The organism is Marinobacter sp. KM021 (genome assembly GCF_050707965.1).
GTDB lineage: Bacteria > Pseudomonadota > Gammaproteobacteria > Pseudomonadales > Oleiphilaceae > Marinobacter > Marinobacter shengliensis.
Window position 1 is genome coordinate 3,208,571 of record NZ_CP136129.1, and the last position, 115,343, is coordinate 3,323,913.

91 protein-coding genes and 2 pseudogenes (1 of these 93 cut by a window edge) are annotated in these 115,343 nt (G+C 58.7%); 31 read left to right on the forward strand and 62 right to left on the reverse strand.

The genetic code is table 11. The features are described from left to right. The first annotated feature begins 63 nt into the window (after positions 1 to 63). From RVM24_RS15100 to RVM24_RS15115, 4 genes are all read left to right on the forward strand, one after another. Positions 64 to 1,677 (forward strand): methyl-accepting chemotaxis protein, encoded by a 1,614-nt coding sequence (locus RVM24_RS15100; RefSeq protein ID WP_061330885.1) that lies wholly within the window; start codon positions 64 to 66, stop codon positions 1,675 to 1,677. A 28-nt stretch (positions 1,678 to 1,705) separates the two neighbouring features. Next, complete coding sequence (locus RVM24_RS15105; RefSeq protein ID WP_431474299.1) at positions 1,706 to 2,470, forward strand: hypothetical protein; 765 nt, start codon at positions 1,706 to 1,708, stop codon at positions 2,468 to 2,470. Between the two features lie 129 nt (positions 2,471 to 2,599). Beyond that, entirely contained in the window at positions 2,600 to 2,911 is a 312-nt protein-coding gene (locus RVM24_RS15110) for a hypothetical protein (protein ID WP_431474300.1), read from the forward strand. Positions 2,912 to 2,920: 9 nt separating this feature from the next. Next, complete coding sequence (locus RVM24_RS15115; RefSeq protein ID WP_061330887.1) at positions 2,921 to 3,334, forward strand: substrate-binding domain-containing protein; 414 nt, start codon at positions 2,921 to 2,923, stop codon at positions 3,332 to 3,334. A 65-nt stretch (positions 3,335 to 3,399) separates the two neighbouring features. Here the strand turns inward: RVM24_RS15115 and RVM24_RS15120 are convergent, their stop codons facing one another. Further along, positions 3,400 to 4,848, reverse strand: coding sequence for an NAD-dependent succinate-semialdehyde dehydrogenase (locus RVM24_RS15120; RefSeq protein WP_431474301.1), 1,449 nt, complete (start codon positions 4,846 to 4,848; stop codon positions 3,400 to 3,402). Between the two features lie 195 nt (positions 4,849 to 5,043). Here RVM24_RS15120 and RVM24_RS15125 point away from each other — a divergent pair, with 195 nt between their 5' ends. Continuing rightward, positions 5,044 to 6,057, forward strand: coding sequence for a histone deacetylase family protein (locus RVM24_RS15125; protein WP_061330889.1), 1,014 nt, complete (start codon positions 5,044 to 5,046; stop codon positions 6,055 to 6,057). Position 6,058: 1 nt separating this feature from the next. Here RVM24_RS15125 and thiI read toward each other — a convergent pair whose 3' ends face one another. Further along, complete coding sequence (gene thiI / locus RVM24_RS15130; protein ID WP_061330890.1) at positions 6,059 to 7,513, reverse strand: tRNA uracil 4-sulfurtransferase ThiI; 1,455 nt, start codon at positions 7,511 to 7,513, stop codon at positions 6,059 to 6,061. Positions 7,514 to 7,634: 121 nt separating this feature from the next. Here thiI and ppnN point away from each other — a divergent pair, with 121 nt between their 5' ends. Further along, positions 7,635 to 9,017, forward strand: coding sequence for a nucleotide 5'-monophosphate nucleosidase PpnN (gene ppnN, locus RVM24_RS15135; protein ID WP_061330891.1), 1,383 nt, complete (start codon positions 7,635 to 7,637; stop codon positions 9,015 to 9,017). A 27-nt stretch (positions 9,018 to 9,044) separates the two neighbouring features. Here the strand turns inward: ppnN and RVM24_RS15140 are convergent, their stop codons facing one another. Then, on the reverse strand, positions 9,045 to 9,380 hold the full coding sequence (locus tag RVM24_RS15140; protein WP_061330892.1) for a c-type cytochrome: 336 nt from the start codon (positions 9,378 to 9,380) through the stop codon (positions 9,045 to 9,047). Positions 9,381 to 9,605: 225 nt separating this feature from the next. On the opposite strand from RVM24_RS15140, the gene RVM24_RS15145 reads away from it, so the two are divergent. Next, a complete protein-coding gene (locus RVM24_RS15145; protein ID WP_106694027.1) occupies positions 9,606 to 10,709 on the forward strand; it encodes an enoyl-CoA hydratase/isomerase family protein in 1,104 nt (367 codons plus the stop codon). A gap of 10 nt (positions 10,710 to 10,719) precedes the next feature. On the opposite strand, the gene RVM24_RS15150 is transcribed toward RVM24_RS15145, so the two are convergent. From RVM24_RS15150 to RVM24_RS15160, 3 genes are all read right to left on the reverse strand, one after another. Beyond that, positions 10,720 to 11,307, reverse strand: coding sequence for an ankyrin repeat domain-containing protein (locus RVM24_RS15150; RefSeq protein WP_061330894.1), 588 nt, complete (start codon positions 11,305 to 11,307; stop codon positions 10,720 to 10,722). Between the two features lie 70 nt (positions 11,308 to 11,377). Beyond that, positions 11,378 to 13,522, reverse strand: a complete 2,145-nt coding sequence (locus RVM24_RS15155) for a tRNA(Met) cytidine acetyltransferase TmcA (RefSeq protein ID WP_431474302.1) — start codon at positions 13,520 to 13,522, stop codon at positions 11,378 to 11,380. Further along, positions 13,523 to 13,900 carry a DUF2237 family protein gene (locus tag RVM24_RS15160; protein WP_431474303.1) on the reverse strand — a complete coding sequence of 126 codons (378 nt, stop codon included), beginning with the start codon at positions 13,898 to 13,900 and terminating at the stop codon, positions 13,523 to 13,525. Positions 13,901 to 14,090: 190 nt separating this feature from the next. On the opposite strand from RVM24_RS15160, the gene RVM24_RS15165 reads away from it, so the two are divergent. Both RVM24_RS15165 and RVM24_RS15170 read left to right on the forward strand, forming a co-directional pair. Further along, a complete protein-coding gene (locus RVM24_RS15165) occupies positions 14,091 to 16,415 on the forward strand; it encodes an ATP-dependent helicase (RefSeq protein WP_431474304.1) in 2,325 nt (774 codons plus the stop codon). Between the two features lie 164 nt (positions 16,416 to 16,579). Continuing rightward, on the forward strand, positions 16,580 to 17,722 hold the full coding sequence (locus tag RVM24_RS15170) for an OmpA family protein (RefSeq protein ID WP_431474305.1): 1,143 nt from the start codon (positions 16,580 to 16,582) through the stop codon (positions 17,720 to 17,722). A gap of 81 nt (positions 17,723 to 17,803) precedes the next feature. Here the strand turns inward: RVM24_RS15170 and RVM24_RS15175 are convergent, their stop codons facing one another. Next, positions 17,804 to 19,048, reverse strand: a complete 1,245-nt coding sequence (locus RVM24_RS15175; RefSeq protein ID WP_061330899.1) for a methyltransferase — start codon at positions 19,046 to 19,048, stop codon at positions 17,804 to 17,806. On the opposite strand from RVM24_RS15175, the gene RVM24_RS15180 reads away from it, so the two are divergent. After that, positions 19,047 to 19,727: a tRNA/rRNA methyltransferase gene (locus RVM24_RS15180; protein ID WP_058091586.1), complete on the forward strand. Its 681-nt coding sequence runs from the start codon at positions 19,047 to 19,049 to the stop codon at positions 19,725 to 19,727. The genes RVM24_RS15175 and RVM24_RS15180 overlap by 2 nt on opposite strands. Before the next feature lie 2 nt (positions 19,728 to 19,729). Here RVM24_RS15180 and RVM24_RS15185 read toward each other — a convergent pair whose 3' ends face one another. Beyond that, positions 19,730 to 21,001, reverse strand: a complete 1,272-nt coding sequence (locus RVM24_RS15185; RefSeq protein WP_061330900.1) for a D-amino acid dehydrogenase — start codon at positions 20,999 to 21,001, stop codon at positions 19,730 to 19,732. Between the two features lie 12 nt (positions 21,002 to 21,013). Then, entirely contained in the window at positions 21,014 to 21,844 is an 831-nt protein-coding gene (locus RVM24_RS15190; RefSeq protein WP_061330901.1) for a polyphosphate kinase 2 family protein, read from the reverse strand. Between the two features lie 119 nt (positions 21,845 to 21,963). On the opposite strand from RVM24_RS15190, the gene RVM24_RS15195 reads away from it, so the two are divergent. The 3 genes from RVM24_RS15195 to RVM24_RS15205 all read left to right on the forward strand — a co-directional run bounded on the left by RVM24_RS15195 (position 21,964) and on the right by RVM24_RS15205 (position 25,664). Beyond that, entirely contained in the window at positions 21,964 to 22,773 is an 810-nt protein-coding gene (locus RVM24_RS15195; protein ID WP_061330902.1) for a TatD family hydrolase, read from the forward strand. Beyond that, positions 22,770 to 23,978, forward strand: a complete 1,209-nt coding sequence (locus RVM24_RS15200) for an HD-GYP domain-containing protein (protein WP_061330903.1) — start codon at positions 22,770 to 22,772, stop codon at positions 23,976 to 23,978. Before RVM24_RS15195 ends, RVM24_RS15200 begins: the two co-directional genes overlap by 4 nt. 66 nt (positions 23,979 to 24,044) lie before the next feature. Then, positions 24,045 to 25,664: a Na/Pi cotransporter family protein gene (locus tag RVM24_RS15205; RefSeq protein WP_374812594.1), complete on the forward strand. Its 1,620-nt coding sequence runs from the start codon at positions 24,045 to 24,047 to the stop codon at positions 25,662 to 25,664. Here the strand turns inward: RVM24_RS15205 and RVM24_RS15210 are convergent. The 7 genes from RVM24_RS15210 to RVM24_RS15240 form a co-directional block, all read right to left on the reverse strand. Next, positions 25,634 to 27,913 carry a diguanylate cyclase domain-containing protein gene (locus tag RVM24_RS15210; RefSeq protein ID WP_431474306.1) on the reverse strand — a complete coding sequence of 760 codons (2,280 nt, stop codon included), beginning with the start codon at positions 27,911 to 27,913 and terminating at the stop codon, positions 25,634 to 25,636. The two genes, RVM24_RS15205 and RVM24_RS15210, sit on opposite strands and share 31 nt — an antisense overlap. After that, positions 27,910 to 28,866: an ABC transporter substrate-binding protein gene (locus RVM24_RS15215; protein ID WP_061330906.1), complete on the reverse strand. Its 957-nt coding sequence runs from the start codon at positions 28,864 to 28,866 to the stop codon at positions 27,910 to 27,912. The genes RVM24_RS15210 and RVM24_RS15215 overlap by 4 nt, the downstream gene beginning before the upstream one ends. Before the next feature lie 121 nt (positions 28,867 to 28,987). Continuing rightward, positions 28,988 to 29,896, reverse strand: a complete 909-nt coding sequence (locus tag RVM24_RS15220; RefSeq protein WP_061330907.1) for a lysine exporter LysO family protein — start codon at positions 29,894 to 29,896, stop codon at positions 28,988 to 28,990. Positions 29,897 to 29,961: 65 nt separating this feature from the next. Continuing rightward, positions 29,962 to 30,282, reverse strand: a complete 321-nt coding sequence (locus RVM24_RS15225; protein ID WP_061330908.1) for a DUF2288 domain-containing protein — start codon at positions 30,280 to 30,282, stop codon at positions 29,962 to 29,964. A gap of 86 nt (positions 30,283 to 30,368) precedes the next feature. Further along, a complete protein-coding gene (locus tag RVM24_RS15230; RefSeq protein ID WP_230712784.1) occupies positions 30,369 to 30,776 on the reverse strand; it encodes a response regulator in 408 nt (135 codons plus the stop codon). Continuing rightward, positions 30,760 to 31,914 carry an HDOD domain-containing protein gene (locus RVM24_RS15235; RefSeq protein WP_230712782.1) on the reverse strand — a complete coding sequence of 385 codons (1,155 nt, stop codon included), beginning with the start codon at positions 31,912 to 31,914 and terminating at the stop codon, positions 30,760 to 30,762. Before RVM24_RS15235 ends, RVM24_RS15230 begins: the two co-directional genes overlap by 17 nt. A gap of 10 nt (positions 31,915 to 31,924) precedes the next feature. Beyond that, positions 31,925 to 33,640 (reverse strand): diguanylate cyclase, encoded by a 1,716-nt coding sequence (locus RVM24_RS15240; RefSeq protein ID WP_230712780.1) that lies wholly within the window; start codon positions 33,638 to 33,640, stop codon positions 31,925 to 31,927. A gap of 94 nt (positions 33,641 to 33,734) precedes the next feature. Between RVM24_RS15240 and RVM24_RS15245 the strand changes: the two genes are divergently transcribed. The 3 genes from RVM24_RS15245 to RVM24_RS15255 are packed head-to-tail and all read left to right on the forward strand — an operon-like array spanning position 33,735 to position 39,486. Continuing rightward, positions 33,735 to 35,510 (forward strand): sensor histidine kinase, encoded by a 1,776-nt coding sequence (locus RVM24_RS15245; RefSeq protein WP_431474307.1) that lies wholly within the window; start codon positions 33,735 to 33,737, stop codon positions 35,508 to 35,510. Next, positions 35,507 to 37,573 carry a GAF domain-containing protein gene (locus RVM24_RS15250; protein ID WP_431474308.1) on the forward strand — a complete coding sequence of 689 codons (2,067 nt, stop codon included), beginning with the start codon at positions 35,507 to 35,509 and terminating at the stop codon, positions 37,571 to 37,573. Before RVM24_RS15245 ends, RVM24_RS15250 begins: the two co-directional genes overlap by 4 nt. Positions 37,574 to 37,623: 50 nt before the next feature. Beyond that, positions 37,624 to 39,486 (forward strand): ATP-binding protein, encoded by a 1,863-nt coding sequence (locus tag RVM24_RS15255; RefSeq protein ID WP_431474309.1) that lies wholly within the window; start codon positions 37,624 to 37,626, stop codon positions 39,484 to 39,486. Positions 39,487 to 39,579: 93 nt separating this feature from the next. On the opposite strand, the gene acnA is transcribed toward RVM24_RS15255, so the two are convergent. Then, positions 39,580 to 42,339, reverse strand: coding sequence for an aconitate hydratase AcnA (acnA, locus tag RVM24_RS15260; protein WP_286252343.1), 2,760 nt, complete (start codon positions 42,337 to 42,339; stop codon positions 39,580 to 39,582). A 101-nt stretch (positions 42,340 to 42,440) separates the two neighbouring features. Here acnA and RVM24_RS15265 point away from each other — a divergent pair. Then, a pseudogene (locus RVM24_RS15265) lies at positions 42,441 to 42,530 on the forward strand (HD domain-containing phosphohydrolase); the annotation flags it as partial. Between the two features lie 3 nt (positions 42,531 to 42,533). On the opposite strand, the gene RVM24_RS15270 reads toward RVM24_RS15265, so the two are convergent. Continuing rightward, on the reverse strand, positions 42,534 to 43,739 hold the full coding sequence (locus tag RVM24_RS15270) for an ISL3 family transposase (protein WP_011785425.1): 1,206 nt from the start codon (positions 43,737 to 43,739) through the stop codon (positions 42,534 to 42,536). A 191-nt stretch (positions 43,740 to 43,930) separates the two neighbouring features. Then, positions 43,931 to 45,454 (reverse strand): methyl-accepting chemotaxis protein, encoded by a 1,524-nt coding sequence (locus RVM24_RS15275; RefSeq protein WP_431474310.1) that lies wholly within the window; start codon positions 45,452 to 45,454, stop codon positions 43,931 to 43,933. Between the two features lie 240 nt (positions 45,455 to 45,694). Here RVM24_RS15275 and RVM24_RS15280 point away from each other — a divergent pair, with 240 nt between their 5' ends. Continuing rightward, on the forward strand, positions 45,695 to 47,149 hold the full coding sequence (locus RVM24_RS15280) for a B-box zinc finger protein (RefSeq protein WP_431474311.1): 1,455 nt from the start codon (positions 45,695 to 45,697) through the stop codon (positions 47,147 to 47,149). Between the two features lie 50 nt (positions 47,150 to 47,199). Here RVM24_RS15280 and RVM24_RS15285 read toward each other — a convergent pair whose 3' ends face one another. After that, positions 47,200 to 48,651, reverse strand: coding sequence for a rhomboid family intramembrane serine protease (locus tag RVM24_RS15285; protein WP_431474312.1), 1,452 nt, complete (start codon positions 48,649 to 48,651; stop codon positions 47,200 to 47,202). A 295-nt stretch (positions 48,652 to 48,946) separates the two neighbouring features. On the opposite strand from RVM24_RS15285, the gene RVM24_RS15290 reads away from it, so the two are divergent. Next, on the forward strand, positions 48,947 to 49,387 hold the full coding sequence (locus RVM24_RS15290) for an OmpA family protein (protein WP_061330919.1): 441 nt from the start codon (positions 48,947 to 48,949) through the stop codon (positions 49,385 to 49,387). 62 nt (positions 49,388 to 49,449) lie between these two features. Here the strand turns inward: RVM24_RS15290 and RVM24_RS15295 are convergent, their stop codons facing one another. The 5 genes from RVM24_RS15295 to RVM24_RS15315 form a co-directional block, all read right to left on the reverse strand. Then, positions 49,450 to 49,851 (reverse strand): MAPEG family protein, encoded by a 402-nt coding sequence (locus tag RVM24_RS15295; RefSeq protein ID WP_061330920.1) that lies wholly within the window; start codon positions 49,849 to 49,851, stop codon positions 49,450 to 49,452. A gap of 1 nt (position 49,852) precedes the next feature. Next, the gene (locus RVM24_RS15300; RefSeq protein ID WP_061330921.1) at positions 49,853 to 50,095 is read right to left on the reverse strand and encodes a GlsB/YeaQ/YmgE family stress response membrane protein; all 243 of its coding nucleotides are present in this window, start codon (positions 50,093 to 50,095) and stop codon (positions 49,853 to 49,855) included. Between the two features lie 74 nt (positions 50,096 to 50,169). After that, positions 50,170 to 50,889, reverse strand: a complete 720-nt coding sequence (locus RVM24_RS15305) for a lysophospholipid acyltransferase family protein (RefSeq protein ID WP_152439340.1) — start codon at positions 50,887 to 50,889, stop codon at positions 50,170 to 50,172. 47 nt (positions 50,890 to 50,936) lie between these two features. Beyond that, positions 50,937 to 51,518, reverse strand: coding sequence for a class GN sortase (locus tag RVM24_RS15310; protein WP_431474313.1), 582 nt, complete (start codon positions 51,516 to 51,518; stop codon positions 50,937 to 50,939). Continuing rightward, complete coding sequence (locus tag RVM24_RS15315) at positions 51,515 to 53,554, reverse strand: marine proteobacterial sortase target protein (RefSeq protein ID WP_431474314.1); 2,040 nt, start codon at positions 53,552 to 53,554, stop codon at positions 51,515 to 51,517. The genes RVM24_RS15310 and RVM24_RS15315 overlap by 4 nt, the downstream gene beginning before the upstream one ends. A 280-nt stretch (positions 53,555 to 53,834) precedes the next feature. On the opposite strand from RVM24_RS15315, the gene pdsR reads away from it, so the two are divergent. Genes pdsR through RVM24_RS15330 form a run of 3 tightly spaced genes read left to right on the forward strand, consistent with a single transcriptional unit; the run spans position 53,835 to position 57,894 of the window. Then, positions 53,835 to 54,536 carry a proteobacterial dedicated sortase system response regulator gene (gene pdsR / locus RVM24_RS15320; protein WP_152439343.1) on the forward strand — a complete coding sequence of 234 codons (702 nt, stop codon included), beginning with the start codon at positions 53,835 to 53,837 and terminating at the stop codon, positions 54,534 to 54,536. 2 nt (positions 54,537 to 54,538) lie between these two features. After that, a complete protein-coding gene (gene pdsS / locus RVM24_RS15325) occupies positions 54,539 to 56,590 on the forward strand; it encodes a proteobacterial dedicated sortase system histidine kinase (protein ID WP_431474315.1) in 2,052 nt (683 codons plus the stop codon). Beyond that, positions 56,587 to 57,894 carry a DUF3422 family protein gene (locus tag RVM24_RS15330; RefSeq protein ID WP_431474316.1) on the forward strand — a complete coding sequence of 436 codons (1,308 nt, stop codon included), beginning with the start codon at positions 56,587 to 56,589 and terminating at the stop codon, positions 57,892 to 57,894. The genes pdsS and RVM24_RS15330 overlap by 4 nt, the downstream gene beginning before the upstream one ends. A 6-nt stretch (positions 57,895 to 57,900) precedes the next feature. On the opposite strand, the gene RVM24_RS15335 is transcribed toward RVM24_RS15330, so the two are convergent. After that, the gene (locus tag RVM24_RS15335; protein WP_342631372.1) at positions 57,901 to 58,680 is read right to left on the reverse strand and encodes an ATP-binding protein; all 780 of its coding nucleotides are present in this window, start codon (positions 58,678 to 58,680) and stop codon (positions 57,901 to 57,903) included. Between the two features lie 125 nt (positions 58,681 to 58,805). On the opposite strand from RVM24_RS15335, the gene RVM24_RS15340 reads away from it, so the two are divergent. Continuing rightward, on the forward strand, positions 58,806 to 61,769 hold the full coding sequence (locus RVM24_RS15340; protein ID WP_431474317.1) for a transporter substrate-binding domain-containing diguanylate cyclase: 2,964 nt from the start codon (positions 58,806 to 58,808) through the stop codon (positions 61,767 to 61,769). 49 nt (positions 61,770 to 61,818) lie between these two features. Here RVM24_RS15340 and RVM24_RS15345 read toward each other — a convergent pair whose 3' ends face one another. The 3 genes from RVM24_RS15345 to RVM24_RS15355 all read right to left on the reverse strand — a co-directional run bounded on the left by RVM24_RS15345 (position 61,819) and on the right by RVM24_RS15355 (position 63,738). Beyond that, on the reverse strand, positions 61,819 to 62,397 hold the full coding sequence (locus tag RVM24_RS15345) for an outer membrane beta-barrel protein (protein ID WP_319634251.1): 579 nt from the start codon (positions 62,395 to 62,397) through the stop codon (positions 61,819 to 61,821). Between the two features lie 130 nt (positions 62,398 to 62,527). Then, positions 62,528 to 62,830 carry a hypothetical protein gene (locus RVM24_RS15350; protein WP_152439347.1) on the reverse strand — a complete coding sequence of 101 codons (303 nt, stop codon included), beginning with the start codon at positions 62,828 to 62,830 and terminating at the stop codon, positions 62,528 to 62,530. Further along, on the reverse strand, positions 62,827 to 63,738 hold the full coding sequence (locus RVM24_RS15355) for an esterase/lipase family protein (RefSeq protein ID WP_374812620.1): 912 nt from the start codon (positions 63,736 to 63,738) through the stop codon (positions 62,827 to 62,829). Before RVM24_RS15355 ends, RVM24_RS15350 begins: the two co-directional genes overlap by 4 nt. 234 nt (positions 63,739 to 63,972) lie before the next feature. On the opposite strand from RVM24_RS15355, the gene RVM24_RS15360 reads away from it, so the two are divergent. Further along, entirely contained in the window at positions 63,973 to 64,566 is a 594-nt protein-coding gene (locus tag RVM24_RS15360; RefSeq protein ID WP_061330931.1) for an ATP-dependent zinc protease family protein, read from the forward strand. Here the strand turns inward: RVM24_RS15360 and RVM24_RS15365 are convergent. From RVM24_RS15365 to RVM24_RS15395, 7 genes are all read right to left on the reverse strand, one after another. Beyond that, positions 64,563 to 65,453, reverse strand: coding sequence for a DNA ligase (locus RVM24_RS15365; RefSeq protein WP_431474318.1), 891 nt, complete (start codon positions 65,451 to 65,453; stop codon positions 64,563 to 64,565). The genes RVM24_RS15360 and RVM24_RS15365 overlap by 4 nt on opposite strands. A gap of 52 nt (positions 65,454 to 65,505) precedes the next feature. After that, positions 65,506 to 65,943: a YtoQ family protein gene (locus tag RVM24_RS15370; protein WP_058091620.1), complete on the reverse strand. Its 438-nt coding sequence runs from the start codon at positions 65,941 to 65,943 to the stop codon at positions 65,506 to 65,508. A 116-nt stretch (positions 65,944 to 66,059) separates the two neighbouring features. Further along, the gene (locus RVM24_RS15375) at positions 66,060 to 67,052 is read right to left on the reverse strand and encodes a hypothetical protein (protein ID WP_374812624.1); all 993 of its coding nucleotides are present in this window, start codon (positions 67,050 to 67,052) and stop codon (positions 66,060 to 66,062) included. Between the two features lie 236 nt (positions 67,053 to 67,288). Next, positions 67,289 to 68,905 carry a hypothetical protein gene (locus RVM24_RS15380; RefSeq protein WP_431474319.1) on the reverse strand — a complete coding sequence of 539 codons (1,617 nt, stop codon included), beginning with the start codon at positions 68,903 to 68,905 and terminating at the stop codon, positions 67,289 to 67,291. A gap of 34 nt (positions 68,906 to 68,939) precedes the next feature. Next, entirely contained in the window at positions 68,940 to 74,204 is a 5,265-nt protein-coding gene (locus tag RVM24_RS15385) for a DNA repair ATPase (protein ID WP_431474320.1), read from the reverse strand. Positions 74,205 to 74,282: 78 nt separating this feature from the next. Beyond that, a complete protein-coding gene (locus tag RVM24_RS15390; RefSeq protein WP_286252385.1) occupies positions 74,283 to 76,286 on the reverse strand; it encodes a flotillin family protein in 2,004 nt (667 codons plus the stop codon). Positions 76,287 to 76,329: 43 nt separating this feature from the next. Next, positions 76,330 to 76,956, reverse strand: coding sequence for a hypothetical protein (locus RVM24_RS15395; RefSeq protein WP_058091626.1), 627 nt, complete (start codon positions 76,954 to 76,956; stop codon positions 76,330 to 76,332). Between the two features lie 206 nt (positions 76,957 to 77,162). On the opposite strand from RVM24_RS15395, the gene RVM24_RS15400 reads away from it, so the two are divergent. Genes RVM24_RS15400 through RVM24_RS15415 form a run of 4 tightly spaced genes read left to right on the forward strand, consistent with a single transcriptional unit; the run spans position 77,163 to position 79,780 of the window. Then, positions 77,163 to 77,567 carry a YjfI family protein gene (locus tag RVM24_RS15400; RefSeq protein ID WP_058091627.1) on the forward strand — a complete coding sequence of 135 codons (405 nt, stop codon included), beginning with the start codon at positions 77,163 to 77,165 and terminating at the stop codon, positions 77,565 to 77,567. Between the two features lie 14 nt (positions 77,568 to 77,581). Beyond that, positions 77,582 to 78,277, forward strand: a complete 696-nt coding sequence (locus tag RVM24_RS15405) for a PspA/IM30 family protein (RefSeq protein WP_072676040.1) — start codon at positions 77,582 to 77,584, stop codon at positions 78,275 to 78,277. 46 nt (positions 78,278 to 78,323) lie between these two features. After that, complete coding sequence (locus RVM24_RS15410) at positions 78,324 to 78,656, forward strand: hypothetical protein (protein ID WP_431474321.1); 333 nt, start codon at positions 78,324 to 78,326, stop codon at positions 78,654 to 78,656. Between the two features lie 29 nt (positions 78,657 to 78,685). Then, complete coding sequence (locus RVM24_RS15415; protein ID WP_431474322.1) at positions 78,686 to 79,780, forward strand: rhomboid family intramembrane serine protease; 1,095 nt, start codon at positions 78,686 to 78,688, stop codon at positions 79,778 to 79,780. A gap of 293 nt (positions 79,781 to 80,073) precedes the next feature. Here the strand turns inward: RVM24_RS15415 and RVM24_RS15420 are convergent, their stop codons facing one another. The 19 genes and pseudogenes from RVM24_RS15420 to tssB form a co-directional block, all read right to left on the reverse strand. Further along, the gene (locus RVM24_RS15420; protein WP_106694067.1) at positions 80,074 to 80,316 is read right to left on the reverse strand and encodes a hypothetical protein; all 243 of its coding nucleotides are present in this window, start codon (positions 80,314 to 80,316) and stop codon (positions 80,074 to 80,076) included. Positions 80,317 to 80,439: 123 nt separating this feature from the next. After that, complete coding sequence (locus tag RVM24_RS15425) at positions 80,440 to 80,877, reverse strand: hypothetical protein (RefSeq protein ID WP_431474323.1); 438 nt, start codon at positions 80,875 to 80,877, stop codon at positions 80,440 to 80,442. A 610-nt stretch (positions 80,878 to 81,487) separates the two neighbouring features. Beyond that, on the reverse strand, positions 81,488 to 85,528 hold the full coding sequence (locus RVM24_RS15430; RefSeq protein WP_431474324.1) for a hypothetical protein: 4,041 nt from the start codon (positions 85,526 to 85,528) through the stop codon (positions 81,488 to 81,490). Positions 85,529 to 85,567: 39 nt separating this feature from the next. Next, positions 85,568 to 86,107: a DUF4123 domain-containing protein gene (locus RVM24_RS15435; RefSeq protein WP_431474325.1), complete on the reverse strand. Its 540-nt coding sequence runs from the start codon at positions 86,105 to 86,107 to the stop codon at positions 85,568 to 85,570. A 17-nt stretch (positions 86,108 to 86,124) separates the two neighbouring features. After that, positions 86,125 to 88,247 (reverse strand): annotated as a pseudogene (locus tag RVM24_RS15440) (type VI secretion system Vgr family protein). A 102-nt stretch (positions 88,248 to 88,349) separates the two neighbouring features. Next, complete coding sequence (tssM, locus tag RVM24_RS15445) at positions 88,350 to 91,943, reverse strand: type VI secretion system membrane subunit TssM (protein ID WP_431474326.1); 3,594 nt, start codon at positions 91,941 to 91,943, stop codon at positions 88,350 to 88,352. Between the two features lie 24 nt (positions 91,944 to 91,967). Further along, entirely contained in the window at positions 91,968 to 93,410 is a 1,443-nt protein-coding gene (gene tssA, locus RVM24_RS15450; RefSeq protein WP_374787748.1) for a type VI secretion system protein TssA, read from the reverse strand. 10 nt (positions 93,411 to 93,420) lie between these two features. Further along, positions 93,421 to 94,062: a type VI secretion system-associated protein VasI gene (vasI, locus tag RVM24_RS15455; protein ID WP_230715138.1), complete on the reverse strand. Its 642-nt coding sequence runs from the start codon at positions 94,060 to 94,062 to the stop codon at positions 93,421 to 93,423. Next, entirely contained in the window at positions 94,059 to 95,624 is a 1,566-nt protein-coding gene (locus RVM24_RS15460; RefSeq protein ID WP_058090738.1) for a sigma-54 interaction domain-containing protein, read from the reverse strand. The genes vasI and RVM24_RS15460 overlap by 4 nt, the downstream gene beginning before the upstream one ends. Positions 95,625 to 95,793: 169 nt before the next feature. Further along, positions 95,794 to 98,472, reverse strand: coding sequence for a type VI secretion system ATPase TssH (gene tssH / locus RVM24_RS15465; RefSeq protein WP_431474327.1), 2,679 nt, complete (start codon positions 98,470 to 98,472; stop codon positions 95,794 to 95,796). Further along, entirely contained in the window at positions 98,438 to 99,259 is an 822-nt protein-coding gene (icmH, locus tag RVM24_RS15470; RefSeq protein ID WP_058090740.1) for a type IVB secretion system protein IcmH/DotU, read from the reverse strand. Before icmH ends, tssH begins: the two co-directional genes overlap by 35 nt. 3 nt (positions 99,260 to 99,262) lie before the next feature. Next, the gene (gene tssK, locus RVM24_RS15475; protein ID WP_058090741.1) at positions 99,263 to 100,597 is read right to left on the reverse strand and encodes a type VI secretion system baseplate subunit TssK; all 1,335 of its coding nucleotides are present in this window, start codon (positions 100,595 to 100,597) and stop codon (positions 99,263 to 99,265) included. After that, positions 100,597 to 101,130 (reverse strand): type VI secretion system lipoprotein TssJ, encoded by a 534-nt coding sequence (gene tssJ, locus RVM24_RS15480; RefSeq protein ID WP_058090742.1) that lies wholly within the window; start codon positions 101,128 to 101,130, stop codon positions 100,597 to 100,599. The genes tssK and tssJ overlap by 1 nt, the downstream gene beginning before the upstream one ends. Next, a complete protein-coding gene (gene tagH / locus RVM24_RS15485) occupies positions 101,127 to 102,461 on the reverse strand; it encodes a type VI secretion system-associated FHA domain protein TagH (protein ID WP_431474328.1) in 1,335 nt (444 codons plus the stop codon). The genes tssJ and tagH overlap by 4 nt, the downstream gene beginning before the upstream one ends. Positions 102,462 to 102,478: 17 nt before the next feature. Further along, positions 102,479 to 103,495 carry a type VI secretion system baseplate subunit TssG gene (tssG, locus tag RVM24_RS15490; protein ID WP_072676012.1) on the reverse strand — a complete coding sequence of 339 codons (1,017 nt, stop codon included), beginning with the start codon at positions 103,493 to 103,495 and terminating at the stop codon, positions 102,479 to 102,481. Then, positions 103,459 to 105,231 carry a type VI secretion system baseplate subunit TssF gene (gene tssF / locus RVM24_RS15495; RefSeq protein WP_431474329.1) on the reverse strand — a complete coding sequence of 591 codons (1,773 nt, stop codon included), beginning with the start codon at positions 105,229 to 105,231 and terminating at the stop codon, positions 103,459 to 103,461. The genes tssG and tssF overlap by 37 nt, the downstream gene beginning before the upstream one ends. A 330-nt stretch (positions 105,232 to 105,561) precedes the next feature. Further along, entirely contained in the window at positions 105,562 to 105,999 is a 438-nt protein-coding gene (gene tssE / locus RVM24_RS15500) for a type VI secretion system baseplate subunit TssE (RefSeq protein WP_431474330.1), read from the reverse strand. Positions 106,000 to 106,002: 3 nt separating this feature from the next. Further along, positions 106,003 to 107,484 carry a type VI secretion system contractile sheath large subunit gene (gene tssC, locus RVM24_RS15505; protein WP_058090747.1) on the reverse strand — a complete coding sequence of 494 codons (1,482 nt, stop codon included), beginning with the start codon at positions 107,482 to 107,484 and terminating at the stop codon, positions 106,003 to 106,005. A gap of 61 nt (positions 107,485 to 107,545) precedes the next feature. Then, on the reverse strand, positions 107,546 to 108,043 hold the full coding sequence (gene tssB / locus RVM24_RS15510; protein WP_431474331.1) for a type VI secretion system contractile sheath small subunit: 498 nt from the start codon (positions 108,041 to 108,043) through the stop codon (positions 107,546 to 107,548). Between the two features lie 271 nt (positions 108,044 to 108,314). Here tssB and RVM24_RS15515 point away from each other — a divergent pair, with 271 nt between their 5' ends. Both RVM24_RS15515 and RVM24_RS15520 read left to right on the forward strand, forming a co-directional pair. Continuing rightward, entirely contained in the window at positions 108,315 to 108,575 is a 261-nt protein-coding gene (locus RVM24_RS15515) for an acyl-CoA-binding protein (RefSeq protein ID WP_058090750.1), read from the forward strand. 142 nt (positions 108,576 to 108,717) lie between these two features. Next, positions 108,718 to 109,029 (forward strand): site-specific integrase, encoded by a 312-nt coding sequence (locus tag RVM24_RS15520; protein ID WP_061331940.1) that lies wholly within the window; start codon positions 108,718 to 108,720, stop codon positions 109,027 to 109,029. A 26-nt stretch (positions 109,030 to 109,055) separates the two neighbouring features. On the opposite strand, the gene RVM24_RS15525 is transcribed toward RVM24_RS15520, so the two are convergent. Then, positions 109,056 to 109,436 carry a hypothetical protein gene (locus RVM24_RS15525; protein WP_286255733.1) on the reverse strand — a complete coding sequence of 127 codons (381 nt, stop codon included), beginning with the start codon at positions 109,434 to 109,436 and terminating at the stop codon, positions 109,056 to 109,058. A 190-nt stretch (positions 109,437 to 109,626) separates the two neighbouring features. Beyond that, positions 109,627 to 110,142, reverse strand: coding sequence for a transcription elongation factor GreB (gene greB / locus RVM24_RS15530; protein ID WP_106696056.1), 516 nt, complete (start codon positions 110,140 to 110,142; stop codon positions 109,627 to 109,629). 288 nt (positions 110,143 to 110,430) lie between these two features. Between greB and RVM24_RS15535 the strand changes: the two genes are divergently transcribed. Continuing rightward, positions 110,431 to 110,703 carry a hypothetical protein gene (locus RVM24_RS15535; protein ID WP_058090754.1) on the forward strand — a complete coding sequence of 91 codons (273 nt, stop codon included), beginning with the start codon at positions 110,431 to 110,433 and terminating at the stop codon, positions 110,701 to 110,703. A 3-nt stretch (positions 110,704 to 110,706) separates the two neighbouring features. Here RVM24_RS15535 and RVM24_RS15540 read toward each other — a convergent pair whose 3' ends face one another. From RVM24_RS15540 to rpoH, 5 genes are all read right to left on the reverse strand, one after another. After that, complete coding sequence (locus RVM24_RS15540) at positions 110,707 to 112,188, reverse strand: HAMP domain-containing sensor histidine kinase (RefSeq protein WP_106696057.1); 1,482 nt, start codon at positions 112,186 to 112,188, stop codon at positions 110,707 to 110,709. Further along, positions 112,175 to 112,855, reverse strand: coding sequence for a winged helix-turn-helix domain-containing protein (locus RVM24_RS15545; protein WP_011787144.1), 681 nt, complete (start codon positions 112,853 to 112,855; stop codon positions 112,175 to 112,177). The genes RVM24_RS15540 and RVM24_RS15545 overlap by 14 nt, the downstream gene beginning before the upstream one ends. A gap of 103 nt (positions 112,856 to 112,958) precedes the next feature. Further along, complete coding sequence (gene hyi / locus RVM24_RS15550) at positions 112,959 to 113,738, reverse strand: hydroxypyruvate isomerase (RefSeq protein WP_431474332.1); 780 nt, start codon at positions 113,736 to 113,738, stop codon at positions 112,959 to 112,961. Between the two features lie 10 nt (positions 113,739 to 113,748). After that, positions 113,749 to 114,681, reverse strand: a complete 933-nt coding sequence (locus tag RVM24_RS15555) for an NAD(P)-dependent oxidoreductase (RefSeq protein WP_431474333.1) — start codon at positions 114,679 to 114,681, stop codon at positions 113,749 to 113,751. 238 nt (positions 114,682 to 114,919) lie between these two features. Next, positions 114,920 to 115,343, reverse strand: the 3' end of a protein-coding gene (gene rpoH / locus RVM24_RS15560) for an RNA polymerase sigma factor RpoH (RefSeq protein ID WP_058090758.1). 437 nt of this gene lie beyond the right edge of the window; 424 of the gene's 861 nt are visible here — the last part of the coding sequence; its start codon lies off the right edge, out of view; its stop codon occupies positions 114,920 to 114,922.

Consider the following 115,343-nt stretch of genomic DNA (forward strand, 5'->3'; position numbering starts at 1 on the left):
CAAAAAACGACCTAGAATGCCGCCCGACTAAAGTCGTATGGCTGACGCACAGGGACCGACAACATGCTCTCATCACTCAAAATATCTCACAAACTGGCACTGCTGGTTGTGGTTGCGATTACCGCGTTTGTCGTCAGCCAAGCGTTTTCTATCCTTACCGAGCGGAGCAATTCCCAACGGCTAGCGGAGGTTCGTGACCAGCTCTATCCGTCCCTTGAACTGTCTACCATTAATCGGGGTCTGCTGCAGCTTATTGAGAACCAGATCAACAGCGCCGTAACCACTGGCGATGACCAGCAACTGGAAGCCACAGCAGCGCAGAAAAATGACATTACCTCCAACCTGCAAAAGATTGCGGACCTGAATCCCGGCTTGAGCCAGCAAGCGAACCAGCTCGGTAGAGACCTGGACACTTACTACTCCAACGCCAACCGCATCGCTATGGCCATTATCGACGGTACTGCGGATTTCGGCCGCATTGGCCAGGAAGCCTCTGCCAACGCCAACCGTCTGGAAAAGCTGCGCAGTGATCTGGATGCTATGCGCAACGCCATGGAAACCAGACTGGTGGATGCGATAGACAACACCACAGCGGCATCCACTGAGGCCAGCACGGTTTCGCTGTTAATTCTTGTGGTTGCTCTGATTGCGCTGGTTGCGCTTAGCCTCGTGATCGGCAGGTCCATTTCAAGCAGTCTGGACCAAATTATCAACTCGCTTCGCAACATGGCGTCTGGCGAGGGCGACCTTACTTCCCGAATTCAGTATGAAGGCAAAGATGAACTGCGCGCATTGGTGAACCAGTTCAATAAGTTTGTTGAAAAGCTGCACAACTCGTTTGCCACCATCCAGAACGATATTGGCGACTTGAACAATGTTGCATCCCACCTCGCCGGCACCAGCCGGACCAACCTGGGGCGCATCAGCCAGCAGGCCCAGGCCATCTCCTCAACCCGAAACTCCGTTGAAGAACTGGTCAAGAGCGTTGAAGAAGTGGCGGGCTTTGCCTCGTCCGCGTCTGACCAGACTCAAGACGCTGCAAAATTTGCCACTGCCGGTCAGCAGAAGGTCAACAGCAACATCAGCACCATCCGGGAGTTGATGGCAGAGATCGAAAAGACTGCAGGCCTGGTAAACCAGTTTGACGAATTCTCCGTGAAGGTAGGGGGGCTGCTGGAAACGATTCAAACCGTGGCTGAGCAGACCAACCTGCTGGCACTGAATGCCGCCATCGAAGCTGCCCGTGCCGGTGAGCACGGCCGCGGTTTTGCCGTGGTAGCCGATGAAGTTCGGGGGCTGGCCGTGCGTACCCACAAAGCAACCGAAGAAATCCAGCAGGTGATTTCCGAGCTGTCCAAATTGTCAGGCAATGCCGTTACCTCCATGAAAGGCAGCGTGGAAATGGCCCGGGAGGGCGTCGATGCCACCACTGAGTCCGGCGAGGTCCTGAGCAAGATCCTTGAAAACGTTCAGCAGATCAGCGAGCTGAACGAACAAATCGCTGCTGCCACCTATGAGCAGAGCACCACCTTCAGCGAAGTCACCGGCCACATGGGCGATATGCATCGCAATGCCGAGGCGGTGATGGAAAGCACCGATGAGCTGGACAACGTCAGCCGCAAGATCCAGGACGTCAGTAATGGATTGCAGAGCGTTGCCGGCCAGTTCCGAGTTTAATACCCAACCAAAGACTAGGATGTACCTGATGAAGAGACTGTTCTCCGTCGCGCCCCTGGCGTTGGCAATTGCCGCCACGCCAGTCATGGCACAAGATACCGAGCAAACCCTGGAGCGCATGCAGCAACAGCTGAACGCCATGCAGCAGCAGCTGAACTCGGCCCGCAACACCGGCGTCCGGTTTAACGGCTTTTTCAGCACCGGCTACGCGCGTGCCAGCAACGACGCAGGCTACGCCGGCATCACCGAAGAATCCGAAGTCAAAGACCTGAGCCTGTTCGCCCTGCAGGGTACCTTTGACGTTACCCAGAAAAGCCAGATTGTGATGCAGCTGGTTGGGCGCGGCGCCGATGATTGGGAGCCAGAAGTCGAGTGGGCCTACCTGAGCCACCGTCCCACCAACAACCTGCAGCTGCGCGCCGGCAAGATGCGCATTCCATTCTTCATGTACTCGGATTCCCTGGAAGTCGGCTACGCCCAGCCCTGGGCCCGTCCGCCCCAGAGCGTGTACGGCCCGATTGCTGTCACCAGCTATGTGGGGGCCGATGCCAGCTACAACTGGAACTTCGATAACTCCTCACTGAATGCCAACTTCTTCACCGGCTTTACCGACGAAGACGGTAACTCGGGTGATGTGCAACTGCGCAACATAGCCGGTCTGAACCTGAGCTGGACCGACTATGTGTGGACCATCCGGGGCGTTGCAGCAACGGCTGAAGCCGATATTGATGCGACACGACTGGGCGCGCTGGCGGCACAGAGCGGCATTACATTACCGGCTGGGATCACCTAACTCGCCGACGGCGATCGAGGGAACTTCTATGGTCTGGGCGCGAGCTATGACAACGGCAGCTGGCTGATCATCGGTGAAGTCACGCGGGTAGAAGTCGATGGCAAGTTCGCCGATACCGACTCCGCTTACTTGTCTGTTGGTCACCGTTTCGGCAGCTGGACGCCGTATGTTGCAACAGGCTGGACAGAGAGCAAGGACGATAACGAGCGCACGGGTGCCTTTATTCCTGGCGTGGTGCCGGAGTCGATCCTCAACTACCAGCGCAATGAATACAGCGTTGGTACTCGCTGGGACATCACCCCGGGCGTAGCCATCAAAGCAGACATCACCCACGTTCGTGGGCTCGATAAGGGCTTTGGCAATCTGAACACCGCCTACATGCTGGAAAGCAACGCCAGCAGCACCAACGTCTACACCCTGAAAATCGACTCAGCGTTTTAAGGAGGCCCCATGAAGAAGCTTAGCCTGTTGTTAGCGGCCTGCTTGATGGCCAGCCCCCTCGCCTTGGCAGATGTGGTGATTATTGGTCACCCGAGTGGCCCGGACAGCATCAGTTCCAATCAAGTTCGTGATCTGTACCTGAACCGCAGTCAGGCGCTACCGGATGGCCAAAGTGCCAACCCCTTCGAGCTGCCGGAAGGCGACGCTACCCGCGCCGAGTTCCACAGCAAGGTCACCGGCCGTAACGATGCCCAGCTGAAAGCCTTCTGGTCTCAGCAGGTGTTCACCGGCCGTGGCCAACCGCCGGAAGAAGCGGGCAATGCCTCCGCCATGAAAGCCCAGGTCGCTTCCACGCCCGGTGCCATTGGTTACATCGACTCCGCCGATGTGGATGACAGCGTCAAGGTGATCCTGACGCCCTGAGCTCCGGCTCTGAAATGCAAAAAGGCGAGCCGAGGCTCGCCTTTTTGCCGTTTTGAGGTTGATGATCAGAAACCTCTGGGCACCGTCTGCGCTTCCACAAACTCAAACAGGCCTTCCAGACCACCTTCACGGCCAATACCGGAGGCTTTCATGCCACCAAAAGGCGCTTCCGGCGTGGGGCCGGTTCCAGTGTTCCAGCCAACGTGGCCAAAGCGCAGGCCAGCGGCGACCCGCTGGGCACGCTCGGCATCGGCGGTGAACACGTAGGACGCCAGGCCGAACTCGGTGTCATTACCGGCATCGATGACTTCTTCCTCAGTACGGAACAGCGCCATGGGCACCAATGGGCCGAAGGTTTCTTCCTGATAACAACACATGTCCCGATTGACGCCCATGACCACGGTGGGCGGGAAAAACAGACCCTTGCCCAACTCCGCCGGCTGCTTGCCGGCCACCAGCTTGCCGCCTTTCTCCAGGGCATCTTCAAGGTGGCGTTTGACCTTGTCGAAACCGGCCTGGTTAACCAGCGGGCCAATGTCGACCCCGTCTTTCATGCCATCGCCAACGGTCATCTTGTTAACCCGCTCAGCCAGCTTCTGGCCAAAAGCTTCCGCGACCTTTTCATGCACGAAAATCCGGTTGGCGCACACGCAGGTCTGGCCGCCACCACGGAATTTGTTGGCGATCAGGTTGTCAGCAGCGGCGTCCAGGTCGGCGTCGTCAAAGACGATAAACGGTGCATTACCGCCCAGCTCCAGCGCCAGTTTTTTCACCTGCTCCGCCGTATCGAGAATCAACCCGCGGCCCACTTCGGTGGAACCGGTAAAGCTGAGCATCGGCACATCTTTGTGCTCGCACAGCACCTTGCCGATCATGCTGGCCTTGCCCATGACCAGATTGACCATGCCATCCGGCAACCCGAGCTTGTCCATCACGCTGAAGAAGGCCACCATCGTCAGCGGCGTTTCACTGGCCGGCTTGATCACAGACGGGCAGCCGGCCGCCAGGGCAGCCGAGAGCTTTTTGGCAATCATGCCAATGGGAAAATTCCAGGGCACGATCAGCCCGGTCACACCAACAGGCCGGTAATGAACGGTCCAGGTGCAATCCTTGGGCTTCTCAGGGATGGTATGGGCATCCAGGGCGTTGACGTGTTTGGCGCAGTAATCGAAGAAACCCGCAGCGTAGTCCACCTCGCCCTGGGCTTCCTTCAACGGCTTACCGTGCTCCATGCACAGGATTCGGCCAATTTCCTCGCGATGTTCTTTCAAACCATCGCGAATGTCTTCCAGCCACTTGCGCCGGGTCTCGATGGGCCAGGGGTTGGTGAGCCGGAGCGCAGACTTGCCTGCCTCAACGGCATCCAGCACATCCTGCTCTGACATGGACGGCACTTTGGCAACCACTTCGCCGGTGGCTGGATTGAACACATCAAAGGTGTTGCCGCCGGCACTGTCGGTCCAGCGCCCACCGATGTAGCCTGTCAGGTTTTTCAGCAGTGGTGACTCGATCATTTCGGCTCCTCTTCAATAACCTGGGTGCGCCCGGGTGCGACGGGGCGCGGGTGTATTGGAACGTCTTTCATAGTGGATGCTGATCGCCGGCCTGTAAAGGCAGCGTGTAAAAAACGCGGCCGGCGATTCGTTGACCCCTCAGTGTCACTGCCTATACTCGGAAGAGTATTTCCAGACTCCCGAGGAGGCGGTTCAATGAAGGCATTTTTTCATCCGGCGCAGGATCTGCATATTCCCAAAACGTATTTCACCCGTGGCCAGATGCGTCAGCCTCAGGAGGTTCCCGACCGCACCAGCCAGATGCTGGAAGGCTTGAAGGCGATGGGGATTCCGGTTCTTCAGCCGGCCGATCAGGGCGCGGCGCCGATATCAAAGGTGCACGACCTGGGCTACCTTCGTTTCCTGGAGTCTGCCCATCGTCGATGGATGGAAAACGAGGACTGGGGCGATGAGGTGATGTCCAATATCTTCGTGCGCTCGCCCAATGCCATGCGCGGCATACTGGCTGAGGCGGCCTGTTATCTGGCGGATGGCAGTTGCCCGATTGGCGAAAACACCTGGAAAGCGGCCTACTGGTCGGCCCAGACCGCCCTGGGCGCGGCGGATGCCCTGATTGCAGGTGAACGCACCTCCTATGCGGTGTGTCGCCCACCAGGCCACCATGCCCGCAAAGACGCGGCAGGGGGCTTCTGTTATCTGAACAATGCGGCCATTGCCGCCGAGCATATGAAAAGCCGGTTTCCGCGCACTGTCATCCTGGATACCGATATGCACCACGGCCAGGGCATACAGGAGATTTTCTACGACCGCAGCGACGTGCTGTACATCTCCATTCACGGCGACCCCACCAACTTCTATCCGGTGGTCAGTGGTTTTGAGGATGAACGGGGCGAGGGCGAAGGTTACGGCTACAACATCAATATGCCGATGCCCCATGGCGCCAGCGAGGACGACTTCTTTGCCAAGGTTGAGGAGGCCCTGGCCGCAATCCGGCTGTACCAGCCGGATGCACTGATCCTGACCCTGGGCTTTGATATCTACAAAAACGACCCGCAGGCCAAGGTCTCGGTAACATCCGAGGGCTTCTGCAGATTAAGCACCCACATCCGCCAGCTGGGCCTGCCGACGCTGGTGGTGCAGGAAGGCGGGTATGACCTGGACACCCTCAGCGAGAATGTCCAGCAGTTTTTCAAGGGGTTGGCGGGCTGACTCAGGCCGCAGGCGTGTAAACCTTCACATTGCCATGCCCTTCCGCCTTCAGGTGACCGGCGTGCATCCGGCTCATGGTGCCCCGGTCGCAGTACAGCAGGTACTGGCGGTTGGCCGGCAGATCAGACATCTGCTGGTTGAGTTCGTAGAACGGAATTTTCAGGATTTCATTGTTGGTCAGTGTCAGCGGTGAACGTTCTTCCTCCGACGGGTGCCGCACATCGATGATCACGTCTTCCACCGCAGGGGTCTGCACCAACTCCACTTCTTCCGGTGTGGTGATGGTATCCAGCAACTGGCTCACCATGGTGCCCTGCTGATTGGCAATGGCCTGCGCCAGCACCTCCGGGTTCATGTTGGCTTCTTCTTCCTCAACCCGGTGCAGCTTGGCGCGGGTAACCGGCTTGCTGGAAATAACCCCGCAGTACTCCGGCATGGTCCGGGCGAAGGGCTCGGTGCCAATTTCTTTGGCAATGCGGATGATTTCTTGCTTGTCCATGGCAATCAGCGGGCGCAACACCACTTCGTCACTGGCCCGGTCAACCACGTTCAGGTTGGTCAGGGTCTGGCTGGACACCTGGGCGACGGCATCGCCCATCACCAGGCCGGTAGCCGTATAATCCCGGGCAATTTCCGCCGCGGCTTTGAGCATCTGGCGCTTAAGTACCACACCCCAATGCCGGTGATTCACTGACTGCATGATCTCGGCCACCACACCTTCAAAGGGTACCGAAATAAACTTCACGCCATGGGAGGCCCCATACCGCTGCCAAAGGTAATGCACCACCTGGCGCACACCCACCTCATGGGCGGTGCCGCCCAGATTGAAGAACAGGAAGTGGCTGCGGATACCTCGGCGCATCATCAGGTAGGCAGCAACAGAGGAGTCATAACCGCCAGACACCAAGGTCATCACCGTTTCCACGGTACCCAGAGGATAGCCCCCAAGGCCCTCATGGCGGCGATGGGCGATATGGAACTGTTCCTCATTGAGCTCAATCCGCACTTCCAGGTCCGGATTCTTCAGGTCAACTCCCCGGGCGTTCGAAGCCTGGAGCAATGCGGCACCCACTGAGCGTTCAAGATCAATGGACCGGAACGAATGACTGCCATGGCGCCGGGCCCGCACGGCGAAGGTTTTGCCCGCAAGGCGGTCTGCGTAGGCCTGCACCGCCTTTTCGCCGACGTCGTCCATGTCGACAAAGGGAAAGACGCCGATTTCCTGGATGGTCGAAATACCCGGTATACGGGTCAGCTCATCGATCACCGGGCCCTCCAGGCTGCGGTCATCGGGAACCTCCACATCCACCCGGTCCCAACTGCCGTCCACCCGAATCTCAGGTTCCAGCCGGGACAGCAACTTACGAATATTCTGCCGCAACTGGCGCATTTGCTGCTGGCGAACGGGTTTACTCTTGATGGCCACTTCCGGGGCGGGACGAATAAGCAGTTTCATAAAAAAGTCTTTGATCGGAATAACGTCGGGTAGCGTAATAAGCAGAAAGGCCTTAGTGTACCCTTTTGCCAGAGTGGCTCAAAATCCGTCATTGCCGAAACCATCAGGAGCTCCATCAACGATGACCGAATCCACCATGAATGCCCTGGTTTCCCCGGAGGGCAGCCTCGAAATCCTCTCCAACCACGAGGTCAACCGGCTCAAGGACAAGAGCGAGGGTGGTTTGTACCGTCTGTTCCGCCAGTGCGCCCTGGCCGTGCTCAACACCGGCGTTGAAACCGACGACTGTAAGGAATTGATGGAGGCCCATGCCGATTTCGATGTTCGCCTGGTGCCCCAGCCCCGCGGCCTGAAGCTGGAATTGATCAACGCGCCCGGCCACGCCTTCGTGGATGGCGAAATGCTGCGGGCAATCCGTGAGCACCTGTTTTCAGTGTTGCGGGACATCGTATATAGCCATTCCATTCCCAACACCGTCGCGGGTTTCCGCCGGGACAACCCGGAAGACATCACCAACCTGGTGTTCCATATCCTACGCAACGCCCGGGTGCTGGAGGCCGGTCGCCAGCCAGATCTGGTAGTGTGCTGGGGTGGCCACTCCATCAGCCACGATGAGTACCAGTACAGCAAAGACGTAGGCCATCAACTCGGCCTGCGCGGGCTCAGCATCTGCACCGGCTGCGGGCCGGGAGCCATGAAGGGGCCGATGAAGGGGGCCACCATCGGCCACGCCAAGCAACGGGTGAAGAACGGCCGCTACATCGGCATTACCGAACCAGGCATTATCGGTGCCGAAGCTCCAAACCCGATTGTGAATGAGCTGGTGATCATGCCAGACATTGAAAAACGCCTGGAGGCCTTTGTCCGCTGCGGCCACGGCGTGATCGTGTTCCCGGGTGGCGTAGGTACTGCGGAAGAAATTCTGTACCTGCTGGGCATCCTGCTACACCCGGACAACGCCGACCTGCCCTTCCCGGTCGTCTTCACCGGGCGCAAGGAGAATGCCGAATACTTCGAGATGATCGATAAGTTCATCCGCAATGCCCTGGGCGACGAGGCGGCCAACAAATACGAGATCATCATTGATGACCCGGCCCGGGTGGCACAAACCATGAAGCAGGGCATGAAAGACGTGGAAACCTTCCGGCGCGCCATGCAGGATGCCTATTATTTCAACTGGATGCTGAAGATCGACCCGGTGTTTCAGTTACCGTTTGAACCGAATCACGACAACATGCGGGCACTGGAGCTGCACCGAGACCAGCCGGTGCATCTGCTGGCAGCGAATCTGCGCAAGGCCTTCAGCGGCATTGTGGCGGGGAACGTCAAAGAGAGTGGTATCCGGCAGATCCAGGAGAAGGGTCCGTTTGAGATCGCCGGTGATCCGACGCTAATCCGGCCCCTGGAGGCCATGCTGGAGCAGTTTGTGGAGCAGAACCGGATGAAACTGCCCGGCACGTCGGCCTATCGGCCCTGCTACCGGATTGTCAGTGGTGCGGCCTGAGCCGCACCACTTTCAGAGCAGAAAGTCTTACTTGCCGCCGTCAGCCGGCAGGCTGGCGTAGTAGGCTGCCAGGTTGGCGATGTCTTCATCGCTCAGGCCAGTAGCCTGACCCTGCATCACCGGAGCCTGACCACCCTGGCGCTGGCCGTTCTTGTAAGCTTTCATGGAAGCAACCAAATACTGTTCTTTCTGACCGGCCAGGTTCGGGTACATCGGGATCTGGGAGATACCGTTTTGCCCGTGGCAGGCGGCGCAGACTGCAGCTTTGGCTTTGCCAGCAGCGGCATCGCCCGCAACAGCCGCAAACGGAGCGGCTGCGCCCAGCGCAAACAGACCAGCAACTGCGAAGTGCTTCAGATTCATTGTGTTCACCCTCTCATCGTTTTAACGTTCACTCACCGGCGATGATGCCGGACAGTAATTCAGGTTTCACTTATAGCACAGGCGGCCCCTGCCTCAAATGTGATAGATCAAGGACATTCGTGCGACCATGGTCCTCTTTTACTCTCGGACCGGGTAAAGGACAGTACGAACAAACCGCTAACTGCGACCTGTAACAGAACAATGTGATTGCCGGAGAGACACTTCATGCCTGTAGAGGTTCAGGAACTCCCTTGCCGGGAAGGCCATATTGGCCTGCTGACACTGAATTCACCCGATACCCTGAATGCACTGACCGAAGAGATGATCATTCAGGCTCAGGAGGCCCTGGATGCCTGGGCCGAGGACGATCGGATCTGCCTGGTGGTACTACGGGGGGCTGGTGACCGCGCATTCTGCGCCGGCGGTAACATCCGTACTCTCTACGATGCCCTGAAAGGCCAAGGCGACGCCGAGGCCCCGGCCCGCTTCTTTACCCGTGAATACCGCCTGGACTTCAGCGTTCACCGTTTTCCAAAACCGGTCATCGGCCTGGCACACGGCATTGTCATGGGGGGTGGGCTGGGCCTGTTATCGGCCTGCCGCTACCGCCTGGTAACCCCGGATGTCACCCTGGCCATGCCCGAGATCAGCATCGGTCTGTTTCCGGATGTCGGTGCCAGCTGGTTCCTTAACCGCCTGCCAGGGCGCCTGGGCCTGTTCATGGGCCTGACCGGAGCGCGGCTCAACGTCAGCGACGCACTTCGGGTGGGCCTGGCCGACCTGGTTATCGAGCCTGAGCAGGCTAGCGCCCTGCTCTCTCGGCTACAGGACGAACGCTGGACCGGTGAAGCGGCGGCAGACGACAACCGTCTGTTCCGCCTGCTCAGTCAGATTGAAGCGCTGGACTATCGCAGTCTGGCGGCCGGCCACCTGGAGCAGCACGAACAGACCATTGCGCGCCTGAGTGCTGGCGATGAGCTGCCAGCCGTGGTGGACCAACTGCTGTCTGCCCGCAATGAAGACCCCTGGTGGCAAGCCTGTCAGCAAACCCTTCGGCAGGGTTCACCGGTCACTGCCTGGCTGGTTTGGCACCAACTGCAAAAAGGTCAGCAGATGTCCCTGAAGGACATCTTCCGAATGGAGCTGGCAATGGCACAGGAGTGCACGCGCCGCCCCGATCTGGTGGAAGGCATTCGCGCGCTGCTGGTCGATAAAGACCGGTCGCCGGTGTGGTCCTACCCGTCGGTAGCGGATGTGCCTGAGGACGTTATCGAGCGGCACTTTCAGCCGGTGTGGGATGATACCGACGACCCGATGGGCCTGGACTAACCCGGCCCGGCTACCGCGCAGCGCCCGCCTGGACCAGCAACATTTCCAGGTCCTGATTGTTACTGGCCCGGGCCAGGTCCAGGGCGGTGCGACCATCGGCGCTCCGGAAGTGGACATCGGCCCCAGCCGCCAGCAGCATTTCGGCGGTCAGCAAGTCGCCGCTTTCCACCACTTTCATCAACAGGGATTGCCCGTCCTGGCTGACATTCACATTGGCTCCGGCCGCCAGCAAGGCCCTGACCACCGCCAGGTGGCCGTTTTCCGCCGCGTGAATAACGGCAGTATAACCACGGGCATCCCGGGCATTCACATCTGCACCCGCCGCCAGAAGCAGGCGCACAATCCGGCGATTACCGTTAGTTGAGGCCACCATCAGCGGGCTTTCCCCGGCATCAGCCTGAACATTCGGACTGACTCCCTGCGACAGCAGGTTGAGCACTGCCCGGTCTTCATCGGCCTTGACCGCTGCCATTAGCTGGCCCGGATCTCCGGGATTGTCGGCTGCACCTTTTCCGGCGCCCGTTGACGCGCAGCCAGACAGCAACGCTAATGTGACGGTGACGAATAGAAGAACAACCTTGCCTGCTTCCCTGGCCATAATGAGCAATCTCTTGTGTGATTTTTGCAGCTATTCTGAGCAGCCGATGGCAAGAATTAAATCGAACCGTTCACAACTCGGGCCCGTTTTGCAGAAGTTGACAGGCCAACCCCCGGAGACGCTGCTCACCATCCCGCTGACCGCTGCACAGTAACGCAGCCTGCAGTGCTGCCCACGACCAACCCTGAAGCACCGCCCGGCACCACAACGGAAAGTCCGGTTGCTGGCAAAGCCAGGCCATCACTCCCGGGGCGGCGCTTACCGCTTGCAGCATCGGCAAGCTCAGCTCGAACCCGCGATAACCATGGGCAAAACTGTTCAGGTCACGCCGGTCGTTGTTATCCGGGCCGGTGTCTGGCGGCAAGTCTGCGCCCAGGGTGCCCATCAGCACCGGCTCAAGCTGCGACCAGTGGCGAGGAACCAACACTTGCCAGTGGCGGGCAAACCGGGTTCTCAGTTGCGTTTCCAGACTGGCTCCGGCATCGGACAGGCCGCGCATCATCTGCACCGGAAACTCGCCGGTGCTCGCTTCCTGGCGCAAACCCAGACGAACCACCCGAAAATCACAAGCCTGCCAGAATCTGACCAACGGGTCGTTGCCACCAAAGCTGGTACCGATCGCGTCCAGGCCCTGCCCGCGGCAAGCCGCGGCGGCAGCATCCACCAGTTGGCGACCTATCCCCAGATGGCGGGCCTGTTCCACAACTGCAATGCGGACCACTCTCAGGGTTTTCAGGCTGGCCGCTTCCGGAAAGCCACCATGGCTGGCCAGGGATTGTGCCAGCAGGTGGCCCCGCAACCGGCGACGGCCCTGCGCTACCTGCTCGGCCAACCCTGCTTCAATGCCACCTTCCACAGTACCCCAAAGCACACCCACCGTTTGTCCCCGATACACTGCGCGCCAGGATTGCGCGCCGGGGTCATCCAGCCATTGCCGCAAGTCTGCCGGCGTTGTCCGGTAGTGAGCATCGACCAGCAGACCGAAAGCCTGTGACAGCTCCTGCTCGCTGGCGTCAGCCGGTACCCAGGGCTGAATATCAACGTCAGCGACCTCCGGCACGGGTTCTACCGCACCCTCGGCGGCCAACAGAAACAGCCTGAACACCAGCTGTTCCAAAGGATCATCACCAGCCCAGCGTACCGGCTGGTGTAACGGGATTCCCCGCCAGTGGGGCGTTTCCCGGTCGAGAATCTCGCGAAACCGGATAGCAAAACCACGCCCTGTGCCTTCATAGCCATGAACCGTGGTGGCAAAAGCCACCCTCGGCCAGCCCAATAGTATGTCGCGTAACCAGTGCGCCGGCAGGCCGGCCGCTTCGTCCACCAGAACCACTTCGGCGGCCGGGCGGGCGGCAAGCAGCTCTGGCACTGGCATGTAGCTCAGGCGGTGGCCTGTACGGCTCACAAGTTCCGATTCCGATTGCTCAGCCAGTTCTTCGCCAAGTTCGAGCACTGCGTGCCTGAACAGGGTATCCACGTTATCCCGGGAAGGTGCCGTCACCAGCACCTGCTCGCGACCGGCCAGGAGCAGACGGGCCGCAGCGATGCCCATGGCGGCAGACTTGCCACGGCCCCGGTCGGCGGTAATCACCAGGGGTCGTCGGCGGCGGCCCTGGCCGAACCGCACCAGGTGTTGCAGCAGTTGTTGCTGTTCATCGGTGGTTTGCGGGGTGAAACCGGCAGTATGTGCCGGAAATTCCGGCCAGTTAGCCAAGCCTGAGTCGTCTGCCTGTACCCGGACGATGGAGGCATCGCCACCGATCACCATCGCCAGCCTGGCGGCAAATGGATGCTCTTCGGCTTGATCAAGGCCGGTGCGGACATAATCCGGATCGCCGTAGTGACGCCACCGATCCAGGGGCGGCACCAGCCAGAACAGTAACCCTCCGGCCTGCAGCGTGCCTGCCAGTGCCGCAAAGGCATCTGGCGGATTGCCTTGCCAGCCGTCCCAAACCAGCAGGCTGGTTTCCCGGCCCAGCCATTGCTGGTAATGGTTGGCCTGAAGGTGTGGCAGGCCCACGGCTTCGGCGTGTTCGGCCCGGCCAACCCACAAGCTGTGGCTGGTATTCATCCGGGACAGTTGCCGGTGCATCCAGGTGCAGGTGTTTTCCTGCGAGCCCTCTACCAGAATCAGGCGGCGGTGGCCGATGGTTCTGAGCCTGGCTTGCAGGCTTTGCCAGTCTGCGGTCGGATGCTCCCGGCTTGCGTCAGTCATTCAGCTGAGATCCGCGGCATGGGCTTTTAGGTCAGCAAGTTCGCAAGCTTCGAGGGCTCTTTGGTGGGTGGCGCGCAGTTTGACCCGTGGGGCACTGTTGGCTTCGAAGGCTTGTTGCCAGCGGCCGGCGCAGAGGCACCAGCTGTCGCCCGGTTTGAGGCCGGGGAAGCCGAATTCGGGTCTGGGGGTGGAGAGGTCGTTGCCCTGGGCTTTGGAGTAGTCGAGGAAGTCGGCGGTGACGATGGCGCAGACGGTGTGGTTGCCCAGGTCATCGGGGCCGGTGTTGCAGCAGCCGTCACGGTAGAAGCCGGTTTTCGGGTTGTTACCGCAGGTTTCCAGTTTTTCGCCCAGTACGTTTAGCGATTGCTCAGTTTTCATCTTTCCCCATCTCTTCAGGTTTCGGAGTTGGCAAGGTGTTGGGTAAGCCTTTCAAAACACGCTCCTTCGGCCCATCCCTGGGGCGCTTGGGCTCCGCCATCCATGGCTCCGCACAGTTTTGAAAGGCTTACCCAACCCCTTGCATTCAACAGGTGAGTAATATTCCCCCATAATCCAATCTTTTACGATTATGCGGGAGCGCTATTCCCGCTACCAGTTGGCCAGTACAATAGCCCGCATGCCTACCAAACCCCAAATCCCGGATACCTCTCACCTGCCCGAGTTTCTCACCGATGAGCAGCGGGCGATTATTACGGCCGGCTATGAGCATGCGGTGATCACTGCCGTGGCGGGCAGTGGCAAGACGTCGACGCTGGCCTGGCGGATTCGGTTTCTGCTGGAGCAAGGGCATGATCCGGACCGGATGCTGGTGTTGATGTTCAATCGCAGTGCCCGGGTGGATTTTGAGCGGAAGCTGCAGGAGGTGTGTGATCGGTCCGGGCTGGCGTTGCCGGAGATTCGGACGTATCACGCCATGGGGCTGCGGTTGTATAAGCGGTTTGTTCGGGAGGGGTATCTGCCCGGGTTTTCGGAGAAGATTCTGACCGAGCAGGAGATCGCGTTTCAGGCGTGGTTGTTGACCCGGCGGCTGGCGCCGGAGGATCTGGCGGATGAGATTCGGCGCAACAAGAAGGAGTTTGTGGAGACGGCCACCGGGTTTATTGATCGGGTGAAGACCGGGTTGTCGCCGGCGGAGGTGGTGTTTGAGGAGTTGGGGTATTCCGGTAAACATCGGTATCTGATCGATTTGTTCCACAGTTTCGAGCAGTGGCGCAAGGGCCAGGGGCGGATCAGTTATGCGGATATGTTGTATGAGCCGGTGATGGCGATTCATCAGAACCCGCCGTTGCAGCGCTTGGTCGGCAACAAGATGGATCTGATTCTGGTGGATGAGTACCAGGATACCAATGAGATTCAGCATCTGTTGTTGCGCTACGTGGCCGGTGACCGGGCGCGGGTGACGGTGGTGGGGGATCCGGACCAGACCATTTATGAGTTTCGCGGGGCCAAGCCGGAGTTTATTTTGCGCCGGTTCAGCGATGAGTTTGAGAGCCCGCTGGAGCAGACCCTGAGTTTCACCTTTCGTTATGGCCACCGGGTAGCGTTGCTGGCCAATCATCTGATCTGTCACAACACCGGGCGTAAGGATGTGATGTGTCATTCGCATCCGTCCACACCGGCGACCACCGTGGACCTGCATCGGCCGGAGAACGACGGTGATCAGGTGCTGCGTATTCTGCAGCAGCAAGCGCCGGAGCAGAACAGCCAGACGGCGATTCTGTTCCGGGTGTGGAGCCAGAGTGTGCCGATTGAGCTGAAGTTGCTGGCCCGGCAGATACCTTATCGGATTGACGCAGGCAAGGGAGCACTGTTCAGTCGCGAGGTGCAGGCCATCACCGCCCTGCTGATGGTGGTGACCGGCCGGCTGAAGTTGCTGCCGGATTCCGACCGGCTGGATCTGGCACGGCTGCTGCTCCGGTTTCCCCATGTGGGCCTGAAGGAGCCGGAGCTGGAGAACCTCGCGCAGTTCCTGGCAGCGTTTGACGGGGCCTGGCATGAGCGGCTGCTGGCGATGGATTTTGACGCCCTGGCCCCGATGGCAGGCCGCAAACTGCGCAAGCTGGGGGAGGTGCTGGCGCAGCTTGAGCGATACAAGGGGCCGGTGGCCGGGCTGATCAGTGTGTATGCGGAGCACATGGAGCTCTACGAGGGCATTCGCAGCCTGGCGCTGACCCACGACAGTGCCGAGGAGCGCATTGATACGGTACAGGGCTTCCGGGATTACCTGAAAGGACTGGATCTGACGGCTGAGGACGCACTGGATCATCTCAAGGCATTGAAACAGCAAGCTGGAGAGAAGCAAGATCACGGGGTGCTGCTGTCCACCATCCATCGCACCAAGGGGCTTGAGTGGCCAGTGGTGATTATTCCTGGCCTGCAGGAGAAATACCTGCCCTACAGCCCAAGGCCCCAGGACGATGCCAGGGCACTGTTGGAAAGCGAACGGCGCCTGCTCTACGTGGCCATGACACGAACCCGACAGGCCCTGCATCTGATCACCCGGCCAGCCAGTCAACAACCCCACCTTGAGGGCGACCAGGGTCCCAGCCGGTTTGTGGCCGAGTTGTGCTTTGAGCTGTCCAGGGAACTGGGTGCCGCACTGGAGGGGAACTATCCAACAGGAGCAGGGTCACTGAGCCTGAGCGTCCCGCTGACACCGGTCAGCCTGCGTTATGCAGACCGGGAGGGGGTTGTCATTGAGGGCCAGACTGCGCCTCAGGCTGATACCACGGAACCGGTTTGGCACCATGCGCGTGTTGTCCACGCCATCTTTGGCGCTGGCGACGTGACGTCAGAGGATGAAAGCTCGTTTGAAGTGCGTTTTGCCAATGGCGATACGCTGAACTTCAGCAAGAAGAGCGCTCATCTGTATTTCACGGCGACATCAGATTAAAACGACGCTGTCAGTGAACTGCGTACAATTCCCGACGTACCAACTACTGTCATTTTTTTGTTTTTTTTGGCTTACTGGCCTAAATTCCGAGTAATACAGGTGTTTTTCGGAGTTTTCATTCCTGAGAGAACTGCAGGAAATAACAACTAAACAGGAGGTTCTGCATGAAGATCATGCGCCCGGTCGCTCTGGCCGCCCTTACAGCATCCCTTGCCACTCCCGCTCTGGCCGACCGCCAGGAAACCATTTACCTGAACCCGTTCGCCGGCTTCCAACTGTTTGATGACAAACGGGATCTGAGCGAAACCGGCACCTTTGGTGTCGGTGTTGAGTACCGCTTCCTGCCGCGCTGGTCTGTTGAAGCTGTGTATTCCCGGGCTAACGCCGATCGCAAATACGTGCCGGGAGAATCTGACTTTCAGGAACTGAGAATTGACGGCACCTACTATTTCGCGGGGCCGGATGCGGCCTGGAACCCGTATGTATCACTGGGTGCCGGCCATGCAGAATTTGGTGTGGGTGATACCATTTCTTACACCACTGCAGGCACCGATCACGAAGAAACCCGGGTCAATGTTGGCGTGGGCTTCCGCTACAACGTCAGCGACAGCATCTCCATCCGTGGTGATCTCCGCGAGTTCCACGGTATTGACGAAAGCACCTTTGACACCATGGCCTCACTTGGCCTGAGCTGGGCCTTCACCCGCACTGTTGCTTCCTCGAAGCCCGCTCCTGCCCCTGAACCCGCGCCAGCACCGGCTCCTGCAGATTCAGACGGTGATGGTGTGCCCGATAACCGCGATCAGTGCCCGAACACGCCAGCCGGTGTTCAGGTAGACAGCCGGGGCTGCCCGGTGGACAGCGACGGTGACGGCGTGCCGGATTACCGCGACGAATGCCCGAATACCGCTGCCGGTGCCACCGTTGACGAGCGCGGCTGCGAAGGTGTGACTGAAACCGTGGAAACCATTGAGCTGCGGGTTCAGTTCCCCACGAACAGCTCCGTGATTGATGCCACGTTCGATAACGAAATCCGTCGCGTGGCGGACTTCATGGCCGAGTACCCGGAAACCACCGTGGAAATCGCGGGTCACTCCGACAGCATTGGTGACGCCGAGTACAACCGCTTCCTGTCCCAGCGTCGTGCCGAGGCCGTTGCTAACCGGCTGACCACTGTTCTGGGCGTTGACCCGGATCGCGTAAGCGCCATGGGTTATGGCGAAGCCGAGCCGATTGCCAGCAACGACACGGCCGCTGGCCGTGCCCAGAACCGCCGTGTTGAAGCACGCATTCAGGTTAGTCGCTAAGACCAACACATAAGGTAATGAGCAAACAAGGCGCCCTCTGGCGCCTTGTTTGTTTCCGGGCCAACGCTCCTCAGAAAAACATCAGTCCGATACCCTGACCGCATCCAGCAACAGGTTGCGCGGAGTCAGTGAGCGCTCACAGAAGGCCCCCAGCCGCACCCGATAGCCCTGCTCCTCAAGAAACACCGCATAATCGAACACCAGCCAGAGCTCCAGCGGCCGCCGGAACAGGTGCCGCAGCAGTTCGTGCCGGCGTACCTTCTGGAACCGGCGCCCCCCTTCCGCCAGCCAGTGCTGCCAGTCCAGATTTTCCGGCAGCTCCAGGCGCTTTTTATCGGCCGCCCAGGCACAGAAGGTTCTGAAATCACCCGCATTCAAACGCCCGGGATGGGATGGTACTGGAAGGTAGCTATCAACGCTGCGAAGGTGCCGCTGAAGAGCATCAAAGCCCAGGCGCCAGATACTGATTTGCCAGGTTTGCTCGCGCACCCTGGCCGGCGCCGTAACAGTCTCCTGAACGGCCAGTCGCAGGCCATTCCGGTCAATAGTGACCGCACCGGTGTATTGCGATGCCTGATCAGACATCAACCGGTAGTTTTCATGATCCGTCAGATGATAACAGCAGGGTGAAAAGCTCAGGCGCGACGTCTGTTCCGCGCTGCCTCGGCGAATCAGTTGGCGGTGCAGGTCTCCGCAGGCATGCAAGGCAACACCATGAACCTTGCCGGGCCAGGTCAGGGTTTCAGCCATGACATCCTGATGGCGCAGGGTGACAGGATCCTGGTAATGCTGCGCGAGGCGATTGCCATCCGCCACCAGTTCCGGATTCCATTCAAACCCCAGCACCGAAGGCGCCCCTTGCCCAACCAGAGTGCGGGCCAGATGGCCCTTGCCGCAACACCAGTCCAGTACCGGCCCAGTCAGTGGCCGCACCGATGCTGAAAAGGCGCCCGCTTGCTCGCGCTTGCGCCCCGGCATATCCACCGCAGCCACTTCGGCCAGCGCCGCCGCCCGGCTTTCTTCGGTGGTGGCAAGGGCCGGCACCGCTATCAGGTCAGGGTAACCGGCGAGGTCCGGGACGAAACGGGCGACGTTCTGCGAGAGCTCCGCCAGATTCTCTTCCAGATACTCACAGGCATGGTCATCCAGCGCTTCCAGCCAGCCCGCCAGTTCCGGATAATCCCGGATCCACGCCGGCGCGGGCTCCATGAAAGGAATCGGACGCCAGAGGGGTTGATGCCGGGCAAGCCAGTCGTTCACGGCCTGCCAGCGGTTGTAAAAAGTCACGGGCGACTGGTGTACACTCGCCGCCGGAGGTAACGTCATGAAACTGGCCTTTGTACTGGTTGAACCAAAAGTTCCGGAGAACGTCGGCGCGGCTGCCCGGGCCCTGTGTACCATGGGTTTTTCCGAGCTGTGGCTGGTCAATTCCGACCTGCATACCCGGCCGGAAGCCCACTGGCTGGCGCATGGCAGTGATCACATTCTCGACAATGCGCGCATTTTCCCTGATCTGGCCGCGGTAAGAAACTCCGCGGATCTGCTGATGGGCACCTCGGCCAAGCCCCGGCATAACCGGCAGGACTGGCACGAGCCCGCCGCACTTCGCACGGTGATCTCTAACAAGGGGGACACAGCAGCCACGGCTGCCCTGGTATTCGGGCGGGAAGACCGGGGCCTGGCCAACGAGGAGCTGGCCCTGTGCGATCTGCTGACCGGCTTCCCGATGGCGGTGACGTATCCCTCCCTGAACCTGGCCCAGGCGGTGATGCTTTACGCCTGGGAGCTGTCCGGGCTGCAAAAAACCAGTGAACAGTCGGAAACTGCGGCCAGCACATCAGGACTGGCGGCACTGCGCTCGCGGCTGGAGGGCCTGTTGCCAGAACTGGACGCTCCGGCGGACGAAAAGCTGTCCCAGTGGGTGTTCGAAAAACTGCCGCTGCTGTCTGACCGGGATATCGGCTTCGTTCACACCCTGTGCGGCAATATCGAGCGCAAACTCTGACGCTATTCCGAAAAGCGTCCGGGCCGGAAGGGGTCCAGTACCACTGCCGGCTCTTCACCATCGATTACCTGCGCAATCACGTCTGCACTGCCGGCAGACAGGGTCCAGCCGAACGTGCCGTGGCCGGTATTCAGGAACAGGTTGTCCCTGGGGCCTTTGCCGATGATGGCTGGGCCATCCGGCGTCATCGGGCGGAACCCGGTCCACGTCTCTGCCGCCGCCAGGTCCGCACACCCCGGAAAACGGGATTCAACGGACCGTTTGATGGTATCAATCCTCGCTTGCGGAATGTCCCGGTTGAAGTCCGCCAGCTCGACAAATCCGGTTGCACGCAACCGGTCACCCAGGCGGGTAGACACCACCTTGAAGTTGTCATCGTGAATCGTACTGACCGGCCCCTTGGCCGCATCACGCAGGGGTACGGTGATGCTGTAACCCTTGATCGGATAGATTGGCAAACGCAGCCCCAGTGGTTGTACCAGTTGCGGTGACCAGCAACCAGCGCAGACTACAAAGGCGTCTGCCTCCAGAGTTTCCAGCCGGCCGTCCGCGTTGGTCAGTTGCACCGCGTTTACCCGAGTTTCGTCGGCAACCAGCCGCTCCACTTTCACGTCGTATCGAAAGTTTGCGCCCAGTTGCTCACACACCCTTGCCAGTGAGCGGGAAAACAGATGGCAGTCGCCCGTGCCATCCGTGTCGTAGCTGATGGCACCGTACAGGGGGCCATCACCGGTCATGCCCGGTTCCGTTTCCCTGACCTGTACAGGCGTCAATAGCCGGGAGGCAATACCCATGTCATTCAGCAGTTCGTGAATAGCCCGATAGTCATCCATGGCCTCCGGCTTGCTGGCCAGGTGCAGCAGCCCCCGATGCTGGCCGTCGAAGGCCAGATCGTGTTCCTGCTCAAGGGCCAGGAAGCGCTCCCGACTGTGCATGCCCAGGCGCAACATGGCCCGTTTGTTCAATCCGAACAGACCCGGCGACCAGGCATAACGAAGTGTGGCGAACATGAACCGCATGGCATCCAGTGACGGCGGCACTTTCAGTTTCAATGGGCCGGATTTCTGCAGAATCCAGGGCAAGGCCTTGAACACCATCGAGGGGTCTGCCCAGGGATAGACCACACCATAGGATCGCTGGGCCGCGTTGCCTTTGCTGGTCTCGTTACCGGCCAGCGGATGGCGCTCCAGCACCGTTACCTGGTGGCCACGGCGCAGCAGCTCACGAGCCGTGGTAACGCCGACCACACCACCGCCTACAACCACGATATGCATAACTCGCCTCCGTTACTCCACGCCATTCTCAGCCAGCAGGGTCCGATACTCTTCCAGTACATCCGGATGCTCCTCCGGATAATCCGGTGCCAGCTGCTTCAAAACTTCGGCCACCAGGGCTGCGACAACGGCCCTGGCCTCGGATTTGCGATCTCCGGGCACAATAAACCAGGGAGCCTCATTGGAATGGGTGGCTGCCAGCGCTTCCTCCGCATACGCCTGGTATTTGTCTCGCAGTTTCCAGCCCTCGATATCGGAGCGGTCAAACTTCCACCGTTTACGAGGCTTGTCCAGGCGCTTTAGCAACCTTCGCTTGTGTTCGTCTTCGGACAGGTTCAGCCAGACCTTCACCACAAAGGTACCCTCACTGACCAGGTGCTGCTCGAAATCCCGAATCGCCCGGTACCGGGCTTGCCAGTCGTAGGTTTCCTCAGCCCGCACAGGCCAAACCCGTTCCGCAATCACCGCTTCGTGGTGGCTTCGGTTGAAGGCGACCATCTGCCCGTAGGCCGGCAACAAAGGGGTGACACGCCAAAGGAAATCATGGGCGGATTCTGTTGCTGTGGGCCGGCTGAACGACCAGGCATGAAAGCCAGCGGGATCGGCATAGGTAGCAAGTGTACGAATCAGGCTGTCTTTGCCACTGGTATCCGGGCCGTGTATCACCAGCAACAGGGCTTTCCGACCATTGGCCCAAAGCCGGCGCTGGTACTCGCCGATATCTTCCAGGCTCGCCTCCAGTGCCGGCAGTTTTTCATCGTCATCCAGCAGACTGGGGTATCGACCCAGCGCCGGTTTTTTCGGGTCCAGAAACCATGTTCGTGCGAACGCCGTATACTCCATCAAGGAAACTCCCTATCAGCACGATGCAATGCAACAATCACCCAAGGTGATAAACTGACGTGATTCAATTCTCAGAATAGCAGCCAAGCGACGGCTGTGATGGAGCATAGACCCCAGGCATGAGTAAGAAACGTCGTGAGATTCCCGTATTTGATCACCCGATCATCGAGACCCACTGCCATCTGGATTACCTCAAGGATCGGCCGCTGGCCGAGACCCTGGAACAGAGCCGCAAGGTGAACATCGAAAGGGTGATCACCATTGCCGTGTCGCCGGACAACCTGGCTGCTGTGCGTGAACTAAGCCAGCTTGAGCCCTGGGTGTACGGCACCCAGGGCATTCACCCCCACGAAGCGGAAAGCTATTCCGATGAAGTGGAGGCGGAAATCCGCGAACACGCCCGGGACGACAAAATCGTCGCCATTGGCGAGATCGGTCTGGATTACTACTACGACAATGCCGACCGGGGCGTGCAACGGGAGGTATTCCGTCGCCAGCTGCAGATTGCCTGCGACAACGATCGCCCCGTTGTGATTCACAGCCGCGACGCAGACGACGACACCATTGCCATCCTGCAGGAGTTTGAGCAGACCCTGACCCGCCGGGGCGTGATTCACAGCTTTACCTCCGGCCCCGGGCTGGCCCGTTATGCGCTGGATCAGGGCTGGTGCCTGGGCTTTAACGGCATCACCAGCTTCAACAAGGCGGAAAACGTTCGGGATATCGTACGCATGGCCCCGATCGAGCAGATTCTGCTGGAAACCGACGCACCCTTCCTGACGCCGGTACCCTACCGTGGCCGGGAAAATGCCCCGTTCTATCTGCCGTTTGTTGCCGAGAAAATCGCCGAGGTGAAGGATCTCCCCCTCGACCAGGTCTTAACCCAGACCTACCAGAACAGCCTGAGGACGTTCTTCCCACAACCATGATCAAACGCATTCCCATCGCTGCGTTGAAGGTCGGCATGTACATTTCCGACCTGAATAACGACTGGATTCCCCATAACACCCAACGCAAGAAAGGGGTGATCAAGCGGGAAGAGACCATCGAGAAAATCCGCAGGATGGGGGTCCAATACGTCTATATCGACGTTGAGAAAGGGCTGGACTCCCAGGACGCTGAGACCGCCCAGGAAGTGGACCGGCGCAATGAACAGGCCCTGCAGAAGGCAGGTGAACAGCGCCCGGGCATCCAGCACAAGGTTGCCCTGACTGAAGAGATTGTCATCGCCCAGCGGATTCACAGCCAGGCCCAAGGCCTGGTAGGCAGTTTCATGAACAACGTCAAAATGGGTGCCGCCATTGATATCGCGCCCATTCACCAACTGGCCGACGAACTGCAAAACTCCGTTCTGAGAAACGCCAACGCCCTGAGTTGCCTTGGCCGCATCCGCGAGAAAGACAACTACCTGTTGGAACACTCCGTTAACCTCAGTGTGCTGATGTCGCTGTTCGGCAACTACCGTAACCTGCCGGCAGACGTACTGCATCAAACCGTGGTGGGCGCCCTGCTCCACGATCTGGGCAAGATCCTCACCCCCGATGACATCCTGCATAAACCCGGCCGCCTGACGGCGGAAGAATTTGAGGTGATGAAACTGCACGCCCGGCACTCCAGGGACATTCTTGCCAGCACCGAAGGCATCGGCGAAATCGCCGTGATTACCGCTGCTCAGCACCATGAGAAACTGGATGGCAGTGGTTACCCGGAGGGTCTCAAGGGCGAAGAAATCACCGAATACGGGCGTATGGTAGCGATCACCGATGTTTACGACGCCATCACTTCCGACCGGGTGTATCACAAGGGTATGACGCCGTCCCAGGGGCTGAAAAAACTGCTCGAATGGAGTGGTGACCATCTGGACCCGGAACTGGTGAAACAGTTTATCCGCTGCATCGGCCTGTACCCGGTGGGCTCGCTGGTGCTGCTTGAGAGTGGACGGCTGGGGGTGGTGGTGGAAACCAACGATCAGGATCAGCGCCTGCCCGTGGTAAGGGTGATGTACCACACCCGGTTTCGACTACCGATTACAGTGGAAACCATCGATCTATCCCGCGCCGGCAATCAGGACCGGATTGTCCGGGCGGTGGACCCGGAAGACTACAAACTGGATGTGCGCAAATTCCTGGCCTGAGGCATCGCGCCGGCCAACCTCTGCTACACTCGCCACTAATCCGCAAACCACAACGACAACCGAACCATGATCTCATCCGTGTTCCAGATTCTCGGTGGCTTGGCGCTGTTCATGCTGGCCATGGAAATGATGACCACCGGCCTGAAGAACGCCGCTGGCCACCAGTTACGACACCTGTTAGGTACCTGGACCAGGACACCCCTGCGGGGCCTGATGGCCGGCTTCGCCATCACCGGTATTGTGCAGCATTCCGGGGCGGTTACCGTTGCCACCATTGGCTTTGTCAACGCGGGCCTGCTGACCCTGGCTCAGTCTCTCGGGGTCATTTTCGGTTCCAACATAGGCACCACCATGACCGCCTGGCTGGTCAGCCTGGTGGGGTTCGGGTTCAAGATCGAAGCCCTGGCGCTGCCGCTGCTGGCCGCCGGTGTCGGCTTCAAGATGATCAGCCGCAATCAGCGGAACCAGTTCCTGGGGGAGGCGCTGGCGGGCTTTGCGCTGTTTTTCCTCGGCCTGTCGATTCTCAAGACCGCACTGGAATCCCTGGCCGGAGGCTTTACCGACGGCGGTATTATCAGCCCGGATTACGGCCTGTTTACGTTTCTGGTCATCGGGTTTCTGGCCACGGTTCTGACGCAATCCTCCAGCGCCGCCCTGGCCATTGTTCTGACCGCTGCAGCCGGTGGCTTGATCGGTCTCGACAATGCGGCAGCAGCGGTGATCGGCGCCAACCTGGGCTCCACTTCTACGGCTGCCCTGTCGGCCCTCAAAGCCACCGCCAATGCCCGCCGGCTGGCGATTGGCCATATCCTGTTCAACGTGTTTACCGGCGCCATCGCCCTGATAATCCTGCCGGTGATGCTGTGGACCGTGGCGATGCTGACCGACTGGCTGAACCTGGAAGCCAACCCCGCTGTGTCTCTGGCGCTGTTCCACACCCTGTTCAATGTGCTGGGGGCGGCCATTATGCTGCCGTTTACCAAACCCTTTGCCCGGTTTCTGGGCCGGATGTTCCGGAGCAAGGAGGAAGATAACGCCGTGCCCCGTTATCTGGACGATACCCTGATCACCACGCCAGAACTGGCGATCGGGGCGGTGGACCAGGAAATGAAACGACTGATCGGCCATAGCCGGGGCCTGCTGAGGGTGTGTCTTGATCGGGAGAGCCTGACCGAAGCCGATATCCGGCCGAAAGCCGATGCCATCCGCAACCTGAACCAGGCGATCACTGACTATATCGGCCGGTTGAGGGCGGAAAAAATGCACCCGTCGGTGGTGGATGCCCTGACCATCAGCATCCGCACCTGCCGCTACCTGGCCGAAGCCACTGATCTGACCACCCGGCTATTGCAGCTGCGGCAGCTAAGCCACCGGACAGAGTTTGCCGAGCAAGCTGAGACACTGGAGCACTATCTGGATACCATCCGGGAGCTGGTCGCATCAGAAGGCCCGGCTGAGGCGTTGCTTGCCGAGGCAGAGGGCACTTACCACCGGTTGAAAAACGCGATGTTGCAGATGATGGTACGGCGGGATTTCAGCACCGCCCTGGGGGACCAGGCTCTGGATACCCTGAGTTCTGTACGGCGGCTCAATGACCAGTGGAGCAAGGCCCTGAAATGGCAACCGGCCACCCATTTGCTCAATGGCGCCCAGCATCAGCTGCCGGAGTCGGAAAACCTGCAGTAGCGGTTTTTGCCCTCCCGTTTGGCGCGATACATGGCCTGGTCTGCCTGGCGTAACAGCTGGTCGCCATCCAGCTCCGCGTTTTGTGGGTAAACGGTGTAACCCAGACTGGCAGATACTTCAACGCTGTGGTCTGCCACCCACACGGGATCGCCAATTTTTGTCAATATGCGCACCAGCAACGCCTCCAGGGTTTGCTGGTCGGCGACGTTCACCACGATGGCGGCAAATTCATCACCTCCCAGCCGGGCCAGGGTGTCTTCCTCGCGCAGGGTTGAACGCATGCGGCGGGCAACTTCCACCAACAAACCATCCCCTGCGTGGTGCCCGAAGGCATCGTTGATGGGTTTGAAATGATCCAGATCGATGTAAATCACCGCCAACTGATAGTTCTGCCGGCGGGCCTGGGCCATGGATTGCTGCAGACGGTCCGAGAACAGCACCCGATTCGGCAAGCCGGTCAGTGAATCATAGTGCGCCATGGTGCGCAGCTGTTTCTCGGTTTCCTTAAGCTGGGTGACATCACTGAACACCCCGACGAAATGACTGAGCTGCCCCTGCTCATCGAACACGCTGCTCAGGGTGAGGCTGAGCACGATGGCGTGACCATCCCGATGCCGGCTGGAGAATTCGCCGGTCCAGACGCCGTGCTTACGCGCCGCAATCAGGATGGCACTGCCTTCGTCCATGGGCATGGGTGGCAGGCTGCCCACCGCCACCTTGTGGTCCCGCCCGGTAATCAGTGAGTAGGCTTCATTGATGTCCATGACAACACCGTGGGCATCGGTGATAAAAATAGCTTCACGGGCATTCTCAAACACTCGCAGGGCCAGTCGCTGGCGCTCCTCTGCATACTTACGGCGGGTAATGTCGTACCAGGAACAGAGAATGGAAGGGCTCTCCTGATCGTGCTCATAGACCGGCGCCAGGGTCATATCCACCCAGACATCGGAACCGTCCGAATGCACGAACATCCACTCGGACTGTGCCACTTCTCCGGTCGTTACCCGCCTGATCAGTGCATCCGCTTTTTGCAGGGAAGGTGTACCGTCCGGCTGCGCATGGGGCGAGAAAGTGGGCAAGCCCTTACCTAAAAGCGATGCCTCGGAGGTGTAACCCACCAGATCCACGGCGGCACGGTTGCAATTGATCAGTTCCCCGTTACGGATCATCAGCATCGGCTGGGGCCAGCTGCCAATGAGCTCACGCTGGCGCCGCTCCTCGGTAGCCAGTTGGCGCTTCTTGCGGCTTAGCCAGAGGCTGGTGACCACGAGCATTACAAAGAGTACCGCAACCGTCAGCACCCAGATCCGATACTGGTTCAGCACATCCACCCAGGTGACTCGCGGCACCTGGTCATAGGGCGCCACTTTCAGGGTTCGGGCCACATCCTCAACTGACTCGTAGTCGGCTGGAGGCGAGAATCCCGCCAGGCCTGCCGCCCGTGCGGCAGGATGACCAGGTTCCAGAGCAAACAGCGCAGACGCCACCCTACGCACAATCCGACTATCCACATGAGGTAGAGAGACCAGCGGCCACTCAGGATATAGCCGGGTAGACACCGAAAACGGAAAGCCGGTCAGTGTCTGCACATGAATCATTTTCAGCTTGTTTGCCAACGCCGGATTTTCCCGGATGAGTTCTTCGTATATACCGGTTCGGACAAACCCGACATCGGTATCGCCGGTCAATACCGCTCGAATGACTCGGTCGTGATTACCCAGATGCACCATCCGGTTGTGGCGGAGAATGTCCACACCCGCATCCCTCAGCTCCAGCGCCGCTGCCTGAAAGCCACCGAGGTAATGAATACCCGGGGTAGCTATGCTTTTGCCTCTGAGGTCTGCCAGGCGATCGATGTCACTGCGTTCGGCGCGGGTAAGGATAAGGCCACCAATACTGCCAGTGGAACGGCCTTGCCACTCCCGTTGCAGGGTGGCCAGCACCCCGGTCAGGCTGCGCTCGCTGCGAATCATCAGGAAGTGGCTGGGGTTGGTCAAAAAGAAATCCACCCGATTCGAGGCCAGCGCCCGGTTCATGTCATCCTGGTTGAATACCCACAGCCGTACCTCCAATCCGGTTTCCTGGCTCAAATACTCTGCCAGCAGGCTATAACGTTCCTGGATCACCGGTTCTGGCCGGTAAGACAGAATCCCCAGAGTGACCGCCCCCTTGGCCACGGCTAACGGTGCCCAGAGCCCGGCCAGCAGGCCTAGCACCAGAATAAGCGTGCGGGAACACCGCCGGTTCATGACAAACTCCGGGGCAGGAATGACGGGTCGCAAAGGCGTTCGTAAACAGGATGGCTGGCCATCAACCCCTCGCGGACCAGAATGCCGGACAGTCGTTTCGCGACCACCTCAATCCGGCCATGATGCGCCAGGTATCGTTGGTTGGCTGCAAGCTCCGGAAGCATCACCGTGGCCAGGGACCGGCGCACCGAATCCGGCGTTATTCCCTGACGGGTGGCCACTCGATACACTGCATCATGCATGCTGCGCACCAGGTGATGCTGGCCCCGGAAGTAGCCGTACACCAGATCACGCACCGCACCGGGTTTTCGGCGGGCGGCTGCCTCAGTAACTATCAGGGTATCAAAGATGGTATCGGGCACCTGACTGCTGTCGAATAACCGGGTACCTCCGGCCTGCTCCAGCACCGAGGCGGTCGGCTCGTAGCATACCGACGCTTCAATATCGCCATTTTGCCAGGCGGACAAATGGCGATTCACCGGCAGATCAACCAACGAAACCTGATCGGTGCTCAAGCCGGCCCGCTCCAGAATAGAGAACAGCATAATCCCCGAGACGCCACCCAGTTCGACGGCGATGGGCCGGCCCCGGAGCCCGGCAAGACTGGTGATGGAGGGTTTGACCATCAGGACATCGGCACCAACAGACACGTTGGTAACCGTTACCACACGCAGGGGTACGCCCTCCGCATAGACCCGTAACGCCTCATCCAGGGTCAAGGCAGCGGCATCCAGCTCGCCGGCCAGCAGGCCCGCCATGGAGTCGCTGGCTGCCGAATGTTTGACCAGCCGAACGGAATCCGGCAGCCAGCCAAACTCCTCCGCCAGGTACAGGGGTTCGTAACCAATCCAGGGATGAATGCCAGTACGCAACGGTGCGGATTTTGAACAACCGGCCAGCCCCAGAGCCGAAAGGGCGGCAACGGACAGTTGCAGGAATTGGCGGCGGTTCATTCAGGCTCCGGAGCGGCATCGATTATTCGGATACTAATACGTAGCCACTATAGCGGTAAATCTGACCAAAGCATTGCACCGGGTCAATTTCAGATTCTGAATGTCATCAGATTCTTGCCGCTCAACCCAAAGCCAGAAAGATCCCCATTAACACCGGCGACAGAAACGACAGTAAAAAGCCGGAGGCAATCGCCACCGGTACACAGGCAAGGCCGCCGCTGCTTCGAATAACGGGAAGGGTGAAATCCATGGCGGTTGCACCACCGTAGCCGATGGCCATGGCCGGGCGCGCACCAATAACCAGCGGAATGATGGCAAGGGCGATGATTTCCCGCAGCACATCGTTCAGGAAGGCCACGCCACCCCAGGCGGGCCCCAGGGCATCGCCGATCACGATGCCAGACAACGAATACCAGCCAAACCCGGAGGCCAGAGCCAGGGACTGGTGCCACGGCACACCCAGCCACGGAATCAGCAAAAGGCCCGCCAGCAGGGAACTCAACGCCAGCGCCAGCGCAATGCCCAGGCCCTGTCGGTTCATCAGCAATTTGCGGAGCGACAACCCGGCGTTACGCAACTGCAGCCCGATAAAGAACAGCAACAGCATAAGCGCCCAGGTAGCCACATCGTCAACCAGCGGCAGTTGCGGTAACAGGAAGTAGCCGGCCAGGGCCCCAGCGACAACCGCCAGTAACGGTTTCAAACCGGCGAGGAACAACCGGCGGTAACTCGGCTTCTCCTGCCCCGCCTCTTCTCCCGTGGACATAGGCTGCCAGCGGTGGAACAACCATAGGCCCACCATGTTGGCCACCAGCAGCACCATGACCAACCCCGCCACCTGAGCAGCCATGGTGCCTAACTGGTCCAGCAGGCCATCCATTTGACCAAGACCAAGACCCAGCAGAGCCAGAATGAAATAGACCAGGGCTTCCACGGTATAGTGTATTACCGTCATCAGACGGCGGTTAGAGAGCGCTATGGCAAAGCCCAGGAACAAAGGCGCCAGAACAAGCAACGCACCGGTCAGCATAAACCCCTCACGGGCAGGTTAGACAATATAGGAAACCGGCTTCGTGAGCCGGCAACAGGACTGGGTCAATGCAGGCCCTGGCCAGAACGGTCCTGAACCAGCACCCAGGGGGCAATCACCACGGCCCAGAGTTCGGCATTGCGATCGTACCAGGCGCGGGCGAGATCGGGCGCGACCTCCCCTACCTGGCCGCCCGACATCCAGTGCTCGAACTGCGCCTTGTTGTCGGCGGTCAGTTCGGCCGCCACGTTCAACAGATCCAGCTCCGGTGCTACCCGCACCACCTGGCCGCGGGCGTAATAGGTTTGCAGCTCGTGCCAGTGAATGCGGGAGGTTTCCAGGTTCAGCCGTGCTTTGATTTCGTCAGGGGATTCAGAAGAAGACATAACACCTCAACTAAGCAGCTACTCATTCAGGCGCGCCAGCCTAACGCAAATTGGCCAATCACGCACTCGTCACGGCCTGCGCTTAATCATGCCCCTTGCGTATTTTCTTTCACTATTCGATGAATATCATCCGCGAGCGTCATCGGGTCAAAGGGTTTGGGAATAACACCGATGGCCCCCAATGCCAGGTATTCTTGAATTTCAGCGCTCTGAATACGGGCAGTCATAAAAATCACCGGTGTGGATCGTGTCGCGTCCAGAGCTCTTAATCTCCGCATGGTCTCAGGTCCATCCATTTCGGGCATCATCACGTCCAGAAGAATCAGATCCGGCTCGAACTCAGGAGCCACTTCCAAGGCTTGTTGGCCAGAGCTGCAAAGTGCTGCGTTAAATCCACCCACATCCTGCAATGCGAGCTCGGCAATGGCCCGTATATCCGGATCGTCTTCCACATACAGAACTTTATTCAGCGATGCTTCAGGAACGGACGCCATACTGCGACTCCTCGGTGGATGGTTTCAGTTCCAGACCAATACGCCGCAAAAGTCGCTGACAGTCATCACTGTCTGACTGCCCCCCTGCAATCAATGCGGCGGCCCGCATCACCAGGCGATCTTCACGGGTACTGTCTTTGGGCAAAAAATGCACCGCGCCAATCATATCTCTCAGACTCAGCGGCAGCTTCCAGTGTACTTTCAGGCGATTGCCGTAATCCTGAGACCACTGGCCAATGCACTGCTCTACCTCTGAACCGTTCAGCGAGCCTCCTTCTGCCGTGAACTGATTCAACACTTTCAGAACAGCCATCTCTCCCAAGCGGCTCAGGAGCCCCGCCTGTTGAAATGAAGAGGGCGACTTCCCCAGCCCGATCGCTAGTTTTTGAGCCTCACGCGACACCTGCAATGCCATGTCGTGGAAAGCTCTGGCCTGAGCCTGCAGGTCCGGATTGTCTATCTTACCGGCCACATCCAGTGCCAGCGCCAGGGCTTGATTCAACGCCATGGCCACGCCCATATTGCTGATGGCATCCCGGAGGGATTCAACCGGCTTGCCCGTGCGCCGAAATGAACTGCTATTAGCCACGTCCAGCAGGCGGGCCGTCAGCGCCGCTTCCTCACGCCAGCGCTCCGCCAGCTGAGCCGGTGACAATTCTTGCTGCCTGCCGATCAGCTCCAGTACATCCGCAGGATCGATGTCCGTCGGCAATTGAACCACCGAATTTAACGACGCCCTCAAATACTCATCTGCGGAGCCGTGACCAAGCTCGACGGCAGGGACCAGCTTGGTCAGACGTTCGTGCAACAGCAGTACATCCAGGGGCTTGCTAATGTATCCGCTGATACCATGGTGGGCTGCCCTGAGTACCGATTCCCGATCAGAACGCCCGGAAACCATCACAATAGGTACGTCACGATCACCAGCGCGCACTCGCTTGACCAGATCGAGCCCGGAACCGTCTGGCAGCTGCCAGTCAATAAGATACAACTGGTAACGGCCATCACTGTCTAGCAGTTGTTGGGCCTCGCTCAAAGATCGCGCAAGACTAACGTTAGCCCCTTGATGAATGCCCGCCACGACCGTTTCAAGCAGCTCACCCACCAGCTCGTCGTCTTCCAGTATCAATGCTTTCAACAGGCACCTCTCAAGATGTCATTCCAACAGGAGACGGATCATAGAGCGTAACACCATTACGCCCACCCCGTTTTCGTTGGTAAAGTGCCTGATCAGCGGCCTCGATGGCTTGATCGGAAACAGGAAAATCGTTGATTAACGCGACGCCGGCACTCAGGGTAACCTGAAAACTGTCATCCCCTGCCCAGAACACGAGTTCGGCAAAACTCTTACCAATGGCTTCGATGAGTTTCACCGCCACCGCCGGCTCACAATCGGGCAGAATCAACAGAAACTCTTCGCCACCATAACGCCCGATTACATCAGACTCGCGCAGCCGGTTGCGCAGTAAATTGGCCAGGGTACGAATAACAATATCGCCCTGACCATGCCCCCAGGTATCGTTTACCCGCTTGAAGTGGTCCAGATCCAGCATGACCACACACGAAGTGTGACCGGCGCGGCGACAGCGGGCCAGCTCTCGGTCGACTTCCTGTTTGATCAGCGAATGTTTGAGCAACCCGGTGAGGCTGTCACGGTTCATCAGGTCCGATAACTGGCGGGCGCGGTAACAACGAATCCGCACCGACCGAACAAGGTAATCATCGGTGACCGGCTTCACCAGAAACTCATCGGCGCCTTTAGACAGCGCATCCAGCTGGTTTTCAGGATTGTCTTCCGATGACAGATACACAATTGGCAAACCCAACCAGCGCGGCTCGTAACGTATCAGCCTGGCAAGCGTAACGCCTGAGTAATCCCGTAACTGAACATCCATCAGAACAAGGTCTGGCTCAAACGCCGACAGTTCCGACATCAAGTCCGCCGGGTCAGAAACCAGGCGGGCAATGATGCCAGCCTGCTTGAGCACCAGGCAATAGTGCTCTCCCAGCTCCAGATCATCGTCGACGATCAACACCCGGCCCTGGGGACGGGAACCTCGTTCCAACGCCAGTGACTCGATCCGTTCTGCCAGTTCCAGCATGTCCAGCGGCTCACAGAAATAAGCAGTTGCCCCCTGTTCTGCGACCCGATACAAAGTCTCGAACGAGTCCTCGTGGCCAACACATACCACCGGGAATCTGCGATGCTCGGCTTTCGGTAGGTATTGCTCACGAAAGTCCATGACGTCGCCAAGCTCTGAATCCACACACAGCAGGATCGAAGCGTTGTTGAGCTCTGTAAGGCGGGCAGCAACGTCGCTCGGGCGATCAATAGAGCCCGATTCACAGAAAAAACCGTAGACGGCTAACGATTTAACCAGGTCAGCCAGATAATCAATGCTATGCCCGAGGGCCATGACATTGACCTGCATGCCATGGGCCCCGTCGTATGAATCCGCTGCGGCTGGAGCCCCTGCCTGAGCACCCGCGGCAGAGGTCATTTCAGGAGCCTTTTCCAGTAGCCTGGCAAGATGTCGAAGTTCATCGGCAAGTTCTACAGAAACCGACACCACGTCATGCGCACTTGCACCGCTGTCGGCCGCCGACTCACGGCACGACTTCATCTGCTTTTCTATCGCCCTGGCCGCCTGTCCGAGTTCCGGAAAACCGAATGTCCCCGAAGAACCCGCCATCCGGTGCAACAACTGATAACACTTGTCCAGCTCAGACTGCGGCAGCTGTTGCTGATCAATCAAGCTCGCAAATCCTGACAGCGTTTCAATGTCGCCCCGGGCACGCTCCAAGAACCGTTCCTGCAGACGCCTCAGACGTTCCTGCAAATGATCAACGGCTATATTACTCAAAAGGCATTCCTCACTATTTTATTCACAGCATCTAGTGCACTATTCTCATGAAAGCATGTTTTATCTACGACATCTATTCGTCTAAGGGCCTTTCTTGCGAACTTTAAGCCTCAACGCCCGTGTTGTCCTGATTACCAGCTCAAGCATTGTTATCAGCGTAGCTCTGATTCTTTTTATTGCCTACGACAGACTGGTTCGCGATTTCGAGCAGGTACTTACGGAGCGCCAGGCGCTGAAAACATCGGCCGTGGCCAGTCGGGTAAACGAGGAACTGACCATACGCCTGAACGCGCTGGGCGCATTTGCCAGCGTGCTGACGGACGGCGGCAACCTGTTACCCTTGCCGCAACTCCAAACGATGCTGGGGCGCCAACCTACCCTGGAAAGGCTGTTTGGCGGCGGGCTACTGATTTTTGATGGCCAGAGCGTCGCCGTCGCTGAGAACCGTTTTGTACCCAATCGGTTAGGGACTTCCTACGCTGATCGCCCCCATTTCAAACGGGCCATGCAAGCCCGTACGCCGATTGTCAGCCGGCCAATTATTGGACGGACAACCGGCTTGCCACTGTTGTCGTTTCTCGCTCCGATTGAAAGTGATGATGGCGACTTACTCGGGCTGGCCGGGGGCACGATCAACCTGGCAGAAGCAGGCATTCTTCCTGCAGAGCTCAAGGCTGAAGAAGGCACTATTCTCAAGGTATTGGATACAGGAAACTTTGTTCAGGTAGATGCGATGCAGAAGGGGCAACCGGCACCCGACCTTCCGAACCCCGGCGAAGATCCACTGATCGACGCGGCCTTATCAGGGATATCTTTCGGCGTGGTCACAGATCTCTCCGGACAAGACTGGGTGTACACCACTCACCACCTGGATCGGCTCGGTTGGTTATTCCTGAGCGCGGCACCTTATGAGCGAGCTACTCAGCCCGCCCGGGCTTCGTTTCGCAGCTTTCTCTGGATCAGCGTCTTGGCAATGCTGCCATTGCTGCTTTTAACTTATGTAGTGTCTATGGCAGCTACCCGACAACTGGGCGACATGTCCGGAAAAATAAAAAAGATGGCGGAAGACAGCTCTTCTGCCCAGCGGTTAACCACTAAAGGGCCCGCAGAAACCCGAAATCTGGCGAAAGCGTTCAACACCCTGATGGAAGAGCGAGAAGCGCTGGACCTTCTGAAAAACCAGTTTGTGTCGAACGTCAGTCATGAACTGCGCACGCCGCTGACATCTATCAATGGCGCTCTTAAGCTACTGCAATCCAACTCCGCCGGCGAGTTGCCGCCGAAAGCCTCAGCCATGGTTGAGCTGGCTTTGCGCAACGGCCAGCAGCTGCAATCACTGATTACCGACCTTCTGGACTTTGAAAAAGCCGTGGCCGGCAAACTCAGCGTCCAGATCCGTGACATCGACCTTACTGAAGCCATTGAGGCTGCGTGTACCGGGAACCAGCCGATGGCCAGGCATTACTCCGTGAGAATTGTTGCCGAAAGCGATAACAGCCTCAGCGTGTTTGCGGATCCGGCCCGGCTGCGCCAAGTCCTTGATAATTTTATCAGCAACGCCGTAAAACACTCGCCAAGCGGTGGCGTAGTTACTGTTAAAGCAAGCTCCACAACCTCCGGGGTTGTGCGCATCACCGTTTCAGACCAGGGAGACGGAGTTCCCGAACACTTCTTACCGCAATTATTCCAACGATTTGCCCAGGCAGAAGCTGGCTCTAACCGGGCCAAAGCCGGCACCGGATTGGGGCTTGCCATATGCCGGGAACTTGCACATTTGATGTCCGGTGAGGTGGGCTACGATTACTCAAATGGCGCCCACTTCTGGCTGGAGCTTCCTGAAGCCGATCACCAGGGCGAGGAACATTTATGAGAACGCCTGACCGGCCCCAAAATGAAACTTTACGGCTGTCAGCCCTTGAAGCAGCTCAGCTGCTGGACACACCGCCGGAAGAACGATTTGACCGAATTACCAGGCTCGCAGCCAAAACCTTTGATGTGCCTATATGCCTGGTCTCCCTGATTGACAGGGATCGCCAGTGGTTCAAATCCTGCTATGGCCTCGGCGTTCGCGAGACGGCCCGCGACATTTCCTTCTGTGGCCATGCAATTCTCGGCGCCGATACCTTCGTGGTTGAGAATGCATTGCAGGACGAACGATTTGCAGACAACCCCCTGGTCACTGGCGAGCCCAGCATCCGATTCTATGCCGGTGCACCGCTGGAGGACCGGAATGGTTTTCGTTTGGGCACTTTGTGCCTGATCGACAGGAAGCCGAGAACCTTTTCCAGCGACGATCAAAAGACACTGCGCGATTTTGCTGATCTGGTCGAACGGGAATTTCAGTATCAGGAGCTGGGGACCTACTATGCGGAGAGAACCCAGGCACTGAATATCCTGAACGACATTTCGCTGGACTCCAATGGCAGCGTCTCTCAGCGCATCGAGCGCGCTTTGGCGATTGCCAATCAGTATCTCAAGTTGGAAACCGCCATTGTCAGCAATATCACCGGCGGCGTGTACACGGTCCTTTGGCACCACGAGCGGCATCCGACGTCTCTGGAGAACGGCATTACATTCCCGCTGGAGCAGACCTACTGCTCACTCCTGGCGGCCCAGGGTAGCGTCCTTGCCATCAATCATATGGGGCGTTCACGCTTCAGCGAGCACCCGTGTTATCAGCAATTCCAGCTGGAGAGTTATCTGGCAGCACCGGTGTGGATCGATGATGAACTGTTCGGAACGGTGAACTTTTCCTCGACCATCCCCCGTCGCCCAGTGTTTACGGAAACGGAAAAGACATTCGTCAACCTTCTTGGCCGCTGGATCGCCGACATCATTCAGCAGCAAAAACACACGGAAGTACTCGACAAACTGGTCGCTAACGCGCCAGGAATGCTCTATCAGTATCGCCTGTGGCCCGACGGCCATAGCACCTTTCCCTACACCAGTGGCGGGATTCAGGCCATTTACCAGATCAGCGCAGAGCAGGCTGCCAAGGATGCTTCGCCGGCCTTTGAACGTATTCACCCGGATGACTTGCCCATTGTCGCCGATTCGATACAGTCATCTGCGCAGAATTTGACACCATGGATCCAGAAATACCGTATTCGCTGGCAGGACGATAGCTGGCGCTGGGTAGAGGGTAAGGCGCGACCTGAGCGACTACCCGATGACAGCGTGCTATGGCACGGATACATCGTAGACATCGATGAGCGCCACAAGATCGAGGAAATGAAAAGCCAGTTTATTTCCACGGTCAGCCATGAGCTTCGCACACCGTTGACCTCGATCGCCGGCTCACTGGGCCTTATCAACAGCGGCTCTCTGGGCCCTTTACCCGAGAAAGCTCAGCAGATGGCGTCTATTGCCCTCAGAAACACCGAACAACTCAAACATCTGATCAATGATTTGCTCGATATTGAAAAACTGGTATCCGGCCGCATGCCCATGCACCCAACCAGGCAGCCTGTTGCCCCGGTTATCGAGGAATCGATCGAGCGCCTGGCGCCTTATCTGGAAAGCCGGCAAATACAGGTTGTCCAGCAACAAAATCACTCAGATATAACGGCCTGGTTCGATCCACAGCGCCTCAGCCAGGCACTGACCAACCTGCTCTCGAACGCTGCCAAGTTTTCAGAGCAGGGCGCCTATGTAGAGATCTCTACCAAACAATTCACTGATCACATCAGAATCTCGATCACAGACCACGGTACGGGAGTTCCCGAGAGCTTTCGGCCTCACATCTTCCAGAAATTTGCACAGGCCGACAGTTCAAGCACAAGGGGCAGGCAGGGTACCGGGCTGGGGCTGGCGATTACGCGGGAAATCATGACGCAAATGGGTGGCAGCGTTGATTTCGAGTCAGAAGAAGGCAAAGGCGCCACCTTCTGGCTTGAACTGCCCCTTGAGCAACCGGCTGAGCCTGTAAAATGAGGAACGCTGACGATCGGCGATTCCGATCACTCATCTGGATGGCCCGCTGGATGGTTCTGATACTAATGGTGTCGGTTGCCATCACCGTGGACAGGGTCAGCACAGAACGCTTAAAAACCGAGGTGCGCCAGGAATGGCAAGCAAAGATCGATGACCTGGCCCTGGATCTGCAAGGCAGGATTTTACAGAACATAAAAACGGTTTGGGGCCTTGCAGCCAGTGTCTCGGTTGAACCGGAACTTGGCGAGGCTCGTTTTCAAGAACTGGCCGCCGTTATTTTCCGGCTGGCCACTGAATTAAGAAATATCGGCCTGGCGCCTGATTTTGTCATTAACAACATCTACCCCCTGGAGGGAAATGAAGCCGCCATTGGTCTGGACCTGAGAACGCAAAGCCTCCCGGCCGAACAGGTTCGCATGCTAATGGAAACGGAGCGCGCGGTGTTCAGTGGCCCCATTAATCTGGTTCAAGGTGGCCAGGGACTGGCAGCCCGAATTCCGATTTTTAGCTCCGATTCCGGTGAGTTCTGGGGCGTGGTGTCCGTCATCCTGGACCTTCAAAGCCTCTATGAAGCGGTCAACCTGGGCATCATCATGCAGGAGGCACAGCTAGTGCTATCGACGTCCTCTGACCCATCCAACTCAGAAAGCATCTTTTTCGGTACCCAGGAGGCTAGCTGGAAATGGCCAGTTTATAATGCGCTGGACATGCACGGCACCAGCTGGCATTTATTCGCACAACCGAAGGCCGGATGGCCAGATCAGCCACCGCAGCCCTTGCTGTTGCGCGGGATACTCGCATTACTGGTGTTACTGGTGACCGCTGCAACCTTCTGGCTGACCCGTCTGCTGCTCAAAGATCGGCAAATGCAACAATGGTTTTCGGGCCTGTTCGAACTTGCCCCGGTCGGCATTGCACTGTTCGATGCGTCAAGCAATCAGCTATTGCGAGCCAACCCAAGCCTGAAAAGTATCCTTGGTGAACATCCTCGTTCACTGGCTTTTTTCAACAAAACGTTCGATGAATATGGGAACCTCAGCACCGATTGTGAGGGTCTGACAGAGACGCTGGCCAGATCAGAGAGACTTAACGGCCGACAGGGCTATGTTAAAGACAACACTGGTGCGCTCAAGCCGATCATGCTGCATGGTCTGAACCTCATCACCACAGACGGAAAACCGGTTGTCTGGCTGATTGTTGAGGATATGTCAGAGCAGAAAAAAGCAGAACGGCTCAAGAACCAGTTCATTTCCACGGTAAGCCATGAGCTGCGCACGCCACTGACATCCATCTCCGGGGCCCTTGGATTATTGGCCAACCAGGCTGCAGGAACGCTTCCTGACAGCGCCCTTCGGCTGACCCGGATTGCCCACAGAAACAGCGAACAGCTCACTCACCTGGTGAATGATCTTCTCGATATCGAAAAGCTCATCGCCGGCAAAATGACACTCGATATGAAAGCCCTTCAAGTCTCTGACCTGGTGCGTGAGTGTGTCGAGAATATCGGAAACTATGCTTCGGATCATCAAGTGACCGTGGAGATCCGACAGCTTGCCGATGTTAAAGTGACCGCCGATAAACGACGATTGATGCAGGCCCTGAACAATCTGCTTTCCAACGCCATCAAGTTTTCACCAGAGCATTCTGACGTGCTTGTCTATACCGAAACAGAAAACCACAAGGTACGAATCAAGGTACAGGACTTTGGCAAAGGGATTCCGCCCGAATTCCAGCCATCAGTGTTTGAAAAATTCGCACAGGCCGAAACCGATGGCCGGTGCTCAAAAGCTGGAACCGGACTCGGCCTGGCCATTACCCGTGAGTTGATGCTCAAAATGCATGGGTCAGTTGGCTTCACCTCCCGCCCCGGGCAGGGTGCCACGTTCTGGCTGGAGTTAACCGAAGCAGAGTAGACAAAGACGAAACCAATGGAATACGAAGGGCTTCGGAAAATGTTAAAGGAGGCTGGAAACAGAGCCCCAGCCTCCTGTTTGGCCCGCAATACCTCAGGCGTTCTTCAACATCTCCCGAACCACATAGTGCAGAATCCCACCATGCTGGAAATACACCGCCTCGTTAGCGGTATCGATGCGTGATTTCAGCTCACAGGTTTCGGTAGAGCCATCCTTGTATTTCACCGACATGGTTAGGGTCTGGCCCGGCTTGATATCGCCAGACAGCCCTTCGATGCTGATGGTTTCCTCACCGGTGAGTTTCAGGCTCTTGCGATCAACCCCTTCCGGGAACTGCAGTGGCATCACCCCCATGCCGATCAGGTTGGAGCGGTGGATGCGCTCGTAGGATTCCGCCACCACAGCTCTCACGCCCAACAGGCGGGTGCCCTTGGCGGCCCAGTCCCGGCTGGAGCCGGTGCCGTATTCTTTGCCAGCAATCACCACCAGCGGTGTACCTTGCTCCTGGTACTTCATGGCGGCATCGTAAATGGCCATCTGCTCGCCGGTGGGCACAAACTTCGTGAAGCCGCCTTCCACACCATCGAGCATCTCGTTTCGGATGCGCACGTTGGCGAAGGTGCCACGCATCATCACCTCATGGTTACCCCGGCGGGATCCGTAGGAGTTGAAGTCTTTCGGCTCCACACCGTGTGCCTGCAGGTATTTGCCGGCAGGCGTATCGGCCTTGAAGGAGCCCGCCGGGGAGATGTGGTCAGTGGTGACCGAATCACCCAAGAGAGCCAGGATGTTGGCATCCTTGATGTTCTCGATGGCCTCGGGCTGCTCACCCATGCCTTCGAAAAACGGCGGATGCTGGATATAGGTGGACTTGTCGCTCCACTCATACACCTTGCTTTCCGGCACCTTGATGGATTTCCAGATGTCGTCGCCCTCGAACACTTCGCCGTATTCCTTGCGGAACATGTCGGTTTTCACCTTTTCGACGGCCTCGGCGATTTCCGCCTGGCTGGGCCAGAGGTCGTTCAGGTACACGGGGTTACCGTCTTTGTCGGTACCCAGCGGGTCGTTGGTCAGGTCCAGCCGCACGTTGCCGGCCAGAGCGTACGCCACCACCAAGGGCGGCGAGGCCAGCCAGTTGGTTTTCACCAGCGGGTGCACCCGGCCTTCAAAGTTACGGTTACCAGACAGCACCGAAGCGACGGTGAGATCCCCCTCGTTGATGGCTTTCTCAACGGCATCCGGCAGCGGGCCTGAGTTGCCGATGCAGGTGGTGCAGCCGTAGCCCACCAGGTTGAAGCCCAGTTCATTCAGGTCGTCCTGCAGGCCCGCCACTTTCAGGTAATCGGTGACCACCTTGGAGCCCGGCGCCAGCGAGGTTTTCACCCAGGGTTTGGTTTTAAGGCCCTTATCCACCGCCTTCTTGGCAATAAGGCCTGCGGCCATCATTACACTGGGATTGGAGGTGTTAGTACAGGAGGTAATCGCCGCGATCACCACGGCGCCGGGGTCCAGTCGCGTTTTCTCTCCGTTCATTTCCAACGGCTGACTGGCCGGGTGTTCGTAACTGTTATCGACACCAACCGCAGTCTGGCCACCCTCCGACTCCAGCCTGGATTCCTGGTTCTGGGCCGGACCTTCAGCGGTCTCCATCAGTAACTCGAACGACGACTTCATGTTCTTCAGGGCCACCCGGTCCTGAGGACGCTTCGGGCCGGCAAGGCTGGCTTCCACATCGCCCATATCCAACTCCAGTGTGTCGGTATACACCGGTTCGTGCCCTGGCTCCCGCCAGAGGCCCTGGGCCTTGGCGTAGGCTTCCACCAGATCCAACAACTCTTCATCGCGGCCGGTCAGGCGCATGTAGGTAATGGTCTGATCATCCACCGGGAAGAAGCCGCAGGTAGCGCCGTATTCCGGGGCCATGTTGGCGATGGTGGCCCGGTCGGCCACTGGCATGTCTTTCAGACCGTCGCCGTAGAATTCAACGAATTTGCCCACCACGCCCTTCTTGCGCAGCATTTCCACCACCGTCAGCACCAGGTCTGTCGCGGTGATGCCTTCCCGCAGCTTGCCGGTGATCTTGAAGCCTACCACCTCGGGAATCAGCATAGAGACCGGCTGGCCCAGCATGGCGGCTTCCGCTTCGATACCACCGACACCCCAGCCAAGAATGCCCAGGCCGTTAATCATGGTGGTGTGGGAGTCGGTACCCACCAGGGTATCCGGGTAGGCAATGGTTTTGCCATCCACGTCCTTCTGCCACACGGTCTTGCCTAGATACTCCAGGTTGACCTGATGACAGATACCGGTGCCGGGCGGCACCACCCGGAAATTATCAAAGGCCTGCTGGCCCCAGCGCAGGAACTCATAGCGCTCCTGGTTGCGCTCCATCTCGATGGCGACGTTATCCTTAAAGGCCGACGGATTGCCGTACTTGTCCACCATCACCGAGTGATCGATCACGAGGTCCACCGGTGACAACGGGTTGATCAGAGCCGGGTCTTTGCCGGCCTGTTTTACCGCCTCGCGCATGGCCGCCAGGTCCACCACACCGGGTACGCCGGTGAAATCCTGCATTAATACCCGGGCCGGGCGGAACTGAATCTCAGTGTCGGAGCTTCGGTCTTTCAGCCACTGCACCATGGCATCGATATGGGAGCGGTCGACCGTGGTGTCGTCTTCGTTACGCAACAGGTTCTCCATCAGGACTTTCAGGGAGAACGGCAGGCGGTTCAGGTCGCCCAGGGTGTCGGCCGCCTTGGGCAGACTGTAGTAGTGATAGGTCTTGCCACCCGCGTTCAGGGTGGAGAGGGTATTCAGGCTGTCTTTGCTCAGTGAGGTATTCGACATGCGGGGCCTCCTCTTGGTTTGGTCTACACTAACTATTGCATCGAATGAACATAGTTCAACTCAACACCGATGAATGTTCGCTATTCCCCCGGTGAATAGCCCTGAAAAGCGAAACCATTCCTGTTTCAGCCCGCATTGTCGCCCTAGCCGATGTGTTCGATGCCCTGACCAGTGAACGCCCCTACAAAAAAGGTTCATCGCGCTTTACCGGGAAATGCTGCTTTTATCTTCAGAAAGAAGTAGTCGTTATCCCGGTAGCCGTAGGCCACCCGCTTGATCACCTTGATCTTGTTGTTCATTCCCTCCAACACACTGGTGTTCAACCGGTAGACCGCGCTGGCGATAATGCCGTCGACGTAGCCCTTGAGGCGCCTGGCAAACTGCTGCACGGGGGCCAGCCCACTACTCATAGCCAGATTTAGCCAGTCTTGCCAGCGTTGTCTGGCATCGGCCTCTGAGGGAGCGTACCAGAGCTCTTTGAGCTGGTCTTTCAGGACGTAGACAGTCATCAGGGGCTGGTTGGCTTGCAGCAGTTCTTCGAGCTTCAGAGCCTGCTCGTCCTTGAGGTTGCCTCGGTTTCTGAGCAACAGCCAGCGACTTCGTTTCACTACTTTGCGAGCCGGCTTGTCGTGTCGAAGCTGATTGGCCTGATCGACCCGGACACGGTCAATCACTTCCCGTCCGAACTTTGCTACAACGTGGAACAGGTCATAGACCACCCGTGCTTGTGGGCAGTGGTGCTGAACTTCCAGGTCCATGGCGGTATTCATATCCATCGCCACGGCTTCGATCTGGCCACAGGTTTCCGGCCCCAGCCATTCAAAGAAGGGGCGTACCGCTGCTCGACTGCGGCCTTCTCCAACCCAGAGGACTTGTTGAGTATCCGCATCAATCGCCACGGTGGCGTAGCGGTGTCCCTTGAACAAGGCGAACTCATCCATGATCAGTCGACGAATCCGGCGTTTATCTGGCTCAGTCACTTCTCGTTTGAGGCGCCGATGGTCGATGGCCTTGACCGTATGCCAATGCAACCCTAGCAGCGTTGCCACATGTTGGATCGGCATCAGTCGTACCAGGGATTCAATCCAACTGACCATGCCTGCCGTCAGACGCTGTCGCCCTGGTAACCAGCGAATCTGTTCAAGCTTGGGGCCACAGGTCGTACAACGAACTCGGCGAACTGGCACGTCCAGCCAGACGCGGTATTGGAACAGGTCGCGTTCTCGGACTCGTCGGGTGCTGATGTCATGGATGGCAAGCGTGTGCTGATTACAACCACTGCAGCATGGCAAGTAATCGTCGGCAGGTTGCAGTCGGATGAGCAGAGATTGAGCGTCAATCTGGGCATACGATTCTATCGTGAATCCTTCCCAGAACAGGGCAAGAGGATTAGCATTCATAGGGACGGCGGTGAGTCGGTCAGGTTTGTTGTTTTGGCGAACTCAAAACTAACCGGTTTGACCGCCGTCTCCTACTTTTTCACGCTAACCCGCGATGAACCACAAAAAAGCCTGGTCCATTAACCAGGCAATCAATCTGATACGCGAACGAAGCGGTCAGCACTTTGAGCCGGTGCTGCTTTGAGCTCTGCTCAGGGCAGCCGGTATCGCACTATCAATCCGTCTACACTTGCCACGCTGGAATCAATCGCATCCGCCAGGCCCTGTACCAGCTCAGCCTCTTTTGCCACGTCGGTGGTGCGACTGGCAACGGTGTGGATGTTCTCGTTAATCTGCAGTGATGTAGCGGCCTGTTCCTCGCAGGCGGCGGCGATCTGGTTGTTCATGCTGCTGACAGCGTCTATCGCTTGCTCAATGCGGCTGATGGCTTCGGCAGCTTCCTGAATAGCCCGGTTCGATTCGATTGACCGGGTCTGCCCCATTTGCATCGCAGCCGTTGTCGCTTCCGACAGGTCTTTCAGTTCATCTACCGTGGTGCGGATTTCATCGGTGAATTCCTGGGTACGACGCGACAGGGAACGCACCTCGTCAGCGACCACGGCAAAGCCCCGGCCGTGCTCGCCCGCCCTGGCGGCCTCAATGGCCGCGTTCAGTGCAAGCAGGTTGGTCTGGTCAGAAATGTCGTGTATCGAGCCCGTTACCCGGGCAATGGATTCCACCTTGTCGGTCAACTGAGCCACCATGCGCGCACTGTCCGCCAGAGCTTTATTGGTAGCGTCTGTCATGGTGCGTGCGCTGGCCATGGCCTGACTGCCAGCGGAGGCAGAACCTGCCGCATCGGTAGCGGCTTCGGAAGCCAACTGGGCATTATGGGCCACTTCCTGCACACTCGCAGACATCTGATTGGTCGCTGTGGCCACCTGATCAGCCTGCTGCTGTTGCTCCTCAACGTACTGACGGGTGCTTTCACTGGCTCGCACTAATTGCGCCGTGTTGCTCTGAAGTTCATCAGAGAAACCGCGCATCTGCCGGATCAGCTCGCAGGACTTCTCCATCATGTCGTTGAAGGATTTTGCGCTGACACTGCGGTCCTCAGTGGGCAAACGACCGGACAGATCATGTTCCCGGTCAAACGCCTGAACAATCGACATCATACGGAACGCCTGGTTACGCTCCTGCTTCATTTGCACGGCAAAGAACACAAGGATACCGGCCTCGAAAACTACAAAGGCGGCATGAACCATGGCAGTGCCCCAGCCATGCCCGTGGTCATATATCATCAGCGGCATCGAGCCTATCTGCGTGCCGGCATGTTGAAGTGCCGTGAACAACAGGTGGTGTAAGGCGATCGTAACGGCCGCAACCACTACAGGCAGCCAGTCCCGGTAGATAATCGTTAGGGCAAGTCCGGAAAAGATATGAAAGTGCATTTCGATTCGCCCCATCTGGGCCTGAATCATGATGGCTGAGAACAACATCAAACAGACGGCAAACAGACTCGAACTGGCGCGACTTCCCCGCAACAGGAAGTAACCACCAGTTGCCAAGCCTCCCACAAGCATTGACGCCACAAGTGCGAACGCATGGGTGCCATAACCAACGGGCACCAGCAAGCCGACCACAGGCACGTGGGCCAGCAATATGAGGAGCATTTGCCAGTCGGTGACCAGAGTTTGCTCTCGGGTTAGATCGCTGACGCTAACAACGGTTGTCATTGGAATCATTCTCTTGGGTATGTCGCGCGGGACTTGTCTGGTGGGTTGCACTATCAGGATGCATTCGTTCGGGTATTTACGAACCTGAATTGTTGCAGATCACAGACAACACAGCTGGTTCGTACTTTCACTTAACGGATGTTTATCGTGTTCACGGCAGGGATGTGTGAACAGATCAGCTGCGGCCCGGGGCCAGTTCTGTCATCATTGGCGCTGTTTTCTGACGGATCAGGATCTACCGTGAAACACGATTGTCATTACCACCCGGGCGACCCGGCCAAGTGGCACTGTGGTGAGTGCCAGATGCACTATTGCAACCGCTGCATGCCCGATGCAGATACCCGCCAGCGCCGCGCCCTGTGCCCACGCTGCAGCAAGGCCATGCGGTATCTCGGGGCGGCAACCGAGGTGGTGCCCTTCTGGCACCGTATCGGCGCTTTCTTCCGCTACCCGTTCCATACCGATCCATTGATAGTAATCGCCATATGTACGCTGGTGCCCATCGTTGCACCGGCGAACATTGTCGGCTTGATTATCTGGCTGGTGCTGGCACTGGCCCTGTTCAAATACACCTATGCCGTGATCAGCCACACCGCAGAAGGCCATCTGAAACCGCCACCGGTGTCGGTGGCGTTTACGGGCAGCGGTTTTGATATCGTTATTCTGCAGCTTCTGGTGTTCGTGCTGATGGGTGGCCTGGTGGCTGCGGCCGCGATGATCGGCGGGCCGATTCTTATGATGCTGGCGTTGGCATTTGCGATACTCGCCCTGCCCGCCAGCATCATGGTGCTGGCGATGGAGCGATCAGTGGGTGCGGCGGTGAACCCGATGAACCTGGCGGTGCTGATTTCCCGTATCGGCACCCCCTACTTCCTGCTGTATGGCTATCTGATTCTGCTCACCCTGGCTTCCGGGGCGGCCCAGGATTTTGCCGTTGATCACTTCCCGATGTGGGTCGCACAGCCCCTGGCGGGCTTCCTTAACAGTACCTTTACCCTGATTCTGTTCCACATGCTGGGTTACCTGCTGTTCCAGTATCAGGAAGAACTGGGCTTTGCCTCGGACATTCAGGGGGCAGAAAGCGACGCAGACCAACAGAACCGGGACCGGAGCACTCGCTTTGATGCCGATCTGGACATGAACCTGAAAGACGGCAACTACGACCGGGTTCAGAGCATGCTGATCGAATCCCTCAAGAAAGACCGGGACAATCCGAAACGCATCGGGCAGCTCTATCAGATTCTGACCGCCCGGCAGGCAACGACCGAGCTGTACCGGTACCACCCGCGCCTGATCGCGTGGTTGGCCCAGCGGCATGACGGTGACGGGCTGAACCAGCTGATGCAGACCCTACAAGCGGCTGAGCCCGGCTTTCAGCTGGACGATCCGGAACTGGCAGTGCAGTGTGCCAGTGCCCTGTATCACCGGGGCCACTTCAAGCCGGCATTGCGGCTGCTCCAGGATTTCCACAAACGGTTCCCGGACAGCGACCAGCTGGCACCGGCCTATTTACTGGCCGCCCAGGCATTGGCCAATGGCCTGCAACAGTGGGAGAAAGCCAGTGCGTTTCTCGCGTTTATCAAGAAACGCTGTGTCACCCACCCCTTGCATGGGCAGATCGACACCTGGCTGGAACAGGCCCGCAATCAGCAACCGCTGAAAGGCCCGAAAGCGAGTTTTGAGATACCGGAGTAATCAGAAAGCGCCGGCACAGGGCAACCTGCGCTGTGCCGGCATTTAAGGCTTCAGAAAGTGTTCTTGAGCAGTTGGCGGTAATGGCGGGCTTTTGGCTCCATCTGGTGCTTCTCGAACTCCGCCAGCAACAACCGGCAGGCCTCGTTGACCATTTCCACATCCGCCGTTGAGCGCATGCGTTCAAAAGCCTTTTCCGCTGATTTCAAATCGTGGTGCTTGAGACTGGCAAACATTACCCGGTTATGGTCTTCCACCGCCAGCGGATGATGGGCCTCACCCTTGCTCAGATATTCCTGCCATACTGAGATCATTTGCTCTGGCTGCCGTCGGGCCATGGCATCGGCCATAAGTTCCCGTGACAGGTCCCGGTAGGCTGGCAGGTCTGGCCGAAGTTTGGCCAGCTGGTACAGATGTTCCAACACAATGGCGCGCTCGGGATAGCGTTCCCGCAACGCCTCGAACTGACGCCGGGCCAGATCGAAATCCATCCTTCCAAGGCTGGCCATAGCCTGGGCATACGCCGAGGTAAAGCGGGCGTCCTGTTCATCTTCTTCCGGTTCAAAAAACTCTTCTTTTACCTGCAACCAGCTTTTACCCAACAGCCAGACCAGGCCAGCACCGGCAAGTAGCCCGCCAGCGTGGGCCATATAGGCAATACCGGTAGAGCCGGCGTACCAGTAATCATAGATTTCCTTGCCTACCCACACCGGCAACAGGGCGATGGCCGGTGCCCGGAAATAGTTGAAGTAGACCAACAGGAAGTAGAAAAACCGGATCCTCTGCAAGCCGTATATGGCCACATACATTCCCATCAACCCGGAAATGGAGCCAGACGCGCCCACCAGAGGAATCTGACTACCCATGGAGAAGCCGGTGTACATCAGACCAGATAACGCACCGCAGGCCAGGTAGGCCATCAGGTAACGGCCCGGCCCCAGGGCTTTCTCGACCGTGAAGCCAAGCAGGAACAGGAACAGCAGGTTACCGATGATATGGCCCCAGCCACCATGCAGAAACTGGTAAGTAATCAGGCTGTAAAGCGACAACTCAGCCGGGATAAGCCCCAACTGATAGGCGCTCATGCGAGACAGCCACTGTTCGTCGATGGCAACCCGCTGCTCCAGCCAGTGACTTCGTTCAGCCGGCGCCCAGATCAGGTCCCGGTTTTCTTGCAGGTACTGGTAGAACTCCCGGTCCACCAACAGGGTGGCTGCCAGCCAGAAGGTTTCGTTGTCCTCCTGCAGTTGCTGGAATTCCTGAAGCTCCAGCACACTCTGGGCATCACCAGAGAACCGGATTTCCCGTTGCAGATAGTCTTCATAAGCCGGTGCCTCGAGCGCCAGCAGGTCGGCTTCCAGGTACTGTTCCAGGGCGGCTTCAAACTTGCGGTCGTCACCGCCCTGATAGAACAGGAAGACCAGCAGGCAAGCCATCATCAGGCTCAGGGTTACCCAGGGCGGGCGTTTCCAGTTAACGGCGTTCTCGGCAGGAATAATCAGCATGGGCGGTCACAATTCATCACAATCTGTCCCTGAAAAGCTGCTTTTTACCACAGCAGCGACTTCTTTTCCCGGTGTAATGACACCTGGCGAGCAGAAATCAAAGGTCTGCAACGGGAAATGTGGCGCAGCACACAACCGTGGGTGTCATCACACAGTCACACAAATGCCATTCAATCGGTAACCACTCACTTCCGGTGCCTATCGACCATTCGCCAATTGCCGTTATTGCTTCAACCAACAATATTGGGGAAGCAATAACAACAAAAACCGGATTCTGGACTCGAGGATACTGCACATGACCGTACTAGTTCTGGACAACCCTGACTTGCTGGCGAAGGCCGCATTGGCATTCGGCGGCATGGCGGGCCAGCCTTCACAAGACGGAAGCCGTCCTCACCGCACCCGATTTCACTACGGCTTCAACAAACACACTCCGGATGCCGGTGACATCGAGGTTCTGAAGCAGCACGCTGCCTACCTGAAAAATCACCCGGGTGTGCGGGTAAGAATTCATGGCCACGCCGACCGCTTTGGTTCAGAGGAATACAATCGTTTCCTGGCTCGCCTGAGGGCCAACTCTGTGGCCCGCCTGCTCATGCGCGAGGGCGTTCACCAGTCTGCCATTGTGCTGGCTACCTGGGGTTCGGATCGCCCCCTGGCCCGGCCGGAAGACCACGCGGCCAACCGACGGGTGGAGCTGGAATACCTGACCATGGACATTGCCCAAGCACTCTGAGCGCCAGGTACATACACAAACGGGGCCAACAGGCCCCGTTTAAGCAATCGCTGCCGGCTTGCTCAGCCGTACACCTGCCAGACGTTCCACAGTAACAGCAACGCCGCCACCAGAATCGCCAACCAGGTTAACAGGATACCGATCATGCGGGCCTTGTGGGGGCCACCCTTGCCGTTGATCATGCCCCAGGCATGGAGAATACGGCCCACCACCAGCGCCATGCCGGTCCAGTAAATCAGGCCTGAGGCAACACCGTTCAGCTCGGCAATCGCCAGCATAATCAGGCCAATGGGCGCATATTCGACCAGGTTAGCATGGGCGCGCACCGCTGCCTCAAACTCGACATCGTCGTTCACGCCCAGCCCTTTACGGTACTTTAGCCGGTACTTGACCACCTGGCCGGACAACACCAGCAACAACAAACCAAGGACGGCCGCGAACACAGCGGTTACGGGTACGATCATGTCAGCCCTGCTTTATCTTGTTGACCACTGCCAACAGCAGTACCGCACCGACGGTCGCGGTTACCAGCTCACCGACCATGCTCTTTACCGCCAGCCCGAGCACGCCAAACAGCACGCCGCCAATCACCGAACCGACAATACCAATACCGATATTGGCCAGCACGCCAAAGCCCTTGCCTTTCATAATCAGGCCAGCCAGCCAGCCGGCAAGACCACCAATGATCAGAAACCAGATCAGGCTCATCTATCCATTCTCCCAAGGTTTACCAGTCCAGAATGCATTCCTGTTCAGAAGACTGCCCTGTTTTTCACGGCCATTCAAGCAGTTCCGGGAGTTCGTGCAAGCCCTGCGATGGCTTCCGACATCTGTTGGTGGCACCGGGCGATCAGCTCGGGTACATCGGCAGAGGTCAGCCCCTGGGTTTCGACAGGAGGAAGAATCCGCATCGGGACTGGCTCCCTGCGACCAGACCAGCCTCGTGTTTTGCCGTGATACTCACCGGCACACACCATGGTAATGGGGGCACCGGCGGCAATGGCAGTGTGAAACGCACCTTTCTTGAAGCTTCCCAGGCCACGGCCACGGCTACGGGTGCCTTCCGGGAATACCCAGATACTTTTACGCTGCTGGTTGATCGCCTCACTGGTGGCCTCCATTACCGCCACCGCTTTTCGGGACCGACCGCGGTTCAGAATGATGTTGCCACCCAGCCAGAATACCTGGCCAAAGAACGGCACCCAGACCAATGAGGACTTACCTACCGCCACCGTGCGCGGCGGTAGCAAGTCACCCATCAGGAACAGGTCGTCGTTCTGTTGGTGGTTAGCGATGATCACCGTTGGCCTGTCCTGCGGCATGTTCTCAGCCCCGTACAGGGGGCGCTTCATGCCCAGCAAACAACGCCCTACCCGGGCGACAATCCAGCCCAGCAGACGGTTATTATCCGGGTTGAACGGCCGGGCCAGGTATAACACCAATGCCAGAAGGCACAAGACTGGCACGCTGATCCACGCCAGGATTTTTCTTACCACTGCCATACTGCTTTTCCGTTGAGACTCACTTGGCGCACAAGTGTACGCCAAACCTAAAGCGCGGCAACAGTGTCCTTTTGTTCGAGTGCGTAAACGGGATGGGCTTCAACCACATAGCGCAGTGGGCCACGAGCATCCAAGGAATCAAAGGGGTAGCAGGTAACCAACAGCAGGGTGCCGGCAGCCAGTGTGTGGGTGTTGATTAGCTCCTTACGACTGTCCACTACCCGGATACTGGTCACCCGATAATCCTGCCAACGCTGATCCTGGCCTTGCAATCTGACTGGGTTGCCCGGCGCGAGATGTTGGAGGTGGCTGAAGTGGGTATCCCGGTGCCCGGCCAGGATGACCGGCCCGTCGGCACCAGCCACCAACTTGCCCGGCCCGAAGGCCAGGCTTTCGCCGTGCAGGCCATCCAGCACGATCATCGACACATCCAGCTCGGGCATTTCCAGTTTCGCCACGGGCCAGGTATCGGCCCAGGGCCAGGGCCGGGCCTGGACCTGACGGGCCTGGGTTTCCGCCCAGGCAAGTGCCAGCAGCTCCTGTGCCACCAGCGCCTTGAAGGGAATCCACAGCCCAAACATGAGCACCGTGGCAGAACAGCCGAACAGTAACAGCAGCAGGCGGCTCACAGGGATGGCCTCCGGTTCAGCATGGCAATCGCCAGGGAAAACATCAGCCCCAGCAAACCCAGCGCAGTGAACAACGGTGCGAATGTGGCTGTCTGGGGGTACCTGAGCATACCGGGCTGGCTACCTGCCGGCAGCAGGGTGGGTATGCTCTGTGACCCTGCGCTTTCGGTTTCCGGACGAGCCTGGCGCCGCTCCACCACCACAAAGCTGGTGAATGGCGAAATCACGCTGTGGCGAACCGACAGCTCAGTGATCTGCTGCTCATCCGGCGTCTGACCCTGAAGCCGGGCGGCATCGGTCAGCTCATCAATCCGGCCGCGGGCCCAGTGACGATTCAAACCACTGGCGGGCGCCGCCTGGGCCAGGTCCAGAGATGTGGACCAGCGACGGCCTCCGGGCAACTGGCCGGAAACCTGCAACTGCCCTGCTGCCGGCAGTCCCCGGACTACCTGGACCAACGGCGTGCCGCGAAACAGATCCCCGGGCCTGGCCGGTACTGGCTCCAAAGGCTGCCCCTGATCCGGCCAGCGGACGTCCAGATTGGTCAGCACCGGTGCCTCCATGGCGGCAAACAGACGGTTCAGGGCCCGGTCTACCTCGGCGCCTGAGTGAATTGCAGTAAACTCACCCCGGCCCCACCGGGCCGCCTCCCGCAAAAAGTGCATATTGGGAGCAGAGCCAATCCCCACGGTAAACAGTCTTCGGTCAGTCAAACCCGAGCGGATCTGGTTAAACAGGGCAGACTCATTGCCCACGGCACCGTCGGTGATAAACACCACCTGGCGCACCCGTTCACCACCCGGGCCAGAGTCCATTCCCAGCGCCAACGACAGGGCACCCGCCATTTCGGTACCGCCATTGGCCCGCAAATCCTGGACATAACGCCGGGCCCGGGCCAGATAATGGCCTTCTGCCGGCACAGGCTGGGCGAACAGGGCATGGGCCTGGCTGTTAAACTGGATCACATTGAACGAATCACCGGGGCGCAGGGTTTCCAGCCCCTTCAGCAGGGCAGAACGGGCCTGGGCGATTGAATCCCCCGCCATGGAACCCGAGGTATCAATAACGAACACAAGCTCCCGGCGCAGCACCGGCCCGACCGTGTCAGGCGGCAGCACCATGGCCATCAGATAATCCTCACCCTGCCAGGTCTGGTGAAACACGGCCGCTTTTGGCTCACCGCCGGCTACCGGGCGCCACCTGACGATCACATCGCGGTCCATCAGCACCTTTTCCTGTTCCGGCCTCACCGTCGCCCTTGCACCGTCCAGTTCGGTGTGCAGTCGATGGCTTGGGCTGGAGACATCCGCCAGGGCCAGGCCGCTTTCGATCTCTATTCCGATTCTGGCCCGGTGGCTGCCGCCATCAACGTCCTGGGGGCGAACGGTAAACGGACTGATTTCATGGGCATCGGCAACCTCTGTGGTGGCCAGCGCCCACCCCGACTGCCACGGGCCTTGGGTTTCCGCCAGCGGTTCGCCTGGCATATACCGAGGGGTCAAGGTGGTGGGCAGTCGAAGTTCGAATTCACCGTGCTTGTAGGCCACCGGTTGCTGATAACGGATTTCCACCTGCACACTTTCGCCTGGCGGGATATTGGCTACCCGGCTGGTGAACAGGTTCGGGCGATGCTGCTCCAGCGTGGCCGCATGCTGCCCGGCCTGCCTGGCCCGTTCATAGGTTTGGCGGGCCTTGGCTTTGGGCTCGATGTGACCCAGGATTTCACGCTCGCCAATGGTCATGCGTAGCCCGAACACCGTGGCCTTGTCGGGTAACGGGAACACGAAAATCCCCTCCTGCCACTGGTCGCTGGTATTACGAAAAACCCTGGTCAGCCTGGTCTCCGCCAGCAGGCCAGACACATGAACCCGGAAGTCACTGTCGAGAATCAGGGCCGGCTGCTGCCGGGCACTTTGATCATTCATCAGGTACAGTTGACCCGGCTGTTCCATGTCCATCTGACGCGCCTCCGCATACAGGGGGTGGACAAACAACATCAGCAGAACCGCCAACCAGAGGCTGATACCCTCGGCCATCCGCAACCACCTGGATTGTTTAGCGGCTGGCTTCGCCCGGCGGGCAGTGAACAGGTCGGGCCGTACGGCCGGATTGGCAAGCAGCGATAGCAACATCATCACGACATCCTTTTTGTGGAAGTTAGTGATGCCATTGCAACAGGCTGAATGGGCCCTGCCGTGGCAGAAACGGGCAAGCTGGCGATAGAAAATGATGAATTATGGCAATCCCGCGGCATCGACTTGTGCCGCACAAGGAGCATGGTTTAATGGCAACACATCTTGCTGAACAGCATCACTCATGAAAAAACACATTGTTCTGATTGAAGACGAAGCAGGCATTCGCGATAACTACCGGGCGGCGTTCGAGCGCAGGGGTTACCGGGTATCTGCCTATGGCGACCGGCCATCGGCCTGGCAGGTGCTGCGCCAGGCGTTGCCAGACCTGGCCATTATCGATGTCGGGCTCGGAGACGAGCCGGAAGGCGGCTTTGCTCTGTGCCAGGACCTTCGGTCACAGTCTGCCACCTTGCCGATTATCTTCCTGACCGCCCGGGACAGCGATATCGATTCGGTGCACGGCCTGCGCCTGGGCGCAGACGATTACGTCACCAAAGACATGAGCCTGGACCACCTGCTGGCCCGGATTACTGCCCTGCTGCGCCGGGCCGATGCCTGGGCTGAGGCGCTGCAGAAGCCGGATGAGCTGCTGCACCGGGGCCGGCTGTCGCTCAACGTCGACCGCATGACCGTGTCCTGGGACAACCAGCCCGTGGACTTAACGGTAACCGAATTCTGGATGCTGCACAGCCTTGTTCAGCATCCCGGCCACGTTCGCAGCCGGGACCAGCTGATGGAAGCCGCCAGCACGGTACTGGATGACAACACGGTGACCTCCCATATCAAACGCATCCGGCGTAAATTCAGCCAGCTGGACAGCAGCTTTGATGGCATTCAGACCGCCTACGGCATGGGTTACCGCTGGAATGCCCGTGAGGTCTGACCTTGAGCCTTAAACGCCAGCTTTTTCTCGCCAGCCTGCTGATGCTGCTGATCCCCTGGGCCGGGCTGAAGTTTGTGCTGGAACTGGATGACGCCCTGCGCCAACAGGCCCTGCAACAGCTCCAGGAGCGGGGCCAGCGGATGGCAAACCTGGCCGGCGACCTGCTGCTGGGGCAACCCACCATCGCCACCCCGAACGCGCTCTACGCCAGCCCGGCAGAAACACCGATCAAACCCGACGGCCATGCCGACGACTGGCCCGGTTACGATGAGCCCGATCACCTGCAGCCCTGGCAATCGGCTGAGCCCCTGCCCGTGCCGGGCGCACCCCATCTGCGATGGCAGGCCGCCAGTGATGGCCGACACCTGTTCCTGCTGGTCCAGATGCAGAACCAGGCCATGCAACTGTTTCAGCAGAACCGGCCTGACCAACCCCACGATCGCTTTGAGCTGGTGCTGCAACCGCCGGTCACCGACCTGCAACAGCCGGTGCCACGGCAACGCTGGACACTACGAACCTCAGCACCGGGCAGCGTGAATGCCATTCGGGAAGATCGCCAGCAAACTCCGGATTATCGGGTTCAGGGTGCCTGGCGGGATCGGGGGGCTGGCTGGCAGCTGGAGCTGCAGATGCCGCAGCCTGCCCGTGGCAGCTTGCTTGGCTTCCGTGTTACCCAGGGAGGCCAGGAGGCCTCCGTACCCGGCACCGGCATTGAACCACCCCCCCCTTTGGTGCAGCGAATCCCGGAACTGGAACGGGCACTGGCGGAGCAGCTCGGTGACGGCCAGCAAGTCACCGTGGTTGAGCCGGCGGGTTGGATAGTTGCCCATCACCGGCATCCGGCCACGGGCCAAGGCCCGGATTTTGATGACCTGTCCCCCGTGCAAGTGCTTGAGAAAATCACACTGAACGCTTTGCGAGCGCTGATTCAGCTCTACCAGCCAGAGCCGACACCGCTGGCAGAAACGGGCCATCGGCTGATCACCGGTGGTCTGCCAGACAACCATCTGGTCAGGCGAAATGACGGCTCGGTCTGGCTGGCCACCGAGCATGACCTGTTTGGCGGTCGCTCGCTGGTACTGGAACAGTCCCTCGACCAACTGCTCACCGTCTCCGGCTCGGCCCTTGGCAGTGTCCTGGCCCGGAGCCTCCTGATCATTCTCGCGTTAACTCTGGTTCTGCTGGGTTACGCCAGTTGGTTGTCCTGGCGAATTGCCCGCCTGCAGCGCCTGGTCAGCGCCAGTGTGGACGAAGATGGCCGGATTCTGAGCCCGGTGCCCAGCGCCAGAACCCGGGATGAACTGGGGCAACTGCAGCAGCATTTCAGCCAGATGGTGGAACGGTTGCAGAGTTACAACCACTATCTGGAGAGTTTCTCCCGCCGGCTGTCCCATGAGCTGAAAACCCCCGTGGCGGTGGTCAGATCGTCCCTCGAGAACCTCGCTCATAACAGCTCCGAGCAGGAACGGCAGCAATACCTGGAACGGGCCGCCGGGGCCACCGAGCGGCTGCGCCGAATTCTCAACAGCATGAGTGAGGCTGCACGGCTCGAGCAGAGCTTCGACCAGGCCGACAAAGAACAGTTCGACCTGTCCGAGGTGGTCGCGCAAGCCACCGCGGCGTACCAACAACTGGATGCCGACCACCAGATCCGTTACCAGATTCCCGAAGCGGAATGCCCACTGATGGGCTCACCGGAAATGCTGGTGCAAATGCTCGACAAGCTGGTGGATAACGCCCGGGATTTTACCCCCGAAGGCGGCACCATAGAGGTCAGCCTGCAACGCCATTCGGACCACTACCAATTGTGTGTGTTCAACGAAGGCTCGCAATTGCCGGAACACGCCGGCGTGGATATTTTTGGTGCCTTTGTCTCCCAGCGCCAGGGCCAGAGCGAGGGGCACCTGGGCCAGGGGTTGCTGATCGTACGTCTTATTGCCGACTACCATGGTGGCTATGTGGAGGCCCGAAACGCCCGCGAAGGTGGCATTGACGGGGTGAGCTTCCGGGTTATCATCCCGGTATACCGCCCGGAAACAGGATCAACATTGTGAGTGCCGAAACGTCATCCCTGGATTTTCATCCCTTGCGGGCAGACCTTTACCAGGAACTGCACTCACGCCCCTTTCAGGTGATACCCTCCACCGCCCGGGTGACCCACATTGCCGTGCTGGTCACACCGGAGCAGCGCCGAACACAGTTCGCGCATCTTCAGCGGCTGCACCGCATGCTGGGCGAGCCCTGGCCGGAACAGGAAGTCAGCTGCTATGAGCACAACTTCGGCAAGCTGCGGGTCCGGCGTGAAGTACATATGGAGTTTGCCTCCTACACCTTCACCAATCTGGACGTTTCCAATGCCGCCCCGTTTGCCGAGACCGGCATCAGCTCATTACCTGAGGGTTGGCTGGAACAGCTGGACGGCACCATTGTCGGGGCCTTCCACATTGAGGTGCGCCCGTCAGAAGAGGACGCCCGCAGCGAACTGGCGTTCATGCGCAAGTATTTCGAAGGTATGCGCCTCATTGGAAGCAGCCCACAGGAAGGCGCCGCCCGGGTGTTGGGCTCGTTCCAGTTGCACAGCGACCACTTCGGCCGGTTCATGGTGCTCAATCACAAGATGTCCAACAGCCAGCTGGGCCGCCTGGTACAACGCCTGATGGAGATTGAAACCTACCGTTTGATGTCTTTGCTGGCGCTGCCACTGGCCAGGGAAATAACGCCCAGCCTGAATGACATGGACCACAAACTGGCCACCATCACCCAGTCCCTGGCGGATAACGAATCCCTGGACGAACAACAGATACTGGCCGAACTGACCCACATTGCCGCCCGGATAGAAGCCTACCGGGCCCATTCCACCTTCCGCTTTGCCGCCACCCGGGCCTACCACGAACTGGTACTGACCCGGTTGGAAGAACTGCGGGAAGACGAAGTCTCCGGCCACCTGACCATCAGCGAATTCATGACCCGCCGGCTGACACCGGCCGTGAAAACCTGCGAAGCCGTGGGAGAACGCCTTGAAGACCTGTCCCGCCGGGTGGACCGCGCCTCCGACATGATGCGTACCCGGGTGGAACTGGCGATCCAGAGCCAGAACCAGCAGTTGCTGAGTTCCATGGACCGCCGTTCCCGCATTCAATTGATGATGCAGCACACGGTGGAAGGTTTCTCGGTGGTGGCGATCTCCTACTACCTGATCAGCCTACTGAAACTCGGCCTGGACGTGCTGCAGGACAGTGGCCTGGCGTTCAACAAATCCCTGGTGCTGGGCGTGGCCATCCCGGTGATCATGGTGCTGGTGTTCCTGGGCATCCGGACCATCCACCACCGGTTTATCCGCATGGCCCGCCGGCAGTAGCGGGCTTCAACTGAATCTAGGGTCGCCGGCGAACTGCCGGTAGAACTGCTGCGCTGTGCGGCCGTTGCGGACGCCTTTGCCGGTGGCAAACCGGACGGCCTCCTGGTGCAGTTGCGAGCGGTCTGCCACCTCCGGAAACAGCGCGTCTACCGCCTGCAGATAGACATCCTGGGAAAACGGATAGAACGACAGCTGCAACCCGAACCGGTCTGCCAGTGAGACCTGTTCTTCAATGGCTTCCGCCGGGTGCAGCTCGCCGTCGCGCACCTCGCTTTTCAGGTTGTCACTCATGAACTCTGGCATCAGGTGCCGGCGGTTGGAGGTGGCATACACCCGCACGTTCTCCGGGGGCAGCTCCAGTGATCCCTCCAGCACGCTTTTCAGGGCCTTATAACCGGACTCCCCCACATCAAACGACAGGTCATCACAGAAGATCACAAAGCGGTACGGCAGCTCGCAGATGTCGTCGACAATCTCCGGCAGGTTGACCAGATCATCCTTGTCCACTTCAATCATGCGCAGGCCATCAGCCTGGTAACGGTTCAGCAACGCCTTGATCAGGGACGACTTGCCGGTGCCCCGGGAACCCCAAAGTAACGCATTATTCGAGGGCTGCCCCGCCAGAAAGCGTTCGGTGTTGCGGGCCAACGCCTGTTTCTGCCGGTCAATACCCGTGAGGTCAGCCCATCTGACCGGATCCAGCCGGCGAATGGCCCTCAGGCCGGAGCGGTGCCGGCGCCATACTGCGGCCGGAACCTGCTGCCAGTCAAAACCCGTTTCTGTCATTCCCCTACTCCATCAAAGGCGTGCCGTTTCATAGCCTGAATATGTATTCAATATAGCCACACACCCATGTCAAAGGTTACGATCTGCAACTACACTGGCACTGTTATTCACAGGGAAGATATACCTTGCAAAGCCGCCTGCCTCAACCGCCCCAGCGAAAATTCTGTGCTGCCTGGCTAACGCTGGCCACACTGATGATTGCGGTGCTGACGTTCGCAGCCCGGGCGGAAGAGCCGGAGAGCCCGTCTCCCGTGGTCACAATTGGCGTGGTGGCCGACAACGAACCCTACACTTTTTTTGAAGGTCGCAATCCAGCCGGGTTCTCCATTGACGTCCTTCGGGAAGTGGCCAGCAACAGCAACCTGATCTTTGATTTTCGTGCCGGTAGCTGGCCAGACATCTATGCGGCCTTCCTGCGTGGCGATCTGGATGCGATAGACGGTATTTCCTGGCGCCCGGACCGTGCTGAAAAGGTCCTGTTCTCCGAACCTTATCACTACCGCGAAATCTACCTGATGCATGACAGCGCCCGCCCGACTCCCACGATTGAGGCGCTGGACGACTTACAAGGCCTTCGCGTTGGCATGGTAGAGGACATTTTCTACCGCAGCGAATTCGCCGACGCCGGCATTTCACTGACCACCTACGACTCCCTGACGAGCGTTGTAAGGGCACTGGCCTTTGGCTGGATCGACATTGCTGTGGGCCCCAAACTCACTATGGAGTATCTGGCCAACCAGGCCGGTTTCCGCTTCCTGGAACTGCTGGGCCCGGCGCCGCTGCAACAATACTCCGGGGAGGATTTCCGTATTGGTGTTCTCACCGACAACCTGAACCTGTTCAATCAGATTCAGGCCGGGCTGAATGCCGTACCGGAGGAAAAACTGCAGCAACTGCTGCAGCGTTGGCAGGAGTTTGGCGGTTTGACCGGTTCCACAGGTACAGAGCTGGCCCTCAGCTCGCAACAACGACAGTACCTGGCGAGTCTGGGGCCGGTTCGGGTCGGATTCATGGATGATTATGCGCCGTTCAGTTTCACCGACGGCGGGCGGGTCAGAGGTCTGAGCGTTGATATCATGAACCGGCTGGTTGATCTGACTGGCCTGCAGGCTATTCCTGTCAGCGGCCAGTGGGACGAGCTGATTCCCATGCTCAAGAACGGCGATATTGATGTCATGGCCAACATGTCCCACCGCCCGGAACGGGAGTCCTTCGCCCACTTCACCTCGCCCTATCACATCATTCCCAACGTCATCTTTACCCAGGATGAGAGTCTCAACTACCAAAATCTCGAGGACCTGAAGCACTATCGGGTTGGACTGGGCGCGGGCATCTACTATGAGGAAACCCTTCGGCAACTGCTGAGTAACGGCACATTGCTCAGCTTCCACTCACAGCAACCCATGTTCCAGGCATTGGCGAGCGGCGATGTGGATGTCGTTATCGGAGCCCTGCATTCGGGCAATTACTGGATCCGGCAACTGGGTATCAGTGGCACCCGAATCGCCGGAGAACTTCAACTCCCGGGTTTCAGTGGTGAGGACCTTCGCTTCGGGGTGAGACCGGCTCTGGCGCCGCTGGCAGACATCCTGAATCAGGCACTGACCAGCATTACACCAACGGAACAACAGGTGATCGAAACCCGCTGGCTCGGCGCCAGCAACCAGCCCTCGCTGAACACAGCGGAACTGGTGAACTGGACAGACACCGAATCCCTATGGCTGGAACAACGGAATCGGGAAATTCGCATCTGCGCAGACCCGGACTGGATGCCCCTCGAAGGCGTGAGGGATGGCAAACACACCGGCCTGGCCGCAGATGTGCTTGAGCTGTTCAGCCAACGAGGTAACCTGCGTTTCCGGCTGGTGCCCACCAGCAACTGGCAGGAAGCCATTGCCGCGGCGAAGGATCGGCGTTGCGACATGTTCCCGATGGCCATGCGTACACCGGAAAGGTCCGCTTATCTGGATTTCACCTCACCCTATCTGGAAGTGCCGAACGTGGTGATTGGCCGTATTGAGGCCCCATTCATTCAGCGTCTCAACGAGCTGGAGGGTGGCCGCGTTGGCATTGTGGAAGGCTACGCGTTTGCCGAGTTGTTGCGCAAACGCAATCCATCCTTGCAGCTGGTTACCGTAGAGTCAGAGCAAGAGGGCCTGAGAAAACTTCAGAACCGGGAGCTGATCGGCTATGTCACTACACTGGCCACCGCCAGTTACTACATGCAGTCAATGGGCCTGGCGGACCTGAAGGTGATTGGCCGGGTACCCGCCGACTGGTCACTGGCGATTGGCACCCGCAATGACGAACCTACCTTACATGGGATCATGCAAAAACTGGTGTTGAGCCTGACACCGGCGGAGCGAACAGAACTTGAAAGCACCTGGCGCAACCTGCGAATCGAGGAACGCGTGGACTATACCCGGTTCTGGCAAATACTTTCGCTGGGGCTGCTGGCCACCGCCCTGCTGGTCTACTGGAACCGAAAGCTTGGCCGCCTCAACCGGGAGTTGGCCGAAGCGAATACCGCCCTATCCCGCCTGAGTGTGACCGACAACCTCACTGGCCTGGGCAACCGCACCTACTTTGACCGGGAGTTCTCCAACAGCTATCAGTGGTGCCTGCGCCACCGGACCGGCTTTGCGGTTGCCATGGTAGACGCGGACCACTTCAAGAAGATCAACGATAATTGGGGGCATGAGGCCGGTGACCGGTGCCTGGAATCCCTGGCAAACACCATGCGGGAACATTTCCGACGAGACACGGACCGCCTGGCACGGTTTGGTGGTGAAGAATTCGTGATTTTTACCAGTTATCAGGATGCAGATGACATAAAGGCTCGATTGAACCGGTTCCGCGAGGAAGTCGCAAACCGGCGCTGCGATACCTGCAAGGATAAAGGGATTGATCTGACCGTCAGCATTGGCCTGGCGTTGGGGCTTCCAACTCCAGAGCACACATCTGCGGAATATCTCCGACTGGCCGACCAGGCCCTATACACCGCCAAGCGTAACGGCCGGAACCGTCTGGAGGTTATTCCAGCAGGGCAAACATCGGGGCCAGACGAAGCAGAACACCCTAAGGCGTAAAGAAAGGGGCGCAGGCCTGTTACAGCCGGCGCCCCAAACCTGCAACCGATCAGAACTGGTACTTCAAACCAACCCGGCCGGTATCAAAATCCGGGCCGTCATTGGTAATCTGACCATTAAAGTCGTCCTCATCGATATCCACGTTGTAGCGGGCATACTCGGCGAAGGCCGTCAGGCTGTCAGTCACCCGGAAATCCACACCGGCACCAACAAACGGATTGACCTCGTCGTAGGTTTCGCTCTCATCGAAGGCATCCACATCAAAGGCCGAAGCGAATGCACCGGCCTTCGCATACACCCCGAAACTCTGAGTGAGAGGCAAACGGCCAACAGCGCTCAGGCCAACCCCTTTGAGCTTGGCTTTAACGTCGTCATCGCCGAACTTGCCGAAATCAATGTATTCCGCTTCCAGGGCAAAGAACTCATTGAACTGGTAACCCAGCGCCGCACCCAGCAGATCGTTTTCATCCTTGAATTCACCGCCGTGGGATTTGTAGCCCCCGTAACTACCACTGATGTATGGCCCTGAGTTATCCCGGCTCACTTTATCCTGTGCCCAGACGGCAGGGGCTGTCAGTACAGCAGCAGACAGAACCGTGGCACACGCAAAACTGGCTTTGTAGCTCATAACGCGTTTCCTCTGTGGTTGGGTTTTCCATTCGTCGAAACGAACAATCCGGATGTCTCTATCCCGATTGCATGCGTTTACCCTACAGAGATAACGTCTGGTTGGGGGTTAAAACCCTACTAAGAATCATTCATGTTTCAGTCATGTCTTGCCGACGCATCGCCAAACGGGCACCGGCAGACGCCGCCCCTTCGGCAATCACACGACCGGCCAGCGACACGCTGTCGTAACTGACTCTGGCGATACCATGGTGGCACACCCGAACAAGCCGGCTACCGGGCCGAGTGGCCGGAATGGCGTCCAGCACCCGAAAACTCTCGTCTGCAATGGAAAGGTGCACACGTTTCAGCTTAACCGCGCCGTGATGCATGCCTTGGGCCACCAGCTCCGTCACACCCAGCCACCATTGCGTGTTGTTGTCCGGTCCTTTCATGCCAGCCACTCCTGCAGTTGCTGGCTCACCAAGGGGTGGTGGGCCAGGCGAATATGGTCAACACCGGGAAAATTGGCGATGCCCGCCAGCTCCCAGCCTTCACGACGATCACCACGGGCGCTGGATTGATGCACCAGGGCATCGCCAAACAGAACGTTTACAGGGTGCCGTTCGCCCTTGGCGAGCAGTCCGCTGATCACGTAATGCCGGGCACCGTGCAACAGCGGTTGATCTGAGGTACCCGGTTCAAAAGCATCCCCCCGGGATAAGTTGCGGATACCCTCGCTGCGAAGGTCAATCACCTCGCCCACCACTTTCAGATAATCCCGGGGCACCCGATTCAGCCAGCCTGCCGCTTTATGGGCGCCCACCGCCAGCCAGGAGCCATCGTGAGGTGAGCCGATGTACACACAATCCGGGTTCAGGCTGGCCCAGCGGTGATCATTCGCAGCCCCATAATGACAGGCACTGCGAATCAACAAGCCTCCCATGCTGTGGCCGATCAGAACAATCCGCTTTACCGGTACCGGCCAGTTACTCACCAGCCGCTCCAGCAACGCGGCAAGATCCTGGCCGTTACGGTAAATGGGCCGACCGGTATTGAAACGGAGCTTGAGGGCCGACGTATCGCCCAACGTGTTGGCGAGGTGGGTGCCGTAGTGTTCATCGGGCTTGGCCGGAAAATCCCACACCGATTCCAGCTCCATCAGCCCATGGATGGACAGGCAAAGCACGCTCCCCGGCGCTGCGGGCTGGGGATTCTGCAGATCCAGCGCTTCGCCATCGGCAAACACCGTCATCGGCACCGCCAGCGGATTGCCCCGGTGCTCCAGCCAGTCACCCAGAAAGCCGCTGGCAATGGCTGAAATGTGCTGCTGGACTCGCCCAGCGGAAGGAACAGACACCATGGTTAGTCTCCCGAGTATTTTTTCAGTGTACGCCCTTTGCAGTGCATTACACTGGCCATTTTCGGGCCAGAGTGGCGGCCCCGGAGCAAATCCGGCAAGACAGGCTCACGGTTTGTTAATCTGCCCGAAAGGGCTACAGGCGACCGACCCTGATAACCTTGCTGGAATTGCACAGAAACGGACCGGCCCGTGCCGCTCCACCTTTTCAGATTGACCAGCCAAAGGAAGCATCCAATGCGATCTGCTGTCATCGCCCTGACCAGCCTCTTGTTCTCTGCCAACCCGGCCACGGCCGAGACTCAGTCACAAGCATCGGCGGAGCCGGAAGTGATGGGCTTTGTGGAGTGGGTGGTGATGGGCGAGACCGGCATCCGGTTAAAAGCACGCCTGGATACCGGCGCCAAGACCTCGTCCCTGCATGCTGTGAATGTGGAATCTTTCGAGAAGGACAACGAGGAGTGGGTGCGCTTCCAGCTCCCGCTGGGTGACCACGAAGACCAGCCCAGCGAGGGTGATCTGAAACACGACGAAGTGATTCTGGAATTTGAGCGGCCGGTCTATCGCACCGTACTGATCAAACGCAAGGGCGCCCCCTCACAGCGGCGCTATGTGGTCGAAATGGACTTCTGTCTCGGCGGCAAGGTCCATGAAACCCAGTTTTCCCTCACCGACCGGGGCAAATTTTCCTACCCGGTACTTTTGGGCCGCCGACTACTCCGGGATGACAACATCCTGACCGATTCCGGCCGCACCTTCATCGCTGAACTGGAGTGTGAATACAGCACGCTGGAGGAGCTGGCCCAGAGCAGCAAGGCCATCTCGCCCTAATCGGCTTTCGGCACCGGTTCATCATTCCGGACTCGAAGAAAGCTGGCAAATCTCGGCAAGCCGGTGGCGGTCAAACCACGGTAGCGGAAGGTAATGATTGAGCCAATCGCCGGCGGGTTGCGCCTGTCCGCATCGGTAAACCCGGTTCCGATGCGAAACTGCCGGCCATCGTACAGCTCCACTTCCAAAGCCCCCATCAGCCCCTCGTACTTGCCCTTGCCCGGCAGGTGACCAACGACTTTCGCTTCCGCATCCTCATGGGTTTTCACTTTAAGCAGATCATCGGAACGACCGGCCTGATACCGGCTGTTTCTTCGCTTTAGCATCAACCCTTCAGCACCGGCAGCCACCACCTGTTCAAGCTCTGCCATCAGTTCAGAATGGCGGGCAACCGGACGCTGCGCCACCAATTCCAGATACTCAGAGCCAGAGGCTGCAACCAGCTGTTCCAACTGACGGTAACGCTGCTCGAACACGGTTTCAGGCTGTGGCAGATCAAACACATGAAACCTCACCTGACGCCACTCATGATCCACCGGCTGCACTTTGCGCACCACCCCGGACAGCTCAGCAAAGCGCCCGCGACCGCTCCAGAGTTCACCATCTAACGGCTGCCGGGGAAACTGCGCCGTAAACCAGTCCGGCGCTACGTATTCATGCCCGCCGCGGGACCAGAACTGCTCGCCATCCCAATAGGCCCGGACACCGTCCAGCTTTTCGCTGACCCAGTATTCCTCGAGGTTTACACCCGAGTGATAGACATTGGCCAGGGGGATGGCAGGCGGCCGGGGATCGGCCTTAACCGGATCACTGGCAAGTAACGAGAGAAAAAGCAGGCAAAGTGTCAGGGCTGTTGCCCTAACACTGCCGGTAGTGAAGAGTGGCATGTTCCTTTGCCCTTTTTACATCCTGTTGATGATGTTACGAAAAACGCCGTACTCAGGCCGTTACATACTTCAGCAGCTCAACCACCTGTTCCGGCGTCTGCGCCCAGGCCATGGCGGCCGCGTCCACTTCCTTGAGCGGGTGCACGATGTCTTCATCATGCAGGGTTATGTAAGGCGTGCCCATGGCGGCACAGTAGCCGGCATCGAAGGCCGCGTTCCACTGCTTGTACTTGTCGCCAAAGCGGATCACCGCCAGGTCGCACTGCTCCAGCAAGGTTTTGGTGCGGATGGCGTTCACCTTGGAAGACTGGTGATCACGCCAGAAATTGCTCTCCGGCTTACCCAGGAAATCGCCCGCGGCGTCGCTGGATTCGTGGTCGGTGTTGGCAGAGGTAAACTCAACCGGCAACCCCGCCGCCTCGGCACCCGCAGCAATCTGCTCGCGCCAGTCGGTGTGGATTTCGCCGGAAAGGTATACGGTCCAGATCATGGTGGGCTCCCCTGGAGTGTTGGTTAATCAGTCAGGCGGGGATAATACGCCAATGGGGAGAGATGTTCACGGCCGAGCCTCGCCTTGCCGATGTCGGCGGCAGAACCTCATGGGTATTACACCATGGCCGCCTCGGCCAGATTCGGAACGCTTTTCTCCATCCGATCCTCCAGTGTCGACCATGGGAATTCCCGAATAGCCTTCAGGTGGGCCGGATAACCTTCGTTTGCCCACCACGTCAAATCCAGAGTCGCCCAATAGTCCGCTGGTCTTCCCCGCTTGCCTGCTGCATCGTACTCGGCTGTCGTGGGGTCCAGGTGACGGTACTTTTCCAACGCCGGAACGTCGGGTAAGGGCTGGCTAACGTCCATATACCGCTGCAGTTCATCCCAGTGCGCATACAGCTCCACTTTGTGGACATCCGCCACCTGCGCGACGGTCGTTTGCCAACCGGTATATCGATGGCGCAGAAGTAGCTTGTAGCTGACGGGGCCCTTCGGATTCACATGAAACGAGATGTAGGGATCAAACTCGATAAACGGTGCTTCAAAGGTTTCCTCTCGCCAGGTACGGAACTTCACCATGCCCGTCGGGCGGAAAAAACCACAGCCCAGATCCTTAACAATGACTCCGGGATTGCGTTGCAGAAACCAGGTGAAGGGGTAGCGGAAGAATAAGTGAACACCGACCAACGCCAGAAAAACAAACGAAAACTCTTCAAACTTTATATAGGCGACAATTTCAGCAAAAGCGAAGGCGATGAAGAATACTTTCATTACTCCGTAGTCTGCTAAACCACCAGCGAGCATAAGTAACAACTGCCAACGGGTTTTGACAAAATCCGTTGGCTGCTGTCGATGCGTCCATTTGGGCCCGACCCAGCCAACTCCGCCCGACTCGAGTTTCTTTTGGTAGTTCTTCACATACTGGGGAAGGACATGCATATCGAGACCCGCATAATCCCCCCAGGGTAAACGCTCAATGAAATCCCCTGCCTCCAGTGACTTGGCAAACCGACTGATATTCTCTAGGGGTTCCTGTTGTGGAATTGAATCCCGGCGATAGGCGCCAGGCGTATAACTGGCTGCTAATCCATTAGCGGTTTGCATAAAATTTGATATCCAGTTCGGCAACTACCTTGGACGGGCTAGTCGTGGATTCAACCAATAACCGCAGCACCGCCCATTCATAGTGCTGCGGAATATTGACCCCAGAACGACCCTGACGGGACTCTCGGGAACCGCGTCCATAAGCCAACATGTCCCCTGGAGTCATGTGCGCATAGCGCACCCTCTTTGCCTATCTGCGTTAAATACCGACCAGTCAGGTTCGGATCAGCCTGCTATCACCCAAGCATGACAACCAGTAATAACAAAAAGGCCATGACACCAACGCAGATGCCTATCACCGCCCCAGGCCTATCAAGATCTTTACCGGGCGCAGACCTCCTCCGGGGCTGGCTCTGCAGGAAGAACTTGAAATCAGAAATTAGCTGGGTGGTGGACGTTCGAGCGCTTGTGTACCACTCATCCGGGAATTCGATGGCACTCTGTGGCACCACTATGGGGCCGCACATCGAGCCAAAATGAACCGCGTCATTCACCAGTATGCTGTCTCGGCGCGGTGTTCCCCGGGGAAGATCTGAAGCTTGAACTTTCAGATCCTCCAGTGCTTCAACCACGTAGCCTTCGGGTATCTCACCGTGCACCAGTACGGGCATCGGTTGTACGCCACAAGGCATGGAAGCCAGCACCGGGAACCGGGTGTCATCCAGTGGCGGATGAAAGATCCTGTTCAGATTATCCGGGCGAAAAGGCTTCAGACCTGCAAACTGGCCGGGAATGAGCGACACCCGCTTACCAGGCTCACGCCCCTTCCAGAATAACGTCCAGGCAATGGCCCGAACCACTTTCAGGCGCAAGGGCTCCGGCACCTCATGGCGACCCGTTGAGCTCGGTAGCCTGACGTCATCGGAGTAATCGGTCAGTGCCAGGCCATCGCCACCGAGCAACAGACACCATTCGGGGTGATCCTCAAAAAGAATGCAGAACTTCCGGCCCTCAACGCGATCCAGGCTGTCATCTCCCGACTCTTCAATTTCGGCGAAAACCTGTTCTTTGCTAACCTCCAGATGAAGGCGGCTTGCATCGGGCATGATCTCATTGTTAATCGCCCGCTCAAGTTCACGGAATGAATTCAATAACGCATCGTCAAGCAATGAGGGGTGGGGAACGTAAGTGTCCTGAATAAGAGAGTCGCTCCCCTTCTCTTCACCCTGGGTTAACGCCCCAAAGTCATATACCGGCGCCGCCCATTTGTCGAAGAGCGCTGCTTCATCCGCCGTCAACTGGCTTAATTTGCGTGAAGAGAGAATCGAGCCTTCATTCTCTGCGAACGCAATAGATTTGCTGTCATCATAAATCATGACTTCTTGGGAGCGCTGAATGTCGGACCCGCCAACGACCTGGCTGATGTTCCAGATTTGGGCGCTTGCGTTGGCCGAGGGGCCCGTATTGTTCAGTGCAGGGGAGGCATAAACTTTTGCCTGATACAATTTCTCTTGCCCACCTTCCACTGTCACCAGAGCTTTCATCCCCAACAGTTCCATGAGTGAGCTGTTCATGATGATCTCGGCACCCAGCCAGTTCAGCCAGGCTCCCAACATATGGGCGTTTCTGGCCAGCTCTCGTAACGGTTCCGCTTTAACGAAAACGTCGGCATCGTCCGGAAGGGCAAAGCCTTCCAATGCCTCTTGAACTTCATTGGCATCCGGGCTCGCCAGAAAGCTCTGATGCTCGTCAACCGGATAGAGCATTGGCAATTCAAGTCCAGAGTGTTTCTTGACGAATACGGTGTGAAACACCACATCGCGCCATTCCCGAATGAGCTTCAGGTGATCACCGCTGTTGAGTGTTTCTAAAAACTGTGCCGCTGTGGGCACTGCCAAATCTTCCTTGATCATGATGGACTACATCCTTGCTTGCATTATTAACGGCTTAGCTTTGAGCTCGATCCTGCGTCAGCAATCTGTCCTGAAGATCCCGAATCACCCTCAACACCCGACTCATTTCCTGCTGGGTTTTCAGGTCCAGGTCCAGCTTGCCATCCATGGTTTTCACCAGTGGCACAATGGATTCCTCGAAGATCCTCGCAAACGCCATCAGGGCATCGCCCACCTGGGGTGGACTGTCCAGGTTGACCGTGACCGCCGGGTTGAGCTGCACCGATTGCAGGCCCTCGGTGAGGCCGGTTTCCAGGGAGCGGGACAACTGGCTCAAGGCCTTGTCGAGATCTGGTTCGGACTCCCTTCGGCTGTCCATTCCGGCCACCAATTGCTGTCCCAACTGCTGCATGTGCTCGGAAATCAGGCCCAGCTGGCGCACTACTTTCACGCCGGTTTCTTCATCACCACCGGCCTGTTGGCGGCGGCGGTATTCTTCGCAGATCGACTGCCAGCGGGCGGCTTCTGCCTCGCTCAGGGTGCCGCGCATCTGTTTGAGTTTCAGCAGGTTTTCTTCCGCGCCCTGGGTCAGCAGCTGGGATTCACCCTGGTAGTGGTCATCAATCAGGGCTTCCAGTTCCTCCTCACTCATGATCGGCGACAGCTTCTCTGCCAGCTTGTTCATGTTCCGGTAACTGCCCTGCAGCTTGAACGTCGGCTCGGTGCGATAGGCCTCGGCCTGGGCACTGGAGGCTATGTAGGCCTGATTCACTCGCAGCACGGTTTCCCGCACCCGGATCATTTTTTTCAGCAGGGAGACAATTTCGTCCCGCTCGGCGGCGCTGTAATCGTGTTCAAAATCGGAGTCCGCCACCGACTTGCCTTCGGCCAGGTCGGCAAAGCGGTAGAAATCCGCCATGCCACGGGTAGCCAGGGGCGCCAGCACCGGGTTGGAACTCAGGCTGTTCTCGATGTAGGACAGTGCAAAGGCGTGCTCCATACCTGAGAGCACGTCACCCAGGTTGTAGATATCAGCCCGGTTGGCGAGCATGTCGGGCACTTTGAACACTTCACCGCTCTCGGTGTAGGGGTTACCGGCCATGACCACACAGAAGCGTTTACCGCGCATGTCGTAGGTGCGGGTGCGGCCGCGCCAGACCCCCTCAATGCGTCGGGTGCCGTCACACAGGGAGATGAACTTCTGCAGGAACTCCGGATGGGTGTGCTGGATATCATCCAGATACAGCATCACGTTGTTACCCATTTCCAGGGCCAGGTTGAGTTTGATCAGCTCTGCCTCGGCGGTGGAGTGCGGCGCTTTTTCCGGGTCCAGCGAGGTGACGTCGTGGCCCAGGCTCGGGCAGTTGATCTTCATGAAGATCAGGCCCAGGCGGTTTGCCACGTATTCCATCAGGGTGGTCTTGCCGTAGCCGGGTGGCGAAATCATCATCAACAGGCCGGACTGGTCTGTGCGCCGGTCTTCACCGGCGGTGCCCATCTGCTTGGCGAGGTTGTCGCCGATGATCGGCAGATAGCTTTCGCTGATCAGTTTGTTGCGCACAAAAGACGACAGCGGCCGGGGCCGGAACTCCTCAAGGCGCAGCTGATCGCGCCAGCTCTCCAGGACTTTGTGGCGAACTTCCTGCAATTGCTGCCAGCCGGGAATGATTTCCTGGCGGTGGTAGCGCAAGCGCTCATCGAACTCGTCCAGCTGCAGGCTCAGGATGCGCTCGTTGATGCGACTGTGCTGGCCCAGCAGGCCTTCCACATGAAAGGCCAACTCAACGCTGCGAACGCCAGTCTTGATGGCATCGCCCACATTGAGGACGGCCACCACTTCCGGCAGGTAATGCATCAGGTGTTGCTGGTCGGTTTTGCCCATCCAGGCCTTCAGCCAATGCTGGGCAATGGTCCAGCGAGCCGCCGGCTGGCCGCTCACCACATCCAGTGCTTGCTGGTACTGCGCAAACTGGTTATCCCGTTTCAGGGATTCGGTGAAACCGGCCGCCAGCTCACCCGCATAACGGGTGATATCAAACTGCTCGTTTTCCTCCGCCAGCTGCTGCACTAAATACTGGGCCGCCGACTCAATCAGGGTACGCTCGGCACTGCCTTTTTCCGCCAGCGCCAGCTGATGATGGGCGACAAACTCCGACAACTGCGGAGCAAGTTCCTGCTCCAGGGAGTACAACAATTCGTTCGACTGCATCATCCGGCTGAGAATACCGGCAGACAGGCAGCGTGAACGCAACTGTTGTGCCGCCAGATCCTGCCGGGCCACCTCGGCCCAGTACAGCATGGCGAGGGCACGGGCCTTGGGGCTGAATCGAAGCAATCCCGCGCTCTGGATAGCCGGCCAGAGGGTACTGACGATCAAAGCGGCATCGTGGTCGTGAATGCCTTTTTCATAGCCCTCACGGTAGCGGGGGGAGGCGAATTTACGGATGTAGTCGGTCAGCTCATTCAGATCGGCCACGTTGACGGGCAGATCAGATGCCTGCCGGAATTCCTCGATCACCAGTGCCGCAAGGTACTCGGCCCGGTAGACCCTGTCTGACTCCGACGGCTGGCTCATATTCCAGTAGCCGCGCAGGCGGTCCAGCTCTGGCTCGTCCAGGCGCTCGTAATACTGGGTGCCGGTCAGGTGCAGCAGCACGTGGTCGTCTCGCGGGATCAGCGTCAGGTCCAGCTCCTGCTGGTTAACGCTGAACCGGTGCTTGCCCAAACGGATGACCGCGCCGCCGTCTTCAAAGATATCGGCTTTATCGCGAACACTTCTGAGCGCGGTGTCCTGGGCGGCCTTGAGCTGCCCCAGGCAGTCATCCGCTTCCATGGCCGCGCCCAGCTCCCGCAGCTCTTTGGCCATGCTGCGCAGGCGCGCCACCATGGCATCGGAGGCGAAGAAGGCGTGCAGTTCTTCCGGGCTGGCGAACCGCTCGGTCCGCCGGGTGACGTTCCGGAGTATGCGTTCGGCGGCATCGGTGAGTGTCGTTACCCGGCGCTGCTGCTGATCCTGCAGTTGCTGGCGCCGGGCCTCAATGCTTTCGTGGGCGTTCTCACGCTGCTCCAGAATGGCGGCAAGAAACTCATCGTATTCGCCAAACTGGCTTTCCAGTTCCTGCAACTGGTCGAGCATACGGGTCATCAGGCCATCGCATTCCCGCACATCGGTCAGGGAACTCACGCCGTTGGCCAGGCTCTGCTCAAACAACCGCAGCCGGGCGGCAAACTGGGCCCGGGCCTCGGCACTGCCCTGCTCTTTCAAGCGCAGTTCCGCTTCCGAACGCTGCTGGTTGATGGTGGCGTAGATGCCGGAGATGTTATCGGTGATGGCGGTTTCCAGCGCGGCATCGTCACCGGCCATGGACGCCAGCATGCCCTGAATCATATCCAGCCCGGAAGTCAGCTCCCGGTAGCGGTCTACAATCTTGCGCAGGGCATCCCGGGTGTCGGCCTCGGCCAGGTCGGTCTGCAATTCGGTCAGGGTCTTGCGGTAGCCATCCAGCGCCTCCGCTGAGGCCAGAAAACGGAAGGTTCGCTCCGTCAGCCGCTCCTCAGCGTCGGCCAGATCACTTTCCAGTGTTTCGATACGGGCTTTATCGGCATACCGCCGATCATTCAGGGTGCGCACCCGCCCCCGATGTTCGCGCAGGCGGGCCAAGTAACTGACAAACTGATCCGGCGCTTTCCAGCTGTCCGGCTTCAGGTCTCGCATCAAAATGCCCTGAGCCTCAGCCACATCATTAATGGCGGTTTCCGTCTGCGCCCGGATGCTCTGAACTTTCTCATACTCATCCAGTACCAGTTCCGCAGTGCCACGGATGGTTGTCAGGTGCTGATGAAGCCCAGAGAACAGAACCTCTTCCTGCCTGCCAGACAGCCAGAAGAACTGGTCGAGCACCCGGTCAACGGTGCGAATCAGGCTGGTGAAGTGGCGCTCACTGGCGCTGGAGGAGTCCACCAGCGTCACTACCGTGTTTAATTCGGCAATGCCCCGGACCAGTTCCGGATTGCCAATCCGAGCCAGTTCCGAATCGTTTGCCACGCTGGCCTGGGCATGGAAGCTCTCGGAGGTAAACGGGGTTTCCCATACCTGCAGCGGGTGCACCAGGGTCGGTTCGTTATCGGCATTGAAGACCACCAGATGACCGTTTTCGAACAGTGCGAAGCCATGGCCAATCAGGGGCACATCCGCCTGTTTCCGAATCAGGTTGTAGCTGAACAGTATCACCTGCCCGGTGAGTTGCTCGTAGAACACATACAGCATGTCCTCACCGTTCGGTGAGCGCAGGGTGCGCTTGAGCCGGAAATCCCCTTCCGGAATCTGGAAGGTTTTCAGCTCACCGGTGGTGAGGTAATAGCCGGAGGGGAATATGAGGCCATGATTGTCCGGCAACGACGCCACCGAACCAGCCATGGCATCCACCCGTTCAACCTTGCGCTGGGTGCGATTGAACAGATAGTAGCGCCAGTGTTTTTCATTGAACGGCAGAATCCGCACCAGCAGAATCTCGCCAAGGTCGGCGTAGTCGAAACTGGCGTCGTCCAGGGACTGGGAGTCAGACTCGACCGCGTCCTGATAGATGCCCTCGCCGGTGGCGGTGTTGTTCTCCACCTTGAAGGTGATGTTGCCCCGCAGGTTGTCAACAAACAGGGTGTCGGCAATGTTCAGATGCGGCGAACGGCCCTGTACCTGGCTGTCACGGCCAACGGTTTTCCAGGGGAAGCTGAAACGGTCCGGGAAGGTCAGGTCGCGCTCGCCCCGGTTGTCCACGTATCGGTTTACGTTGCCATCCGGCTTCAGTTCCCAGCGGAACACCCTCAGGTCGTCCAGCTTGTCACCAATACGGAACGCCATCAGCAACATGCCCTTGAGGATGACCAGCTGAGACAGGGTGGCGGTGTTGTAGTACTGCTGCAGTTCCCGGAAGTCTGTGGCAAAGCGGGCATCGGTCAGGAAGGAGCCTTCGATGGCGGCTTCGGTCATTTCGAAACCGCTGTCGCCGTCATTCAGGTGGTACAGCCGGAACACATCCTCAACCGCCAGGGACTTGCGCAAGCCAAGCTGGAGATTGAAGCCAAACAGCAGTTTGTCCCCAAGACGAACCACATCCCGTGCAATGGCATTGTTTTCGGTTCTGACCCGGGCCCGGCCAAGTACGTTCATGCCGGCACTGCCGAAAACCTCTTCCCGGGCCTGATTCAACCCGGACACCTGCTCCCGGAGCTGTCCGCCCTGCTCTTTCAGCCGCCGCTGGATGGTTTCGAAGGCAGAGCCTTCCTGAACAATGCTTTCAAGGCCGGTGCGATCCGTCGACATACCAAATCATCCTGAACTGAAGGGAAATCGGAATGGGAACAGCGACCGCCGGTGCTTGGACCGGCGGTCGCTGGGGCTTCAGGCGGTTTCCGAAGTCCGGCTGGACTTCTCACCGGAAACCCGTCCGGCGATGCCGGCCAGGGCTGCCTGCAGCGAGGGCGACTTATCCAGAACGCCCTGCACACTCTTGCCGTAACCCAGCCCCTGGGCAAACTTCTCGAAGATGCCGCCGTCGCCGCCAATCATTTCAAACTTGGCGTCTTTCAGGGCCGCCGCCATCACGCGACCATTTTCCAGCAGGCCGGTCTTCTGGGCTTCGATCTGCGCCATCACTTCCTTCTCATGAACTTCCAGGTTCATGCGGAATTCTTCGAAGTGACGAGCCTCTTCAGACATGTTGTCGTAGGCCTTCAGCTTCTCGACCAGGCCAGACGCTTCGGCCTTGGCCATGGCTTCGCGGGCATCGGCCTTGGCCAGACCCATACGCTGCTCGCCTTCGGCATCCGCCAGCACCATGGCTTTGCGGGCATCCGCTTTGGCCAGACCCAGCTTCTCTTCACCCATGGCTTCGGTTTCAAGGCGCTGCTCCAGCACCCGCACTTCAGCCAGGCCAGCTTCTTCGTCAGCCTTCGCCGTGGCCGATTTAACTTCGGCACGGGCCAGACCATCCGCACGGATCGCAGTTGCCTGAGCTTCCTTGACCTGGGCATCGGCCAGGCCATCGGCCGCTGCCATGGCCTGACGACCACGGGCCAGCTTCTCATCCGAAACCGACTTCTTCTCGGCGGCATCCAGGTCTGCCTGGGCTTTGACTCGAACCTGTTCAGCTTCAAACTTGGAACGTTCGAAGGCGGCTTCCGCAGCTTTCACGTCCATCAACTTAAGCTCTTCGGCATCCGCTTCAGCAGCTACCACTTTCTTGACCTTCAGGCGCTCGGCTTCAGAACGGTTGCGCACATCCTTGATGTTCTCTTCTTCTTCCGCCACGTTGCGCTCAACCGCAATACGCTGACTGGTGATGTCGGCAATTTCCTTACGCTCGCCTTCCAGCGCCTTCTCCATGCCGATGCGCTCGATCTCTACGGCGCGCTCACGGTTTACATCTTCCAGCTCACGGGCCTGGCGAATGCGCACTTCCTCAATCTGCACCGCACGCTCACGGGCCTTCATGGCCATCTCGATCTGGCGCTGTTTGTTTTCTTCAGCAATCGCCAGCTCTTCATCGGTCTTGATGCGGGCGGCTTCAGCACGGGCACGCTCTTGCTCACGTACCTGCTCGGTTTCCGAGGTTTCACGGGCCTGCAGGGTTTCAATTTCACGGCGCTGACGGGCTTCTGCGTCGGCCTGACTACGCTCCAACTCCAACGATGCTTCACGGGCGGAGACGTTCTTGCGCTGGATTTCCAGCTCCTGATCACGCTCCAGGCGGTTGGTTTCTACGTTGTGCAGTGCGGTAATTTCGGTGATGCGCTTGATGCCTTCGGAATCCAGAATGTTGTTTGGATCCAGAGAGGTTTTCGGTGTTTGCTCCAGGTAATCGATGGCCACGTCTTCGAGGATATAGCCATTCAGATCTTCGCCGATGGTCTCAACAATCGAATCCCGGAACCGCTGCCGCTCTTCGAACAGCTGCATGAACTCCATTTTCTTACCAACGGTTTTCAGCGCTTCACTGAACTTGGCATTGAACAGTTCGTTGACCGCATCGCGGTCAGAAGCACGGCCAACACCTACCGACTTGGCAACCCGCAGCACATCTTCTGCGGTTTCATTGACCCGCAGGTAGAAAGCAACGGTGATATCCGCCCGCAGGTTGTCCTTACAGATCAACCCTTCCTTACCGGTGCGGTTCAGCTCCAGGGTAATGACCGAGATTTTCATGGTCTCGGAACGGTGAATAACCGGCAGCACCATGGCCCCGGTGAAGTACACCTTCGGGGTGGGCGACAGATCGTTCACGATCAGGGCCTGGCCCTGATCAACCTTGCGATAGAAAGCCTTGAACAGGGCCAGAATGCCCAGTATCAACAAGACCAGAACGCCGACAGTCATGAAGACCGGGATGATCCAAGATAAATCCATTTACGCTTTCTCCTGAGCTGATTGGAAGGACGCTTGTGCAGGGTTAACCGGCGGAACCGCCGGACAGAAACTCAGATTCCGGTACCACCCACCAGGCGTTGGCGTCCGGAATGTGTTCAATAAGAATGGCCCGTTCCCGATGGGACAACGGGGAATGGCTGCGCACCTGCAACACCAGGTGAGCACCGTCCAGATGGGCTTCTGCCCGCCCGGATGTTTCAGAAACCGAGGAGGAAATCACCACGCAGGGTGTGCCGATAATGCGTTTTTGCAGAGGCGGCAGATAGGCACGGCGAAACAGGGGCCGAAGGGGGCGAACGACAATGGACGTGACCAACAGGCCGGCAACCAGGGCTGTGAACAGCACCGCCAGCGCGTACAACCAATGCAGAATGCCCGACGGCACCAGTGCGCCCAAGGCCAGATCAATGAAATAACTGGTCAACCAGCCAGCCAGGAACAACAGGGTGAGCACCAGCGGCAGGGGCACACCTTGCAAGCCGAGAGTCACCATCAAACCACTGAAATCACCAGCAACATCAAGATCACCCTCGGCGTCTACATCACCCATACCAGAGAGGGAAATCAGCCAGTAAATAATGGCCACGCAAAGCAGTACGGAGAAAACCACCGTCGGGAAGGAGAACGCAACTGCGAAGAATGTTTCCATACGCGACCAGACATCCGTTCCGGTAAATCCAAGGGGTGACAGTTCATGTCAACAATTAGGCGTTGTTTATAACGCAAACAAACTATTTCTTGCAAATATTTAATTGCGGAGTATAGACTCGGATTATTGACATAAAATGTCAAGCGACAGGACAAGGTTCGTCCGGATCGGCCGAACCGATTCAATGCCACAGGAAGGAGCTATTCGTGGACACTCAATCCCTCACCCTGGCCTTGGGTGATGCTACCCATGCAGGCCGTACCTTTGATGTGATGCCCGTAGCCGGTGACGAGCCGGTACTGCAAGTGGTCGTTTCCGGCGCTGAAGAAACGCCGGTGTACGTTACCGTAACCGACACCCAGATTCTGTGCCTTGCGTACCTTTTTGACGAACAGGAACTGAACCCGGAACGCCTGAACGAGCTGCATGAAAACATGCTCCGCCTAAGCGTACCCATGCCCCTCAGCGCACTGGGAAGAACCGGCGATCATTACGTGGTGTATGGCGCCTTGAGCCCCACCTCCGGTACGACCGAAATCATGCAGGAACTGGTCACGCTCGCCGAGAATGCCATCGACCTGTTACAGACTTTTGAAGACTACCTGGCTTGAGTGAGGGCTGAACCATGAGAACCGTACTGAAGAAAATCCTGACCGCCATGCGCGGTGGCGTTAACGAACTGGGTGAAGCCGTTGTGGATGGCCAGGGCAACCGCATTCTGGAACAGGAACTGCGAGACGCCGAACAGGAACTGAAACAGGCCAAGCAGGAACTGGCTGCCCTGATGGCCGAATCCGCATCGCTGGCCCGGCAGATCCGCGTTGAGCAGGACAGCGCCAGCAAACGCGAACAGGACGCCAGCAAAGCCCTGGCCGCCGGCCAGGAAGACCTGGCCCGGGAAGTGGCAGAACGCATTGTGGGCCACGAACGCCGCGCTGGGGAACTGACCCAGACCCGCGAATTGCTGCAACAGCGCATCAGCGGCCTGAAAGAGCGCGTACAACGGGCAGAAAAGCAGTTGGCTGACTACCGCCGGGAACTGCAGGTGGTGAAAACCAACGAGCGGGTGCTGCGCACCACCGCCCAGATCGACACCAATATCAACAGCAACCAGTCTTCCCTGAGCACCGCCAAGGAAACACTGGAGCGCATCCGTGACCGCCAGGCCCGGGAAGAAGACCGGCAAAACGCCAGCGCTACGCTTGAGAAAGAACTCACCGGGGCCGACCTGGATGAGAAACTGAAAGCGGCTGGCATTGATAGCGAGCAAGACGCGGTAAACGATGTCCTTGCCCGTCTGAAAGGCAACCAGGCTCAGTAACACTTTGCGCGCCCCCAACACGGGGGCGCCTATCCAGGCTAAGCCAATGGCAAAGAAACCGGATTGGTCAAAAGAAGAACAAGCGGTTCAGGCGGTGCAACTGGCCTTTGATCTCTCCAACGACATCCAGCGCGCCTTCCGGGTGTCTGCGGCCCTGCAGGACATGACCACCGCTGATATGGTGCGCAAAGTCCTGCAACTGCCCTACCGTAAGAATCGCACCAGGCCCCGGCTGACCATCACCCTGCGGGATGAGGATTTTGAGGTACTGGCAAAGAAGTACGAGCTTGATCCCAACGACCGCGCCGCGATTCGGCAGCGGGTGGCGGGGGAGTTGCAGGCGTTTGCCAGGCACTATCTGGCGGAATCCGACCAGTAATCACAGGAAGTATCCAGGGAAAGGAAGTTATGCCCAGAATTCGACATCAACGTTGCCCAGCCTGCAAAACCGACAGCCTCGCTGCCACCAGCAACCCGTCCATACTGGACTGCCGGCAATGCCATGGCCTGTGGTTTGAAGACGGCGCTCTGAACCACGCCATCGCCCATCAGCACGACTGCATTGATGACTACGACCATGAACTCCACCTCGGGCCTGCTTTGCGCCCCAGCGATCGCCAGTGCCGCCGCTGCCAGGTGCCGATGGTTCATTACCAGCTGTTGGAACACTACACCACCGAAATCGATTGCTGCCCCGAGTGCGACGGTGTCTGGCTCGATAAGCATGAGATTGATCAGGTGATGCACTCACCAAAGCTAAAGCAGGCGCTGACCGATCTGAACAAAAAAGTCACCTGGAAGTCTTGGCTGTTCCAGTTCCTCACATCCATGCCCGTGGAATACAACGTGCAGCCACATCGCACGCCCTGGGTTACCCGCTCGCTGATTGCGCTGTGCAGCCTGATTTTTGTGGCGGGGATGTTCGCTCCGGCCACCAACGAATGGATATTCGTCAATCTGGGGCTGAACTCAGACACCCAAAGCCCCGCGCACTTCGTGCTCCAACTGCTCACCTACCAGTTTGTTCATGGTGGGCTGATGCACCTGGTGGGCAACATGTATTTTCTCTGGATTATCGGCGACAACCTGGAGGATGCACTCGGCCATGGCGCCTTTCTCGCAATCTACCTGTTTGCCGGCGTGATGGCAGCCCTCGCTGAGCTCATGCTCTTCGACACCGCCCAAGGGCCACTGCTGCTGGTGGGAGCTAGCGGCTCCATCGCCGCGCTGTTCGGGCTTTACCTGCTGTGGTTCCGCCACGCCAGCCTGACCTTCATGATCATCGTGTACCAGAAGAAACTGGCACCTCACTGGTACTTCCTGATCTGGAGCCTGATTAACCTTTTCGGCATGTTTACCGCCCAGGGCGGCGTAGCCTGGGCAGCTCATCTTGGTGGCTTTGCCCTGGGGCTGTTATTGGGGTATCTGATGCGGGATTACGTGCTCAGGAAGAATCCGCTGATTGCGCTGTTGAATCAGCCGGAGGCGGTTTTGCGACGGTAAATACCGCCGCATGCGCTCACTGGATGCTGACCAAGATCACCAGCCCGGTCAGGCGATGCGATAAAAACGAGATGGCCCTGAACTTCGACCAGTGCGGGCGTCTAGTCACCCTCCTCAGTCTCAGAGAAAACAGCATAGAAGATAAGTCGCTGCCAACGTCGCACCAGAGCAATGCAGTCTTTGCTGGCGACGACTTATCCAGTTTCCTCAATACTTACAACTGATTGTTCGTCCATGACGTAATTTTTCCTTGGCTCCCTAAAAAACACAGCCCCACTCAGTGGGGCCGTCATTCAAGCTGCGTTGATTTTTCGCTCAATTTCCTGCAAGCGGCGGCGCATGGCGTCATCCACCTCTTCCGGTTTGATCCTGGAAATGATGTTCCGAAGTACCCGGATTTCGTTCTCATCAATCACACCATCGCGCTCGGCGATACGAACGATTGATCCTAGTTCTTCGGCATCCAACTTGCCGTCATCGGCAAAGCACTGGATTGACATGAATGACATTTCGAGATGATCGCGACTTCCTGACATGGTTTTCTCCTTGTGGTTACACGTTGTTGATGGTTGACGATTATGGACGAGTGTAATTTCAGAGTGGTGGAGGCATGACAAGGTGCTGTCATCTCCGTCACTGGAATACGGTGAAGCGAGTATTCATGAAGCGTATTGCAACTTTTCCGCCATCACATTGCGACGCTGGGCGGTGTCAATGATGGTGACTTCGGTGAACATCCGATCCACGTGCTTCTTGAAGGTTTCATCGTCCATGTCCCGCCAGTATCGCGCTGGCCGGCTCGTCTTCAGGTCATGCTCTGCCGTGGCCGGGTCCAGCGGGCGGTATCGCTCAAGCAAGGGAAGCTCCGGCAGGGGCTTGGTGATATCCATGTAATTCTGGATAAAGTCCCAGTAGGCGTAGCACATGGTGGCGCTGCCGTGGGCTCCAAGGATATCGCCAACGGTGACGTCCAGCTTGCTATACCGGTGAGACAGCACCAGATCAAACAGAGTGCCGAAACGATCTACCCGGGCGCAGCACCAGGCATCAAATTCGTAGAAAGGTTTTTCGATCACGACCGGAGGCTTTCGGGGCACGAACGGGGGTTTCCGAGAATATTGCCAGACCTTGATCATGCCGGTGCGGCGGTTGAATTCCCATTCGGGGCCTCGGCCGTTTTGGTGGAGCCATTTGGGGAAAATACGGAAGACTATATCTATGCTAAGCATGAGAACCCAGCCCCCAAAAAACAGGACAAGCTGGGGTAAACCCAAACTATGAAAATATTCGAAATAGCCCCTATCCGAGGGGGTAAACAAGGGAGACATTAGCACCAAGACTATCGCGTACATCGGAGAGACTATGTAAGCCCAGAGCTTTCCGAAAACATATATCCCATCTAGAAGACGCGTATGCAAAGCAAGTGGCGCGTGCCGGAAACACTCGTGGCTATTCTCTACATACAGCCCGAGCTTATCCGCCAGATCCTCCTTTCTCTCCAGCTTACGCAGCTTCTTCGGTGGGTTTGACGACAGAAATGTCGGCGGCACCACCTCACGGGTACCACCCCATGGCAGTCGCAGACTGGCGGACCGATCCAGTCCTGTCCGGTTCAATTCCTCTACCTGATTCTTCTGAGGAGGAATAACATCAGAACGGTAAGCAAATTGACCATAGTAATCACCGGCGCAAGCAGCGTTGGATAAATTATTCAACATTTTCCTGAACTCTCTGACTGTACCAGAACGGCTGGTTGTTTCGATTGAACTCAGGTTTGCTATGGGAATCGTTATCCTTGTTAAAGGACAAAGAATCCTCGGGAGGCGGGGCCGGGAAAACCATCAACAAACCACCAGGTGTTTTACTCGCCTGAATCTGCACTTTAGCCTGCCAACGATAGGTCTTTGTTTCCCATACATCACCCTCCCAGAACCAGCTGTCGAGCTGCCGTCGCTCGTTGGCGGGAGCATTAAGGTAGACGTGCGCTCCTGTTTCAGACTGCTCCGTCAACAGTCGATACTGTTCCACATCGTCTCCAGCTATCTTATTTACGCGGACCTGGCCTCTTCCTCTGGTAACCGCAATCGTTTCAAAAAGTTGGAGCTTGACGATAACTTTGGAAAACATCCCAGAACTGAACAACCCAGGAATAGCACTTTCGATTACCAAGCGTTCACCGGAATTTGACAGCGCAAGCGTCCTTCCATCAGGTTCAACTTCTTCTGACGACAGGGCCTCACGGGCAGCCAGACGTAAAGGGTTGTACTCTAGTCGGACTGAGACGCCCATCAAAAGGCTGATCAATCGATAGTATGCTTCCTCCGGCTCTTTTAGAAAGGGCTTTTCATTCAATGGTCCGAAAGGTCCGTGCCTCATCCAGATATCCAGAGGCTCATCACTAAAGGCCAATACAGTGGCTAGACCTGCCACCGCAAGTACCACACCGGCAACCAGCCAGCCTTTTGGTCCAAGCACCAGCAACAGAGCCGGCTTACCCACCAGGCTGGCAAAGCCAAACGCCACACCACTTCCGGCGAGAAGACCATAGCCAATCGCCGCCCCCGTATTGCCCATACGGTATTCGTAGTAGGCATCAAATCCAGCATCCAATGCCATCAAAAACCCGGCCGCTGCACCCAAGCCGCTTCTTATCGTTAGTGATGTCCCGAGAAGGCGAGAGAATATCTGACCAGCCTTTCCCGGCAATTCTAAGGAAAGAATCTTGGATGGTCCCATTACCCAACGTTCACTGATCGCCGCGCCGGCCGCTATCAAATCGACCCCAGCGCTTAGCATCCGAACATCTGCGCTAATAGCGCCTTTGACTCGAGCTTCCTGTGCACGGACGACCCAAACACTCGAACTGTTATGAAGCTCCATCAAGCCAACAAACACTGGAAAAACCGGCTTGTTCAGCACTCGGTACAGTCGGCTGGATCTTTTACTGCTGATCTCGGCCTGATCAACCCGGTTAGCAGCATCATTCGCTGCTTCAAGTTCACTTACATATTGCTCTCTTCCATTAACCCGCGCGCTATCTCGTTCAAACGCTTTCAGTTCTCTCTCCGCGGTGTCCAACTCCTGCTTCGCAGCATCTAGTTTTCGCGCAGCTATCGCGGCAGCAGCTGCAGGGGTGTTCGGTGCGTTATCCAGTGCCCCTTCCAGAGCTTCCAACGCATGCACTGCCTCTCGAAACCGGGATTCTGCAGCAGAGATCTCCTCCAACGCTCTGGCAATTGCTTCGGTTTTCGGGATAACCAACACATAAACATCATCCGCAACGTCTGAAGCAATACCGGCTGCGCTGCTCCGCTTCTTATTGGTGGACGCCTGAACTTCCTGATCAGCCCCCTGCTGAACAAAGTCCCCGAACAACGCGATATCCCGTTGATTAGTGAACTGCCTTAGCCGGCTCTTGCTGATCTCAATAACCAGATAATCCTTCTGCAACGCCTTGGAAAAACGTTTAAGTTCCATCTTCCCGAGCAAACCTGGTAGAGAGCGGCGCAACTGTTCGATTGATCCGGAGTAGAGCTTCATCCGGCCGAGAATCGCTGTTTTTGCAATTGCTTGCTGTTGTAGCATTAACCCTTGGTAACGGGTTTCCATCTGGCTCAGTCGGTTCCGAATATCCGCAAGCTCTGCTTCCTTACCTCTGAGGTTATCTAACCTTCGCTCAACGGCCCAACGCCGGTTTTCAAGTTCGGTCTTTTGCGTCCGAAGGGTTTCAAGTTCTTCGCGAATATCTGCAAGTTCACTATTTCGGGCCTGAATCGCATGACTTGCATGATGGATGGCAGCCCACATATTGCCGTGAACGCTCATCAGTACCTGGCTACCAAGTCGCATGCCAGTCGTTAAAACTGTTTCGTAGGCACCTGCAGCAGCCTCAACGGCAAGCTCAAGCCCGTCCATGGTTTTGAGATCGTCGATGTCTGGCAAGTCCATCTCAGCCATTGCGGCCAGATCCGTCTCCCGGAACCTGCCGTTGCCGTGATTGGGCTTAGGTTCAGCGGGCGCCTCATAGGGCTTTTCCAGGTCTTCCGATTGAAAGCGGGGGAACAGCAAGGAATGTAACACCCGGCTGTGACGGCCCTCACACAAGCCTTCAAGCCATCGTTTCCCTTGGCCATCCACGGCCCCTTCAACATCTACGTCGAGAGCATCGCACTCCGCAGGCTCTGTCACCAGATTCATGACCAGAGAAGTCACAAAGTTGAATGCACCTGCATAGTCGTAACTGGAATGGGTGAACAGGTCTGTCAGCACATGATGAGTGCGCTCATCAGATAGCCGCTCTAACAATTCCGTGTGAACGCGATCCAGATATTGCCTGGCCATTGCTCGCTCGGACACGGACAGCGAACGCTCCAGCTCCACCCTGCCATCTCTGTTTACCTCAGACATGTGCTTATGGAGCGGATTTGGCTCAGAGCCGATCAACTCAGGCTCAAGAACTGAGTGGACCAACAATGCAGAATCGAAATAGGGCCTGAACCGGGCCCGCCGTACTGCCGCATTCATGAACCAGGCGGCCACCTGACGACGACGCTGGTTATATCGCAACTGATAAACCGGATCATCCAACCGGATCGCACCAATACCACGAGTCTTGGCATGCTCTGTGCAGTCCGCCACACAAGATTCCGAGCCATCCCAAGAGAATGGCTCCGGCTCGTCCGGCCGGCATTCCTGCAACCGTTCCGCCTCAGCCAGGTTCAGCTCCTGCAGTGTGTTGTGTAAACAATTGGACAACGCCGTCATCTCTGGGCGTTCATCTTCAGCAACCGGATCTTCCGGATCAGGATCCTCTTGCCGCTGGTGCATCGACACTGCAGCCCGCATCGCTGTGTCGTGGTATATCCCGTCCAGATCCAGCAAGTACTTTTCCGGGCGATCAAACTGCCACTCCAGAGCAGGCTTTCTTGGCCTCTGCGGCTCCAAATATTGGGCGAGAAACGCTGTGGTGTTTCCGTTTGACACACTTAGGTTGGAAACGTCCTCTTTCTGATTCGTGTCAAACTGCATCCTGATCAGGTTGCAGCGATTTGAGCGGTCACGATCTGACCGCTCAAGGTGATTCACCCGCTCACCCGGCCACTGTGATTCACTGTACGCTGCTTGCAGGTTCAGCCAGCCACCATCGATCCTGGCTGGCAGCCAGATTTCTTCAAGACCGGTTCCAGTCACGTCGCGATAGCCAGCCCTGAGTTTGCCATCGTCCGCACGGTAGTCAGACAAGGCAACATCGCAGTATCGGGTAACGCCACTTGCATCAATCTGGATCTCCAGTTCCCGCCAAAGCTTTCCTTCGTGAAACAGGTACAGGAATCCAGATCTAGCAAGTACATGGTGAACCGGGTTGCTTCCATGCAACTCAACACCAGAGATCAGCGTGGCGGGAACAACAGGTAAAATCACATGACGTTGCCGCTCGATCTCCCGATCAATGTCAGCTGCTCCTTTCAGGAACGGTACTCGAATCGGGCTGCCATCGGCTTCAATCTCGATCCAGACATTGCGAGTAGGCTGCCCTCGCCAGGGCCAAACGTGAAAAACTGAGTCTTCCAAGGGCTCAATCTGGACCTGGTTTTCCAACCATTCCTGCTGCTCGTAGTTGGTGTCATCAAAGATTCTGAAACTGTGCCCCTCCGGATGATCCCTACCCATCACCTCAATAATCAGTGATTCGCCCTCACAGGCGGGACCACAGCTTCCGGCAACCTGGTTCGAGTTGTTCTCAGACATCCCTGTCATTCCTTGCTTTGTTTAGCGGTGAATTCATTTTCAGGCAGTAACGGTGTTCAATGCCAGCCATTGGCTTTCGTTCAGTGTGGGCACAGGGAACATGTTAAACGGGCTTGGTTTTTCGGTGGTTAGCCAGCGGGCCTCACCGGAATCACCATGCCAGTAAATAACTCGTTCCACTACATCCGCTTGGTCCTGGACCACCGGAGATAGCCGATACCAAACATCCGGGTCATAGAAGCGCAACAGGCCCTGTCGTTGCCCATCGAAGCGTACTTTCAGACGCGCTCTTAACCATTTCGTGACGGACTCGAGCCCTTCTGACGACTCCAGAATCAGGCCCGTTAATCGTCCCTCTTTCAGTCCTTTCAGCGCCCACTGGTATTCAGGGCTACTCTGGTTTGCTTCCAGGACAACGGGGCTTTCAGCCAGGTATTGCTGCCAGTCTGTTTCAGCAAACAGGTGCACCCACTTCGGGTTGTCTGCCTGCGCATACAAAGACCGCACAACCGGTGGATTCTGGCGGGATTCCAACACCAGGTAACGCACTTTGTCAGATGAAGGTTTTGGTAATGCCACGGACCTCTCCCCTCCGATCATGCCGACTGGTTCTTGCCGCACGGGCAGTTACCGAGCGGACAGGAGCCATCAGGTTGTTGCTGGCACTGCTCAACAATGGCCGTTCCTTGCATGCGTGCCTGCTTGAGGCGATGGGCAACGATGGCTTTTGGCTCGGCATCCAGACGTTGATCGACTTCCGCCAACGCCACCGGCGCCACAACCCCGCCTGCAGCCGTCACCAACCCGGGCCGCTCCGGCACCTGCACCTTCTGCCCACTGCCTTTGCCACCAGAACCACCGGCGTTCACCTTGATACTCGCACCACCCAATGCCACGCCGCTGGGGTCGATCTTTACGAAGCTGCCACCGGCTTTGAGGGTGATTTCGGCTCCTGCTTCGATCACCGCTTTCTGACCGGCTTTGATATGCAGCTCGGTGCCCGAGTCACTGAGCCAGGCGGTGCCGGCTTTGAGGTGCAGGGTGCCGGTGACGTTGAAGCTGTGGTCTTTGCCGGTTTGTTCGCGCTTCTCGCCGTCCACGGTGTGGTGGCTGTTGCCTTTGGTGTGGCTGAAGCGGTTGTTCTCCACCGTCAGGTGGCTGTCGTTCTTGATGACTTCGGTGCGGTTGTTTTCGGTCAGCAAGTCCAGGTCTTTCTGGGCGTGAACGTAGATTTGCTCTTGATCAGCTTCGTCTTCAAACCTGAGTTCGTTACTGCCCTCACCCTTGTGGGTCTTGGTTTTCAGAGTGGTTCTTGTTTTGTGTTCCGGCAGCGCGTAGGGCGGTGTGTTGGTGGCGTGGTAAGTCCTTCCAGTGATGATGGGCTGGTCCGGGTCGCCGTCCAGGAAGGAAACTATTACTTCATTGCCGATTCTGGGCAGGGCCATAAAGCCGTATTGGCCGCCGGCCCAACCTTGGGCCACACGCAGCCAGGCGCTGGAGTGTTCGTCGTTTTTCGAATAGCGGTCCCAGGGGAAACGAACTTTCACCCGGCCGTACTGGTCACAGTGGATCTCTTCACCCTCGGGGCCGGTGACGATGGCCATCTGGGGGCCGTCCATCATGGGTTTGTGTTCGCACACTGGCCGCCAGGTTTTGTCGGCCGGGATGGCGGTGAAGTCGTTGTGGTAGCTGGTGGGTTCGCTGCCACCCTCTTCTTCCATGGCCTGGGGCTGTTTGCCGGTGTGGGTGATGGCGGTCAACAGCCATTCCCGGTTCAGGCTCTGGCTGTCGTGTTCCTCAATTCCACTTTGGCGCCGGGGGTGAAGTCCGGGCGGTTGCTTTCGCCCTTGGCCAGGGAGGCGTCGTTTCTCAGGGCGTCCAGTTTGGCCTGGGTGAAGGGCTGGCCACTGGCGTCAGCCTTGTAGCGGCCGGGGTAGTCGTAGTGTTGGTAGTCTTCACGGTGACTTACCTCACCTGCACTGTGCTCGTGCATCAGGGCGTAGGCGGGGTTCTTGAAGGTGTAGTCTTTCATGGCCACGGAGGCGGCTTTGATGCGCTCTTCGTAGGCGAAGCTGAACACGCAGGCCTGTTTGCTGCTGCCGCCGGCCTGGGTGTTGCAGGGCACCGGGTCCAGTTTCGGGGCGTCGCCGTGGTGGTCGGCGATGATTAACGCCGGTTGTTCTTCGCCATCCACGCTGCCGTGCTGGTAACGGTAATGCCAGCCTTCTTCGGCGGCCAGTCGTTCAATGAACTGCAGGTCGCTTTCCCGGTGCTGGACGCAGTATTCCCGTTCTTCAGGGGGGCGTTTGAAGTCGAACACGGTATCAATGATGCCCCGCTCTTCGAGCAAGGTGCGCACGATGGCGTCGGTACTCTGGGTCTGGAAGATGCGGCTGTTGTGCATCAGGCCCAGTCGCCAGACCGGGGGCTGGATGACCACTTCGTAGGCGGTGCGGCGGTGGCCGGTGTTGCCTCGGACGAACTCGTTGACTACGCCGGTAAAGCGCCTTACCGGTTGGCCGTCTTGCCAGACTACCAGGTCCACCGGTTGTTCCAGAACGTCAGCAGCGGCCACATCGGGGTCGGTGCTCGCCAGTTCTAACCGGCCATGAAACAAGGAAGACAGCTGTTCGGACAGCTTAAAGCCAACTACCGAAAAGTGATCTGAGGGGAATTCGCCTACACGGGCGGTGAACTGCAATCCGCTTGCCTGGGGCATGACTTCGGTCCCTGAAGAATGAACATTTCCGTTTCAGCCGGCACCATCCAGGTGCAAGCTCCGGTCAACCCGGGCATTCAAGCCCGGGCGACGGAACACAGTTTAATACAAGCTGCGGGGTATGCGGTACCCCGAGAGCAGCTGCTGTGTGAACGGGTTGGTATTACTGGCCGCATGCAGGCGATATCGCATCTCGCCATCGTCCACGGTGAACTTCACATCGACCGCACTGCTGCTGACGCCGGCAATCTCGGCTTTGTCGAGCAAGCGGAACAATGCCCAGGGGCCACTTTCCGAGATACTCCGGGGCGAACGATTGACCTGAATCGGCACCAGGGTGATTCGGCTTTCCACCGAATCCCGCAGGGTATTGGGCCAGACCAGCGGTATGCTCTGGCGCGGTCCATGGGAGAACTCCACCAGCTGGCCATCGATGTTCACTACCGCCCGGCGCTTGTTGTTGGTCAGGTTCAGGGGCTCCAGGGCGAATTCTACGTCCAGTGTGCCGCTGCGGGTGAAGAAGGCTTGGCGAATCTGCCTTGCGCGATCCAGAGACGCCACCACGTCGCGGCGCACCAGACTGGCCCGGCGGGCATCGCCCACGTGTTCTGGGTGGTCTTCCAGGAACAGTTTCAGGTTGTCGTTGTAGAAGGTTTCCAGGATGCCATCCGGGGCAAAGAAGCGCTCGAAGTCCTGCAGTGCGGCATCGCGACCGGCACCGGCGGTGAACGGATAATGCCGGGCCAGGTTCTGCTGGAACGGCTGGTAAACTTCCCGGTACCACTCACGCTCCAACTGAGCCACCGCGCGGTCCAGCACCACGCGCCAGCTTTCCGTGGCCAGCCGGTTGAGCACGCGGTTCAGTGGCTCCGGCTGGTGGTTGGCCATGCGCTGCAGCGTGAAGATGGGGTCTGCCCCCTGCAGGCCCATGCGGGCACGGGCGGCACCGAGTGCGGCTTTGCCGGCATCCGGGGACTCCTGGATGTTGCGTAGGTATTCATGCAGTTCACCCACCACCTGCATGATTTCATCCAGGCCAGAAGGCTGGTCACCCTGCTTGCGGGTCAGCCGGTTCAGGTCGGCGAACTGGCGCTCGATATCCTGCAACATACGGAAATGGGGCGACTGTTCCAGCAGTTTTCGGGCTGCCTCGGCTTCACCGTCACCCACCGGGATCAGGCGGGTATTACTCTGGACCTGGCCAAGGAACCGGGCCAGGGGTTCGTGGCCGCTGGTCAGGCTTTCCAGAATGCGCACGCCGTGGTTCAGGTCTTCAAACTGGTGGACATCCAGCCGACTGACGGCGGTGCGCCAGGCTTCCGCATAATTCTCGGCATACAGCGTTTGCAGGCTGGCCAGCAGCTCTGCCTCGTCCGCCTTGCTGAAATCCACATCGTTACGCCGGCCCAGCACCCAGGCATCCACCAACGCCAGTTCGGTCACCGAACCGGATTTGCGCAGAAACCACTTCTCCAGGCCTTCGCGGGTCAGCAACGCAGGGATGGACAATGGATCCTCTGCGGACGGTAATTCATCGCCCAGCGGTTCACCGTAGGCGTCCATGCGGGTGAACACGGTGGAGAAGGCCGGCCCGGAGCTGCGCGCCAGCTCCAACGGTGCCTGGAATTCCCGGTTGGCTTCCACCTGCAGATCACGGTACACGCGGTCTGGCGTGCTGATCCGGCCCAATTCATGCTGCGCCCACTGCACACTGCTGCGGAACGGTGCCAGTGCCATGGTGGCGGTCTGGTCGCCCTCGGCCGCCATGCCGGCCAGGTTGGTGTGGGCCATGGCGTATTGCAGGTGGCCATAGAGGCGGTTCTGCACCTCCCGCTGGCCGGGGAAACGGTTCTGCCAGTAGCTGCGCATGTAAGCGGCAACAAGGTCACTGCGCCGACCGCTGGCGTCGTACAGCATGCGCAACACCCGCAGGTGTTCCAGGCGCTCGGTGCTGTTGTCAGGTGCCCGGCCCATTTCTTCCATCACGCCGAACATCAATGCAGGCAGGTACTGGTAGGCCAACATGTCGAGGTAGGCGGCATCTACTTCCGGCCCCACTTTGTGGCCCTGATACAGGCCCATATCCGCTACCAGGCTCCACTCGTTGCGGTAGTCGCCAAAGGCCATGGTGGCCTCGCGCAATTCATCCAGCGGTTGCAGCAGATTACGGCCGGTGCTGTCGGGCTCGTAGCCCACCGGCTGCCAGTTGTTGATAAAGGCGTTTACCCGGTTTTCCACCTGGGCGGCGGCGTCTGCGTTCTTGATGAAATAGTGCTGCCAGCCGGCGGTCATGCCGGCACCGGCACACACCGCCACGGCGGCGGCCACAGCGACTTTGCGACGGCGTTTGCCGACCACCTTGCGGTTATCGCCCGCCAGGCCCGCCTCTGGATAGATCACCTCCGGGAACAGCCCTTTGGTAAACAGGCTGACCGACTGACCGCCTCGCTGGGCCGGCTGGATGGGGCTGGTCATCTGGTAATTGTGGGCAGCGGCAGAGACAAAGGCATCTTCCGGCACACCTTCCTGCAGCACCGAGGTGAAATAGGTCCCACGGACCAGGGCAGGCGTGGAGAAGGCATCGGCCGACAACAGATCGGTCAGGAACTGCTCCATGGTGGTTTTCAGGCCCGCGAGCTGGCGAGTGAACGAATAGGCCGCGGCCCGCTCTTCGTTATCGCGGGTGTCCGCCAGGACATCCGGCAGGCGCTGGCTAAGCTCATCCACCATCTCGTTGTAGCGGTCTGCGAACTGCTCCAGCCACTGATCGTGATCCTGCTGGCCATCCAGTCGGAAGGTGAAGCCCAGTGCCTTGTCTTTCTCGGCTTTTGACAGGGTACGCACGAACGGCGCAAAGCCGTACATCAGGTCCATTTTGGTGAAGGTGACATACACTGGCAGCCGCGAACCCAGCTGTTCCATCAGTTCCCGCAGGCGGGTGCGCAGCAGGATGGCGTGGGCTTCCCGCTGCTTATCACTGGCGGTGCTCAGGCGGGCCAGATCCACGGCCAGAATCACGCCATTCAGCGGGCGCTGGGGACGGCTGCGCTCAAGCCAGCCGATAAAGTGGTTCCACAGCCGGTTCTGGATTTCGCCGGTGGCGCCTTCGCCCTGGTTCTGGCTCAGCAGTTCGCCGTCCGGGTCGATCAGTACACCGTTATCGCCAATCCACCAGTCAAAACCGAAGGGGTTGCGGTCGCCCCGGTTATTCCGGGTGACGTTGGTGAGGGTGTAGGTTTGCCCTGCCCGCTGAATCAGGCTGGTCTTGCCGGCATCTTCCAGGCCCATCACCAGGTACCAGGGCAGGCGGTACAGGCCTTTGCGGCCGGGCAGATTGCTTTTCAGGGCCTGCAACTGGCGGTCCAGCAAGCGCTGCTGCCGGCGTTCCATAGGCAGGATCGGATCTTCCTGTTCCTGTTGCTCCTCGGCCTTGGCTTTATTCACCTTGCCCAGCCGGCGAGCCAGGGCCATACCCCAGAACACCACCACCAGCAAAATCACACCCAGGGTCACCAGGGCCCGCATCTGCCAGGCCATCAACGGGTACTCTCCGCCAATTTCCAGGCGGGGGCCCAGCCACCAGGTGGCCACCAGCAAGGCGATGACCGCCAGCGCCAGGGTGACCGGTGCGGCGTTACGAAGATGAGGCAGTAGCCAACGACCAATGAGTAAGGCTTTTCTCCACATGGTTTCCATTCCTGCGTTTGATGCGTGCGGGCGTTACGCCAGTCGTTCCAGTTGTTTGATCAGGCCGGGTTCCCAGTCTTCCAGAACCAGGCCTCGGACCTGCCCTTGCAGGTCCTGAATCTGTTGCGCGGCCATGGCTTTCAGGCCGGTTTCTTTCAGCAGCCTGGCACTGGCCAGACGCCAGTACAGCCGTTCCCGGGGTTCCCGGGCATCGGCCAGGCCTTGTTCCAGCAGCTCCAGTGCCGCCGGCAGTTTGCTCTGCCTTGCCAGTTCAGCCGCACTGTCCAGCGCCTGCTCCCAGGGGTTGGCGCCACCGCCGTTGCCTTTCACCGTCGCCGGTGCGGTATGCATCCAGTCCGCGGCATCGTCACTGAGAAAGGCGGTGCCGTCATTGAAGGTCAGCTCTGCCAGTTCCGGCAGCCTTTCCACAAAGGCTTTCAGGGCTTCCCGGATGGCTTCGGCGCAATCGCTATGGCCCAACGCCATCGCCGCCCGGGCACTGAGCCAATGGCCATCGAGCCAGAACGGGCTGACCGACAGGCTCTGTTCGATGCGCTGCCAGAGTTCGTTATCCGGGGTTTTATCCAGACTTTCCTTGTACTCCGCCACCCGGTCTGCACTCACAGCAGCCAGGTCTGTTCGCTTGCCATCCCGGGTGGGCGGCAGGCTGGTGATGCTTTGCCAGATGGCATGGCGGCGCATCTGATAACCCAAGGGGTTGTCCGGCTCAGTGCCGGTGAGCAGCTCAGCCACTTTCAGCAGGCTCTGGCGGGTCGCCCGCTCATTACTCGGGTCCAGTGTCAGGTTGCCCAGTGAAGCGCTTGCGGCAGTGGTAGCCGCCGGCTTGTTTACTGCCGCCGCTGCCGGCTGGCTCGGAGCGGTTTGAGGCTCCCCGGCACTGGCCTGGCTGCCAGGCTGGTCTGGTTTGGGCAGTTTCTCTGCCGCCCGCTTCAGATCAAACAAGGCGTCACCCGGCAGGTCTTTGGCTTTGGCCTGGTCATCCAGCTTGTCGATCAGATCCAGGCAGTACTGGCGGCCATCACCCACGCTGGCATCAAAATTCAGGCTCTCCACACCTTTGAGGGCGCGTTGCAGCATCTGGGTAAACAGCATTTTTCGGGCACGCTGGCCCTTGGCGCCGGGATAGGGCCAGGCGTTCTCCCACCAGCCATCCAACACCCGATGCAACAGGTACAGTGACAAGGCAAAGCGTTCGCCATCGCCACTGCGCTGCAGGCTGAGCATCAGAAAACCCAGCACCTTGATGTCTTTGCTGCGGTCTGCCAGCAGCTTGAGGGCCTCGCTCTCAACCTTGTTCCAGTCGATGTCGTTGTGAGCCAGAGAACCCACTTTCATCACTTCGTCTTCCAGAAACTCCAACACCGGGTCCTCGGCCAGGCTGTCGCCGGTGCCGCTTTCCCCCGGAATCGCACCGAGCACCTGTTCAACGTATGGGTGTTGCTCAATAACCTGCATCGTTGCCCCCTTACCAGCCACAGGCCTGACGTAGTGGCCGGATCGCTTCTGCATAACCGGAAAGATCAAACAGCAAACCATCCAGCTCCTGGGCTTCGGCGTGAATGCGAGCGTCCGGCTGCCCGACGATTTGCTGCACTATACGGATTGCCGGCAAGCCGCGGCCGGCACTGACCACCAGGCCGTCATCCCGTACCCGCCAGTAGGCTCGCTCGGGCCCCAATGCCACCTCCACCCGCTCCCGGTTGATAGGTTCCGGCAGCATGACGGTCAATTCGGTGATGTTGTTGTGGCACTGCAGCGCCAGCACCGGTCGTGGCGGTTGAACCCCTAATGCAGAGACAGTGACCAGGTGGCCAGCAGCCGCACCGGTATCCCGATAGGTCACCCCGGACGCATCTTCACCACTGGCCTGGGCAAAGGCCCGGCGCCAGCGTTCGGACTGGTTGACCTCCTGCACCCGCCGACCCTGCTCGTAACGGGCCAGTGGGGTGGCAAACACCTCATCAAAACAGGCCAGCCGGTCGAGCCGGTTGGCTTCGGCCGTGCAGGCCTCGGCTTCCGCCAGGCGGGTGTCGGCCAGCGTGACGGTGCTGGCCAGCACCATGGCCAGGCCGAGCAACCCGGGTTGGATTCGGTCTTTCAGGGTCATACGTCAGTTACCTGATACTTCAGACATTTATGGGCCAGGGTACGTTTGGGCAGGCCCAGGCTTTCAGCAGCCTGGGCACGGTTGCCGCCGTACTGGCGCAGTCGTTCACGGATAATGGCGGCCTCGAAGGCCTGGGCGGCGGCTTTCAGGTCGCGGATGTCATCCGCCACCGGAACCCCCACCATGGCTTTCGGTTCAACGCTGGCATCCATGGCCGGGCCTGGATCGGCAAACAGGTCATCCAGGCGTAACACTTCCGGCTGGATGTCATCGCCGGCGGGCGTTTGCAGGCAAGCCAATTCCACGATGTTGCGCAGTTCCCGCACGTTGCCGGGAAAGTTGTAACCAGCCAGCGTGTGCAGCGCGTGGCTGCTGATACCCAATGGGCCACTGCCTTCGCGTTCGGTGTACAGGCGAATGAAATGCCGGCTCAGGGCTTCCAGGTCTTCCGTGCGTTCGCGCAGCGGAATAACCCGCAATGGGAACTGGCTGAGGCGATAGAACAGGTCACGCCGAAAGCGGCCGTCTTCGATGCCTTCCTGCAGGGGCTGATGGGTAGCCGCCACCAGCCGGAAGTCGGAGTGCTGTTCATCCCGGGCGCCCAGGGGGCGGAACTGGCGGCTTTCCAGTACCCGCAGCAGTTTGGACTGCAGGGCCATGGGCATGTCACCGATTTCATCCAGGAACAGGGTGCCGCCATTGGCCTGGGCCAGAAGGCCCTCTTTGGACTGGTCGGCGCCGGAGAAGGCGCCTTTGGTATGGCCGAACAGTTCGCTTTCCAGCAGGGTGTCCGGGATGGCAGCGCAGTTGACCACCACCAGCGGACCATTCGCCCGGTCGGACATGTCGTGGATGCCCCGGGCGACCACGTCTTTGCCGCAGCCGGTTTCGCCCTGGATCAGCACGGACAGCTGACTGCCGGCGGCACGCACCACTTGGGCCCGGAGGTTCACCATGGCTTCGGAGTTGCCGACCAGGGTGTGGGCCAGTTTTTCACAGCGCTGGCGCAGGGTTTCGGCGTCGTGCAGGTGGTCCAGGGAGCGTTTAAGCATGCGCCGCTGCCAGACCTGGTCGCGGGTTTGCAGTTGGCTGATCCACTGATGCACCAGCAGTTGTTTGATGCCGGCGTACAGGGGCTGGCCGACGATGCCTTGCCAGTCTGGATGGTCGCTGCAAAGAACGAGGATGCCGAGGGTGCGGCCGTCTTCGCCGGCGAGGGGTTCAAGCCAGAGGCTTCTGGGGCGGTCGCTGGCGTCGAACAGGGTCTGGAAGCCGGGGTGGTCCAGGCGGTAGCTGGCGGCGCGGGTAAGCTCTCTGGGCTGGCCGGTTTGCAGTACATGGGCAAACGGGTGGCTGAAGTCGCTGCAGTCGAATTCACTGGTGTCGCCTAGTTGGCCACAGTGGAGGGTTCGGCCGCTGAGGTCGAGTTCGAGGGCCCAGCATTTGGTGAGGCCGAAGGCTTTTTGGAGCTGGCTGGTGGCGGTGTTCAGCAACGCAGGCAGGGTGTCCTGTTTGATGAGTGCCACCGCCAGATCTATGCCGGTGTGCAGTTCCTTCTGCATCCGTCCCATTGCTATCGTTCCTTCTTTATGGAGATCGCCGCCCGCACACCGTGGGGGATAGCTTTCCAAAACACGCTGTGAATACATCCTTGTACGCTCCGCTCCGCCATCCATGGCTCCGCAGGGTTTTGGAAAGCTATCCCCCACGGTGCGCTCCTTCTAAGTCAGCCTACGCGACTGTTCCTGTGAACCGGCTTTCTTCGACACCCAAGGTGACCTTGGTCACCGGCTCCCTTGCCGCCAGTTTTTCCAGCAGCGCCAGGGACACCGGTGGCAATAGTTCGCCTTCGATGATCGACTCCAGCATCCTTGCACCGTTTTCACTGCGGGTGGCGCGGCTGCGGATGGCTTCTACCAGGCCGTTTTCCAGTTCCACGTCGGTGTGGTAACGGGCTTTGATCTGGTCGGCCAGGCGCTGGAGTTTGTCGCCGACGATGCGGTTGAGGGTGTCTTCACCCAGCGGCAGGTAGGGCACCACTTCCATTCGCGCCAGCAATGCCGGCTTGAAGAAGTTGGCCAGTTCCGGGTACAGGGCTTCTTCGATCTTTTCCGGTGCTTCGGCGTGGTTGGCGATGGTCTGGTAGCCGAGGTTGGAGGTGAGGAAGAAGACGACGTTTTTGCAGTCGATCAACCGGCCTTCGCCGTCCGCCAGCTCGCCTTTGTCAAAGGCCTGGTAGAACAGGTTTAGGACTTCCGGGTGGGCTTTTTCGACTTCGTCGAGCAGGACCACGGAATAGGGCTTCTGGCGGATGGCTTCGGTGAGGATGCCGCCTTCGCCAAAGCCCACATAGCCTGGGGGTGAGCCGATCAGGCGGGAGACGGTGTGCTTCTCCTGGTATTCGGACATGTTGATGGTGGTGAGGAACTGGCGGCCGCCGTAAAGCAGTTCGGCCAGTTGCACCACGGTTTCGGTTTTACCAACACCACTCGGGCCCACCAGCAGGAAGGCGCCCATGGGGCGGCCGGGGCGGCGCAGGTCGGCGCGGGCGGTGAGCAGGTGCTGGTGCAGGCAGTCGATGGCGGTGTCCTGGCCTTTGATGTGGGCCTGCAGGTACGCCGGCAAGTGGGTGATTTTCTCCAGTTCGTCGGTGGTCATGCGATTGACAGGAATGCCGGTCCAGTCGGCGATGACTTCGGCGACCTGGCGAGCGTCGACGCGGGCATGGACCAGGGGTTCATCAGCTTGCAGCTCGGCCAGTTCCTGTTCGATGGCGGCGGCTTCGCTTTTCAGGTCCGGGCGTTCTTCGTGATCGCTCTCGGCCAACTCAACAGCGGCGATTTCGGCTTCGACATCACCCAGCAACAGCTGTTCGCGGATGTCGACCAGCCGGGCCACCAGGTCGCGCTGGTCGTTCCAGCTTTGCTCCAGGGCTTCGGCTTCGGCGGTCAGGTCGGCGATGCGTTGTTCAAGTTCCTGTTCCCGCTCGGCGTCAACGCTCTGGCCCAGGGTATGTTCCCGGCTCAGCAGGTCCTGTTCCATGGCCAGTTGGTGCAACTCGCTGCGCACGTGGCTGAGACGGCGCGGAGGTGTGCTCAGGTTCAGGCTGACCCTGGCGCAGGCGGTGTCCAGTACGTCGATGGCTTTGTCCGGTAATTGGCGGCCGGCGAGGTAACGGGCAGACATTTCCGAGGCGGCTTTCAGGGCGCTGTCGGCGACCAGTACCTGATGGGCTTTTTCGTAGACAGTACGCAGGCCCCGGAGTATGTGGACGGCTTCGCCCGGGGTCGGCTCGTCCAGGGCGACCGGCTGGAAGCGGCGGCTCAAGGCCGGGTCTTTCTCGAAGTATTTCTTGTATTCGCGCCAGGTGGTGGCGGCGATGGTGCGCAGCTCGCCCCGGGCCAGCGCTGGCTTCAACAGGTTGGCGGCGTCGGAGCCGCCTTCGCTGTTGCCGGCACCGATCAGGGTGTGGGCTTCGTCGATGAACAGGATGATTGGCGTAACAGAACCTTTAACGGCTTCGATCACGCCCTTCAGGCGCTTCTCGAATTCGCCTTTGACCGAGGCACCGGCCTGCAGGGCGCCCATGTCCAGGGTCCAGAGTTCAACGGTTTTCAGGCGGTCCGGTACGTCACCGTTGACGATGCGCAGGGCCAAACCTTCCACCAGAGCGCTTTTGCCCACGCCGGCATCACCCACCACAATCGGGTTGTTCTTGCGGCGGCGGCAGAGGATGTCGATCATCTGGTCGATTTCGGCATCCCGGCACACCACCGGGTCCAGCTTTTCTTCCCGGGCCAGCTTGGTGAAGTCGGTGGCGTAACGCTTGAGCGGGTCCATGTCGGTATCCGCCACAGGCTTGGCAGAGCCGTTTTCCGTCAGCTGCGGGCGTTCGACGGAACCGTCCGTGAGGCGGTCGAATTGTTTGCGCAGCTGTTCCCGGTTGATGTCTACCAGGGTCTGGGCCACCCGGGGCATCAGGTAGCGGTCGGCGTTCATCAGCAGGGCCAGAAACACGGCGCCGGAACGCAGTTCGGTGTGGCCCAGTTCGGTGGAGGCCAACAGCCAGGCGTCCTGCATCAGTTCCACCAGCAAAGGCGAGAACGAGGGATAAGGCTCGGCGGTCTGCGGCTCGCCGTTCAGGCTGTCGCCCACCAATGGCTGCAGTTGCTGATGATTGATACCGGTGTGTTCCAGAATCTGGCGTACGTCAGAGAACGGCGTTTCCAGCAGTTTGAACAGCAAATGGGCCGGGGTAATCTCGGCGCCCTGGCGGCTGATGCACAGGGCGGCGGAGGCTTCCAGGGCCTGGCGTGAAATGTCGTTAAGGCGCCCGATCAGCGCCGGCAGTTCTACCCGAATCACAGTGATATCCTTATTTCGGTAGTTGGTCCAGTACGCTGAGCACATCCCTGATGCGTTCGTTCAGCGCGACGTTGTACAAGTGGTAAATGCCCGCCATGGCGGCAATAAACAGGCCGCCAATACCCCACAGGGGCAGGCCGCTGCGCAGCCGGTTGCGGGCCGGAGCTACGTTCTCCGTGGCGTCGGCCAGCGGCTGCGGGTCCCGGTCGGCACGGAGTTCACGGAGTTGCTCATAGAGGCCGCGAACAATCCGGTCGTACTCATCCCGGCCGTTCTCCATGACCTTGTAACGGCCTTCAAAACCCAGGCACAGGCACAGGTAGATGAAGCCCAGCATATCGCGGTAGCGGGCTGGCTCCTTTTCCATGCGAGCGAGGATGGCGAACACCTTTTCCCCACCCCAGGTTTCATTGTGGAAGCGGGACAGCAGGGAGTGCTGGGACCACACACTATGGGCGCCCCAATCGGTGCCCAGCACCGCTTCATCAATGAAGGCGCAGAGCACGTAGCGATAGGCCACCACCGTCGGGCGCTCATAGCCCTGCTCGATCAGCTCCCGGTCAATGGCCGCCACTTCGTCGACCACTTGCTGGTACAGGTTTTCCACGTCCCGGAAATCCGCCAGCCGGCGGACCCGGATCACCAGGCCCAGCAGTGGCGTGGCGGCGTCGATCAGGCGGTTCTCTTCCAGCCCTCGCAGCTGGAAGCCGGCGTTGTCGAATTCGGTTCGGGAGCCACTGTTGCCGGCGTCCGCAAACAGAAGGTCACTGAATGCACTGTCACCCGAATCCCTGGTGTTGTCTGGTCTGTCCATTACCGGTGCATCTGCCATGGTTTAGCTCCTGATTGCCCAGAATTGCATTTCCAGCCCGGGGAAGCTGCCGGCCACGTGGAAGGCAAAGCCACTGGCGTTGTCGAGCATTTGCCAGGCTTGGCTCTGCTCGTCCAGCCGGAAGTAGACAAAGCCGGCGTGGTACGGCAGTTGGCGCGGCGCCACCGGCAGAGCCGACAACGGAATACCCGGCAGCTGCAGGCTGATGAGGTCGCGAATTTTCTCCACAGACGCCACTTTGCACTGCTGGGTGAACTGCTTGCGCAGGTCGTCCAGCGGCATGTCGGCCTTCACCGCCAGGATGAATTCGGCATCCTTGATGATCTGTCCATCCTGCACCGGTGCCACCGTCAGCCCGTACTGGCGCTGCTGCAGCGTGATCGACAGGGCTCTCGGTTCCAGCACGGTGCTCAGGGCCTGTCGCAGCACTTGCATCAGCGGGCTGAAGCAGGCTTCCGGCAGGTCGTGGTCATAGGGGGTGAATTCCTTGGGCAGCCGGCTTTCGTCGGTAAAGGTCACCAACTCGCCACACAGCTCAAGCAGAGCCTCGTACAGGCGCTCGGGATGCAGCTGGCGCAGCCGGGCCAGGTGCATGAATTTCGGGTGCGCCCGGTTCAGCATCTGCAGCAGCATGAAGTCAGACACATCCGCCACACCGCCCTGCCCTGGCGCACCTACGCGCTCGGCGATGTTGCGGGCCCGCTCCTGCATCAAGCCAGCCATTTCGCCGACGAACCGCTGCAAGCGCGGGGCTGAACGGACGCTGAGCATGGTGGGCAGGAAGTTGGGGTCCATCACCAGGCTGCCATCCGGGCGTTTTTCCAGGATCCGGCCGATGGCCACCGAGGCATAGGCACTGCGATCGTCCCGCTCCAGCATCAGGCGCGGCGCAACCCGGCCCACATCGATGCTGTGGGCGTCGCCATCAATGGAATGCAGATCCCGGATTTCCACGGTCTGGGCACGAAAACGCCCTGCTACCGGGGCATCCGGCCACTCCACTTCCGCCAGGGTATCGCTGCCCAGGGGCAGCGCCAGATACACCACCTGATTGGCCACCGAGGCATCGGTGATTTCCAGGGGCTCCGGCATCACATCGTCCTGGGGCAGATTGAACCGGGTACCATCCGGAAACAGTCCGGAAGCCCGCACCAGGCCAACCCGGCCAAAGCTCAGGTACTCGGCGTTCAGCTCCAGGTCACTGAAGCCATACAGGTAGTCCGAGACCGCCAGCGCCCGCTCGTTGATCTGGTGTTCCAGATATCGTTGCTGCTGCTGGAAGTGCTGGGGCTTGATAAACAGCCCGTCACTCCAGACGACTCGATTGGTAGCTGCCATCAGGTATCTTCCGAACGTCTGAGTTGAACTTCCCGCTCACGCAGGTTGACCAGCAGGTGGTAGGTGTCGCCCACCGGATCCACCCGGATGACTTTTTTCCACTGGGACAGGTTCGGGTAAGCATAGAAGGCGATAACGCCGATAAACCGGGTGTCCTTGCTGATCTCGAACGGTGCCACGTACTTGAACTGGCCCGGCACCAGGGTGTAATCGCTGTGGTCCACGTAGTTTCGGCCCAGGGACTTTTCCAGGTCGTTCAACAGTTGATCAAAGTCGCCGGCCATCAGCAGGGAGCTGTCCCGCAGCTCGATGATCTGATAGGCGATCGGCGTGGGCGCCAGGGATTCGTTGGGGTTCACATCCGGCTCTGCCAGCATGGTCAGCGCCACCTTGCTGGGCAGCTCTTCCGGATAGCCCACGGGAATATCGGGGTCCCACAACACCTTGGCGGTTTTGGTTACCGCGTTGTAGGGGGTGCTGCACCCCACCATCAGCATGACAATAGCCAGCAAGCTCCATTTGCAGTACTTCATGAAAGGCTCTCCCTCTGTAATTGGCGCAAGTGTTGGTCGTAGGCCTGGTCGAACACCTCCTGGAAGAGGCGTTCAAATCCCTGCTGACGACTGGATCTGAGTTCCTGGTAATAGTGTTGGTACATGTTCCAGGCCCAACGGCCTTCGTCTTCGTTGTCTTGCAGGCCACGGCGGTAACCGTGGAACCGGCGCAACAGGGCCTCCGGTGAGAAGGCATAAAGAATGGCTTCCAGGGCTTCCCGGATGGCTTCGCGGGTGGCTTGCTGGTGATGGTTCAGGCTCTCCAGGCTTTCCCGAACCGCTGCCGGAGCAGACAGGTGCACCGGGCTGCGCTCGGCTGCAAACAGGGTCTGCATGGTGCCGGTGTAGTCGTCACCCAGGCGCAACGGGTTGTCTTCAATCGGCTGCAGGCGGGTGCGCAGGGCCCGGTGCCGCGAATCCTCACCCTGATGCAGGGCCAGCAGGCCTTCGACCGTGGCTTTCAGGGTCTGGCCGGCTTCCTCCAGGAACAACCGCATTTCATCGCTGTCGGCAAAATCGATGTCGGCTTCCATACCTCGCATCAGGGGGGCACCGCTGATGTGTTGCCGGCTGGTGTCTTTGGCTTCCCGGCTGTGTTCCCTGAACTCTGACATTCCCTGTCGCTCCTGTGTGTCGTGCCCGTGCTTGCGGGCGTTACGGTTCATTGGCAGGCCCATGGCCACATCCCGGTTTTCCCGGTATTCATCGCTGACCTCGGCCGAGCGGGCAAACCAGGACTGGTCACTCGCCAACAGCTCGGGAGCTTCTTCCGCAGGCTGACCGGCCGTTTCCTGCCAGGGCGCCAGCGGGTCGTCGCTGACCGGCTCACCGGCCGGCGTGTGCAGTCCCACGAGGGGTTCCCGGCCATCCGGCAGCCTCTGACCGGTTTCTGCCCGCAACAGTGAATCTTCCTCCACATCCACCAGCTGCCGGTCCTGCCCAGAGCCTTCTTCCAGCTCTGAGCGGTCAACCGCGTCACCGTTCAGCTCTGCCCGCATCCGGTAACGGCCGATGGTGAGGGTGTCACCATGATTCAGCCGCGCCCTGCGGCCCCGGCCCACAGGCTGGCTGCTGCTGTTGATGTAAGTGCGGCCACTGCGGTCAATCAGGCAGAAGCCACCATCCAGGAAGCGAACCTCGGCATGGCCGGCTACGGCGCCGGTGCGATGGGGCGACAACCGCCAGGTGTCGTTGGCCGCCGTGCCAATCGACCCGCCACCGGTACCAAAACTGTGTTCAATGCTGGCACCACCGCCGGTTTCGGTCGGGTTGATGATCACCAGGGTTAATGCTGCTGTCCGGTTTGACACCTGTCTGGCTCCTTGCCTTATCGTCGTATCTGGATGCGCACCGCCGGGCGTTCACGGGCCCGGTCCGGTGTCACAAAGGAATTCCAGCCCAGGCGCACATCCTCACCCAGCTGCATGGGCCGGATATCCTTGGGCCGCATTTGCAGCTCCAGGTCGTAGGCCAGCTGCTCCCGGGTGGTGAATTCCACCAGCTTCACCAGGCGCTCATGGTCCCGGCCGTTGGGCAGGAAATCCGCAAAGCGCTGCCGGCTCAGGTTGCGCAGGCGCAGGATGAACTTGCCGCTGCGATCCCGGATGCTGGAGCCAACCAGGGTGTCCTGGCCCAGGCTGGCATTGGCCTGGCCCAACCGCGTTTGCTGGTCTTGCCCGATGGCCACCTTGCGCAACACCCACTGCTCGATGCTGACGTCTTCCAGGTCGAAACAGTGTGCGACAATGCCACTGACCACTTCCGGCGACCGGCTGCGGCCCGCCATCTGGCCGGCGTAGGCCAGCATCTTGGACCAGTTGACCGGTGTGGCTTCCCGCAAGCGGCTGTCACCCAGACCGACCAGGGAAAACACCAGCTCGGAAAACCCGTCGCTGGCGCCGGGCTGAAACCGCACGTAGTACCGGTACTTGCGCCAGGCCCGGTGGAACAGGGTGACCAACCGGTGGTTGAAAAAGTCCAGAAAGTGACGGCGCACTCCCAGGTTCTGGCCTGCTTCCCAGGCCAGGTCCTCCAGGTAGTAGCCCGGCAACGGCGACTGGGAGCCGTGCAGGCCGAGAAAGCTCACTTCCATCTGGTAAGGCGCGTGCTCGTGTTCCGGTGACAGGGCCGAGACCACATCGCTACCCGGAAAGCCCAGGCCGGCCGAGGCCGAAAACCGGATACGCTCCTGGCGGGGCTCGCCGCTGCCGGAGCTTTCCAGATCGTCGCCATGGTGCCGGTGAATCAGATCCACCAACTGGAAAAAACTGTAACGCCGCGCGTTGCCGAGGACAGGTTCCAGCCCGGCTACATCAGCGGCTGCTGACCTTGCTGTAACGTCCATGTGTACCGTTCCTGATTGTCTGTATTCACCACTTCCAGCTGGTGAAAGGCATTGATACTCGCGTAAAGCGCAAAAAACTGGCTCAGTACCGTTCCGAACAGGTACAGATCCCCTTCGCTGCCGAAATTCTGCTGATCCAGCTTCAGCACCGAACGAATGCCACGCACCGGCAAGCCACGAACCATGCGGTCCACCGGCTGAGTGGTGATCTCACTGATGCCCGCCAACCGTTTCTGGGACACCCGCTCGGCCTGTCGGTCGACCAGCGCTCGAAAGTCGTATACCCGCAGCACGGTGCGCAGGGCATCCACATCCAGCATGGACAGGTAGTTCAGGGACAGATTGGAAATCAGCGTCCACAACAGGCTGCCGTCCAGCGTTGGCCGCAGCGTGGCCGTGGGCCGGGTAATGTTGCTGAACGAGGCAAACGCCGGGGTGGTCTCGGTGGCCATGCAGATCTCACCCACGGCCAGCTGCTGGGGCAGTTGCCGGTTGGTGCAGGTCAGCGTCAGCGACACCGCTTCCTGGCGGTTCATGCATTCGGACTCGTCGCCCCGGACAAACGAGATGTAGTGATCAAAGCCATCACCGCGCACGCTTTCACGGGTCCGCACCCGGTAATACAGCGCCGTGCGGCCACGGTCCCGCTCCACCTCGTGCTGGAAACTCTCGAACGCGGTGTACAGCCGAGGTTCCCCCCGGCCGGAACGCCCTTCAAGCCAGCCTTCAACCTGTTCGATGCTGAACACTTCAAAGTGCTCCGGACAGCGGCTGGACGGGGAAATACGGTACTCGGTCTGCCGGCCGTTCAGATCTACCGGCTCGCCTTCGTGGCTGAACAGGTTGACCGCCGGGGTGCAGTACAACTGCAGGGAGTCCCGGGTGACCCGAACATCGGGCGGTAGAATCCGGCTGAAATGAAAACGCAGGCTGATCTCATCGGCCTGCACCGCCGGCAACCGGGACTTGAGGCCGGTGATATCGATAAACCGGAAGGCCTCGGGAAAGCTCAGGTATTCCTGAATGATGCGGTACCCGGCGTAGGCGTTCTTCGGATACGGCAAAATCGCCTCGTCGGCGGCAAAACCCACCGGCTGCAACAGCGACGACGGCAGGTTGTATACATTGTCGCCCACCACCAGTTCCATGCGGGTGAGGTAGTGGTTCAGCCACAGGTACAGGGTTTCGGCGGTGTGGTTATCGCCGCCCAGATAGAACCGCAGGCTGTCCAGGCCCAGGGCATTCAACGGCTGGTCTGTGTGCAGTCCCAGGTCGACGGTGACCGAAGACACTTCCCGGGAATGCTCGGCGTGGGCATCGGCCACGCTGACCGGGAAGATATCGACCGCCCGGCAGGTACGGAACCGGCACTGGGTCTGGCGGCTGGCTTCGCCCAGGGGTCGGCTCTTGATTTCGGTATGGCGCTCAACGGTTTGCCGCTCGCTGATGGCGTGCAGTTGCGGGTCGAAACGCATGATGGTGCAGCTGGGTACTGGCCGCAGGTAGTTGGGCCAGAGCATGTTCAGCAGGGAATGGGTCAGCTCTGGAAACTCGTCCTCAACCTTTTCCCGCAATTTGCCGGTCAGGAAGGCAAAGCCTTCGAGCAGCCGTTCCACATCCGGGTCGGTGCTTTGTTCGGACAAAAAGCGGGTAAGCTGCGGATGTGCCTCGGCAAATTCCCTGCCTTGCAACCGCAGAAAGCTCAACTCATCCCTGTAGAACCTGTTCAACTTCATCTTTACTGCACCTTGACTGCTTTTTGTCGGGCTCCGAGCCAGGATGAGGGTGGTCCTTCCAAAAGACGCTTCAAGCCCGTCCATGGGACGCTTGGGCTCCGCCATCCCTGGCTCCGCACACTTTTGGAAGGACCACCCTCACCCTGACTCTCATACCTGCCTTCGAAAATTCCGGACCGCAAACACTCAGGTTTGACGGAGGGGGTGGGGATGCTTTTCTGCCGGGAAAAAAGATGTCTGAGCGAAGCGAGTTGTTTTTTCCCAGAAGAAAAGCATCCCCGCCCCCTCCCAACTCCAGTGTCCGCCCAAAGTCCAAGTCCCCACCAAGTCTTACAGCACCCGGTAATAGCGCTTATCATCGAGGACCAGATCAATGGTCGTCCGGTCATCAGCACCGGCTACCTGCAGGTAAACGGTCACCTGAAACTTCAACTGCAGCGGGTCCGGGCCCGGCGGCAACGCCACCACATCCACCCGCTTGACCCGCGGCTCAAACTTCTCGATGCACTGACGAATCGCCCCGCGAATCTGGATACTCAAATCCTGAGTACCCAGGGTGGCATCGTTGAAATCCAGCAATCCCAGGTCTGGTACGCTGGCGCTGTTGCCCGGGTGGGCATTCAGCAGGCGCACCAGGTGGCGCTTGATGGATTCCACCACATGGGTCACTTCACCCATGCCCTGCCCCGCAGGGGCGGCGGCCTGTTCGAGCCGTTCAAACAGGCTGCCAGTACTGCGAACGCCGTCAGTGCCAGTGGCGCCGAACATGGATTAATCCTTGTCCAGGCGGCCAACCAGCGAGAGTTCGAAGTTGGCACCCATGTACTTGAAGTGCGGGCGCACGGCCAGGGAGACCTGGTACCAGCCCGGATCGCCTTCCACTTCCGACACTTCCACCTTGGCGGCACGCAACGGGCGGCGGCTGCGGACTTCGGCGGGCGGGTTTTCCTGGTCGGCCACGTACTGGCGAATCCAGGTGTTCAGTTCCCGCTCCAGATCCTGGCGTTCTTTCCAGGAGCCGATCTGTTCGCGCTGCAGCACTTTGATGTAGTGGGCCAGGCGGTTCACGATCATCATGTAAGGCAGCTGGGTACCCAACTTGTAGTTGGTTTCCGCTTCCTTGCCTTCTTTGGTGTTCGGGAACTGCTTGGGCTTCTGCACCGAGTTGGCGGAGAAGAACGCGGCGTTGTCGCTGCCCTTGCGCATGGTCAGGGCGATGAAGCCTTCTTCCGCCAGTTCGTATTCCCGGCGGTCGGTGATCAGCACTTCGGTGGGAATCTTGGCTTCCAGCTGGCCGAAGGACTCAAAGGTGTGCACCGGCAGGTCTTCCACGGCACCACCGCTTTGCGGGCCGATGATGTTCGGGCACCAGCGGTACTTGGCGAAGCTCTCGGTCAGGCGGGTAGCCAAAAGATAGGCGGTGTTGCCCCATAGGTAGTGCTCGTGGTCGCCGGAGACTTCTTCTTTGTAGTTGAAGCTGCGCACCGGGTTCTCGGTTGGGTCATAGGGCACGCGTAGCAGGAAGCGCGGTGCGGTCAGGCCCAGGTAACGGGCGTCTTCCGATTCCCGCAGGGAGCGCCACTTGGCGTATTTCGGGCCTTCGAAGACGGCACTGAGCTCCTTGATAGCCGGCAGTTCCTGGTAGCTGTCGACACCAAAGAACGACGGCGCCACCGAGGACAGGAACGGCGCGTGGGACATGGCGCCTACAGAGGACACGTACTGCAGCAGCTTCATGTCTGGCGTTGATGGACTGAAGGCGTAGTTGCCGACAATGGCACCCACCGGCTCACCACCGAACTGGCCGTATTCTGCGGCATAGATGTGCTTGTAGAAGCCGGTCTGGGTAACATCCGGTGCAAACTCGAAGTCTTCCAGCAACTCCTGCTTGGTGGCGTGCAGGATGTCGACTTTGATGTTCTCGCGGAATTCAGTGCGGTCAACCATCAGTTTCAGGCCGCGCCAGGACGATTCCAACTCCTGCAACTTGGGGGCGTGCAGGATTTCATCCATCTGGGCACTGATCTTGCGGTCCAGCTCGACCACCATCTGGTCCACCAGGGCCTTGTTGACCGGCTGGCCTTTTTCGTCGCTTTTCAGCAGGTTGGCGATAAACGTCGCTACCCCTTTACGGGCAACATCGTAACCTTCGTCGGCCGGCGCCATACGGCTATTGGCCATGACCTGGTCCAGCAAGGACCCTTCTGCTACGGATTCGGAGGCAGCAGATTGCTGCACAGCAGTATCAGACATACCACATCCCTTCAGTACGTGATTGATAATCGGTGTTGGTTACCGGGTTCCGGTGGTGCGCTTACTCGCCGCCTTCGGTGGCCAGTTCGAGCTCGGCCAGCAGTTTTTCCCGGGCGCTGTCGTTGTCCAGCAGCTCCTGCAGCTTGGAACGGAACGAAGGCACGTTGCCCAGCGGGCCCTTGAGGGCAACCAGGGCTTCACGCAGCTCGATCAGTTTTTTCAGCTCGGGTACCTGGCGGGCAATGCTGTCCGGAGAAAAGTCGTCCAAACCCTGGAATTCCAGATTGACCGGCAGCTCATCGGCATTCTCTTCGAGCTTGTTGGAGACCGACGTAGACAAAGTCAGACCGGCTTCCTTCATGACAGAACGGAAGTTGTTCTTGTCAACGGAAATGGCTTTGCGGTCTTCGATGGGGGTTTCTTCAGCATGGCCCTTGAAATCGCCAACCACAAACATCTTCAGCGGCAGCTCGGTTTCAGCCTGCTGGTCGCCGGTGGCGGGGACATACTTGATATTGATGCGCTCTTTCGGCGCGACGGAACCGTCTTTGGCAGACATGGCGTGCTCCCTGTGCAATTCATTTGCAGTGTTGTTCAGTCCTTGATGCCTGCCGTCCTGGCAGACAACGCGTCAAACTGTACACAGGTGATCTGGCATTCTCAAGCAAAAACTGGCCAGCAATGGCCCAAACTGTGCTGTCGGGCAAACTTTTGCCAGATAGCCCTGTTGCCGGACCGAATGCAGTTTCAGTCAATGACGGCACTGCCGGCCAAGGCTATACTCGCGATATCCTTCGAGGAGACAACCATTTACACCAAGGAGACACACCATGAGTGACCTGAAGGCGAAGTTTGATGAAGCGGTAAACTATATCCAGACCGCCGAGGGCGATTTCAAACCGTCCAACGAGATGAAGCTTGAGTTTTATGCCCTGTACAAGCAAGCCACCGCAGGCGACGTGTCCGGCAAGCGCCCGGGCATGATGGATTTCGTGGGCCGCGCCAAATACGACGCCTGGGAGAAGCTGAAAGGCACCTCCAGCGATCAGGCTATGCAGCAGTACATCGATAAGCTCGACTCACTGAAGTAATACCCCCTGGGCTGTGCCCGCCCCTTTGGCGCGTGCAGCCCTCAACCGCAGGAAAATACCGCCTTCGGTTTTGCGCCGTTCAAACGTTTGTCATATGATGCGCGCAACATAACAACAACAAGCTTTCCGAAGAGTACACACCATGGATATTACCCAGGCGCTCGAGCAGTCACGGCCCGGTATGGTCGGCGATGTACAGGCCGCCATCCGCAAACGCCAGCTGAATCAGCGGGCCGAACAAACCTACCTGCACTGGATCAGCCGTTTTGTGCTGTTTCACGATCTAAAAGACCCGGCTCATCTGGCGGCAGAAGATCAACTGCTGTTTCTGGATTATCTGAGCAACAAAATCCGCGTATCTCGGGCGAGGCTTAACCAGGCCACCCAGGCGCTGACCTTCTTTTACGAGGACGTACTTGGTAAGACGGCCACCCCGAACGCAGCAGTGGCCTGAACAGGTTCGAAGTGGCGCCGGGGAAATCAGCGCCCGGTCATATTGACGTTCAGAGTATCGTAGGTGCGATTCTCCGGTGGCCGGATCGAGTAGGTGTTGCTGTGGGTCTGGCCCGGGATGAGCTTGGGATTGCTGAACCGGATATCCACCGGAATTTCGGAGCGCCCGAGATCGGTACGGCTGTCTCTGGGCTGCAATGCCAGAGGATCAAGATAGAAGTCGTCGTCACTGGCGGTCTGCACCGGAACTCCGGCCGCCGGCGCTTCGAGCCCGCCCTCAATGACCGTATTGGCCAGGGTTTCCTCTTCGATGGAGCGGAAAGGAATGGTATCAATGGTGGAACGCTGTTCCAGTTCAAACACCGGTGCTGTGTTGTTAGCGCTTTGACCCTGAGCGCTGACAGACATCAGCCCCAGCGATAGCACAACGGTAGCCGTGGCGACCAGGCCTGCCCATTTTGAACCGGTGTGAGACTCTGACGAATTCATCGCATCAACCCTGATTGATCTTCCATTGCCCTTTCGGGTGACAGTTTTTGATCAGTCTATCGCCATTGGTGACGCTTTGCTCAACCAAAAGACGATTCTGTGACGATTTTCACTTGCCAGTGTCTGCCGGCTGATACCGAATACCGGTGATGACCACCGTCTTCCAGCCCTCCGGCGTTTTCACGGAGACCTCATCGTCCAGATGCTTGCCGATCAATGCCCTGGCAAGCGGGGCATTGATACTCAGATAGCCCTTGGCGAGGTCAAATTCATCTGCACCCACCAACCTGTAGGTCTGTTCTTCACCGTCATCGTCCTCGATGGTGACCCAGGCCCCGAAAAATACCCGGCTTTGATCGTCCGGCAGCCGGTCGACCACGGTAAGTTCATCCAGGCGCTTGCTCAGGAACCTTACCCGCCGATCGATTTCCCGTAGCTGCTTTTTGCCATAGATGTATTCGGCATTCTCAGAGCGATCCCCCAAGGCGGCAGCCTCGCGCACGGCTTGGGTGACTTCGGGGCGCTTCACTTTCCACAGGTACTGCAACTCCTCCCGTAACGCCTGCTCGCCGTCCGGTGTGATATAGCGCGGTCTTGGAGCCGTCGAACCTTCGGTCTTGCTCATCAGATCAGGGATTCCGGGTTAAACAGAAAATTCAGGGCATAAAAAAACCCCGTGGGTCACGGGGTATAAGGCTAGCGCTGTGCTGGAGGGAGAAGCAAGCAACTTTCTACCTGCTTCTGCATCTACAATTTCCATTCTACAGAGCGGGCATTACCCGGCGGTGGCCAAGGAATTACCTTTTTGCAAGGCTGAAACCTAGCTGATCGGCTGAAATTAGGTTGTACACTCTAGGCGCCGGAGATAGCGTGCGAGGTAATCAACACTGACTTTTCGTTTGGAGACAAATCCATGAACACCAAAAAACTGATGAACCTGGCTCTGGAAGGTGTCGATAGCCTGGGCTTTCGCCTGGACAGTCTGGGCATCACCAGCAAACTGAATCGCCACAACATCGCGGCCTTTCTGATGGCTGAGCAGAAGCATCTGGAAGGGGAATGGGACAGCATTCAGGCCAAAGTGGACCGTCGCCGCTCTCAGTTCGAGCACATCAGCGGCCTGGTCGAAGCCCGCGCTGGTGCACTGATCAGCCCGGTGGTTAACCGTTTTCGCGCCAGTCAGTAAGACTCAGGCGCTACTGGTTTCGGTAGAGGACGACCTATCGTTCTGGGTCTCCTCTGCCTGTTCGGCCGGTGTTGCCTTGATCCGCTTGCGGACCCCGGTATAGGCGGGCATCTGCACGGTGACCGTCAAGCCAGGCGGCTCCTCTCCCTCATGGGTATCACTAAGCAAAATCTGGCCCTGGTGAATTTCTGCTACCGCACTGACCAGGCTCAATCCCAGGCCGTTGCCTGGCAGTGACCGACTCTTGCCCACCCTATAGAAGCGCTGGAACACCTGGCTTTTCTCGTCGTCCGGTATACCGATACCGGAGTCCTGCACCTCAAACACCGCGCCCGAGCCATCGCGGCGAACCACCACCTGGATGGAGCCGTGCTCCGGAGTGTATTTGATCGCATTGTCGATCAGGTTGCTGATCATCTGGAACAGCAGGTCTCGATCACCCTCGATCATCACGCCTTGCTCCAGCGACTGGGCGAAGGCTTGCTCCTTGTCCTCCGCCAGGGCTTCGTACAATTCACAGGCATCACTGACCAGCTCGTCCAGGGACACCACTTTCATGTCCGCCGAATTCCCCCGGGTTTCCAGCCGGGCAATCCGCAACAGAGCGTTGAAGGTTGCCAGCAACTGGTCCGCCTCGGCCACTGCCCTGCCCACCTGTTCCCGGGCCTCATCGTTGTCCACGGCAATCAGGGTGTTCTCAAGCTGGTTGCGCAGGCGCGTCAGCGGGGTGCGAAGGTCGTGGGCAATGCTGTCTGACACATGGCGAATACCTTCCATCAGGTAAACAATGCGGTCGAGCATCTGGTTCAGGTTTTCGGCGAGCTGATCAAAATCGTCCTCGGTGCCGCGGGTGGGTATGCGTAGTGACAGATGGCCATTCATGATTCGCCGGGAAGTGTTATTGATGACTTCGATTCGGCGCGTAGTGCCACGGCTCATCAAAAAGCCACCCAGTAACGCCAGTGCCAGGGTGATGCCCATACCCCAGTTGATGGCGGTTTCGATCACCCGCTTGAGATTGGTGAGTTCTTCAACATCCCGCCCCACCAATAATTTCAACCCGCCCTGGACCTCGAAAATCCGGGCACGGGCCAGCCGCTCCGGGCCTTGCCAGCCCACTGAGGAATCCAGGGTAAAGTTGATCCAGCCGGTGTCCGACGAGCGACTGCCCCCTGGCCACGTTTCAATGTTACCGGCCAGCTTGAGGAAGTCGTCTGTGGTGAGCAGGTAGATGGATTTGGCGTTGGGGTCCCGGGCGACGCGCTCACGGATGATGGTGATCAGTCCGTTCACGCCACGCCCACGGTACTGCTCCGCCAGACCGGCGATTTCCGCTTCGATGGTTTCATCGGTCTGGGCGGTCATGAAGCCGGCCGTGCGCCAGTAGATGAATGCCAGCAACAGGAATACCGATGTGGCAAACACCACCATGTACAGCAGGGCCAGCTGAAAAGAGGATGTCCTGAGCTGACTAAGCAGTTTCACGCAGCATGTATCCCGCACCCCGAACCGTCTGCAGCAGGGGCGTGTCGAATTCCTTATCGATCTTGGCCCGCAGGCGGCTGATGTGCACGTCAATCACGTTGGTCTGGGGGTCAAAGTGATAGTCCCAGACTTTTTCCAGCAGCATGGTCCGGGTGACCACTTGGCCGGCGTTACGCATGAGATATTCCAGCAGACGGAATTCCCGCGGCTGAACATCAATGTTCTGACCGGCACGCTTGACAGTCCTGGCCAGCAGGTCCATCTCCAGATCGGCAACCTTCAGCACGGTTTCCGTTTCCGCCGCCTGGCGATTGCGTCGAATCAGAGATTCGATACGGGCCAGCAGTTCGGTAAACGAAAAGGGTTTGGTGAGATAGTCATCACCGCCACCACGCAGCCCTTCTACCCGGTCATCCACATCGCCCAGGGCGCTGAGGATAAGTACCGGAGTTTGATTTCCCGTTGCCCGCACCGTCTTGATGATGGACAGGCCATCCATGCCAGGCAGCATGCGGTCCACAATCATGATGTCATACTCTTCACTGGCCGCCATCATCATGCCTTCCTTGCCGTCGGCCGCATGATCCACCACGAAGTCGGATTCTCTCAGTCCCTTCAGCAGATAATTTGCTACATCCCGATCGTCTTCGATTACCAGCGCTTTCACCGGTGCTCCTCCTGATAGCGGATTACATTAACTCTTAGGGTACGAAGAACTCCGGAAACCAGCCAGTTACCATCTTGTAAGAGGGTGTCGCCTATGACGACGGTCAATTTGCCGACCGGAACCAGCTCAGAGTGTCCTCCGTTACCGACGATGGCCGGTATTCCGCACTCACCCAGCCCTGATAGCCCATTCGATCCAGCGCTGCGAAAACATTCGAAAAGTTAATCTCGCCGCTACCGGGCTCATGCCGGCCCGGATTATCGGCAAACTGGATGTGGCCAATCCACGGTAGCAGACACTCCATGGTACGAATCACATCGCCTTCCATAATCTGCATATGATAGACGTCATACTGCAACCGCACATTGTCGGCATCGAGTTCTTCAAGCAATGCCATCACCTTGCCCGTGGTGTCCAGCATGAACCCCGGCATATCCACCCGGCTGTTAATCGCCTCAAGGCACAGGGTCAGACCCGCGTCGGCAAAGCGATCAGCGGCATACTGCACGTTCGCCACCAGCGTCTCCCAGGCGATCTGCTCATCCAGATCTGTCGGCTTCAACCCTGCCAGGCAGTTCAGCTGCCGGTTGCCCAGCACCCGCGCATAGGTAATACCCTGATCCACCCCGGCACGAAACTCCTCAACCCGGTCCGGCAAACAGGCAATGCCCCGCTCCCCGGCCTGCCAGTCTCCCGGCGGCAGGTTGAACAACACCTGGGTCAGGCCCTGCTCCCGTAGCTGCTCCGCCAGCTGCTCTGCCGGCCAGTCATAGGGAAACAGGTACTCCACCGCGGTGAACCCTGCGGCCCGCGCCCGGGAAAAGCGCTCCAGAAACGGAACCTCGGTAAACAACATCGACAGATTGGCAACAAACCGTGGCATTGTCCGCTCCTTAGTTCTTTGAGTTTGAAGTGTCTTCCTTCGGGCCACGGCCCATCGACCCCAACAGAGTGCCGTTCAGGTGCTCCAGCTCCAGTAACAGACCACTGTGGTCCACATCACTGTGGCCATTGGCCACCAGTGACAAATACTCGTTATGGGTCTGCTGCGCCAACGGCAATGTCAGCCCCTCGGCCCGGGCCTCGTCCAGAATCATCCGCATATCCTTCAACTGAATCCGCGCCGGCGCACCGGGTGCAAAATCCCGGTCAATCATCCGCTGCCCGTGCAGCTCCAGAATCCGACTACCGGCAAACCCACCCATCAGCGCCTCCCGCACCGCCGCCGGGTCTGCCCCACCCTTGGCCGCCAGCAACAACGCCTCAGAAACCGCACCAATGGTAATCCCAACAATCGCCTGATTCGCCAACTTCGCCAACTGCCCGGCCCCCACCGGCCCGATGCGGGTGCACTTACCCAACACCTCAAACACCGGCCGGGCCCGCGCCACATCCGCCTCAGACCCACCGGCCATAATACTCAACCGGGCCTCAGCCGCACCCAGAGTACCGCCCGACACCGGCGCATCCACAAACCCGGCACCCCGCTCCGCCGCCAATCCAGCCAACCGCCGCGCCAGCGACGGCTGCACCGAACTCATATCAATCACCAGCGCCCCGGAATTCAACGCCGACAGAGCGCCCTGAGCCACCAGCACGTCCTCAACCACCGCGCCATTCTCCAGCATGGTGATCACAATATCGGCACCGGCGACCGCCTCAGCCGGGCTCCCGGCAATCGTTGCCTCGCCGACAAAAGGCTCGCACTTGCTCGCAGTGCGGTTCCACAGGGTCATGGGGTAACCGGCCGTCAGCAGGTTACGGGTCATCGGTGCGCCCATCAGGCCGATGCCAAGGAAGGCGATACGCGGAAGGTTATTAGTCATGTTGAGAATTCCACTCCAAAGTCGGAAGAAGCGTGTGGGTGGTTTGCTCCAAAACCTTGCGGAGCCATGGATGGCGGAGCAGAGCGTACAGGGAAGTATTCACAGCGTGTTTTGGAGCAAACCACCCACACGCTTCCGCCCGAATGTTCGATAACTCGAATATGAAGCCATTATACAAACAAAAACGCCACCAACCGCGAACGGTGGTGGCGTTTCAAGCCAAGCTAAATGGCAGTAATCAAGCCGCCTCGATCATCTGCGCCTTGATCTTCTTCATGGCATTCTTCTCCAACTGCCGAATGCGCTCCGCCGACACACCATACTTGTCCGCCAACTCATGCAGCGTCGACTTACCATCCGTCAACCAGCGCTCACGCAGAATATCCTGACTGCGCTCATCCAGCGCCGACAACGCCTGCATCAACCGGCCATTGGAATCTTCAGACCAATCGGCGTTCTCCAGCTGCACCGCAGGATCACTGCGACGATCTTCCAGGTAGTAAGCAGGCGCCTGGTAGCTGCTGTCATCGTCGTCATCCATCGGCCCTTCGAACGAAGTGTCGTGGGACGCCAGCCGGCCTTCCATCTCGCGCACCACCCGAGGCTCCACCCCCAGATCCTTCGCGACCGCATTCAACTCATCGTGGTTCAGCCAAGCCAGC

What these genes read in the sequence shown, in the direction of transcription:
- RVM24_RS15100 (WP_061330885.1), top strand. Translation starts at nt 64, where the DNA reads ATGCTCTCATCACTCAAAATATCTCACAAACTGGCACTGCTGGTTGTG.
- RVM24_RS15105 (WP_431474299.1), top strand. Translation starts at nt 1,706, where the DNA reads ATGAAGAGACTGTTCTCCGTCGCGCCCCTGGCGTTGGCAATTGCCGCC.
- RVM24_RS15115 (WP_061330887.1), top strand. Translation starts at nt 2,921, where the DNA reads ATGAAGAAGCTTAGCCTGTTGTTAGCGGCCTGCTTGATGGCCAGCCCC.
- RVM24_RS15120 (WP_431474301.1), bottom strand. Translation starts at nt 4,848, where the DNA reads ATGATCGAGTCACCACTGCTGAAAAACCTGACAGGCTACATCGGTGGG.
- RVM24_RS15125 (WP_061330889.1), top strand. Translation starts at nt 5,044, where the DNA reads ATGAAGGCATTTTTTCATCCGGCGCAGGATCTGCATATTCCCAAAACG.
- thiI (WP_061330890.1), bottom strand. Translation starts at nt 7,513, where the DNA reads ATGAAACTGCTTATTCGTCCCGCCCCGGAAGTGGCCATCAAGAGTAAA.
- ppnN (WP_061330891.1), top strand. Translation starts at nt 7,635, where the DNA reads ATGACCGAATCCACCATGAATGCCCTGGTTTCCCCGGAGGGCAGCCTC.
- RVM24_RS15140 (WP_061330892.1), bottom strand. Translation starts at nt 9,380, where the DNA reads ATGAATCTGAAGCACTTCGCAGTTGCTGGTCTGTTTGCGCTGGGCGCA.
- RVM24_RS15145 (WP_106694027.1), top strand. Translation starts at nt 9,606, where the DNA reads ATGCCTGTAGAGGTTCAGGAACTCCCTTGCCGGGAAGGCCATATTGGC.
- RVM24_RS15150 (WP_061330894.1), bottom strand. Translation starts at nt 11,307, where the DNA reads ATGGCCAGGGAAGCAGGCAAGGTTGTTCTTCTATTCGTCACCGTCACA.
- RVM24_RS15155 (WP_431474302.1), bottom strand. Translation starts at nt 13,522, where the DNA reads ATGACTGACGCAAGCCGGGAGCATCCGACCGCAGACTGGCAAAGCCTG.
- RVM24_RS15160 (WP_431474303.1), bottom strand. Translation starts at nt 13,900, where the DNA reads ATGAAAACTGAGCAATCGCTAAACGTACTGGGCGAAAAACTGGAAACC.
- RVM24_RS15165 (WP_431474304.1), top strand. Translation starts at nt 14,091, where the DNA reads ATGCGGGAGCGCTATTCCCGCTACCAGTTGGCCAGTACAATAGCCCGC.
- RVM24_RS15170 (WP_431474305.1), top strand. Translation starts at nt 16,580, where the DNA reads ATGAAGATCATGCGCCCGGTCGCTCTGGCCGCCCTTACAGCATCCCTT.
- RVM24_RS15180 (WP_058091586.1), top strand. Translation starts at nt 19,047, where the DNA reads ATGAAACTGGCCTTTGTACTGGTTGAACCAAAAGTTCCGGAGAACGTC.
- RVM24_RS15175 (WP_061330899.1), bottom strand. Translation starts at nt 19,048, where the DNA reads ATGACGTTACCTCCGGCGGCGAGTGTACACCAGTCGCCCGTGACTTTT.
- RVM24_RS15185 (WP_061330900.1), bottom strand. Translation starts at nt 21,001, where the DNA reads ATGCATATCGTGGTTGTAGGCGGTGGTGTGGTCGGCGTTACCACGGCT.
- RVM24_RS15190 (WP_061330901.1), bottom strand. Translation starts at nt 21,844, where the DNA reads ATGGAGTATACGGCGTTCGCACGAACATGGTTTCTGGACCCGAAAAAA.
- RVM24_RS15195 (WP_061330902.1), top strand. Translation starts at nt 21,964, where the DNA reads ATGAGTAAGAAACGTCGTGAGATTCCCGTATTTGATCACCCGATCATC.
- RVM24_RS15200 (WP_061330903.1), top strand. Translation starts at nt 22,770, where the DNA reads ATGATCAAACGCATTCCCATCGCTGCGTTGAAGGTCGGCATGTACATT.
- RVM24_RS15205 (WP_374812594.1), top strand. Translation starts at nt 24,045, where the DNA reads ATGATCTCATCCGTGTTCCAGATTCTCGGTGGCTTGGCGCTGTTCATG.
- RVM24_RS15210 (WP_431474306.1), bottom strand. Translation starts at nt 27,913, where the DNA reads ATGAACCGGCGGTGTTCCCGCACGCTTATTCTGGTGCTAGGCCTGCTG.
- RVM24_RS15215 (WP_061330906.1), bottom strand. Translation starts at nt 28,866, where the DNA reads ATGAACCGCCGCCAATTCCTGCAACTGTCCGTTGCCGCCCTTTCGGCT.
- RVM24_RS15220 (WP_061330907.1), bottom strand. Translation starts at nt 29,896, where the DNA reads ATGCTGACCGGTGCGTTGCTTGTTCTGGCGCCTTTGTTCCTGGGCTTT.
- RVM24_RS15225 (WP_061330908.1), bottom strand. Translation starts at nt 30,282, where the DNA reads ATGTCTTCTTCTGAATCCCCTGACGAAATCAAAGCACGGCTGAACCTG.
- RVM24_RS15230 (WP_230712784.1), bottom strand. Translation starts at nt 30,776, where the DNA reads ATGGCGTCCGTTCCTGAAGCATCGCTGAATAAAGTTCTGTATGTGGAA.
- RVM24_RS15250 (WP_431474308.1), top strand. Translation starts at nt 35,507, where the DNA reads ATGAGAACGCCTGACCGGCCCCAAAATGAAACTTTACGGCTGTCAGCC.
- RVM24_RS15255 (WP_431474309.1), top strand. Translation starts at nt 37,624, where the DNA reads ATGGTTCTGATACTAATGGTGTCGGTTGCCATCACCGTGGACAGGGTC.
- acnA (WP_286252343.1), bottom strand. Translation starts at nt 42,339, where the DNA reads ATGTCGAATACCTCACTGAGCAAAGACAGCCTGAATACCCTCTCCACC.
- RVM24_RS15270 (WP_011785425.1), bottom strand. Translation starts at nt 43,739, where the DNA reads ATGAATGCTAATCCTCTTGCCCTGTTCTGGGAAGGATTCACGATAGAA.
- RVM24_RS15275 (WP_431474310.1), bottom strand. Translation starts at nt 45,454, where the DNA reads ATGACAACCGTTGTTAGCGTCAGCGATCTAACCCGAGAGCAAACTCTG.
- RVM24_RS15285 (WP_431474312.1), bottom strand. Translation starts at nt 48,651, where the DNA reads ATGCTGATTATTCCTGCCGAGAACGCCGTTAACTGGAAACGCCCGCCC.
- RVM24_RS15290 (WP_061330919.1), top strand. Translation starts at nt 48,947, where the DNA reads ATGACCGTACTAGTTCTGGACAACCCTGACTTGCTGGCGAAGGCCGCA.
- RVM24_RS15295 (WP_061330920.1), bottom strand. Translation starts at nt 49,851, where the DNA reads ATGATCGTACCCGTAACCGCTGTGTTCGCGGCCGTCCTTGGTTTGTTG.
- RVM24_RS15300 (WP_061330921.1), bottom strand. Translation starts at nt 50,095, where the DNA reads ATGAGCCTGATCTGGTTTCTGATCATTGGTGGTCTTGCCGGCTGGCTG.
- RVM24_RS15305 (WP_152439340.1), bottom strand. Translation starts at nt 50,889, where the DNA reads ATGGCAGTGGTAAGAAAAATCCTGGCGTGGATCAGCGTGCCAGTCTTG.
- RVM24_RS15315 (WP_431474314.1), bottom strand. Translation starts at nt 53,554, where the DNA reads ATGGCCGAGGGTATCAGCCTCTGGTTGGCGGTTCTGCTGATGTTGTTT.
- pdsR (WP_152439343.1), top strand. Translation starts at nt 53,835, where the DNA reads ATGAAAAAACACATTGTTCTGATTGAAGACGAAGCAGGCATTCGCGAT.
- RVM24_RS15335 (WP_342631372.1), bottom strand. Translation starts at nt 58,680, where the DNA reads ATGACAGAAACGGGTTTTGACTGGCAGCAGGTTCCGGCCGCAGTATGG.
- RVM24_RS15345 (WP_319634251.1), bottom strand. Translation starts at nt 62,397, where the DNA reads ATGAGCTACAAAGCCAGTTTTGCGTGTGCCACGGTTCTGTCTGCTGCT.
- RVM24_RS15350 (WP_152439347.1), bottom strand. Translation starts at nt 62,830, where the DNA reads ATGAAAGGACCGGACAACAACACGCAATGGTGGCTGGGTGTGACGGAG.
- RVM24_RS15355 (WP_374812620.1), bottom strand. Translation starts at nt 63,738, where the DNA reads ATGGTGTCTGTTCCTTCCGCTGGGCGAGTCCAGCAGCACATTTCAGCC.
- RVM24_RS15360 (WP_061330931.1), top strand. Translation starts at nt 63,973, where the DNA reads ATGCGATCTGCTGTCATCGCCCTGACCAGCCTCTTGTTCTCTGCCAAC.
- RVM24_RS15365 (WP_431474318.1), bottom strand. Translation starts at nt 65,453, where the DNA reads ATGCCACTCTTCACTACCGGCAGTGTTAGGGCAACAGCCCTGACACTT.
- RVM24_RS15370 (WP_058091620.1), bottom strand. Translation starts at nt 65,943, where the DNA reads ATGATCTGGACCGTATACCTTTCCGGCGAAATCCACACCGACTGGCGC.
- RVM24_RS15375 (WP_374812624.1), bottom strand. Translation starts at nt 67,052, where the DNA reads ATGCAAACCGCTAATGGATTAGCAGCCAGTTATACGCCTGGCGCCTAT.
- RVM24_RS15380 (WP_431474319.1), bottom strand. Translation starts at nt 68,905, where the DNA reads ATGATCAAGGAAGATTTGGCAGTGCCCACAGCGGCACAGTTTTTAGAA.
- RVM24_RS15385 (WP_431474320.1), bottom strand. Translation starts at nt 74,204, where the DNA reads ATGTCGACGGATCGCACCGGCCTTGAAAGCATTGTTCAGGAAGGCTCT.
- RVM24_RS15390 (WP_286252385.1), bottom strand. Translation starts at nt 76,286, where the DNA reads ATGGATTTATCTTGGATCATCCCGGTCTTCATGACTGTCGGCGTTCTG.
- RVM24_RS15395 (WP_058091626.1), bottom strand. Translation starts at nt 76,956, where the DNA reads ATGGAAACATTCTTCGCAGTTGCGTTCTCCTTCCCGACGGTGGTTTTC.
- RVM24_RS15405 (WP_072676040.1), top strand. Translation starts at nt 77,582, where the DNA reads ATGAGAACCGTACTGAAGAAAATCCTGACCGCCATGCGCGGTGGCGTT.
- RVM24_RS15410 (WP_431474321.1), top strand. Translation starts at nt 78,324, where the DNA reads ATGGCAAAGAAACCGGATTGGTCAAAAGAAGAACAAGCGGTTCAGGCG.
- RVM24_RS15415 (WP_431474322.1), top strand. Translation starts at nt 78,686, where the DNA reads ATGCCCAGAATTCGACATCAACGTTGCCCAGCCTGCAAAACCGACAGC.
- RVM24_RS15420 (WP_106694067.1), bottom strand. Translation starts at nt 80,316, where the DNA reads ATGTCAGGAAGTCGCGATCATCTCGAAATGTCATTCATGTCAATCCAG.
- RVM24_RS15430 (WP_431474324.1), bottom strand. Translation starts at nt 85,528, where the DNA reads ATGTCTGAGAACAACTCGAACCAGGTTGCCGGAAGCTGTGGTCCCGCC.
- tssM (WP_431474326.1), bottom strand. Translation starts at nt 91,943, where the DNA reads ATGGAAACCATGTGGAGAAAAGCCTTACTCATTGGTCGTTGGCTACTG.
- tssA (WP_374787748.1), bottom strand. Translation starts at nt 93,410, where the DNA reads ATGCAGGTTATTGAGCAACACCCATACGTTGAACAGGTGCTCGGTGCG.
- vasI (WP_230715138.1), bottom strand. Translation starts at nt 94,062, where the DNA reads ATGACCCTGAAAGACCGAATCCAACCCGGGTTGCTCGGCCTGGCCATG.
- RVM24_RS15460 (WP_058090738.1), bottom strand. Translation starts at nt 95,624, where the DNA reads ATGCAGAAGGAACTGCACACCGGCATAGATCTGGCGGTGGCACTCATC.
- tssH (WP_431474327.1), bottom strand. Translation starts at nt 98,472, where the DNA reads ATGTGCTCAGCGTACTGGACCAACTACCGAAATAAGGATATCACTGTG.
- icmH (WP_058090740.1), bottom strand. Translation starts at nt 99,259, where the DNA reads ATGGCAGATGCACCGGTAATGGACAGACCAGACAACACCAGGGATTCG.
- tssK (WP_058090741.1), bottom strand. Translation starts at nt 100,597, where the DNA reads ATGGCAGCTACCAATCGAGTCGTCTGGAGTGACGGGCTGTTTATCAAG.
- tssJ (WP_058090742.1), bottom strand. Translation starts at nt 101,130, where the DNA reads ATGAAGTACTGCAAATGGAGCTTGCTGGCTATTGTCATGCTGATGGTG.
- tssG (WP_072676012.1), bottom strand. Translation starts at nt 103,495, where the DNA reads ATGGACGTTACAGCAAGGTCAGCAGCCGCTGATGTAGCCGGGCTGGAA.
- tssF (WP_431474329.1), bottom strand. Translation starts at nt 105,231, where the DNA reads ATGAAGTTGAACAGGTTCTACAGGGATGAGTTGAGCTTTCTGCGGTTG.
- tssE (WP_431474330.1), bottom strand. Translation starts at nt 105,999, where the DNA reads ATGTTCGGCGCCACTGGCACTGACGGCGTTCGCAGTACTGGCAGCCTG.
- tssC (WP_058090747.1), bottom strand. Translation starts at nt 107,484, where the DNA reads ATGTCTGATACTGCTGTGCAGCAATCTGCTGCCTCCGAATCCGTAGCA.
- tssB (WP_431474331.1), bottom strand. Translation starts at nt 108,043, where the DNA reads ATGTCTGCCAAAGACGGTTCCGTCGCGCCGAAAGAGCGCATCAATATC.
- RVM24_RS15515 (WP_058090750.1), top strand. Translation starts at nt 108,315, where the DNA reads ATGAGTGACCTGAAGGCGAAGTTTGATGAAGCGGTAAACTATATCCAG.
- RVM24_RS15520 (WP_061331940.1), top strand. Translation starts at nt 108,718, where the DNA reads ATGGATATTACCCAGGCGCTCGAGCAGTCACGGCCCGGTATGGTCGGC.
- RVM24_RS15525 (WP_286255733.1), bottom strand. Translation starts at nt 109,436, where the DNA reads ATGTCTGTCAGCGCTCAGGGTCAAAGCGCTAACAACACAGCACCGGTG.
- greB (WP_106696056.1), bottom strand. Translation starts at nt 110,142, where the DNA reads ATGAGCAAGACCGAAGGTTCGACGGCTCCAAGACCGCGCTATATCACA.
- RVM24_RS15535 (WP_058090754.1), top strand. Translation starts at nt 110,431, where the DNA reads ATGAACACCAAAAAACTGATGAACCTGGCTCTGGAAGGTGTCGATAGC.
- hyi (WP_431474332.1), bottom strand. Translation starts at nt 113,738, where the DNA reads ATGCCACGGTTTGTTGCCAATCTGTCGATGTTGTTTACCGAGGTTCCG.
- RVM24_RS15555 (WP_431474333.1), bottom strand. Translation starts at nt 114,681, where the DNA reads ATGACTAATAACCTTCCGCGTATCGCCTTCCTTGGCATCGGCCTGATG.